Origin of the sequence: uncultured Spongiibacter sp. (assembly GCF_964011655.1) — a bacterium.
GTDB lineage: Bacteria > Pseudomonadota > Gammaproteobacteria > Pseudomonadales > Spongiibacteraceae > Spongiibacter > Spongiibacter marinus.
In genome coordinates, this window is record NZ_CAXGPO010000001.1 from 1 (window position 1) to 114,262 (window position 114,262).

The following is a 114,262-nucleotide window of genomic DNA, read 5'->3' on the forward strand; positions in this document are numbered from 1 at the left end:
CATGGGAATTGCTTTTCCTATTTGGGACGTTTAGTGAAAGCAGAGCTTATTATCTTCTGTCAGCCGTACGGCCAGTCGCAAGACCGTGCTTTCATACAGCGGGACTTATTTTAATCACGGGCTTTCGCAAGAATCAACGAGAAAGCTAAATGTTTCGTAATATAAAAGTTAGGGAAAATGCGTAAGGAATAATTGTTACCGATACGTAGTTTATGGTAACAATTTAGAGCCACCAAGTAACACTCTCGCAATGAAAGTGACTAACACATCCCTTTTGAAAACACCAACAAATCCCTTACCGGGCGCGGCGCTGATAATTGACGAAGGCATAGGCTGGGGCACCCTCTTCCGCAGCGAAGTTTTGCCTGGACACCTCACCCCAGTCCCGCTCATCGAGCTCGGGGTAAAAGGCATCGCCTTCTACCTCTGCGGCCACTTCCGTGACGTAAACGCGGTCGACGCTACTTAAGCTCTGACGGTATAGCGTCTCACCGCCGATAACGAAAATCTCATCAAGACCATCGCGCTCAGCGCTTTCACGAGCAACATCCAGCGCGTCTTCAAGTGATGCACAAACCTTGGCACCCGTTGCAACGTAGCTTTGCTGGCGAGTCACAACAATATTTTCGCGCCCAGGCAATGGCCGGCCGATAGACTCCCAGGTTTTGCGACCCATGATAATGGGCTTGCCCATAGTCAGCGCTTTAAAGTGCTTCAAGTCGGCAGGCAGATGCCACGGCAGGCGGTTTTCTACTCCAATGACGCGCTGGCGATTCAAGGCGACAATGTGTGCAACAGCTATCGGCATTAACACGTCCTTCTATATAGCAATGGGGGCCTTGATGGCTGGGTGGGGGTCATAGCCTTCGAACTCGAAGTCGGCAAAGTCATAATCGAAAATCGACGCCGGACGACGATTTATGTGCAGCGTTGGCCGCGCGCGAGGCTGGCGACGCAATTGCTCTTCGACAATCTCATCGGTGAGATGGTTTTGATAGAGGTGGCAGTCACCGAAGGTGTGCACAAACTCGCCAACATCCAAATCGCACTGCTGCGCAATCATGTGTGTCAGCAGGGCATAGCTGGCGATATTAAAAGGCACCCCGAGGAATAAATCGGCGCTGCGCTGGTAGAGCTGGCAAGACAAGCGGCCATTGGCGACATAAAACTGGAACAAGGTGTGGCATGGCGGCAACGCGGCACGCCCAGCACGCACATTGTCCTGAGGGCTCACCGACTCATCGGGAAGGTCAGCGGGGTTCCAGGCATTCACCAGCAAACGCCGCGAGTCCGGTTTGCGACGGATCATATCCACCACTTCACTAATCTGGTCAATGGTCGACCCATCAGGACAGGCCCAGCTTCGCCACTGTTTGCCATAGATCGGCCCCAGGTCGCCATCCTCCAGCGCCCACTCATCCCAGATCGTCACCCCGCGCTCTCGCAGCCAGTTGTTGTCACAACTGCCATTTAAGAACCAAATCAACTCATAAATAATGCTGCGAAGGTGCACCTTCTTGGTGGTTAACAACGGAAAGCCCGCCTGCAGATCAAAGCGCAGCTGGCGACCAAATACCGAGCGCGTTCCCACTCCGGTGCGGTCACCTTTATCCACACCGTTGTCACGCACATCGCGCAATAAATCTAAATACTGTTGCATAACCCTATCCTTGCACTCTGTCTCGACGGTAGGCGTAGATCAACACCCCCAACCCCACCGCAATCATCGGCAGCGACAATAACTGCCCACGCGTTACCCAGCCAAGCGCATCGAAGCCGATATGGCCATCGGGCTCGCGGAAAAACTCCACGACAAATCTGAAAATGCCGTAGCACAGCACAAAGAGTGCGCCGGGCGCCAACCGGGGGCGCTGCTTGCGGGTATAGAGGAACACGATCAAAAACAGCAACACGCCCTCTAACGCAAACTGGTAAAGCTGCGACGGGTGGCGCGGCAACTGACTGGGGTCGCGCGGAAAGACCATCCCGATCGCACTGTCGGTTGGCCGCCCCCAGAGCTCCTGACCGATGAAGTTGCCAATGCGCCCAAGACCCAAACCTATGGGAACCAAGGGAGCAATAAAGTCCCACAGCGCATAGATCGACACATCAATACGCTTGGCGTAGATCGCGATGGCAAGCACGACACCCAAGAACCCACCATGAAACGCCATGCCCCCTTCCCAAATACGGAAAAGCCAAAGCGGGTCAGCGAGAAATTGCTCGAAATTGTAAAACACCACATAGCCAAACCGGCCACCGAGAATAACCCCCAGTGCCCCATAGAAGATCAGATCTTCCAACTGATCCTCCTTCAGCGGACTCCAAGGCTGCCTGCAGCGCATTTTGCCGATGTACCAAGCCGCGGCAAAACCCGCTAAGTACATCAGGCCGTACCAATGTATCGCCAGTGGCCCCAGCTGAACGGCAACAGGGTCGATGTCTGGATGCCTGAGCATATTAAAGAGCTCCGTATATAAAGTGGCTGCCAACGGCGAGCAGAAATAACGCAAAACCTTGCTTTAGCCGACGAGCAGGTAGTTTCTGAGCCAGATTAGCGCCCAATTTAGCGCAGGGGGTACTGCACAGGATGATTGCCAGCAATGCCGGCCAATACACAAAACCACTAGACCACGCAGGCAGCGCTGAGTGCCCATAACCGGCAACAATATTTGTCAGCGCACCGACAATGGCAATGGGTAAACCGCAGGCTGCGGACGTTGCCACCGCGCGCTGCATTTTCACATTGCACCATGTGAGAAAGGGCACGGTGAGTGAGCCACCACCGATGCCAAACAGCGCCGATAAGAAACCGATAAAACCGCCGGCCAGCAGCGTTTGCGGGCGAGCCGGCAACTGCCGGTCGGCAGGTGGTGATAAGCCAAATGCCATTTGCGCAGCAATCAACAGAGCAAAAATACCAAACACTAACTTGAGGCGCTCACCGGGCAAGGAGGCCGCAAGGGCAACACCGCCCACTACGCCAATCGCAATACCGGGTGCCAGCAGCCGCCAGGTTGGCCAATCAACGTTGCCGTGACGCTGATGCGCCCTTACGGAGCTCACAGAAGTGAATACAATGCTGGCCAGCGATGTCCCCACCGCCAGCTGAACCGCAACCAGCGATGACACCCCCTGCAGCGCAAAGCAGTAGATCAGCGCCGGCACTATCACCAGGCCGCCGCCCACCCCAAACAGACCCGCAGACAGGCCTGCCAGCGCACCAACAGCGAGATAGATAAGAACAACGGTCACGCCAGCTCTCCGCCACAAAGCCTGCTATTATGGACAGCCCTGATTTCAAGTGCCACCCGCCATGTGTTTAATTTTACTGTCTTGGCAACAACAGTCAGCGCGCCCCCTGATCGTCGCCGCAAACCGAGACGAATTTTTTGAGCGCCCCACTCTCCCAGCGCACTTTTGGCCAGAGTCACCCCACATTCTGGCCGGCAGGGATCAGCAATTTGGCGGCAGCTGGCTGGGTTTAAGCACCAACGGGCGCTTCGCCGCCATTACCAACTTACGCAATCGGGACGTCGGCGATCAAAGCCGCGGCGAGCTGGTTCGCCACTTCCTCGATAACAGCGAGCGCTGCTCAACGTTTTTCGATGAATTAGAGACAGAGAAATACCAGTACCGCCCCTTCAACTTTATCGCATTTGACGGCAGCACTCTGGCTCACAGCGACAATATCTCTTCGGGCTGGAACAACTTAGAAGCGGGGATACACTGTATTGGCAACATCCCACACACGGCGCACAGCGCAAAAACGGATCAGGCGCTCGCCGCCTTCAAGCCGTTAGCGGCAGGGCACGACGACCCAACACCCTTGCTGACATTCATGCAAGACGACAGCCCCACTGTCGACAGTGACGACGAGCTACAAAAGATGTTGTCCTGCCGCTTTGTGCGAAGCTCAGTCTACGGCACCCGTTCCACTAGCATCGTTTTTGTTCGCAAAGGCGGCGCGGAGCTGTGGGAGCAAGGTTACGACAGCGAACAGCGCCCGGCCGAACTTCGCCACTTTCAGGTGTAATGCTCAGGTACGCGGGCAAGCCCTCAGGGCCCGGGGGGCAATAACTTTTCCATCCCGGATTCGGCCAGCGCGCTGCGCAATAAGGCGCGGACTTCATCAGCCGTATCGGCAGCCATCGCGGTTGTTAGCAGGTTTTTCAAGTCACTCATCGTCGACGCTCTAACCACCGCTTTTACACGCAGCAAGCTGTTATCGTTCATCGAGAGCATGTCGTAGCCCATCGCGGTCAATAGCAGCACCGCTCCGGGATCGCCAGCCAACTCACCACAAATACCCACCGGTTTACCTTCGGCATGCGCGGCATCCACTACATTCAGCAAGCTGCCCAGCACTGCTGGGTGGTAGGCGTGATAGAGATCAGCCACGCGGGTATTATTGCGATCCACCGCCAGCAAGTATTGCGTCAGGTCATTCGACCCGACCGACAGAAAATCGACACGGCGGGCAAGCTGACGGGCTTGGTACACCGCCGCGGGCACCTCCACCATCACGCCAATAGGGGGCAGACTGATATCCCAACCATCCTCAACCAGCTCGTCATAAGCGCGGCGCACCAGCACCAGGGCCTCATCCACCTCTTGAACGTTGCTGATCATCGGCAACATGATGCGAAGGTTATCCAGCCCCGAGCTCGCCTTGAGCATCGCCCTGACTTGCACCAGAAATATTTCGGGGTGGTCCAACGTAACGCGAATGCCGCGCCATCCTAGAAAAGGATTTTCCTCATCAATGGGGAAGTATGGCAGCGCCTTGTCGCCACCAATATCCAGGGTGCGCATGGTGACCGGTAGCGGTGCAAACGCTAGTAATTGCTCGCGATAAATAATCCGCTGCTCTTCTTCACTGGGGAAGCGCTCTCGCAATAGGAAAGGAATTTCTGTTCGATACAGGCCAACGCCCTCTGCCCCGCGATCAAGCGAGCGCGCGACATCCGCCATCAAACCGGTGTTCACCCACAGCGGCATGCGATGGCCATCACGCGTTTCGCTCGGCAAGTCACGGAGCGCCTCCAGCCCCTGGCTCAGGGCCTGATCTTCCTCAAGCAAGGCCCGAAAATGCTCAGAGACTTCCGGCGTTGGATTGTAGTGCACATAGCCGCTGTAACCATCAACGATCAGGCTGGCATGCTCTATCTGGGTATAGGGCAAATCGCTTGCCCCCATCACCGTGGGGATACCCATCGCTCGTGCCAGAATCGCAACATGGGAGTTGCTGGAGCCTCTCACCGACACCATGCCCACCAGCTTTTCTCTGGGCACTTCCCCAAGCATCGACGCTGTCAGTTCTTCGCCGACCAGGATCGTGTCGGCGGGGTAATCGGTATCGCGCTCATTACTCGCCTGCAAGTAACTCAACACCCGCCGCCCAAGGTCTTTAATATCGGTTGCGCGATCCTTGAAATACGGGTCGTCCATCATTTCAAAGGTGTTGATGTGGCCACTGACAACCTGAGCCAATGCCCCCTGCGCCCATTCGCCCTCGCGAATTTTTGCCTCCACCTCAGACAGCCAGACGCCGTCATCGAGAATTCGCAGATAGACATCGAACAATGCCAGTTCTTCCGGAGACAGTTGCCCGACAAGCTTGCCACTGAGTTCGCGAATATCGACGCGCACCGCATCGAGCGCCGCCTCAAAGGCCCGTAGCTCTGCGTCGGCGTCCTCGCTGCGGCGCTGAGGCACTGAATGCAACTCAGCACTGGGAACAATCACTACCGCGCGACCAATGGCCACGCCCGGCGCGCCCGCTATCCCTTTAAACAAGGCAGAAGCGGTCACAGAATCTTGCGTCTTTGAAATTGAACCGGTTGCTCGCGCATGGGCCAACACACCTGCCAACTGCGCGGACATGGTGACCAAAAACGCCTCTTCTTCCTCGTCGAAGCGGCGGCTATCCTTCTGCTGCACAACCAACACCCCCAGCACTTCGCGCTGGTGGATAATGGGTGCCCCCAGGAAAGAGTGGTATTGCTCTTCACCAATACCCGGTAGCAATAAAAAGTTGGGGTGTTTCTCGGCGTGGTCGAGGTTCAGCGGCTCCTCGCGGCGCGCCACCTGGCCGACCAACCCCTCGTCGGCTGCCAGGCTCGCTTTCCCGATTAAATCTGGGTTGAGGCCTTGGTTCGCCATAAAGATGAGACGACCACTCTCGGGGTTGCGAAGGTAGACCGTGCACACCTCGGTGCCCATCACCTCAGCAATGCGCTCGACAATAATATCCAGCGCTGCCTGCAGATTACCCGCCGCATTAACCGCCTGAACTATTCCTCGCAGCGCCGCCAGCATCAGCTTGAATGACTCCCTTGGGTATCTCGCAGTAGACGAACATGCCTGCCCGCCAGCTCTTTCATGGCGCGGCGGTACACTTCACGCTTAAAGGCCACCACCTGGCCGAGTGGATACCAGTAGCTCACCCACTGCCAATAATCAAACTCTGGCTTGCGGCCACAATTAAAGCGGATATCGGCCTCATTACCGACCATTCGCAACAAAAACCACTTTTGCTTCTGACCGATACACAGCGGCTTATTGTCTTTACGAATCAGCCGTTTGGGCAATCGGTAGCGCAACCAACCGCGCGTGCAAGCGAGAATTTCAACATCGCTTTCTCTCAGGCCAACTTCTTCATACAGCTCGCGGTACAGGGCCTGCTCTGGGGTTTCGCCGTCGTTAATCCCACCCTGGGGAAATTGCCAGGCGCTCTGACCAACACGGCGCGCCCACAACACCTGACCGCAGTCATTGGCGATAACAATGCCAACATTGGGACGAAATCCATCCGAATCAATCACATGCTCACCTGTGTTAACGTTTTTTTCTAATTTGATCTATTGTTCCACAAATTCGTGGAGCTGGGAATTCGCCCCAGCGGCTGCAAATTCGCGCAGTGCTGCCAATGCCAGAGCAGACAAGGCAAAAGCCGATGCAAAAGCCACGCCGAGAAGCTATGCTTGCCGTTTTTGCAGTCACGCCCAGCCAGTGGGCCTAGTTAAGTAAGGGTTTACGATGACCTTGGCGATATTCGACCTCGACAACACCCTGATTGCCGGTGACAGTGATCACGCCTGGGGGGAATTCCTCGTCGAGCGGGGCCTCGTGGATGGTGACGAACACCGTCGGCGCAATGATGAATTCTATCAACAATACCAACAGGGTGGCCTCGACATCGAAGCCTACCTGCGCTTCGCCCTTGCCCCCATCGCCGGGAAATCACCGGCAGAGCTATCCGCCCTGCATCAAGACTTTATGGCGAGTTACATTGCCCCCATGCGCCTGCCGCAAGCACAAGCTCTGATCGACAAGCATCGCCAGCAGGGGCATTGCCTAATGATTATTACCGCCACTAACCGCTTTGTCACCGAGCCCATTGCGCGCGCCATGGGCATTAAGGTGATGTTAGCCAGCGAGCCTGAGCTCCGCGATGGACGCTACACCGGAGACAGCACCGATATACCGTGTTTCCAAGCAGGCAAGGTTGTGCGCCTGCAGCGCTGGCTACGCGAAAATGGCGAGACGCTCACAGGCAGTTATTTTTACAGTGACTCCCACAACGACCTACCCTTGCTGAAGCACGTCGACAACCCCGTGGCTGTCGACCCCGACGATACCTTGCGCGCCGCCGCCGAAGAAGCCGGCTGGCCAATTGTGAGTTTACGCTGAGCAAAAAAACGGCGGCACACGCTATTGCGAGGCCGCCGTCATCGCGTAGAAGGCGAGATTAGCCTTCACATTGTGCGTCGTAATCGTCGTTGCTAAGCAGGTTATCCAGCTCGCTAACGTCGCTGGGCTTCAAGCGGAAGAACCAACCGTCGCTGTAGGGGTATTCGTTTACCGTTTCGGGGCTTTCTTCAAGCGCGTCGTTCACGGCAACGACTTCGCCCGACACCGGCGCGTAAATGTCAGAAGCCGCTTTCACTGACTCGACCACCGCCGCCTCTTCACCGGCACCATATTCCGCGCCCACTTCTGGCAGCTCTACGAAGACTACGTCGCCGAGCGAGTCCTGCGCGTGATGGGTGATGCCCACAGTAACAGTGCCGTCTTCTTCCAAGCGAGCCCACTCATGGCTGCTGGCATACTTCAGTTCGCTGGGGGTGTTGCTCATGGAGCGCTCCTGGCTGACAAGGGATATTTGCAGCGCATTTTACCGCCGCTGCCGGCAAATACAAAGGCCTCAGCGCCCGCGACTGGCACGAATGCTTAACATCACCGGTATTAAACCCGCCAATACCAGCGTCAGCGCTGGCAACGCCGCCAACTGCCACTGTCCTTCAGCCGTCATTTCAAATATCCGCACCGCCAAGGTGTCCCAGCCAAAAGGCCGCAACAACAGCGTGGCAGGCATTTCTTTCATCACATCGACAAACACCAACACCAGAGCCGTCAACACGCCCGGGCGCAACATCGGCAGATAAACCTCCCAAAGCAGGCGCCAATTCCCCGCGCCCAGGGTTCTGGCCACCTCGGGCAAACTCGGTTTCACTCGCTCTAACGCCGAGTCCAGCGGACCACTGGCAACCGCTAAAAAACGAATCCAGTAAGCGGCCAGCAGGGTCAGCACGGTTCCCATTAACAAGGGCTGGGGGTCAAGCCCCAGCCACGCTTGAAGCGGCAGCAGCCACTGTCGATCAAGCCAACTGAATGACAGCATAATTCCCACTGCTAATACTGAGCCGGGCAGCGCGTAGCCCAGCTGCGCGGCGGCAAAAATACTGCCCCAGCGGCCGCGACTGAAACGGCGGCAAAAGGCCAGCAGTAGCGCCAGAGTAACGGTCAGCGCAGCAGCCATGGCAGCCAACCAAAGTGAGTGACCAAGCAGGGCAAAAAAGCGCGATGTCAGCTGGCTTACCCCCTCGCCCACGGCCCAGTCCAGCAATTGCAGCATGGGCAATACAAAGGCAAACGCCAAAACCAACGCGCAATAAGCGCTCACCAGGCCAGCCAACACCGGCGACAGCGGAAAGCGTCTTAGGTGCTGCAGCTTCGCCCCCTGAACATACAGCCCGTGTCCACGCGAACGGCGCTCAGCGAACAGCGTCACGCCAACGAAAAGTAGCAGTAACGATGCCAACTGCGCAGCAGCTTGCAGACTGAAGAAGCCGAACCAAGACTTGTAGATGGCGGTGGTAAAGGTGTCGTAATTAAACACCGCAACCGTGCCAAAATCCGCGAGGGTTTCCATTAATGCCAAGCCCACACCGGCAGCAATTGCCGGTCGCGCCATCGGCAGTGCCACTCGGAAAAAGGCTTGGCGACTGGTGCAACCCAATACTCGTGCCACTTCCAACGTCTCGCTACTTTGAGACAGAAAGGCGCTGCGCGCCAGCATGTAAACGTAGGGGTACAAGACCAGGGAAAATACGACAATTACGCTGGCCCGATTGCGCACATCGATGCCCCAACCGGCGCCTAACAGCTCCCGCAGTTGCGTCTGCAATGGGCCACCAAAGTCGAACACTCCCAGTACAACGAAGGCCATAACATAGGCGGGCACTGCCAGCGGCAACATCAACAACCATTCAAATGCCCCGCGCCCAGGGAACTGGCACATGACCGTGAACCACGCCAGACTGACGCCGATCACTGAGACCAAAACACCGACACCAAGCATCAGGAACAGGGTATTTGCCACTAGGCGGGGCAATTGCGTATCAACCAGATGCTGCCATATCTCAACTTCCGGGCTTAACCAGCTGCTCGCCAATACCACAACGGGCACCAGCACCGCGCATACCAGCGCCACCCCCGCCGCCCTGAGTAGCCACAGTGGCGTCGGCCGCAAGCGCCGCTGATTCGCCACGCGGGCACGCTGGGCAAGTTGCATCTAGCGGTAACCCACGCGGTCCATCATTCGGATAGCTTCCGCCTGCAAGCGACCCGCTTCTACAACGGGGACTTGATCAGCCTTAAAATCGCCCCAGTGCTGAAGCAGCGATGAAGGAGGCGTGTTGCGATTCACCGGAAATTCCTGATTCAACTCTGCAAACGCATGCTGAGCGTCCGCCTCTGACAACCATTCCAACAATGACATCGCCAATGCTTTTTGCTTGCTGGCCGCAGTCACGCCAGCGCCGGAGATATTAACGTGCACACCGCGGTTAAACGGCGCTTCACCGGTTTGGTTCGCCCAAAACAGATCCACCGGCAAGGAGGGATCATCTGCCTTCATGCGCGCCAGGTAGTAGGTATTCACAATACCCACATCGCACTGACCGGCGGCAATGGCCTCAATTACTTTGTTATCACTGGAGAAGGGCGGCACCGCCAAATTATCGACCCAAGCCCCCAATACCCGCTCGGTGTTCTCAGCACCATCGGCGCTAATCATCGTGGCAACCAGCGACTGGTTGTACACCTTCTTTGCCGTGCGCAAGCACAGGCGCCCCGCCCACTGCGGCTCTGCAAGCGCCTCATAACTACTCAACGCCTCGGGCTTTACGCGCTCACTCGAGTACACAATGGTGCGCGCGCGAATGGAGAGCCCCGTCCAGCGACCCTCTGGGTCACGCAGAGATTCAGGCACATTATTGTTTAGCACCGACGACGTCTGAGCGGCCAACAAGCCCTGCTGCGCGGCTTGCCAGAGATTGCCAACATCAACCGTTACCAAAATATCAGCCGGCGTATTCTCTCCCTCGGCACGCAAGCGCGCCAGCAGCGGCCCGGCAGAGTCCGTCACGTAGCGAATATTCACTCCCGTCTCAGCGGTATATTGGTCGAAAATCGGTTTAATCAGCTGCTCTATGCGCGAGCTGTAAACAACTAACTCAGGCCCAGAGGGCTCTTCGCTTCGGCCACAGGCCACCAAAGAAAGTAACAAGCTAAACACTAGCGCCGAGCGAAATATCATAATGGGCAGGTCCTTAACGGTAAGAAGGCAAGAAATCTTCAGCATCAATGATAATAATTATCATTTAATGACTCAAGTTTTACTTCTCAGGGAAATGGGTCAGCGACGCGCCAGCCCCATCGCGCGAGCAACAATCTGGCGCTTGATAGGCACCGCTCGATCTAACCAGCTCATGCCCGCATTTCTCAGCAGGCGCAATGGCAGGGCTTGGCTGGCAAACAGATTTTGAAAGCCTTCCATCGCCGCCATCATCGCCAGGTTTTCGCCCTTGCGTCGCCGTTGATAACGCGACAGCAGCAGCTCATCAGAGAGTGGCAGGCCGCGCGCCAAGGCACGCTGACATTCTTCGGCGAGAACCTCGGCATCGGCGAAGCCCAAATTAATTCCCTGCCCAGCCAGCGGGTGAATGGTGTGCGCGGCATCGCCAATAAGGGCGATACCCTGCTGAAAATAGCGCTGAGCGTGGCGCTGGCGCAGCGGGAAACGGACGCGCCGGCTGGCCGCATTGATACGCCCGAGCCGCCCTTCAAAATGCTGGGCCAGCGCCAGGCAAAAGGCATCGTCATCCATCGCCATTAGCGTATCGGCCAGCTCGGGCTTTGCAGACCAGACGATTGAACTAAAGTTTTGCGCGCCATCGCGGTCGGGGAGAGGTAAAAATGCCAGCGGCCCCTCTGGCAGAAAACGCTGCCACGCCGTAGCGCGATGGGGCTTTTCGGTCTCCACGGTACACACAATCGCGTGGTGCTGATAATCCCACTCGCGGGTTTGAAAACCACCCCAGTCACGCAAACGCGAATTGGCGCCGTCTGCAGCAACAATCAACGGCGCCTGTAATAGCCGCCCGTCATTTAACTGCAACTGCCCTTGATCACCACTTCGCACCCAGGCCGCAACAGGACTGTTAAACAGCAGGCGCACGCGGCTGTCTCGCAAACGGTTGTGCAGCGCGGCGGTTACCAAGCGATTCTCGGCAATATGCCCCAGAGCCAACTCGCCGACCTCATCGGCCGAAAAATGAATTTCACCGGTGCCCTCAGCATCCCAAACAACCATTTCCTGATAGGGGCACACCCGCCTTTCTGCCACAGCAGACCACGCTCCCAGCCGCTGCAGGAAGCGACGCGACGCGTCAGTCAGCGCACTGACTCTGGCGTCATAGTCCATTACGGTTTCATCAAGCGGCGGCCACCCTTCGCGCTCTGGCTGGGCATCGATCACGACAATATCCAGCGGCTGGTCCGCCATCGCCAGCGCGAAGGCAGCACCGGCCAGCCCGGCACCGACCACAATAATGTCAAATTTTTCCAGTCGGTCTGTCACAGCGGCAGCTCCATGTCTCGGCCTTTTATCACACCCGCAGCGCGCGCGGTAAAGCGCGACTTTATCGGCTTGCTGGCATCGAGCATGACCAGCCCCATATTCCTCGCCAGGCTCAGTACAGGCTGACGATTACTAAATAGTTTGGTTAAGCGGTCAGAGAACAAGGTCGTCACCTGCTGGTCGGTATGCTGACTGCGCAAATAGCCCTGCAAGACGGACAGTTCACCCGCACTGAGTCCCTGTGCAACCGCTGCGGCAACACGCTGAGCCAGCGCATCGGCGTCGCGCAGGGCGAGGTTAAAGCCCTGCCCTGCCACGGGGTGAAGTGAATGCGCAGCGTTGCCCATCACCACAATATTTCGCCGTACTTGTTCCTCAGCAAAACTGAGGCGAAGCGGGAAGGCCACGCGCTGCCCCACTTTTAGTAAGCGACCCAAACGGTGGCCAAACTGCTGCTGCAAGCGCGCCAGAAAGACCTCATCAGTCCAATTCATCGCCGCGTCGGCGTCATCCTCGGGAAAGGTCCATACCAGGGCAGAGCGCGACTGACCTTGCTCGTCCGGCAAGAGCGGCAACATCGCGATAGGCCCTTCGGCAGTGAAGCGCTCGTAGGCGGTTCCGCCATGCGGCAGCTCGGTGGCGATATTGGCGATCACGGCCGTTTGCGCATATTCATCCACACGGCGGTGAATCCCCAGGCGCTGGCACAGTCCCGAATCGGCCCCGTCGGCGATGACCAGCAAAGACGCGCTGCAGGATGTTTCCCCGCCCTCGGCTTGTAAATCCAGCTGTACCTTGGCGGCCATTGGCGTTACCGCCTCGACACTGGCCGGGGAGATAAACTGTACATTGGTATGACGCCGCAGATGGTTAAGCAGTACATTGCCCAGCCACGCGTTCTCAATAACATAGCCCAGCGCGGGCCACTCCAGTTCACCGCAATGCATTAGCGCACTGCCAAAATGGCCGCGATCAGAAACCTGGATATTCAGAATATCGGCAACGTGGTTCTCCAGCGTCGACCAAAGCTCCAGGTTTTCAAAAATTTGTCGGCTGCCGTATGACAGCGCGGTGGACCTGGAATCAAAACTGGGCCGATAACTCGGCCCCGTGTCGCTGAGCGGAGGCAGGGGAAAGCTCTCAACCACGGCAATTTTTAACTGGCCCTGGCTGTGTTTATGCAAGCTCAGGGCAAGGCTGGCGCCAACCATGCCGCCACCGGCAATCAGCACATCGTAGTCAACGTCCATCGCCCGCCTCCGCCATCAGGGCTTCGATGTCTTCAACCGACTTAGGCACTGACGCCGTCAGCACCTCACAGCCGGACTTACTCACCACCACATCGTCTTCAATACGAATGCCAATCCCGCGCCAACGCGGCTCGACGGCGTCGTTGTCGGGCGCAACATAAATACCCGGCTCGATGGTTAACACCATACCTTCTTCGAGCACCCGCCATTCGCCGCCGACCTTGTAATCACCCACATCGTGCACATCCATACCGAGCCAATGCCCGGCCCGGTGCATATAAAATGGCTTATAGGCCTCGGTTTCTATCAGCTCAGACAAATCACCCGTTAACAGCCCGAGCCTCAACAGGCCTTCGGTAATCACCTTCACTGTCGCTTCATGTGGCTGATTCCAATGATTACCCGGCTGCGTGGCTTCTATTGCCGCCAATTGCGCTTCCAGTACCACCTCGTAAAGGGCGCGCTGTTCATCATTGAAGCGGCCATTGGCCGGAAAAGTACGCGTGATATCCGCGGCGTAACCCTCGAGCTCACAACCCGCATCAATCAGCACCAACTCGCCATCGCGGATCACGCTGTTGTTTTCCACGTAATGCAAGATGCAGCCGTTTTTCCCCGCACCGACAATACTGCTGTAGGCTGGGAAGCGCGCGCCGGCCATTGCAAATTCATGCTGAATTTCGGCTTCAAGCTGGTATTCATAAACCCCGGGGCGGCAGTAACGCATCGCTCGGCAGTGAGCCTTTGCAGATATCTCGCCAGCGCGACGCATAATCCGCAATTCCGCCGCGCTCTTATACAAACGCATATCGTGGACCAAGTGGTCGAGATCGAGAAACTCGCCTGGTGGCTGGGCGCCGCTGCGCACTTTGGAGCGAATAACATTGACCCAGTTCATAACCTGCTGATCAAATTCTGCGTGCCGCCCCATCGCGTAGTAAACACGCTGCCGACCTTCGATTAGCCCGGGTAAAATATCGTCGATATCCGCAATGGGGAACGCATCATCGGCGCCATATTCCGCGCAGGCGCCCTCGGGGCCAGCGCGATACCCGTCCCACAGCTCCATGGCGGGGTCGCGCTCGCGGCAAAACAGAATGTATTCACCCTGCGGGCGCCCCGGCAACAACACCAACACCGCCTCGGGCTCGTCGAATCCGCTTAGATAAAAGAAGTCGCTGTCCTGCCGAAAGGGGTAGTCGGAGTCTCGACTTCGCGTGCGCAACGACGCCGACGGCACAATGGCAATGCTACCCGGCTCGAGCAGGGCCATTAAATTCTTACGGCGACGCGCAAATTCCTGCTTACTGATGCTCATAGTGTCCCTGATGTGTATGATCCTGAGGAGCTTATCACAGCTATTTTTACGGGAAATTGATCTACTCGGTTGTCAGTGCAATCGCTCGCCCTTGGGCTTCTTCGTCGCCGGGGTGGCGGCGTTACACTCAAGAAAAATGGTCATCGCCACGACTCGCACATACTCGCAGATCTCCACGTAGTCTTGCTCGCCGTCTTCATCGTCGGCCTGATCAGCAGAAATTTGCGCAATGGCCGCCAAGTCGCTCAATGCCTCGCGGCTCTCTTTAGACAGCGCATCCAAGGCATCACCCTCGCTCTGCCGCTGCTTTCCGGCCATCGCAAAGCCAGTGAGAAAACCCTGCACCCACTGACCGAGGCTGACAATGCGCTGTCCCAAATCCAGCTCGTCTCCCGGCAGCATTAACTGCAGTGCCAAGTCCTCACTGCCCAGTGCTTCCAGCGCGCTCTTATAAACGCCGAATAAGGCATCGGCATCGTCAGGGTTGGGCATCTCGATATCCAGCAGCTCCGTACAGTGCTTTAACCACGCCTGGCGCTCGACTCGCCCACCCACAGACAAAAAGCCAACGGCATAGCCGTGGAGCTCCGCCGGGGGCTGCAAAGCACCTAAATTAAGGAATAGATTAGCGAGATCATCGTGGTCAAACTCGTTAGACATTGCGCATTCCAAGGGCATCAAAGACTGGAGGCGCATGGTAGCGCTGATCCGCCGCAAAATCGAATACCCGCCGCGATTCACACCGCCGCGTATAACCGTTGACCGAGCGCTGGCACCCACTCTACTATGACGACATCATTCCCGGCCGTGGAACTAGGCAATAATGGACGATCGACAGCTGCAGGTTTTGGAACGAAAAGTCGATGAGCTCATCCAACTGTGCGAACAATTGGATGCAGAGAACCGCACTCTCAAATCCGAAACGCAAAACTGGAAGATTGAGCGCGAAGCGCTGATCGAAAAAACCGACACGGCCCGGGCAAAAGTCGACGCGATGATCCAGCGCCTGCGCGCATTGGAAAAAGAATGCTGATGACTCGCCCCAGCCACATGGAGACGACAAGGTGAGTAAAGAAACGGTCATCGTTAAAATTCTCGACAAGGAATATCAGGTTGCCTGCCCAAGTGACGAGCAGACAGGCTTGCTGGAAGCGGCCCGCTACCTCGACCAGCAGATGCGCCAAATACGCAACTCCGGAAAAATTATTGGCCTGGAGCGCATCGCCGTGATGGCCGCACTAAACATCGCCTACGAGCTACGCGAAGCCAGCAAAAGCGGCGTCAGCACGGAGCAAGAGGCCACGGTAAGCAAGCGCATTACCGATAAAATTGACGACACCCTCAACCGCTGCCGCCAACTCGATATCGGCTAACCACCCTGTTAAGCGCGTGGGCCTATCGGTATACTGTGAATTCCTGGGATATGCGCTAGGCCGTCAGACCCCTGAGCCGATGCTTTAAAACCCGGAGCGAACCAGCCAGTATTTGTGTGCATGTCCGCGTGACGGAAAGCCTAAAAATGCTGCGGTAAGTTCCACCTTGAACCGCTGGGTTCAAGGGCCACGCGGCCGGCGGTATCCTGGGTCCTACCTTTTCAGGCAGCGCCTTCAACCACGACCCGCCTTCACTATGGATGCATCGAGCAAAAACCAGCTCCGCCAACGTCTTCGGCAACAACGGCGCGACCTACCGGTCGCCACTCAACGGCGCGCTGCCAAGCGCCTGCTTCAACAGCTGAGGAAACTACCCGAATTCCGGCGCGCTCGACATATTGCTCTGTACAGTGCCAGTGACGGCGAAATCTCCACCAACGAGGTGCTTCGCTACTGCCAGCAACGCGGCAAGGTGTGCTATTTACCGGTTATTCACCGAGACACCAAACACGCGCAAATGCGTTTCCATCGCCACGCCCCAGGGCAAACCCTGCGCAGCAACACCTTTAACATCCCCGAACCCAATGCCCTGCGCCGCCGACAGATAGACCCTGCCCGCCTCGATATGATGCTGCTACCACTGGTCGGTTTCGATCGCCGGGGCAATCGCTTGGGCATGGGCGGCGGCTACTACGACCGAGCGCTGGCCTTTAAGCAGCGCCGCAATGCGGCAAACACGCCCCTGCTGATCGGCCTGGCCCACCACCTACAGGAAGTGGAGCGCTTACCGATACAGCACTGGGATATCCCCCTCGACTGGGTCGCCACCGACCGTGAAATTTTTGCCGCGCGTTAACTGAGAAACTGCTGGTACGCGAGGTTGTCGGTCTCTTCATGGAAGGGGTACGCCAGTTTGCCGAGAAAAGCCTCCACCGCTTTCCGCTCAGACGTATCCGCTTGCAGGCCGACTAACACCCGGCCGTATGCGGCACCGTGATTGCGGTAGTGAAAGAGCGAAATATTCCAGCGATTACCCAAACGCGTCAGGAAATTCATCAAGGCGCCAGGGCGCTCAGGGAATTCAAACCGGTACAGCAATTCATTGGCGACCGCGCTGGGGCGATGACCACCGACCATATGGCGGATATGTAGCTTGGCCATCTCGTTGTCGGTCATGTCTTCGACCCGGTAGTCCAACTTGCGCAAGGATTCGACGACCTCCGTCCGCCCTTGCCCGCCGGCCGCAACGGCAACGCCAACAAAAATTTGCGCGTCGCGATCGTCGCCATAGCGGTAGTTGAACTCAGTGATATTGCGCTTACCCAGGGCAGCACAGAATTTTTTGAAGCTCCCGGGCTGCTCGGGAATGGTGACACTCAAGATCGCCTCGCGCTGTTCACCGATTTCTGTGCGCTCCGAGATATAGCGCAGGCGATCGAAATTGGTGTTCGCGCCACTGTCGATCGCCAACAGCGTCTGGCCTTCACAGCCGTGCTGTTCAACATATTTCTTGAGACCGGCGAGCGCCAGTGCCCCTGCGGGCTCGGCAATCGAGCGGGTATCGTCAAAGATATCCTTGATTGCTGCGCAAATTTCATCGGTATTTGCCGTGACAACCTCATCGACGGTTTTACGCAGTATCCGGAAGGTTTCCTTGCCGATTTGTGCCACAGCAACGCCGTCGGCGAAAATCCCGACCTCTTTCAAGCGCACTCGACGCTGCTTTTCCAGAGCGACTTTTAGGCAGGCGGCATCTTCGGGCTCCACCGCAATAACGCGGACATCCGGGCGTACATATTTGATGTAGGCCGCCACCCCAGCAGCGAGACCGCCGCCACCTACCGGCACGAATACCGCGTCGAGCGGCCCGGTAACTTGCCGCAAGATTTCCATGCCAACGGTGCCCTGCCCCGCAATAACATCGGGGTCGTCATAGGGGTGGACATACACCATGCCTTTTTCCTGCACGAGCTTTTGGGCATAGGCCGAAGCCTCATCGTAGGTGTCCCCGTGTAACACCACCTTGCCACCGCGCGAACGCACCGCATCCACTTTGATCTGCGGTGTGGTTTTAGGCATCACAATTGTTGCCTTCACCCCCAGCTTTAGCGCTGACAGCGCCAAGCCCTGAGCGTGGTTTCCCGCCGAAGCGGCCACCACGCCCTGGCGGCGCTCGGCCTCGCTGAGATTGACCATTTTGTTATAGGCGCCGCGCAACTTGAACGAAAATACCGGCTGTAAGTCCTCGCGCTTGAGCAGCACGGTGTTATTCAGTCTTTTCGACAGCAGACGTGCCTCGTCCACAGGTGACTCGATAGCAACATCGTAGACCCGGGCATCGAGAATTTTCTTGATGTAACTCTGTGGCATGTTGTCGGAGACTCCAATTGCGGCCTGCTGGCGGGATGATCGTATACCAAACGGCAAGTCTAACGCGTCGCTGCGCGCTCCACCATGCTGCGAGCAATTCAGAAGCACAAAAAAGCCCGCCGTAGCGGGCTTTAATTCACTCGGCTGCTCTTATCCGCCGAGGCGCCAACCAAACCGCACCTGCGCCGACGACGCCTGCGGCTCGCCGCCGAGAGTCTCCGGGGTAAAGCTACACTTCATAATGGCCTCTAGCGCTGCGTTATCCAGTCGTTCTACGCCACTGCTCTGCTGTACCTCTCCACTGACGACCTGTCCCTGCGCATCGATGGCAAATGTCATCGTCACCGTGCCTTCCTGCTTCAAGCGGATCGACGCACGGGGATAACGCGGCTTGCGGCAACTACTCCAATCCACGCTTGCCGGGATGCGCTCGGCATTTGCCTTGGGTTTAGGTTTTGCAGCCACTTTCGGAGCGACGGGTGCCGCGGGCTTAGCCTGAGCGGCCAAGGCCTTTTTACGGGCCAATTCAGCCTGCCGGGCGCGCTGCTCAGCTGCCTCTGCCGCTTCCTTGGCTGCCTCTGCCGCCGCTTGCGCCTGAGCGAGCGCCATCGCCTGCTCTTCCAGCACCGCACTCTGCTCTTGCTGTCGCAAGGCCTGTTCACGCTGGTTGAAGGTTTGCTCTAAACGCTGCTCCCATGCAAGCAGGACATCCTGCTCATCATCCGCCAACTCGGCATCTGCCAGCGAGGCAAATACCTGCACCGTTTCAACGGTTGCCGACTCATCGGCTGCGCCATCCCCCAAGCTCATTAACCACGCCGCCAGTCCTGCCGCTGCGCACACTGCGAACAGCACCACAGCGATAAACATTTCCGCCGACTGCACCAAACTTTTCTTGGGAGCACTGCTGGCTGACACGTCACTATTCATCATTGTATTCATTATTATCGTTATCTCTGCAGCATCAGGCGGTCAGACCAAACAAGCGACCAATACGCTTGAATACCCCGCGGCGGTCACTGGGTGGCTCTGGCGCTTTTTCAGCAGCCAGGCGCAGTGTCTGCTCTGGATTCTTTTGCAAAATATCGAAGCGCCGCACCGCCAAATTAACACTGCCGCGCAGCATCCCCTCGCTGATAGGTTTGCTCAGGAAGCGGTAGATTTGCCCGCGATTGATCAATTCAATTCCCAAGCCGGCATCAGCTCGCGAGGTTAGCACTATGGCCACCAGCGATGGGTGATGCTGGCGCAGAGCGGTCAGCAGGTGCGTCACGCTCTCGCCGCCGATAGATAGCTCGGTGATGATCACGCCGATATTTTCTGACTCCAGCGCTTCAAGTGCGCCGTCCAGATCAACCGCGGTAAATACCGGGCGATCTTTGTGCAATACGCGCTGCAGAACGTCGCGGGTGGTGCTGTCTTCGTCCAGCACCAGGATGCCCGTTTCATTGCGAAGCGCCTCCGGCCCTGCGGCGATATCAACCACCGTTTTCGCTGTGGGCGCAGACAGCTCCGGCGCCTCGGCGGTTTCGCCCGGCGCAGCGGCCTCAGCACTTGGCTGAGCCTCATCAGTGGTTTCTTCAACCTTGCTGTGATTCAGCTCAGCACTGACATCCTCAGCCACATCGACCTCAGAGGCCTTTACCGCCGCAGCGATGGTGTCGCGCAATTCGTTATTCGACCAAGGCTTGTTGATGAAACGGAAAATTTCGCCGTCATTTATCGCGCCCAATATGGCGCTTAAATCCGAGTAGCCGGTCAGCAATACACGGATCGCTCTCGGCCGGAGCTCGCGCGCTGTGCGCAGAACCTCGACACCCGTCATTTCCGGCATACGCTGATCAGAGACGATAACATCGACATCTTCTTGCTCTAACAATGCCACCGCGTCCGCGCCACAATTGGCGGTAAACACTTGATAGCGACTGCGAAACAAAGCCTTTAGGGCGACGAGGATTCTCGGCTCGTCATCCACGAATAAAATCTTTGCCTTACTTTCAATGCCTTCAGTCATCACGTACTCCTCAAACCGCGCTGTCACTGAGAATAATGCTGTCTTCGGTCACAACGGCTTGTTCTGGAACGGCCTTGCCCGCTATCGGCAGGCTGACAACAAACTCGGTCCCGACACCCGGCTCCGACTCCACTGAGATGCGGCCGCCGTGATCTTCGATAATGCGAAACACAATGGACAAACCAAGGCCCGTACCTTCACCGACAGGCTTGGTAGTAAAGAAGGGCTCAAAGATATGCGCGGCGGTTTCGGCATCCATACCGCAGCCACTATCGCGTACGCGCACCACGGCATTGTCGCCGTCAACAGCGGTGCTGAGTGTCAGGGTTCCCTTGCCATCCATCGCCTGAGCGGCATTATTGATTAAGTTCAGAAATACTTGGTTCAACTGAGACGGTGCGCAACTAATATCGGGTAGTTCGCCAAAGTCGCGCTGAATGTCCAGGTCTTTGATTTGGTTTTGGCAAATCTTCAAGGAGGTTTCGATCCCCTCGTTCAAGTCGAAGAGCTCGGTTTGCGAGCGATCTACCCGGCTGAAGTTTTTCAGGCTCATAACCAATTCAGCAATTTGTTCTAAGCCGTATTGGGCATCGCCCAATAGCATGTCGAACTCGCCGCGGCTTTCTTCGTCGATCACATCCTCCATGGAGGACACCAACTCCCGCACAATTGACACGTTGCTGTTGGCGTAGCCGAGAGGCGTATTAATTTCGTGGGCGACACCCGCCACCATTTGCCCCAAGGAAGCCATTTTTTCAGATTGGATCAGTTGTGCCTGCTGCAGACGCAAGTCTTCCAAGGCGGTGCTCAAATCACGGGTGCGCTCGGCGACGATGCCTTCCAGATTGATATTGGCATCCTGCAGCTCCATGTTCACTTGGTCCAACTCTTGGAATGAGCCGCGCAAACGCCAGGCGATCAATCCAAAAGCCAGCAGCAGCGCTGCCGCGTAGACAGCCAGGGTTTGGCGGTTGCGATCTGCCGCTGCCTGCAACTGGGAAAAGTGGTTCTCATAGCGCGCCTTGAGCGTTGCCAATGCGCCGGCAGCACCGGTTTCTGCGATTTCGTCCAGCTGCTGATTCAACTCATCTCGAGTGAAGCGTAGACCGTCCACCGTATCGAGCAATTGCGAAAGCGCCGCCAGTGCGTCGGTATCCTCCAGAGCACTGGCCTGAACCGCGATACTTGCACTCAACTGGTCTAGCAGCTCAGCGTTTTCTGCTGTTGAAATAATGCTGTACTGCGTCGCCTCGCGAATCAGTCGCTTGATGTCGCGCCCGAGAGCGGCTTCCGATTCTATCGCCGGTGCGCTGAGCACCGAAACACCGCCGCTGCGCATCGCCGCAAACAGCAGGCGCAAGCGACGCAGCGTTTCCTGGTAGGGTTCCAATGCATCCAACTTGGCTTTCGTGCTGCGCAGGAAGTCGTTTAACGCGCGGTCCACAAGCGGCGCCTGCCCCTTGAGGCCAGCCTGACCAAAACCGATCTGGCGCGACTGCTCATCGAAGCGCTCCGCGGCGGCCAGCATAGCCAGCGGCTCACTTTCTAACTGCAGCGGTGCACGCACGATGGCCCGATTGAGCTGTCGATCTGCGGTGTTTACGGCTTCTAACTGCTCCATGCGTACCACATGCAGCCCGGTTTCCAGCGGTGTTCTCAAGGTAACCCACAACAAATAGCCCAGCACGGTAAATGCCAGCAATATAGCCAGCGGCGCAAACACGCGCTGAATACCCAGTTGGCTCACTGCTGATGTTGTCGACCCTCGAACCGCCCCTTCTTTTATTTTTCTTATTCGGCTCATGCCGTCTCCTAAAGCAACCCTTCTCCCGGGAATCCCGGAAATACCGGCTTAGCAGCCAGTACTACTCTAACGACCGATTTTGTTGTTTCTATAGTCTTGCTAGAGTCGCCATTTTTATGATGTGTAATAGGTTGGCGACCGTCGAGGATAAAAGCTCATCACCCAAATGTCTAGGCGCCCGGAAACCGCCTTGCGGCTCGCATTCGCCACAGCGCAGTTTTATACTTGCCGCTCTCAATTCTCAGCGCAGCGAATCCACCATGAATCAGCAGCAATTGAAAGAAGCCGTGGCCGCAGCGGCCATTGAGCGCGTAAAACCCGCCATTCTCGACGGCGAAATCATCGGTATTGGTACCGGCTCAACCGCCAACTGCTTCATCGACCAGCTCGCCGCCCTAAAAGATGACATAAAAGCGACTGTAGCCAGCTCTGAAGCCTCGGCACAACGGCTGCGCAGCCACGGCATTGAAGTGGTTGAGTTAAATAGTTGCGGCCAAATTGCGGTCTACGTGGACGGCGCGGATGAGAGCAACCAGCGCCTTGAATTGATCAAAGGCGGCGGCGCCGCACTCACCCGAGAGAAAATCGTCGCGGCAGCGAGCAAGCAATTCATCTGCATCGCAGACGAAAGTAAATTGGTCGACCAACTGGGCGCCTTTCCCCTGCCGATTGAAGTTATTCCGATGGCGCGCAGCTATGTGGCCCGCGAGCTGCTGAAGATGGGTGGCAACCCGGTCTACCGCGAGGGCGTTGTCACCGACAACGGCAATGTAATCATCGATCTCTACGACTTTATGATCGCCACCCCACAAAAAACGGAAGAAACCATCAACGGTATCACTGGCGTTGTCACCAACGGCCTGTTTGCCCTGCGGCCCGCCGACGTACTGCTGCTTGGCACCGCCGACGGCGTTAAGACGCTACAGCGCGAGGGCTAGGGGCAACGATGTTTAACAATATTCTGGTTATCTGTATCGGTAATATTTGCCGCAGCCCAAGCGCGGAATACATGCTGCGTCAGAAGCTCGCCGAGGTGAAACCCAATATCACCATTCACTCGGCTGGCCTTGGCGCGCTGGTGGATAAAGGCATCGACGACACCGCAGCGGCACTGCTCAGCGAACACGGCATCGACCCCAGCGGCCACCATGCTCGCCAAGTCGACCGGGACATGCTGACCCAGGCCGACCTCATCCTCACCATGGAATCGCGCCATATTCGCGGCATCAATAAAATTGCCCCACAAGTTGGCGGCAAGACGTTTTTATTGGGCAAGTGGTCGGAAAATCAAGAAGTGCCCGACCCTTACCGCAAGAGCCGGGAAGCCTTTGAGCACGTCTATAAACTGCTAGACCAATTCACAGACGACTGGCTGAAGTATTTGTAGCGTGTCGCGCTAGGGGTGTGAGGCCTTAACGCTTTCCAACATGCGCTTAACGGGCTGCACTTGGTTCATTGTATAAAAGTGGATACCCGGTGCGCCGCCCTCCATCAGAATCTGGCACATTTCCGTCACATACTCTTCACCGAAGGCAGCAATGCTCTCCAGGTCCTGGCCATAGCCATCGAGTTTGCGCGCCAGCCAACGGGGAATTTCAGCGCCGCAGTTGCGTGAAAAGCGCGCCAAATTCGCATAGTTGGTGATCGGCATAATGCCCGGGTAGATCGGCTTATCGATACCGGCCTTTTCGCAGGCATCCAAAAAGTAGAAATACGCGTCGGCATTAAAGAAGTACTGGGTAATGGCGCTGTTTGCGCCGGCATCCAGCTTTTCTTTTAAGTACGCCACATCCTGCTCGTAACTCGGCGCGTCGGGATGAACCTCCGGGTAGGCAGCAACTTCTAACTCGAAATGGTCGCCGGTGTGCTTGCGGATGAACTCGACGAGTTCGCGGGCATACACTAAGCGCGTTGCCCCCATTCCGGAGGGAATATCACCGCGCAATGCGACGATGCGACGCACACCCGCCTGACGATACTGTTCAACCAGCGCCAGAACCTCCTCTTCCTCGTCGCCACCAAAAGACAAGTGAGGGGCGACATCAATGCCCGCCGCCTTGGCATCGAGAACGATGCCCCGGGTATTGTCTCGGGTAGACCCGCCCGCACCATAGGTGACGGAAAAGAAGTCTGGCGCCAGACTATTCAACTCATTGCGGGTGGCAACAAGCTTTTCGCGACCGGCTTCGGTCTTGGGTGGAAAAAATTCAAAACTGTAGCGATTGGCCATGCACACATCCGCTTATTATCTGTCACGCGTATTAACGCCCCGCGCCCAATAGGCGGCGCGGGGTAAACGGCAGCGGCAAAACCGCTACCTCGGGCTTAGTATTTGTAGCTGTCCGGCTTAAAGGGGCCGTCAACGCTCACACCGATGTAGTCGGCCTGATCCGCTTTGAGTTTGGTGATCACGCCACCAAAGCCCGCCACCATGTGCGCGGCAACCTCTTCGTCCAACTTCTTAGGCAGCACTTCAACGGTGATAGCAGCTTCGCGCAGCTCTTTTTCCAGATCGGCAAAGCGGCGCTCGTACAGGTAAATTTGCGCCAGTACTTGGTTGGCAAACGAACCGTCCATAATGCGGCTGGGGTGACCGGTGGCGTTACCCAAGTTAACCAGGCGACCCTCTGAAAGCAGGATCAAGTGATCGTTGCTAGCGCGGTCGCGATACACAACGTGCACCTGCGGCTTGATCTCATCCCACTGCCAATTTTCACGCATGTAGGCCGTGTCGATTTCATTGTCGAAGTGACCAATGTTGCACACTACGCAGCCGTTCTTCAGCGCCGCCAGCATATTCGCATCGCAAACGTTCACGTTACCGGTTGTCGTTACCAGCAGGTCGGTAGTGCCCAGCAGTTCGCTATTGATGCTGCTTGCCTCACCCGTGTTCACACCATTGATGTAAGGCGACACCACTTCAAAACCATCCATACAAGCCTGCATGGCGCAGATGGGATCGATTTCCGTCACTTTTACGATCATGCCTTCCTGACGCAGTGATTGCGCAGAACCTTTACCAACATCACCGTAGCCAATAACCAGCGCTTTTTTGCCCGACAGCAGATGATCTGTAGCGCGCTTGATCGCATCATTTAAGCTGTGGCGACAACCGTATTTGTTGTCATTCTTCGACTTGGTCACCGAGTCATTGACGTTGATCGCGGGCACTTTCAGCTCGCCCTTTTTCAACATATCTTGCAGGCGGTGAACCCCTGTGGTGGTTTCTTCAGTGATACCGTGGATCTTGTCGAGCATCGCCGGGTACTTCTCGTGGAGAATACCGGTCAGGTCGCCGCCATCGTCGAGTACCATGTTGGCATCCCAGGGCTGACCGTCTTTCAAAATGGTCTGCTCAATGCACCACTCATACTCTTCCTCGGTTTCACCCTTCCAAGCGAAAACAGGAATGCCGGCCGCGGCGATCGCCGCTGCAGCGTGATCCTGAGTGGAGAAAATATTGCACGACGACCAACGCACTTCTGCGCCGAGAGCGGTCAACGTTTCGATCAACACCCCGGTTTGAATGGTCATATGAATACAACCGAGAATTTTGGCACCCGCCAAGGGCTTGCTATCGCCATATTTTTCGCGCAAAGACATCAGCGCAGGCATTTCACCTTCTGCGATGCTCAGTTCTTTGCGCCCCCATTCGGCCAGGCTGATATCGGCAACTTTATAGTCGCTGAAATTTTCTACTGCAGTTACTGTGGCAGTCATATTGCTATCCTCAAATTAATTTCGCGAGTGGCTTTGCTTCTTACACCGCCGCTTTCAGCGCCTCGGCGCGATCGGTTTTTTCCCAGCTGAAGGCCGTGCTGGTTTCGCTGCGGGCTTCACCGTTTTCTGTCCATTGGTACGTATGCTCGTATGGCTCCCGACCAAAATGGCCGTAGGCCGCTGTGGGCTGATACATGGGGTGAGCCAAGTCCAGCATATTGGTAATGCCGTAGGGGCGCAGGTCGAATACCTGGCGCACTGCCGCCACCAATTTTTCATCACTGACTTTGCCGGTGCCGAAGGTGTTCACCGAAATCGAGGTCGGCTCCGCGACACCAATCGCATAGCTCACTTGAATCTCGCAGCGGTCAGCCAGACCCGCGGCGACAATATTCTTCGCCACGTACCGGCCAGCATAGGCCGCACTGCGGTCCACTTTGGAGGGGTCCTTGCCCGAGAAGGCACCACCGCCGTGACGCGCCATACCGCCGTAGGTATCAACAATGATTTTACGCCCCGTCAGCCCGCAGTCACCCACTGGGCCACCGATCACGAAATTGCCGGTGGGGTTGATGTGGAATTGCGTACCGGCGTGCAACAAATTGGCAGGCAGCACATGCTTGATAATCTCTTCGCGCACGGCTTCCTGAAGATCAGCCTGGCTGATATCAGGGTTGTGCTGGGTCGACAACACAACGGCATCAACGGCGACCGGCACGCCGTTCTCGTAACGCAAGGTCACCTGACTTTTTGCATCGGGGCGCAACCACGGCAGCACACCGTTTTTGCGCAGGTAAGCCTGGCGCTCAACCAAACGGTGGGAATAAAACAGCGGTGCAGGCATCAGGTGCTCGGTTTCGTTAGTGGCGTAGCCGAACATCAACCCTTGGTCGCCCGCGCCCTGATCTTCAGGCTTGGCGCGATCCACCCCCTGATTAATATCGACTGACTGCTTGCCAATGGCATTTAATACGGCACAACTGGCGCCATCAAAACCCACATCGGAGCTGTTGTAGCCAATGCCGGTAATAACGTCGCGAATAATATCTTCCAGATCCACGTAGCACGAGGTGGTGACTTCTCCGGCAACCACTGCCATACCCGTTTTAACCAGGGTCTCTACGGCAACCCGGGCATGCTTGTCACGCGCGATGATCGCGTCGAGCACCGCATCGGAGATTTGATCGGCAAGTTTGTCTGGGTGTCCTTCCGATACCGACTCGGAGGTGAACAGGCTGTATTCAGACATTGATAGTCTTCCTCATTGTAATGGCCCTGTGGCCAGCTCGTTATTTCTTGCCCGGCTTTATAAACTGCCGAACTTGCACGCGAAAACCGTTTAACTGGGCCAGGTACACTGACGGCCCCTCTTCCAAGCCGCAGGCCAACGCCCACTCGCTTAATTCTTCCTGAGCAATGCCCAGCCACAAATCACCGCAGGCCTCTCTGGCCCAGTTTTGATCGTGAGGGCAGAGCTCTGCCAGGCAAAATACCCCGCCCGGACTCAACATGCGCTGTACGTCGTTAAAAATATCTGACGGCGACGGCACGTGGTGGAGCACCATATTGGCAATCACACAATCGGCTCCACCCTCGGGCAAACGCCGGCTGCGGCTGTCGCCCAGCACAAACTCTATGCCGTCGAGCCCTTTGCCAGCAGCGGCGGTGCGCGCTTTGTCCAGCATTGGCTCACTGTTATCAAGCGCGATCACCCGCGCGTAACGGCCAGCCAGTTCAGCCAGAAAATCGCCCTCTCCTGGGCCGATCTCGACCGCCAAACGCCCACCCTCGGGCTGACTGGCCCGCAACAGCTCAGCGCAACTTGGGCCGTATACACTGTAGGCCACCATTTGCTCTTGCTGCTCACCGAACTCACCGGCGTGCTCAGCGAAAAACGCTCGCGAGCGCTCCGCCCGCTCGGCGACCACTTTTTCTAGCTGCCGCTGCTGCCCCGCATCCAATACCAGCTGCTCGGCAGCATTAAGCACCGCGGTGTGCAGCTCGGCCACACTGGCATGTTCAGCTTGCCAATTGCGGCGGTAAAACAAGCTATTACCTTCGCGACGACGAACAACCAACCCCGCAGCGGCGAGTATTTTTAAATGGTGGCTCATGCCCGACTGGCGAACATCTAAAATCTGGCACAGCTCCTGAACGCTGTAGGCATCGCGACTTAACACACGCAGCACTTGCAGACGCAAGTTATCGGCTCCCGCCTTGCAGAGCTGGAGAACCATGGCGCCGATAGCCGGCGCGCTTGGTGTTACAGGGAGAGACTCAGAGGAATCTGCCGCCGCCACATTGCAAGAGTGTGCATCCATGGCGAGGCAGTGTAGCAGCCTTAAGGGCTATATCAAAATATTTTGATATAGATTTCCATTTAGTAATTATTGCACCAGCGGCCTCGGCATTGGCGCCGCTGAGGGGAAGGAGTGCCGCAGGATTCGCCACACCACTTGACCAAACTGCCGCGGCAACGAGCCGGTATTGTAATGCTGACCAAATTTCTGACATATCGCCCGCAGCTCTACCGACATTTCCTCGTAACGGTGGGCCGGCACAGTGGGAAACATATGGTGCTCGATCTGGTGACTAAGATTGCCTGACAATATATGGAACAGCTTGCCACCACTGAGGTTCGACGAGCCTCGCAACTGACGCAAATACCATTCCGCTCGGCTCTCGTTATCCAACACCGAGCGCTCAAATACCTCGGCATCGGCGGTAAAGTGGCCGCAGAAAATGATCATAAATGTCCAAAGGTTGCGGATCAGGTTGGCAACCAAATTACCGCTGAACACCGTTAGGAAAAACGGCCCGGCAAGCAGCGGGAAAAACACATAATCTTTAAGCAGTTGACGCCGGGTCTTCTTCCAGAGCGGTCTCAGCTCCTCCTTTAACTGCGACCAGGACTTCCGCCCCTTGGCGACCTTGCCCAGCTGCAGCTCCTGAATTGCCACGCCCCACTGAAACAACAGCGCCAGCAATACCGCGAATACCGACTGAAACAGGTAGGAAAAATGCCAACGCTGCTCGGGGAAGAGCCGCAGCAGGCCGTAGCCCACGTCATCATCAAGCCCCTTGATGTTGGTGTAACTGTGATGCTTGTAGTTGTGGCTCTCGCGCCAGTTGTCTGACGTGCCGACGATATCCCACTCATACGTCGCGCCGCGCAGCGCAGGTTCGTTCATGAAGTCGTATTGGCCGTGCATCACATTGTGGCCAATTTCCATGTTCTCCAGAATTTTTGCCACACCCAGCAATACGGTGCCCAGTATCCATGCAGGCGGGAAAACGCCGATAAACAGCAGCCCTCGCCCCACGACCTCCATGTATCGCTGCACGCGAATCAAGCGGCGAATGTAGCGAGCATCGCGCTCGCCCACGTCGGCGATCGCGCGCTTTTGCAATGCGTCGACGGCCTCGCCAAACGCGGTTAATTCCTCTGGGCTCAGCGCCCGACTTTTCCCTTGACTCACAAAGCTCACCTATATGTCCAATTCGATGTTGCTGTTTGCGCGGCTGACGCACAGGCGCACAGAACCGGCCCCGCGAAGCTGCTCACCATTTAACTGATTTTGACTTTCCCCACTGCGCTGACCACAACTGCAACTGTTGCAAATACCCATGCGACAACCGTGAGGAGGCTGGTGCCCCGCCTCCTCTAGCGCGTCGAGTAACGACTGTTGAGAAGAAACCGCGATCGTTTGCCCACTGCGAGTTAACGAGACCTCAAAGAAACGCTCCTCTGCCACCGCCTCACCGAGCCGTTGCGGTGGACTAAATGCCTCGGCATAAAAACCACCCGCCACGTCAGAAAATAGCTCGCGAGCCGCTCCCACAAACGCACTGCCACCACAGGCAAATACACTGGCATTTAGATACCGTTCACACAGCGGCGCCGCCACCTCCGGGCTCAGACGCCCAGTCGAATAAAGCGATGAGGAATCACCGGCGTTGCAAAACCGCCTCACGGAAAACTGGGGGTGCGTCTGGCAGAGCGCGTCCAGTTCCTCGGTAAAGCAGAAACGCTCGACCTGCTTCTCCCAATACCACAGCTCACCCCGAAGCGCCTCACCGCGCCTTGCCTGCTCGGCAATCAGGTTATAGATCGCCGTAATACCACTGCCCGCCGCGAGAAACAGCTGCGTCGGCGCCCCTGCCAAGCCTTCCACAAGCTCACCATAGGGCTGGCTGAGCTCAAGCACATCGCCCACGCGCAAGTGATCGTGTATGTAATTGCTGACAAGCCCGCCCGGCTCACGACGCACCGAGATGCTGACACATCCCCCCTCAGCGGGGCGCGACAGACTGTAACTACGGTTGCAGAGGCGACCGTCAATCTCGACAGACACATTCACATGCTGACCAGGCTCTGCCGATTGAAAATTACGGTTTGGCCGCAGCTCGATACTCAGCGTCTCTGCGCCTTCCATGCGCAGGCTCTGCACGCGGGCAAATACCCGCCGCCACGCCGTAATGCTGCCGAACTCGCGAGCCCAAAAATCAAATTGCGACTCGCTTATCAGCGCTCCTAGCATTCCTGCCACACGCGGCATGCGCTCAGGGAAACTATTCAAAGAAGAAACCACACTCGCCATTGCTTTCATCCGGTGGTGAATTTTCGACCAATATACACCTGTATTTATAAGTGTCAATACACTTGTATATTCATGTGTATATTTACTTGTATATACGAACGTCAAACAACGCACTAGAATGAGCACTTCAGGCCAGCAGGGCCAACCGCGAACACGGCAGAGACATGGGCATCAGAACACGACGCAAGAACAAGCAGGAAGCCGAGACCAGCAGTCGCCGGACACAGGTTACCGCGCAAGATTTAATGGATGCCGCCGTGCGGCTGCTGGGCACTCACCGCAGCGTTTCCACACTGAGCCTTCGGGAAATTGCGAGAGAGGCCGGGATCGCCCCCAACAGTTTTTACCGTCACTTTCGCGATGTTGATGAGTTGACGGTTGCGCTTATTGATCAGGCAGGGCGCGCCTTGCGCGGTATTATCCGCGAAGCGCGACAGCGGCTTTCCATGGAGCGCAGTGCAATTCGCACGTCGGTCGAGGCGTTTATGGACCAGCTCGACGCCGATGAAAAATACTTGCAGGTGCTGCTGCGCGAGATGTCCACGGGCTCGGACGCCTTCCGCCAAGCCGTCGAACGGGAACTCACCTATTTTGAGGACGAATTGCGCGACGAGCTTGAGCGCATGGAGAAACTCACTGGCCACGCCACCTTTGAACCTGCGCTCACCGCAAAGGCCATCACCCGCCTGGTTGTGGCCATGGGCGCCAGTGCCGCCAGCCAGTCGCTTGACCAGCGCGCCGAACTCATCGACCAAACGGTCATCATGATTCGCATGATCATGGTCGGCTCCCAAGCGATGGCAAAGAAAGCTTAGGCCCCCTCGACAGCCCCCAAGCCAATACAAAAAAGGAGCCTTTCGGCTCCTTTTTCATTCTTGCTACTTGCTGATTGGGGTCAGCACAATCGGCAAATCATCAACCGGCTTCGGCAGTGGCACGGTTTGCATCTTGTCGCTGAAGTTGTCCGCCAGGCGGAACTCGTAACGGCGCAAGAACTGGTGGAGGAAATTCTTCACCTGCATTAGCGCAAAGTGCATACCGATACACTTGTGGCCGCCGCCACCAAAGCCAACAAAGCTAAAGCTGTGACGCTTGTGCTCATTGCGCGGCTCCAGCCAGCGGTCGATATCGAACTTAAGCGGAGCGTCCCAATACTCACCCATGCGGTGGGTATGCTGCGGCGCCATAAACAAAATGGTGTTGGCAGGAATTTTAAATCCGCCCAGCTCACACTCATTGATGGTGCGACGCTGCATCATCATCACCGAGGGGTGCAAGCGCAATGCCTCTTTGGTCGCCGCTTCAGCAAGTGGCATTTTCTCCAGGTCTTCATACTCCATGAAGTCCTTATCGATCGCCTGGGCTTCCTCGCGCAGGCGCTGCTGCAACTCAGGGTTTTGCCCCAGGTGGAACAGCAAGTGGCTGAGTGCACTGGTCGTTGTATCGTGGGCGGCAAAGAGCAGGAAGCTCATGTGCGCAACGATATCCTCATCAGAGAAGTACTCCCCTTCTTCGGTCTTTTCCTTGGTGAAGAAGGTAAAGGTATCGATGCCATTACCCGCACGACGCTCGCCAATCAGCTTGCCGAAAAACTCCTTGAGGAAGCGCTCCGCTTTTTTACCTTTCGCGTATTTGGTGCCGGGGATTTCTTTGGTGACGATACCCATTAAGCCATCGGCAATATCCAAGAATGCGGTATTCAGCTCATCGGCACGCGAGTCGTCTTTGTCCAGGCCAACGAAAATTTCCGAGGCAACGTCCAGCAGCGTTTGCTTAATGGCTGGGAAGAACAGCATTTCCTTGTTCTTGCCCCACGCTTCAACCGCCTCGCCAATCATCGGCCCCATCGTGCCGATATAGCCTTTCATCGCGTCATTTTTGAAGGCCGTTTGCATCATACGACGCTGAAAACGGTGCTCCTCGTGGTCGCGCAGCAACAGCGCACCCTTATAGAAGCGCCCGAGAGAGCCCATGTACCCCATCTCGGCAGAGAAATTTTTATCGCGATCCAGGTAAACCTCTTTATAGAGGTCAGGGCCAACCAGCAGTACGCCTTTAAAGCCCGCCAGACCGAAGCGAGAAACTGGTCCGAACTCCTTGTATTGTTTATCGATCGTGCCGTAGAGGTCTTTCACCAATGGAAAGGTGTGACCAATAATCGGCCACCCAAACGAGCCGGGAATGTGATCCAACTTGTCGTTATTGGGAGCGAGTTTGTAATCCGTATTGACTGCTGTGGCCATGCTTCTGCCCTCCGAAGGGGGTCCGTGTAGTGAATTATTTTGGAAGTCATCATAGAAGCCAGCCCGATACATATCAAGCGTTCGATATGAAATATTCGTCATCTTCAGGTATAGTTCCGCTCAGCGACAATTGAGCACACCCAGAGGTACGCCCCACAGTGAGGAAAGTAGACCACGACAGCCGCCGCGAGGAAGTCGCCGAAGCGGCCGCGAGACTCATTGCCAGCAAGGGGCTCGAGGCACTCACCACCCGCGCACTGGCAAAGTCACTGGGGTGCTCCATCGGCGTGCTCTCGCACTACTTCAGCAGTAAAGAAGAAATTGTGATTGCGGCGTTTCGCTGGGCAGACCAGCGCATTGACCTGCGCATGCAAGAGGCCAGCATCCAGCAGGACAACCTGAGCCTGGATCAGTTCTTCCCCATCATCAAAGCAGGCCTCCCCCTCGATGAGGAGTCCGACCTCGAGTGGCGAGTGCGCTTAAATTTGCACACCTTCGCCCTCACCCACAACGATAGCCTGCAGGCCGAGTTGGAAAAGAACACACAGAACCGCGAATTAATGCAAGGGATGATCACCTCGCTGCAGGCGCAGGGTGAATTGCGCGACGATGTCAGCGCAGAAGACATCACCAATATCGCCTTTGACCTGGTGATCGGCATGGCCAAGAACCTGGTGATGAGGCCCTTCAACGAGCGGGAAGAGCGGTCGGCCTATCTGTTTAGAATGATTGAACAGCTGCGCCCGGAGAAACGCCGTCCGGACGCAGCCAGCGCTTAAGCGCGGCTTTTCTCGATAACCTCGGCCGCGTACCACTGCAGCATTGCCACTTTCTCGTCGACCGTTTTGTCATCGGGCTCAGAGGCATAGACATCGCGGAAGGCAACCAACACCTCATCAACGCCGATATCTTCTAAGCGTTTAATGCCATCGGCGCTGTAGGCCTCAGCAGTCATGGCTTGAAATTCAAAGGGCAGATGATCGCGCCCATACTCAACGCGGAATTCATTGATTTGATCGATCATTGCCTTGATCGAGTCTAAATCACCACCGGCCGCAATCCAGCCATCACCCAGGCGAGCCGCGCGGCGCAGTGCAGGCTTAGAGTGACCACCGACAAGAATCGGGGGGCGCTCGCTCGGCACGGGGCACAGCTTAATTTCCGGCAGATCGAAGATTTCCCCCTGATAACCAAAATACTCGCCGCTCATCAGGCCGTTGATGATCTCAATCATTTCGTCCATGCGCTTACCGCGGCGCTCCCAGGGGACATTGGTGACTTCGAAGTCTTCGGCCCAGGGGCTAATACCGACACCGTAGCCAAAGCGGTTACCGCTGAGAATAGCCAGCGTCGACAACGACTTAGCGATAAGCGCTGGCTCGTGAACAGCCAGTTTGTGCACTGAGGTTGTGAAGCGAATATTTTCGGTTTTCGCTGCCAGGTGAGCCGCTAGCAGAAAGGGCTCCATAAAGGGAACACCATCGAGGAACTCTCGGCTACCGTCGTTGTTATAGGGGTACTTAGAGCTCGCTTCTTTGGGATAGCAAATGCTGTCAGGCATGGTGATGGTGTCGAAACCCAGCTTCTCCGCTTCAATACTCAGCGGCACATACTGTTCAACCGGACACATACTGTGGTGGTAGGCAAACTTCATGGTGGCATCCTTCTTTGCTTATTGTTCCCCGCCGATGCGGTATCGATCTTCACTATAGTGTGGCGAGTTCGCCGCCTATAACCTCCGAACGGACGAGTTTACGTATTGGTATGGCGACTGGAGGCAGGCAGGCTGAGGATAGTTGCTGGCGGTATAAGCTCGCAAACCGCCAGCGCCAAGCCATCGCCCACGAAACAGGCGCTGTTTTTTGCTAAGCTAAGGCGCTATACCACCGCCGCATGCAAGGAATATGACACTGACCGCTGTTAAAGACACCCGAAGCCACCGCACACGTGACAGCCTTATTCGCGCGGCCGAAAGGCTCTTTGCCGAACAGGGTGTCGATGGCGTCTCGATCAATACCATTACCCGCGCCGCCGGCCAAGCCAACCGCAATGCGGTGCAGTACCATTTCGGCAATAAAAATGGCCTGCTACAGGCGATTTTCGACAAGCACGGCCCCGCCCTTGCCGAACGCCGCGCCGAATTGGCAGACCAAATGCTGGCTGACGGTGTTGCCACGCCACAACTGGTTGCCACCGCCATTGTTCAACCGCTGATCGAGAAGCTGGACGACAGCGACGGCGGCGAAGCCTATATCCACATCAGTGCCGAACTGATTGCCACCAATACCCTGGGCTACGACTTGGCGGATAAGCACTCCCTGCAGTTGGCGCGGGAAACCAAAATCGCAAAGCTGGCAGCGCAGGAACTTACCGAGCTCCCCCCCGAAATTGCCCAGCAGCGCATTCTATTGATGAACGTACTCGGCTTTCACGGCGTGTCCGACCATGCGCGGGTGCGCAAAAACACGGGGTTTAACCCACTGATCCGCGACACGGACTTCATGGCCAGCAACCTTATTGACAGTATGGCGGCCATATTGGAAGCGCCACCGTCGCAGCACAGCCTGGATATTTTGGCCAAGCGGCGACAAACCACCCAACACGGCGACCCGTCATGCGCCTAACCTTTCTCGGCACCAGCGCCGGCACCCCCACTCGGCACCGCAATGTCACCGGCCTGGCGCTGGCCATCGACGACGCCCGCGATTGGTACCTGTTCGACTGCGGTGAGGGCACTCAGCACCAAATACAGCACACGCGATACAGCAGCGCCAAATTGCGCGCCATCTTCGTCACCCACGTGCACGGCGACCACTGTTACGGGCTGCCAGGCCTGATTGCCAGCGCTAACATGAGCGGCCGCAAAGCCCCCCTAACTATTTGCGCGCCCGACGGTATCGAACAATTTATCCGCGCCACCTTCCTGCACACCGACATACGGGAACTGCGCTTTCCTCTGGAATTTGTGCGTAGCGATGCGCCGGACTTCCATTTTGACGATGGCCACCTGCGGGTCAGCGCTCACGCGCTGTCTCACCGCGTCCCCTGCTTTGCCTACCGCGCCGAGGAAGTCCCACCCCGCCACCTGATTGAAGAAACGTTAGACGCCAAGGGAATTCCCAGAGGGCCGCTGTGGAACCGACTGCAAAAAGGGGAAAACATCGTCTTGGATGACGGCCGCGCCGTGCTCGCCGACGATGTTAGCCAGGCGGCCTGGTCACCGCGCAGCGTTATTGTCGGCGGTGATAACGACCAACCCGCCCTGCTACACGACGCCATGTGCAACAGCGACGCCATGATCCACGAGGCAACGTTTACCGAGGACGTTCTGGCCCGGGTGGGACCGCAATACATGCACAGCACGGCGGCCATGGTGGCCAAAGCTGCCGAGCGCAGCGAACTGCCGCACCTACTGCTAACGCATTTCAGCCAGCGCTATCGCCTCAAAGGTGGGGAAAGTGTTGAACACAGCATCGACGACCTGCGCAAAGAAGCGCGCCAGCACTACAGCGGCACATTGATCATGGCCGAAGACCTGGAGTGCTATCAGCTGGAAAAAAACCGCGACATAACGCCGCTTTCAACCGACCCTAAAAGGCCCTAGGGCATCGCCTCTAGCGCAGCACGCTGGCGCTCCTGCTCTTCGCGAACCCACTGTTTGTTGTGCTCACCGGGCACAAGCAAGATCGGTGGCGGCGTTTGCGAGAAGGCAGCCAAACTTGCCGCGACAACATCCTCCGCGCTCGACCAATACGCCTCGGGAATCGAACGCTTATCAAAGCCCGCCAGCGCCTCACGCCCGTGAAAGTCGCTGTGGGTGTAACCGGGGCACAGGCACTGCACGGCAATACCGTGACGGTGATTTTCCTTGGCAAGAGACTGACTAAACGCCACCAAAAACGCTTTTGAAGCGCCGTATACCGCAGCGCCTTTCATCGGGATCAAGCCCGCCATGGAAGCAACATTAATCACCCGCCCGCGACCGAGTTCCTGCATGTAGGGCAGCGCGCCACGGCACAGCGACACACTCGCCTGACAATGCAGGGACAGCATCTCCAGCTCAGTGTCGAGGTCACTGTCCACCAGCGCATTGTCGGTGGTGAATCCGGCATTGTTAATCAGAATGGTCACCGGGCCTTTTTGCCGGATGGCCTCCATCACTTCGGCCACGCCCAGCGGCTTGCAAAGATCGACGGCAATACAGTGAATCTCACAGTCGACGCTGGCCAGGCTCTCGGCAACACGCGACAGTTTTTCTGCGTCGCGCGCCACAAGAATCATTGATGAGCACTGCGGAGCAAGCGCCTGCGCGAAGGCTCGGCCAATTCCGGCAGAGGCGCCGGTAATTAATGCAATATCGGAATTATTCGCGCTGGCCATAGTCCATCTCTTAACATTGTTCAGGGCGTGAATTCTGCACTGAAGGCGCGCCGAGGGGAAGTCGAATCCCGGGAACGCGAGTTACCAAGTGTTCATGTCAGCGCGACGGCAACACACCCCAACAGGAGGCAATATGCGCAACTATCTCACCTGCTACGCCGCCGGCAGCCTCGGCGGCTTGGCCAACAGCCTGGCGCTTTGGCTTTGCGGTCTGTACGGACTAACCGCCGCCGCGGGGGTCAATATTTCGCCACCACTAACGCCGGAATGGCTCTATCCGCGCCTGGTCTGGGGAGGCCTGTGGGGCCTGCTATTCGCCCTGCCGCTCTTCAGCGGAGCGTGGTTGCGTCGCGCCTTGCTGATCAGCCTCGCCCCCAGCGCCGTCCAGCTTTTCATTATTTTTCCGTATCACTCTCCGTACGGCCAAGCGGGGCTTGCCCTCGGCACGCTAACGCCCGTTTTTGTGCTGGCATTCAACGCGGTATGGGCAATTACCTGCGCGCTTAGCTTGCGCCTGACTCGTTAAAATGAAGAGCCGGGCTGCTGCAAGAATTCCAGCTCTTCGGCGCTGGACGCTCGCCCAAGCACGGCATTGCGGTGAGGGTAGCGGCCGAAGCGCTCGATAATATCGGCGTGCTGGCGAGCAAAACGAAGATTATTCTCCACGCCCAGCGCCTCGTAGAGGGCAAGAGACTGCCGCTGAATCAGTTTCGATTCACTGTGCATATACGGCATGTATAAGAACGCCCGCTGTTGCTCATCGAGAGTGCGATCTGCACCGCCGGCAATGGCCTCTTGCGCCAATACCAGCGCTAGCGGGTCACATTGAAACGACTGCGGGCGGTCGCGATAAATATTGCGGGAAAACTGATCCAGTACAATGACCTCGGCCAAACGCCCCAGCGGCTGGTCACGCCACTTATATAGCTCGGCGGCCGCCGCAGCACGGTGACATTCACCAAATCGTTTGGCGATTAGCGAATCCAAATCTGCCGACTTGGCGAACCACTGACCGGGTGTCAGTTCATCAAACCAAAATTCTATTACCGCTTGCCACGTTGTCACCGAACACCCTCCGTTACATAACATGCCGCCATCCCCTGCTGCCAAGCCGCAGATAACCAGTATAAAGTGCATAGGCACAGCGTTGCGCCTGCTGCGACTCATTAACTTACTGCAGAGGCAGCCCAATTACTGTTAACGAGCCACCAACAGCGGACAGTTAGCCACAAGGGCTGCTAAAATGCCGTCGAAAATTCCCTCAGCTGGAGAGCACCCGATGGCCAAGGCAAAGGCGGTTAATTTTGAATCTGCCCTCAAAGAACTCGAAACACTCGTGCAAACGATGGAATCTGGCGAGCTGAGCCTGGAAGAGTCGCTAAAAGCCTTCGAGCTGGGCATGAGCTTGAGTAAAGACTGTCAGCAGGCGCTTGCCGATGCTGAGCTTAAGGTGCAACAACTCACTGCTGACCTCGACGCTACGGACCCCGCCTAATGCCCTTTGACACCTATCTTCAGCAATGTCAGTCGCGGCTACAGCGCGCGCTGCCGGAGCACCTGGCCCAGGCATTTAGTGAGTTCAGCGATCACGATGCCAGCGAGCAGCTGGCCCGCCTGACCGAGGCCAGCCAATACAGCATTATGAATGGTGGCAAACGCGTGCGCGCCACACTGGTCTATGCCACCGCGCAAACCTTACAGGCCGACATCGACGACGCCACATTGGACAGCATTGCCTGCGCCATTGAGATGATCCATGCCTACTCCCTGGTTCACGACGACTTGCCCGCCATGGACGACGACGACCTGCGCCGCGGCAAGCCCACTTGCCATATCGCCTACGACGAGGCCACGGCCATTCTTGTTGGCGACGGCTTGCAAAGTCGCGCCTTTGAACTGATCGCCGAGCTTCCTCTCCCTGCCACACATTGCGTGGCGATGGTCAAGCTTCTGGCGGCCGCCAGTGGCCCGCGCGGCATGGTCGGTGGACAAGCTATCGACCTCGCAAATGTTAATCGCAGCCTCGATCTGCACACACTGCAAACCATGCACCAGCTCAAGACCGGCGCGCTCATCCGTGCGGCTATCGGCCTGGCCGCCCTGGCCTGCGGAGCCAGCGCGTCACAGCAGCAACAACTGGACGATTATGGCAAAGCCGTCGGCCTGGCCTTCCAAGTGCAGGACGACATCCTCGACATAGAGAGCGACACAGCGACATTGGGCAAAACCCAGGGCGCCGATATCTCGCTAAACAAGCCGACCTTCCCCAGCCTGCTCGGCCTCGATGGCGCCAAGGACCTCGCTCGGCAGCTCCACCAGCAAGCCGTGGCAGCACTGAGCAGCTTTGGCGATCACAGCGACGCCCTGCACCAACTTTCCAACTATATTATTGAGCGGCAACACTAAGCGGGCCATCAACATTGGCCGCTAACAACGTATAGTACCGCGCGAACACCGTGTCGCAGGCCGACAATTGGTTTACAATTGCCCCCTTTTTCGCCGCTTTGGGTCAGAAATTGATGTTCCAGAAAATTCCCTCGCAGCCACCGTCAACGCCCTTACTCGATGGCATCGCCGACCCGGACGACCTGCGCGGCTTGGAAGAACAGCAACTCCGTCAGCTCGCCTACGAACTCCGCGAGTACCTGTTGTATTCGGTTGGTCAAACCGGCGGACATTTTGGCGCTGGCCTGGGCGTTGTCGAACTCACCATCGCGCTGCACTACATTTACAACACCCCCGAAGACCGCCTGGTCTGGGATGTCGGTCACCAGTGCTATCCGCATAAAATATTAACTGGCCGACGCGAGCGCATGAATACCATGCGCAAAGCAGGTGGTTTAGCCGGCTTCCCCAAACGCGAGGAAAGCCCCTTTGACACCTTCGGCGTCGGGCATTCCAGCACCAGTATTAGCGCCGCTCTGGGCATGGCCATTGCCGCCCGACAACAGGGCATCGACCGGCGCACCGTTGCGGTCATTGGCGACGGCGCCATGACCGCGGGCATGGCCTTTGAGGCCATCACCCACGCCAGCCACACCGGTGCCAACATGCTGGTGGTGCTGAACGACAACCAGATGTCGATTTCGAAAAACACAGGCGGGCTGAACACGTATTTTTCTAAGATCTGGGCATCGAAAACCTACAACCAGATCCGCAGTGGCGGCAAATCCGTGTTGGAGAAATTCCCCGGCCCGGCAAAAGATATTGCTGCCCGCCTGGAAGAGTACATGAAGGGGATGGTCTCTCCTGCCACGCTATTTGAAGAGCTGGGCTTCAACTACATTGGCCCCATCGACGGTCACGACCTGGATGTACTCGTTCCCACTTTGCGCAACCTTCGCGAGCTCGACGGCCCGCAAATGCTGCATATCATGACTAAAAAGGGCAAGGGCTTTGCCCCGGCCGAGAAAGACCCGGTAGGCTTTCACGCTATTTCGAAAATTGAGGCCGACACCCCCGCCGCAAGCAAAAAACCGGCGACCCCTGTTAGCAAACCCAAATACCAGGATATTTTTGGTCAATGGCTGTGCGACCAAGCCGAGGCCTGCGACAAACTGGTGGGCATCACGCCGGCAATGTGCGAAGGCTCTGGAATGGTTGCCTTCTCAGAGCGCTATGCAAAGCGCTTTTACGATGTTGCGATCGCTGAGCAACACGCCGTTACCCTCGCTGCCGGTATGGCCTGTGACGGCTTGAAGCCGGTTGTCGCAATTTATTCAACGTTTCTCCAGCGCGCCTACGACCAACTGATCCACGATGTTGCCCTGCAAAACCTCGATGTGACCTTCGGCATCGACCGAGCGGGCCTGGTCGGAGAGGATGGCCCCACCCACGCAGGCGCCTTTGACCTCAGCTTCTTACGCTGCATTCCCAACATGGTCGTAATGGCGCCCGCCGACGAAAACGAAACCCGGCAAATGCTTCATACCGCCTATCACTACCCAGGGCCAGCGGCTGTGCGCTACCCCCGCGGCACTGGCCCAGGAGTTATACCAGCCACAGAGATGGCGGCCCTGGAGATCGGCAAAGGTCGAAAAATACGCGAAGGTGGCGAGGTCGCGATTCTGAGTTTTGGCACACTTTTAACAGCTGCCCAGGAAGCGGGAGAAAAGCTCAATGCTAGCGTTGCAGATATGCGCTTCGTTAAACCACTGGATACCGAGCTAATTGACCAGCTCGCTGCGACGCACTCGCTGATCGTCACCGTTGAAGAGAATGTGATCGCTGGTGGCGCAGGCAGTGCGGTAACGGAATACCTGCATCAGCGCGGCGTGAACGTCGCGGTATTGCAGCTCGGCCTGCCCGACACCTTCGTCGACCACGGCAACCACCATACTCTGCTCAGGCAGCTCGGTCTGGACGCCGAGGGCATCGCCCAAAGCATTCAACAGCAACTGCAAAGCTGAACTAGCGCGCGGCGACTTCCGGCATAGCCGGCCTCGCCGGTAAGGCCTCCCCCTCAACGGGCTCAGTATTCGCCAGGCGCGCCTGCAAGCGCTGGTAAAGGCTATCGAGGTGCTGCTCATAGGAGCGCAACGGCATAAATGCGCTTGGCTGGTACAACTCGAGATCAGCGATCGCCCAGCGCTCAACCAAGCCCTGGCTCTGCAAATACAGCAACGATCGCAAGTGGCTTCCGCGAATCACCGAATTCGCCGGGCGCAAGCCGATTACCGGTTTGTGCATTGCCACCGCCTCGCTCACCATGCTCAAGCTATCTTCCGTGCAAAAAATGCGCTCTGCTGCCCCTAAGTAGGCATCGGCATTCGGGCTACTTGCACCCTGATACACAATGGATGACAAGCAATTCTGCTCGTCGAGGTAGCTGCCGAGGATCTCTCCCGCTTGCTGGCCGCTGCGGCGCGACGTGGTAAGCAGCCACTGAATGCCGTGGCGCGTGGCGACCGCCGCCATCGCCTGACCCAGCTGATGCCAATCACTCTCCTGATAGCGCAGGCCGCTGCCATCGCCCCCGACCAGCATCGCCCACAGCGGACGCTCAGCCTGCTCTGACAACAGGCTACCTGCACGGGTATTTTGCTCGGCATCGGTTTTGCAAAGTGCTACCCGGCTGGAAACATTGCACTGCTGCCAGGCGCTGCTAGCTGAAGCGGTGGGAAACGCGGTGACATTTGCCGAAACGGCATTGGCGGGCAGGCTATAGCAATTTCCGATCACGACATTGCGACAGCGCCAATGCTGACTCAGCGCAACATTCAGCGCCAACACATTGCCACCGAAGGACACAACAATATCCGGTGCGATATCCGGCAATTCATCACAGCGGTATGCGATAGACACCAGCCGCTGCGCCCAGGGTTGATTCATCGCGGCCAGTAGTCGCAATAGTCGGTTTAGCAACTTTAGCTTGGGTCGCGCCCGTATGGCGCGAATCTGGGTGTCACCCCGGTGGCCCCGAGCAAGCAGCCGCGCTACGCCCTGGGCCTGCGAAAAATGTCCGGGCTTACCATCGTGAAGGACTAAAATGTGTTGCGACATCCGCGCCGACTCTCTCTGTTTACGATGAGAGAGAGGCTATCGGCTGCCAATGACTGAGCGGCGACAATACACTTACGGTTTAGTGACAGCGCCGCAACTCAATGAGTGTGAACAGGACCTAGAACAAGTGCCCCAGTTTGCCGGACTTTGTTGCCAGATACTTGGCATTGTGAGGGTTTTGCCCCGTTTGCAAGGGCAGGCGTTCAACCACGTCGACGCCCTGATCCGTCAGCGCATTGACCTTGCGAGGGTTGTTGGTCATCAAGCGCACTTTGCTGATACCGAGCTCTTCGCACATGACTTTCAGCAAGCTGTAATCACGCATGTCTGCACCAAAGCCCAGGCGTTCGTTTGCCTCGACCGTATCGGCGCCTTCATCCTGAAGTTTGTAGGCGCGGATCTTATTCATCAGGCCAATGCCGCGGCCCTCTTGCCGCAAATAAAATATGGCACCGCGACCTTCCTCGGCAATTTTCTCCATCGCCGCCTGAAGCTGGGAGCCACAGTCACAGCGCATGCTGAACAGGGCATCACCCGTCAGACACTCTGAATGGATACGGGCGAGCACAGGCTGGCCGTCGTCGATATCACCGAGGCTTAATACAACGTGTTCTTTGCCGAGTTCGGCGTCCTCGAAACCATGAATATCAAACACTCCCCAAGGGGTGGGAAGCTTGGAGGACTCAATAAAGCGGACCGCCACAGGCATCTCCAAGAAAAAATCCGGTCGCGCATTTTAGCAGCGACGCGCGCAGCAGGCGAGCCAGAATACGCAATTGGGGCAGCCAGGGCCTGTTAACACTAATTGAGTTACGCCTGTTGCGGCTAAAAATTCTCCAACCTAGGAATGAGAAGAGAGGTTTGCTTATTCCAAATGAACGACGAATGGTGGATTTTTAGCCGCAACCCAGAGCGCTGGCGCCATTTTTGCCCCCAGCGTTGTTGTCGGTCGCTTGTTTGGGCCCACCAAACTTCGCTTCCTCCGCCTAGCTGGAGGCAAAAATGACCTCCAGCAGGTGCATCTCAATTAGTGTTAACAGGCCCTAGGGGGCACTTAAGGTCATAATACTGCCGCGTTCTTGAAGATCGACATGCTCTAGAAAGCTCATTCCCAGCAGTATTACATGGGGGTATTCACCATCCACCACCACAGCGGGAATATGGTGGCGCTCTATGCCGCCTACCGCCAGTTTGTCCAGTTTCACCGCAAAGCCGCGGCTGACGCCAGACGCAGTGGCAATACTAACCACTGGCGCGTCGTCGTAGCGAATACCTAATTGGCGGGCATGGCGAGCGCTCATTGCTACTTTGGTGGCGCCGGTATCCACCACCGCCTCGGCGCTTCGACCATTGATCTGCAGGCGCGTTCGGTATTCACGATTGCTGTTGCGCTGCAACACCACTTCCTGGCGTTCGCTCTCGGCATACAGTGTGCCAATACGTTTATTGAGTGTGAGGCGGTGGGTTTTGCCTTGATAGCGCACCTGAGCAAATCGCGAATTCGCCGACAGCACTTTGGCCCCACCCGGGTGGCTGCTGCCGGTGCGCACTAATTGTTGCTGGCCATTGATCTCCAGCAGCACCGCGTTTTTAAATAGTCCGCGCACAATCAACTCGCTGGCGCTGGCTGTCGTAGCCGCCACCATTAAAACTGCAATTATCGCCAGCTGTTTCATACGCGCGATCTCAAAAATGGCTCTGTCTGATTATTGTGTTTGGCTACGCGCATAGTAGCACCCACACAGCGCAGGTCGATACGTTATCTCCACAGCTTAGCCAGCACCCGGCAATCGCTGACGCCGAAGTAACTCAATAAACCAACGGTGCCCTGCATCGCCGTTCAGGCTTAGTGGCCACATCAGCCAGACGGGTATCGGCGGCACCGGCAATGGAAAGGGCAGAACCTGAATATCGTAGGCCGCAGCGTATCGCCTGGCGAGTTCGCGGGGCATAGACGCCAGGGCATCGGTTTGCTCAACCACCGACGGCATCGCCGCGAAGTGCTGAACATGAAGGTCGACCCGGCGCTCAAGCTTCTGCCCGCCCAGTGCCAATTCAAGCTGGCTGCGGTAACGGCTGCGCTGGCGCAGCAAAATGTGGCCCTCTGCAAAATACTGTTGCGCAGACAGGCTGCCAGCGATACGCGGGTGGGCACCGGCGGCAATCACTACCAGCTCTTGCTCACCCAATAGCGCCGAGCAGACTTTATCCGATTCAATCCGCACAAAGTCGATCACTGCATCGTACTCCAGGCGAGACAAGGCTTTGGCCACATCTTGTTGATCCAGCACCTCGTTGCGCAAACGCAGACCCGCTCCTGAACCCTGCAATGCGCGCAGCAGCGGCCCCAGCGCCGCCATTTCCATGTAGCCGTCAGCCAACAGGCTGAATTCCCGCTCGGCGGTGGCAGGTGAGAACACTTGCTCCACGCTGAGCGCTTCAGAAATCAGTGCGAGGGCCTCGGCGACGGCCGCCTGAGCGGCAATCGCCCGTGGCGTTGGCCGCATCCCGCTGCGGGTGCGCACAAACAGCTCGTCTTTCATGGTCAGCCGCAAGCGCTGCAAGGCCGCACTGACAGCGGGCTGGCTCATGCCGAGTTGCTCGGCCACCCGAGACAAATTTTGTTCGCGCAGCAGGGCCTCAAACACCGTGAGCAAATTAAGGTCGACCGAGCGTAAATTCAGCTTCATAAATATTAGGTATATAAATTATCAAATTTACAAATACCTCAAATCCCGTAACCTGTCTACATCAGCCGCATATAACAGTAACAAGGAGCTGCCATGACACTGCAACCTGCGCATTTCGTGACACTATTTATAATTGTTTTTGCCCTATGGGAATGGCTCAGTGGCCGCGCCCGCGCCGAGCGCAAAAACAAGGAAGATTGGCAAATGGCGGGGCTGAGTGCCGCCGGCATGGTGCTTATCCAACGGCCAGCACTGCTGTTTGGCATCGCTTGGATCGCTGGCCTCATCATCCCTCAGTATCAGGGCGGCCTAAGCTGGTTGGTAAGTGATTACTTCTGGCTAACACTCATCGGCTACATCGCCTTAGAGGAACTGTTCCACGGCCTTGGACACTGGTTTGCCCACGCCCGCCGGCCCAAATCGCGCTGGCTGCAACGCCTGCAAGGCCTCTATAAGATCGGCCATCGCCCACACCATTTGTCGGGCGGTAACGACGGCAAGGGGCAATTAACGGTGACGCAGACCTTTGTGGAGCACTGGCTGTGGTGGTTCATCATGCCCAATTACTGGTTCCAGTTTTTGGCTCTATACCTGGGACTCACAGAAGTGTTTATTATCGGCACGCTGTTCAAAGGCCTCTGGGCGGCTCACAACCACGTGAACTGGAACTATGACTTGTACTTCCTCAACCACCGCTGGGCCTGGGTGAGAAATAGCATGTATGCCCTGTGCCACATTTTCACCTTTCCGACGCAGCACCACCATCACCATGCCCGTGGCAAAAATTCAGGGAGCAACCTATGCAACCTGTTGGCGATCTACGATTGGTTGTTGTTCGGTACATTGGTGATCGAGCGCGAGAAGCCCAAGGTCTATGGCTGGCGCCAAACCCCCGAAGAGGAGCACAGCGCCTTATACCGCTACTTTTACACCGACCTTGCTAAGCTTCGCTAGTGGAGCGCCAGTAATTCGGCGACCACCGCCTCAGGGTCATCCGCCTCGGTAATCGCGGTGATCATCGCACAACTCCCAACGCCCGTCGCCAGCACGTCGGGGGCCCGGCGGCGGTCGATCCCGCCTATCGCAGTAAGGGTATAACTCGGCGAGAGGATATCGACCCAACGCTTAAGCTGAGTCAGGCCCTGAGCCCCAAAGCGCATCACCTTACTGGTCGTCGGATAGACCGGGCCAATCGCGATATAACTGGGTGACAGCGCATGAGCACGAGCGATTTCATAGTAGCTGTGCGTGCTCACGCCCAAGCGCAAGCCAGCAGCTGCGATAGCGCCGATGTCGGCAATATCCAGGTCTTCCTGGCCCAAGTGTACGCCATAGGCCCCGGCGTCAATCGCCTGGCGCCAGTAATCATTAATAAACACCCGCGCGCTGTATTGTTGGCCCAGTGCAACAGCGCGCCGAATTTCCTCATCGAGATTGCTCTGCTCGGGGTTTTTAATGCGCAACTGGATCGTTTTAACACCGGCACGCAGCAAGCGCTCCAGCCACTCAGTACTGTCCACCACCGGGTACAAACCCAGTTCGCCGCCACAATCGGGAAACGCCTGAATCGGCGCGGCGGGCAACTGCCGACTCAAACGTGGAAAGTCCTCCAGCCGCTGCGGCCAGCCCAGGTGTACAACCGGGCCGGGGCCACCACCGAGCTGCACAGCCAAACGCAGTCCCTGACTAACATAGGCCTTAGCAATGACTAAGGCATCAGCCAATTCGTAGCCACGAGCGATCAGCGCCGCTATCGCCGACGATAGCGTACAGCCAGTGCCGTGGGTATTGAGGGTGTCGATGTTTTCGCCACTCAGCCAGAAGCCACTCTCGCCATCGGTCCAATAGTCGTGACGACAGCCATCATCGGTGCTCAGGTGCCCGCCAGTTAGCAGCACCGAACGGGCGCCTAACACCACGATATCCTGGGCGGCACGCTCTACGTCAGCCGGGGAGTTAATCTCACGATTGAGCAGGGTTTCGGCTTCGCTGATGTTTGGGGTCAGCAGGTCGGCGCGCGGCAAGATTTTTTCGATCAACGCCTCGCTGACACCGTCCTCCATTAACTGACCGCCACTGGTAGACACCATAACGGGGTCGCAAACCACAAAGCCGCGATAGTCAGCCAGGTACTTTGCCACCATCTCAACAACATCTTCGCCGCCGAGCATCCCCAGCTTTATCGCCGCCGCCTGCAGGTCACTGTCGAGCGCATTAATTTGCGCGGCAAGCGCCCGACGCGGCGTAATGGCCACATGCCCAACAGTAAAACTATTTTGTGCAGTTAATGCCGTAACCACTGAACAGCCGTGCACGCCAAAATCGTGAAAGCTGGCCAAGTCCGCCTGAATACCGGCTCCGCCACCGGAATCTGAGCCGGCAATCGTCCATGCAATGGGCTTTGAATGACTCGCCATAAGGCCTTTTTACCTCTGATTAACCGTGGGGTTTCCCTACTCTGGACGAAATATGGCTTCGGCCTTGAGCCACATTGGTCGGTCGCGCAGGCGCAATAGATACGCCTGAATATTGGCGTAGGAGCCAAGCACATCGCCGCCCGCCGGCCCTGGAATCAACGGCGAATCGAGCATCATCAACGGAAAGGCGACCATAATATCGGCAGCGCTAAATTCACCGGCAATGTACTCCCTGTTCGCCAGCACCCCCTCCATATACCCGAGTACCGTCTCAAATTCGCCGTGCACAAAGCTATTGTAGGCGGGGTTATCCACGCCACTCATGCCGGCGATCATATTCATCAGCACCGGCGTCATCAGCGTTGACTCAGCCGCATGAAGCCAGTGCAGATACTCAATATATTCCGGTGTCCCGGCGGCCGGCCGCAGGCGACCCTCGCCATACTTGTCGAGCAAATATTCCACAATGGCGCCGGATTCCGGGATCACCAAGCCATCATCTTCAATGACCGGCGCTTTCCCCATCGGGCTGACCTCCCAAAGCGAGGGTGGCGAGCGGAATGTCTCTGGGTCGCGATCGTGCTTAACCAAGCGGTATTCAAGACCGAGCTCCTCCGCCAACCAGATAATCCGATCGGAGCGAGAGAGACCAAGATGATGGATCGTTAACATGAAGCCTTCCTGTGCTGAGATGGGTTGGGGCGCGACACCCGCCTACCACTGATAATAGCAGTGCTTTGCTATCGGTACCGGCCTCGCGCCACGGCGATGATTATTGGTGCCAAAACGGCATACCGAGCGTCGGTGTCGACGGTGAGGCGGTTTGCCGAGCTGGCATCGCACCCGCGCGATACGCTTTGCGGCCCGCAGAGAGTGCATCGCGAAACGCCTCGGCCATGGTGACCGGCTGACTGGCCTGGGCAACCGCGGTATTAAGCAGTATGCCGTCGTATCCGAGCTCCAATGCCTGTACGGCATGAGACGGTTTACCGATGCCTGCATCCACGATCAACGGCAGCGACGGCAAGCGCTCACGAATGGTTTGTAAGTTGTAGGGGTTCATTAACCCCCTACCCGTACCAATTGGAGAGCCCCAGGGCATCAGCACCTCACAGCCGGCATCGCGCAGACGCTGACAAACAACCAGGTCGTCAGTGCAATACGGGAAGACCTTAAAGCCCATCTTGCTCAACTGCTGGGCCGCCTCGATGGTGGCGATTGGATCCGGCTGCAAATTGTAGTCGTCACCAACAACTTCCAACTTCAACCAGTCCGTCTCAAAAAGCTCGCGGCTCATTTGCGCGAGCGTCACCGCCTCTTTCACGGTGTGACAGCCGGCGGTGTTCGGCAACAGGGTTTTCCCAAGGCTTTTAATTTGCTGCCAAAATGCCTCGCCACCGCCTTGTTCAGGCGACTGGCGGCGCAGACCGACGGTAATAATTTCTGCGCCCGAGGCCAAAATAGCCTCGCACATCACCTGCGGTGACGGGTACAGCGCACTCCCTATCAACAGGCGACTGGTAAACGACTTACCGTAGAGGCTCCACGAGTCCTGCCGATCTACAGACATGCTTTATTCCTCAATTTTCGAGCACACGAGCGCTAGCCACCTTGCACGGGGGCCAGCACGTCTAGCTGATCGCCATCGCGCAAGCGGTGCTCGCCATAGCGTGAACGCGGCACAAAATCACCGTTTACGGCAACCGCAACCTTGCCACTTTCAAAGCCCCATTCTTGAAGCAGCGCCGCCAGGGACTTCTGCTTGTCGCACTGTTTCTGCTGATTGTTCACACTGACGGCGATCATGACGCTCGGACCCGTTCACACATACCCTGATCAAATTTTTCCAATGCCTGCTCCACGACATGAGGACTGAGCAGGTAGCCGTGACGATAGAGGCCGTTCACTATCAAACGGCCCGGCTCAGCCATGACCACCGGCAAGTTGTTTGGCATCGCCGGCCGGCAATGCGACCAGGCATGCTCTACCTCCGCTTCCGCAAAACCACTGTGCAAGCTGTACAACGCCGACAGTAGCTCCAGATGACTACGCACGGTCACCGGCGCCATCGACTCGCTCTCGATCTCCGTGGCACCAATCACATAGCGATTATCTGGCCGTGGCGCGATGTAGAGCTTGTAGCGCGGGTGCATCAAGCGCACTGGGCGCTGTAAGTTCACCTCTGGCGCATGCAGCCACAATACCTCACCGCGCACGCCCCGCAGCCCCGCCAATTGTCCCTTGGCACCAATCCCGCGACAGTCGACGACGCAATCAAAATCTTGCCAGCGGCCCTGCGCATACAGACGCCCCGGCTCAATGTCAGTAACGTCGACATGCTCGTGCCACTGGCCTGAAAGATCGGCGATGGCGTGATCGAGAGCACGAAGTAGCGCGCTGTTATCGAGGTAGCCCTCGTGAGGCAGGAACAAACCGTTGCGATAACGACCCGCTAACTCCGGCTCCAGTTCCGCGAGGCGCGCCGCAGAAAGTTGCTCAACATCGGCTAAATGATCTGGCACGACCGCCTGCAACTGCTGGAGAAAATGCGCCAGTGTGGACTGGTCCAGTTCGTGCGCAACGACAACACTGCCATCAACGCGGCATGTGATATCCACGCCGGTTGCTTCGCCCAACTCAGCAATGTGCTGTGGCCACCACGCGAGAGCGCGCAAGCCCCAATCGAAAACCTGACGCTCGGCGCTCGCCACTTCAGTGTACGGCGCCAGCATCGACGCGGCGATACGCGCCGCGCTCTGCTCGGCAGCGCGACTACCGCGTTCAAAGATACAGAGCCGGTGCCCACGCTGCAGCAACTTCCAGGCGAGCAAGCGTCCCAGCAAACCGCCACCAACAACGGCAATAGATATTGCGCTCATGCGCGCCTACACCTTGTGGTAGATTTCACTACCTTGCTCTTTAAACTCGGCAGACTTTTTCGCCATCTCCTGCTCGATATCGCCTGATTCCAGTTTTGCAGCGTAATCACGCACATCTTGGGTGATTTTCATCGAACAGAACTTTGGCCCACACATTGAACAGAAGTGGGCGACTTTCGCGGACTCCTTGGGCAGGGTTTCGTCGTGAAACTCTCTCGCGGTGTCCGGATCGAGCCCCAGGTTGAATTGGTCCTCCCAGCGGAATTCAAAGCGCGCCTTACTCAAGGCGTTATCACGCAATTGCGCGCCGGGATGCCCCTTGGCTAAGTCGGCCGCATGCGCCGCAATTTTGTAGGTAATGATGCCGGTTTTTACATCATCCTTATTGGGCAAGCCCAAGTGCTCTTTCGGAGTGACGTAACACAGCATGGCGCAGCCATACCAGCCGATCTGCGCCGCGCCAATGCCCGAGGTAATGTGGTCGTAGCCCGGCGCGATATCAGTAGTGAGCGGCCCCAGTGTATAAAACGGCGCCTCGTCACAGTGCTTTAGCTGCTCGTCCATATTCTCTTTGATCATCTGCATCGGCACGTGACCGGGGCCTTCAATCATCACCTGAACATCGTGCTTCCACGCCTTCTTGGTCAACTCACCCAAGGTACGCAGCTCGCCGAACTGCGCTTCGTCATTGGCGTCGGCAACCGAGCCAGGGCGAAGCCCATCACCCAGCGAAAACGACACATCGTAGGCCTTCATGATTTCGCAGATGTCGTCAAAGTGGGTGTAAAGGAAGTTTTCTTTGTGATGGGCCAAACACCACTTCGCCATGATCGAGCCACCGCGCGACACAATGCCGGTTACGCGCTTCGCCGTTAGCGGCACGTAACGCAGTAGCACGCCTGCGTGGATCGTAAAGTAATCCACGCCCTGCTCGGCCTGCTCTATCAGCGTATCGCGGAAGATCTCCCAGGTGAGGTCCTCGGCGATGCCGTCGACTTTTTCCAGCGCCTGGTAAATTGGCACAGTACCCACCGGCACAGGCGAATTGCGCACAATCCACTCGCGGGTCTCATGAATATTTTTGCCCGTCGACAAATCCATCATGGTGTCGGCACCCCAGCGAATGCCCCAGGTGAGTTTGGCAACCTCTTCCTCAATGGACGAACCCAGTGCGGAATTCCCAATATTGCCATTCACCTTTACCAGGAAGTTACGGCCGATAATCATCGGCTCCAGTTCAGGGTGGTTAATATTGGCCGGAATAATGGCGCGACCGCGAGCGACCTCGTCGCGAACAAACTCGGGGGTAATTTCTTTGGGAATGCTCGCCCCAAAGGATTGTCCCGGATGCTGCACCGCCAACTCCCCCGACTCACGCGCCTGCGCCAGTGCCATGTTTTCTCGTATGGCGATGTATTCCATCTCTGGTGTGATGATGCCGCGCTTAGCGTAATGCATTTGGCTAACGTTCTGCCCCGCCTTCGCGCGGCGCGGCCGGCGCTTAAGGTCAAACCGCAGCTGCTCAAGGCTCAAATCAGCGGCGCGTTGACGGGTATATTCAGAACTGTCACTGCTCAGTAGCTCGGTGTCATCGCGATCCAATATCCACTGCTCGCGAATTGGCGCTAAGCCCTTGCGAATATCAATGCTCGCCGCGGGATCAGTGTACGGACCAGACGTATCGTAAACCCGCACCGGCGCATTGGGCTCCAAGCGAGTGGAACCGTCAGGGTCTTGCACAGGCGTCGCCGTCAACTTGATTTCCCGCATCGGGACCTGGAGGTCAGAACGACTCCCTTCAACATAAATCTTTGACGAACCCGGCAGGGGCTCAACGGCAGCGGCATCGACTTGCGCAGTTTCACGCAGCAACGGATATTCAGATGAACTCATTATTCCCCCCGCGCACGTAGGCGCTCAGTGTTGTAAACACAGGGAGCAGATCGTCAGTAGAGACGGAATATGACTGAGGCGACCTTGTTCCCTACGCTGGCATTATCCAGATCAGGTGCAACGGGACTCGCTATGCGATCTCAGCCCTGGCCGATTTGGCCGTGACGGGCGCCCCGACAAGAGTTTGTCAGTGTAGGGTGGGGGCAAGGCAATGGCAAGAGGCAAGCGACTTGGCACCCCACGAACAACGAGCCATAAAAAAAGCCGCTACTGCGGCTTTTTTACTCGGCTTACACAAGCGATTATTGATTCACTTTCGGCAGGGCTTCTGACAATGCGCGAGCATAGGCATTGCGGGCTGTTTGCAGTACTGCCAAATCCTGTTGAGTTGTCGCGATCTTTTGATCGGCCACTCGCACATTCATAAGCTGATTTTTGGCTTCACTACTCAGTGACTCCAAGTCGTATTCTTTTCCATCAATGGTAATGGTTTGAGCTTGCGTCATGATTAAAATTCCTTTTTTACTGTTTACAATCCGTTGTTACCTTCCAAGCACCTCATTAGTAGTATTTAAAAAAACCATTGAGACACTGTCCAGCACGTTTAAACGCGCTTCCAAGTAAACTGCTGCTTATTAATTTATAGCAAAGCACTAATACTTTGACGCAACAAATTTACCAGCTTTAAGGCATTGCCTCAAACAGAATTCATATAACTTTTCCGAGTACATCACTTAGTCACTTGAGGAGGAGAATAACTGATCGCGGTAGTTCGCGACCCTGGCTGCCGTTCGCTGCCTGTCCTCAGAATCTTGCTCCTGCATACTCCTGCGCAACTGGTCGGCAAGCAAAAGGTTTTCTGGGTGTTCGGCTATACGCGCCTCAACGGCCTGACTCCGCTGTTCATGCCTTATCCATAACGCACACATTTCCTCACGCTGCTTTTGAGCAAGTAAGTCGCTAGCCGTCGGGGTATTCTTCTCAAGATTTGCGCTATCATTTTTCTCATAACTAACATCCATTTGCGAACGACTGTGCGCGAGATTCAATATTTTTTCTCGCACAAAAATTTCCTTTTCGGCTGCAAGCTTTCTCTCAACCGCTTCTATATAGTTCAAATTTTCTTCTGAATTTATGCGGCTTAACTTTCCCGCCAATTCGCTTTCGAGTGACGTTTTTTCAGCTTGATACAAACTACCAATCGACTGGGCATCGTCACCGCTCCGTAAGCGCTCTACATACGCCCCAAATAATTGATGGAAATAGCTTTCATCCCCGCCATTAACCGTCTTATTCGAGGCTATAACGCCCGATACGGGCTCCGTCATAATTGCCTTCATATTGAACCCTCCAGACAACTTATCCAGGCTTTAACTCAGCAAAAAACACGCCAATAAAAATATGCCCATATATCAATAGTTTATTTTATAGCGGAACACCAAAACGAAGAATAGCGGCAAAAAAAACCCGGCTTGCGCCGGGTTACAAACTCAGAGTAATTCCGCTTTCGCGGAAAACTTAAGTACGGTTAAGCGATTTCGATCCAGCCTGCACCAGAGTCAGCACCGCTTTCCAAGCCAACCAGGGCCGCCGTACCAGGCATTCCTACCAGCTCTACAACAGTGTCGTTTCCGCCATCCTGGAAAACAAAGACACTGTCTTTCTCATCCAGAACGTTGTTTCCGTCAGCATCATAGGTGAAGGCGACAGTGCTACCACTATTATTGAGGTTAGCGGCGAGATAACCCAGTGCATCTTGCAAGCTAATCTGACCTGCACCTGTACCAACTTGATTCGGACTTAAGCCGTTATCATTGTTGTCAAATGTGGCCACACCATTTGCAATGTTAACACTGCGAGCCGAACCAACATTAGCATCTTGCGCTGGAAGATTAGCGTTTGTAGCAATAATAGTACTGGCCAAATCGAGAACATCCTCACCTACAGCACCCAATGCATTAAAGCCAAACACCTGGTCCATGGCAGCAGCCGTTGATTCACCATCTGCAATTACTACAGTGTCTGAAGCACCGTCTACCACTTTAGAGTTTTGCATCGCAAACTTGTCAGCGCCAGCACCACCATTGAAGGTATCCGCGCCAAATCCACCAATGGCAGCATCATTACCCGCACCACCCCGGAAGTCGAGAGTACCTAATGCGCCAACCATGATGGCAACATCGTTGCCGTCACCACCGTCCACAGTCTGATTATTGCCATCGTTCCGGATGTACAAATCAGAGTTCGCAGTTGGCGCGGCAGCATTGCCATCTTTATCAAGGTCATTCACAAATGCACGGCGACCATCGAGAACGGCGGAGTCGGTATTTAGACTATCGCCAGTCCAGCTAAGCGTTAGCGTAGAGCCAGCGCCTACAGCCAACATTTGGTCGACATCCCCCAGACCGAATCCCTGACCATCAACGTCGATCTGAACTGATGTGATACCACCACCATCGAGCGATACGGTATTGGTTGCCGTGGTCGCGGCGTTACCTGAGTTAAAGTTATCCTGAACAGTATCAATACCTGTGCCTACGCTGTAGGTATCGTTACCAAACAGGCCTTGCACCAGGTCATTACCTGCACCGGAGAAGATAACGTTATCTCCGCGCCCACCCTGGATAGTGTCCCAGCCAGAACCAGTCGTAATGGTGTCATTTTGCGCCGAACCAGTGATAACGTTGTTACCGTTGCCGCCGTCGATTTTAATACCCTTACCAGCGGAAGTTGCTGCACTGAACACATCATTACCGCGGCCCAACGTAACATTGGCTCCATCGCCCAGCGCAATCGCATCTGCAGTAAAGTTACCTTGCACTGAAGTAGCGTCCAGGCTCTTAAGAGTGTTGTTCAAAGCACCACCTGAGATGGTCTTAAGATCAACATTTCCTTGAGCTGAAACCGTCAGAGCAGACAGGTTTTTACCATAGATGTTGTTGATGATCGTTTGTGCATTAGGCGCGCCTGCGGTGCGGTCTTCATCAGCTACGGTAACATTCATGGTTTTAACGCCATGTGCCGTCAGCTGACCTAGCTCGTACATGGTCGCACCAAAAATAACATCATCAAGCTGTGAATTAATGTTAACGGCTAGTGTGTCTCCCGTGTTGTTCGCAAGGGTTACGCCGTTGAACACTGCCTGGGTTGACTCATCGTTAATCCACGCCTTGTATGCAGCATCACCGGCAACGGTGCTGCCAATGCCTGTCCAGGTTGGACTAGCAAGGCGAGCTGCCGCTTCAGCCTGCGAGCGATTAGCCGCAGTGTTGTCATTATCAACGTCCAAATCGGCCGAGAAGTTTAGCTCGCTCAAGGTCGTATCCGTTAGGGTGATAACGTCTTTAGTTTCTGGTGTTACCACAAACGGTTCTGCTGCATTGTCGGCTTTTTGGGCTGTAATATTGTTATTACCAGTCCTATCCGTGGCGTTTGAGCCCATGATAACGAGGTTATCTACGTCAGCATTGGCCATTCCCAAGCTGATTTTTTCAGAGGCGACAATATGTAGGTTCTCGATGTCAACAAGGTCCAAATTCGCATCTTTGCTGAATGCAGCCCGAACAGTATCCACACCACCTTGGTCACTAATTTTGTCTGCAGAGTTAAAACCATCAACCGTTGCGAACGTCAGGATATCGTCACCGCTACCCAAGCGAATATCTTGGTTAGCGTTACCAACGGTCAAACGCAGATCACTTGCCTGAGCAGAGCCGTCTACCACTTTGCTAATCAGCGTTTGCGAGACGGTAAATTCATCACCAGCCTCACCACCACTCAACGTTAGCGTTCCAGTATGCTCAGCAGAGTTAATTAAATCGACGGTGTTAGATTCGATGTCATTATCGATAATAGTGATATTTTCAACGCGACCATCATCTTTGATGGTGTTGCCATCACCATTATCACCATCTACATCCAAGCGGAAGTTGAAGAAGTTATTACCACGGGCGTCTGGGTTCGGGTTATTGCGATCATCTTCAATAGTGATTGCGAACGTGTCACTACCTGTTGATGCATCCTTCAGCTGAACATCAACCAGAGGGTTGCTGGCACCGGTAATACCGTGATTCAGCTGAACACCATTTTGAGCCAGCGTAGACCCCAGATCACGCAGGTTAAACATGGCCGAACCACCCTGCTCACCTCTCATCAATACACTAGTGAGGGACGAATCGAAGGCATCGAAATCTACCGTCTGTGCGCCGTTTTGCTGACGCAGCTCTAAGCTTTGGATATTGCTAATTGCTGCATCATTTTCTACACCTGCCGTGGTGACCAAGCTGTTAGCGCCAGCACCACCATCTAAAACATCACGGTTGGTCGGCGACGTATCAGTCACAGTTTCCGAGGTCCAAAAGACGTCGTTTCCAGCACCACCTTGAATATTCGTGTGAACCATCGCACCTGAATTTGATGGGTCAGGGTGCCCACCCAGTGCAGAGCTAATATCAATTTCCATATCACCCGTAAAGGCTGATGCGTCAAGGCTCAAAAGCCCCACAGCCGATGGATTAGCAATGCCCCCGGATCTTAACTGATTCCACTCAAATACAGTATTTATTCCAGGCGGGTTATTATTTTCCCAAAGATTGACGATTTTAAGATCATCACTACCGGTAATAACCAGTGACTCCATTTCGTTAACTGAGAAGCGATCTAAGTCGACGCCGTTTACCGCGTTAAGGTTGACCGTTTCAAAGCCTTCTGTGGCAGCACCCGTTCCGCGGCCAGATTGCCCAACCATTTGAGCGAGCACGTCATCCAATTCGATATCAAGTGTATCGTTACCAGTCAACACGCCTTGCTTATAAACAAAAGCAACAGTGGCGTCATCTGACGCTGTATTTGAGACGCGCAGATCAGCCACAGGAGTACTGATATTATCTACCGTAACCGCACCAGCATCTTGTGTAACGCGCTCAACATTAACCTTTTCGGTCGAGTCCGCATTACGCAGATCTAGAGTTGTGGTGCTGCCAGTCCAATCGATATTAATATTTTGGATATTGATCAGCTTAGGGGTAACAACCGGCGAGGTTTGTTCATCGCCATTCTGGTGCCCCATTGTAACGTTCAAGGTATTGTCGGTTTTACCGGCAGTACCTGTGAGCACATCTTCATCTTGCAGAGACAGAATACGGTCAGAGCCATCTGGAGTGAATACCATCGGGGCATCGAAAACGTCAGCCGTAGCAACATCAGTTCCGCTGGTCAGCTGATAAGCGCCTGGCGTGCCGCCATTGCCCGCTGGGTCAACGGTGATATTTACCGTTTGAGTAATGCTGGTTTTACCGTCTGAAATCACTACATCGAAGCTGTCGGTGCCACTGAAGCCAGCATCGGGGGTGTAGGTGAATTGGTTGCTGCCGTTTACAGCTAATTGACCGTTTGCGGGCTGAGTAGGCGAGTAAGTGAGTGAATCGCCGTCCGCATCGGTTGCATTGATGGAGATAACGGTTGAGTCACCTTCGTCAACACTTACAGCCTGGCTGGCCGCTGCTTCTGGAGCACGGTTAGCGGGTGTGCTGGATTTGCTACCACCGTTGTCGTCGTCATCGTCGTCTGAGGCGGCAACAATGGCCGCCGCACCGAGAACACCGGCACCGATCCACACGCCAGTAGGTACTGAGCCGCCGGACGAACCACCGGTTGATGCGCCGCCAGATGACTGTGCGTTGGTGTCAGCCAGAACCATTGCCGCAACGCCATTGTCGGCAGCAGCAACTTCTACGGCTTCAGTTTGAATTGCGCCTTCGCTAAGCGCCACTTCCTCTTCCAGCTTCTTCTCATCGTCGAAGAGGCCTTCTACAGGTGCGGTTTCTAGTTCGGCTTGGGGGGCTACAGCAGCCGCCAATTCGGCAGACAATGTGTCGACAGCAGTCGTATCCACATCCACTGTAATTTGCTCACGCGTTCCTTGCTTTTTCATTTGTATCTCCCTGGGTACGAGTACTATCCGACATCCGCCGGAATCTCTACAGCAACTGATTTTGCAATCAGTATTCTGGTCAATAGCAAGCATCCTGCCTGCCGTGTCACGCGCTGTACTCAATCCTTGAAACAGACTTGCGTAACGCCGGTATGTACGAGTACCGACTTGACATAAACTTTTTCGAGTTTGAAAGGTACGTCAGCGCTGTCAACACGTCAATACCCTATAAAGCTGCTCGAAAGATTTTATCTTTAATTAAATCTTTTCGCTTTCCAGTTTGTTACAGCGCACTTTAATGATGCACTATTAACAATCTTATTTAATATTTAAAGCGACACCACACTTTATTTTTCGAGTTTTTATAGCATAGTACAATGCCATAAAAACGCTACAAGTTAATAAAACTTTTTTAGCGTTCGGTTAGTGCCTCGGCACTGCCGCGGCGCAAGGGTTTAAGAATATACTGCGCAACGGTTCTATGGCCGGTAATAATCTCCGCCGTTGCTGTCATACCTGGTATCACTTCTATTGGTTCTATTCCCTTTCTTTCAGGTAACTGGGTGATCTTTACTTGCGCCCGGTAGTAAGGGTCTTCATTTTGACGCAGATCTTCATCAATGGTGTCAGGGCTCACATACACTACTTCACCTTCCAGCGAGCCATAAATGCTTGAATCGTAAGCATCTAACTTCACATTCGCTCTAAGCCCCGGCCTGACGAACGCCACGTCTTTTGAATAAATTCGCACTTCTACTAGCAAGGGCTCATCTGAGGGCACAATCTGCAACAGCTCATCGCCCGCTTTAAGCACCGCCCCTAAGGTTGTAATGCGAATATTTTTAATACTGCCCGACATCGGCGCACGAATAATGGTAGCCGCCAATGCCTCTTGGCGTTGCTTGTAGATCTGTAATGTTTGCTCTAACTCTGCCTGGGTGCTCGCCAGTTCTTTTTGCGCGTCGCGGCGATATTCATTTTGCCTGTTAGTAAGCTCAGCAGTGAGCTCAACCACTTGGCGTCGCGCCGATAACACTTCTGACTGAGAGGCATCACCAGTGCGCGCCAACTGTTGTAAAGCGCTTAGCTCTTCCTGTGCGAGTCGCAGTGATTTTTTGACGCTGTTTCGCTCTTCGCGCTGCTGACGGAGGCGCCGCGTATGCAGGTTCTTTTGTCGGTCGGCGAGGTCGCTTTCCCTTGCTACGGCATCACTAAATTTCAGTGGTGTACCGTTGAGCTCCGCACGTAAGCGTTCCACGTTTGCCGTTAGATCCAGCACTTTGGAGCGGGTCTCAGCGGCATTGGCGGCAAAACGGGTGCGGTCCAGCTCCGCCAGAACGTCACCCGCATTGACCAGTTCACCCTCTTTCACATTCAAACTTTGCAGAACACCACCGTCTACCACCTGGACGATTTGCGAACGACTAGAAACGATCACCTCGCCACTGGCCCTTACCTGCTCATCCAGTACTGCCCAGTTCGCCCAAGCGACACTGGCCACAACGGTCAGCCCCATCACCCATAGCATTCGCCCGGCCGCGCCAATATTGATGGGACGAGAGCGTGAGAATAAGTCCTCTGCGGATATCATTGTCCACCCCCTACATTTACAACACCCGGGCCGTTTTGGCTGCCAGCTTTTTGAGCTTGGTTTTGCACAGCGGGTGCCGATGCATCCGCAAGCAGTTCTTTGACGATTTCGCCGTTATGAATAATGAATCCGCGATCCGCTAAACTCACCCAGGATTGCTTGTGAGTTGTAAAGATAACCGTAGTGTCACGGGGCAACCCCTGGATAATATCGATAACTTTTTGCTCTAGTACCGAGTCCAAGCTGGCCGCGGGCTCATCAAGCAACCAAACTTTGGGATTTTGAAGTACCAGCCGCGTGAGCCCAACAGCCTGTCGCTGTCCGCCCGACATTCCAGCCCCGCCTTCAGTAATTGGTAGCTGCAAGCCCAACGGGTGGCGCTGCACAGCATCGAGCAGGCCTGTTTTTTTTAGTGCGGCGACGATCTCGTCTTCGCTGGGCATACTCATCCCCAAGGTGAGGTTGTCGAGCAAGGTCCCGGAAATCAATTTCGGCTCTTGGGGAAGGTATCCAATGACTTCACGCAACCAACTCTGCCGACAATGCTCGTAGTCGAGACCGGCGATACGGATCTCACCTTGATTTGGCGTGGCAATACCCGCAAGCAATTTCAACAACGTCGATTTTCCGCAGCCATTGCGACCCAACACGGCCACTTTACTGCCTGCATCAATGCGCAGCGCTTCAGCACTGAACTGCGGTAGCTGCGACCCCGTGTAGGCATACTTCACATCAACCAGCTCCAGGTCCAACGGCAGGGCATGGGTATTCGCTTCGCGCTTGGCATCCAGGTCACTCGGGCAGGACAGCACTTGATCAAGCACTTGCAGGGAATACCTGGCATGGTGCCAACGCACAAGCAGGGCGGATATACCAGAGATACTTGCCAGCGCCCGCCCACCCAAAATTGAGCAGGCAATTAAACCGCCCATAGTGAGTTCGCCAGTCTCAATGACATAGACACCGGTAATAATAATGGCCACGTAAGAGAGCTGCTGAAAGAACGCCGTGACAATCTGCACCACGGACGACACGTAATTCAGCTCTTCACCGCGGTCGCACGTTTCCCGTGTCGCGTTAATCCAGGCGTCACTAAATTTTGCCTCTCCACCCTGGGATTTTATTACTTCACCGCTGGACACCGCCTCATAGAGCATTCCCTGACGGCGCACAACGGCGTCGTTATTTTCTTGTTGAATGCGCGCCAGTGGCTTGTAAGCCACCAGACCAATTAGCGTGCTTAACAGCACAAATACCAGCGGCACCAGAGCAACCGGGCCAGCTATCATATAAATCGCCGCGACAAACAAACCAACGAAAGGCAGGTCAACCAATGAGAACACCGTGGACGAGGTAAAGAACTGCTTCACCGATTCATAGTCCCTGACCTGTGCGACAAGTGAGCCCTGACGACTCGGACGTCGATCTAACTTTAGGCCCAGCAAGCGCTCAAATATGTAGAGCGACAGTGCCTCGTCCAGGCGCTTGCCGGTCGCGTCCATAATTTTTAGGCGCACCAGCTTAAAAATAACGTCAAATACATAGGCCACGCCCATACCAATTGCCAAAAACCACAGCGTGGCATAGGCAAAATTAGGAACAACTCGGTCGTATACCTGCATTGCAAACAGCGATGACATGACGGCAATGAGATTGATAAACACCGATACCAACGCGACCTTACCAAGCAGCGGCGCATGCGCCTTTATCGCAACATGAATCGCTTCAGTCGCCTTACCGCGAGGCTCGCTTTCGATAAAGCTTTCGTCCTCCTCAGCAGCAAGGGGCGCTACGGGAACCAATACCTCTGGGTTAGCCGGCAAGCTGACGGGCTCTGCCCCCAACCATTTAACTACCATCGGCGACTCACTACTCGCCAGCTTGAGCACAACACCTATGCTATTCGCTGTAACCAGCCACGCCGGTAACTGGCCGGGCGACAATAATCCAGCCGTGCTGCTGGCGACGGCATGCCCCTTGAATAGCGACTTCCATGCGGCAATCAGGCGGTCGCGGCTGGTATTTGCCGTGACCTGCCCCCAGGCCTGCTCGGCTTCGTGCTTGGAGGCGTGCAAACCCCTGCGCCTTGCCATGTCCATTAGCGCTTTAGCGGCTAAGGGCATTGAAATATCCTGCTCATCGCTTGCCAACTCAGCGGGTGTAGGTCTTGCTTGCACTTCAACTTCAGCGGTGGATTCGGCGAGATTACTAGACATACTTTGACCTACTGCTCCTGGAGCGCTAATTCAATAGCCGGTGCTCCGGCATCTAATCGAGACCACATCATTCCGTGAAGGGCCAAACGCGTATTCGCCGACCAATAGCTCTTTTTAATTGCGGAAATTTGCAGCAAGGCTTCGTGCGCCTCGCGGTGAGCGTTCAATACTTCTAACCACGCCTTTCTGCCCACTTTAAACTGCCTTAAAAAGCTATCGACTAAGTTCACTGCCGCGCGCGCCGCTTCCACTTGCGCGTAAAACTGCTCTTGCGAGGCATTGCGTTCGGAATACGCGCTGCTGACGATGTCGGTGACATCACGTTTGGAATAGACCAAGTCTTGCTCTGCGCCGTGCAAACGCTGAAGAATTGCCCGGTAACTGTTATACCCCTTAAGGCCGCTGTCGCTAGAAAACTGCAGCACCAATTGCGTTGACGAGTCCGGCGTGAAATCCCCAGCAGATTGATCGAGCTGCGTGCTGTACTGCAAGCTCAACTGCGGATAAACCGCCGACTTAGCCACCTTTACCCGCGCTTTTTGCAGCGCAATTTCGGCGCCTGCGAGTTGTGGCGCGGGGTGGTACTTGATTGCTCGAGCATCAAGTATTTTGAACATCTCTTCATGGGACAAACGGTAACGCTCAGCGGGCCAGCGCACCTCTCGCACAGAACGATGCAACAAAGACTCCAAGTGAAGGCGACTGCGCAGCAATACCGATTTACTGGCCTGTAAACCAGCCCGCGCCTGACTCAGCCGAGTCTGGGCGGTTTGAATATCAGCCTCCGGAGACACCCCTAACGATGCACGACGACTAATCGTATCGAGCAAGGCCTGAAGATTATTGATATAACGCGCCCACAGCTGCCCCTGCTCTTTCGCCAGCACAACATTCAGATAGGCCTCGCTGGTGTCTAACGCCAAGTCCAGGCGCGTTTGATTCAGTTCGGCCAAAGCGCGATATTGCCCCGCTTCGGCCTCTTTTAGCTCTGCAGAGGTGCGCCCGCCCATCCACAACGGCTGAATAATATTGACCGTTGTGGCAGAGGCATCGTTACTCGCCTGGCGAGCCGTGACCGACATATAGGGGTAAAAGCCGCTGCGCGCCCCCGAAATTTCAAAGCCCGTAGCCTCAACCTCAGCCAGCGCCCGCACAACATTTGGGTGCTCACTCCACACGCTGGCTAACACCTGACCCAGGCTGAGCGCATCGGGCTTATCAGCGTCTTCGGAATACAGTTGAACACCAACGCTCATCTCGCCGTTGGGTGCCATGGGCGCTAAGGCATAGGAATTGAGAACCGCCTCCTGGTCACGCGACGGCGGGGCCATTGAGCGCAGCATGACTTCTGAATAGAGCACGCCTCTCTGACTTTTCGCCGGCATCTTCGCCGATGAATCGGAGGTCGTCGAGCAACCAGCCATCACCACGGCTGCCACGCTGCTGAGGAGTATCATCCCCTTACGGATAGCGGCGACAGGCCGGGGAAATAATAATCGATTTGTTGTTATCTGGGGCATACCACCAACTTAACCATTCCATGGGTTGGTGACACAGGGAGGTATAGACAGCGAAAATCACGAGTGGATTCTCACGTATTGCACACTATCCCTGTGCACCTTCGCACCCACCGACATCCTCGTCAGCGCCCCAGCCTGGGGGATCGGCACGAATCTTCCGTTTTATACAAGGTGGTTGTTTTATAACCACCCCAAAAAACGATCCGCGATACTAGCAGACCGCTTTACACCGCGCAATCAACTGCACATCCGTGCAAATTAGCGCATTGCCATAATATATACACAGCCAATTTCTGCTGGCAAGCCTAGATGGCGAGTATTACAAATTTATTTTCACTGCCTCACTCGCAGCAATGGCTTTCGCCTTGGCGTCGTTTACATCCACGCCGCGTGCCAGGGCAACCCCCATTCTTCGCTGGCCATTCACCTCTGGTTTGCCGAAGAGCCTCAGCTGGGTATCACTTTCTGCCAAGGCTTTATGGAGGTTGTCAAACCGCGTCGCGTTGGAAACGCCATCGACCAAAATCACCGCAGAGGCCGACGGCCCATGGTTAGCAATGTTGGGGATAGGCAAGCCGAGAATCGCGCGAGCGTGCAGAGCAAACTCTGACAAATCCTGCGAAATCAGTGTGACAAGGCCCGTGTCATGGGGGCGCGGGGACACCTCACTGAACCACACCTGATCGCCTTTTATAAACAGCTCTACACCAAACAGTCCCCAACCGCCGAGCGCGGCGGTGACGGATTCTGCAATAGACTTCGACGCCGCCAACGCCGCCTCAGACATCGCCTGAGGCTGCCAGGACTCTCGATAATCACCAGCTTCCTGGCGATGACCAATAGGCGCACAGAAGCTGCAGCCATCGCGGTGCCTGACAGTGAGCAGGGTAATTTCGTAATCGAAGTCGACAAAGCCTTCAACGATCACCCGCCCCGCCCCTGCGCGGCCACCCTGCTGGGCATAGTCCCAGGCCTTTGAAAGCTCTGATGCACTGCGCAGCAGGCTCTGCCCTTTGCCGGATGAGCTCATAATGGGCTTAATCACGCAGGGAAAACCAATCGCCTCAACCGCGACACAAAAGTCATCATAGTTATCAGCAAAGCGATACGGGGAGGTTGCAATATCCAGGGTTTCCGCCGCTAGGCGACGTATTCCTTCGCGATTCATGGTGAGTTGCGCCGCTCGTGCGCTGGGCACCACATTAACGCCCTCGCGTTCAAGCTCTACCAGCACATCGGTCGCTATCGCTTCGATTTCTGGCACAACGTAGTCGGGCTTCTCCAGTTCGATAACCCTGCGAAGCTCGTCGCCATCAAGCATTGAAAAACAGTAACTTCGATCAGCCACTTGCATGGCCGGCGCATTTTCGTAGCGGTCACAGGCGATAACCTCAACCCCCAGGCGCTGCAGCTCAATGGCGACCTCTTTGCCCAACTCGCCTGAGCCACACAACAGAACCTTGCAAGCACTGCTACTAAACGGCGTACCGATGGAAACCATACCTAGCTACCCTCACTACCAACACGTGTACTGATCACAATAAAAGAAACGCCAACTGCAACACGACAAAGGCATAAAAGCCTGCCAATACATCGTCGACCATAATACCCAAACCACCGTGTACTTTTGCGTCAAGCACACGAATCGGCCACGGTTTCCAGATATCAAACAGGCGAAATAATGCGAAGCCGGCCACAACCCAATACCAACCCTGAGGCAGCAAAAACAGTGCGATCCAGAGGCCGACAAACTCATCCCAGACGATGCCGCCGTGGTCGTGCACGCCCAGGGCCCGCGCCGTTTCACCGCAAAGGTAAATGCCTAACACAAAGGCCGCGACCACCACTAAAATGTAGCTACTGGGCGGCAGGTACTGCAGCAAATACCAAAGCGGCAACGCAGCTAGCGAGCCAAACGTGCCCGGGGCCTTGGGCGACAAGCCGCTGCCGAACCCTAACGACAGTAAGTGTGTTGGATGGCGCAAATAGCTAATCGGTATCTTTTTCATAACGCCTCAAAAATGTTGGTATCCCGCAGCGGTCTCATAGACAACGCCCTCGGCATCCAGGCACTTGAGCCCGGCGCCATCGATAACTTCCCCGATGCAGTGCAATGGCAATGCTAAGGTTTTTTCCAGTGCGCGGAGGTGGGCCTGATATTCCCCAGGAACAGTAAAACAAAGTTCGTAATCATCACCGCCGGACAGGGCATAGTCGACGCCTTGCGCAACATCGCGCAACCCCATCGCCACGGGCAGCCTCTCGGTATAAATGGTGGCGCCCACGCCGCTTGCTCGCAGAATGTGACCAAGATCGGCCACTAAGCCATCGGAGATATCGACTGCCGCATTGGCTACGCCGCGCAGTGCCTGGCCTAAGGCCAAACGCGGCAATGGGGAATGGTAGCGCTGAAGGTAGCCTCGCTGAGCCTCTGTTGGCGAGAGAGTTTCAAGATAATCCAAGGCGGCTCTCGCGCCGCCCAGCTCACCGGAAACATAAACAAGGTCTCCGGGCTGCGCGCCATTGCGCAACAGTGCCTGCCCCCTGGGCACGCTGCCCATGACTTGCAGGCTAAGGCAGAGCGGGCCGCGAGTGGTATCACCACCCACCAAGGAAACGCCATAGCGCTCGGCCTCGGCGGCCAAAACGCGGCTAAACTCTTGCAGCCAACTCTCGTTAAGCTCCGGTGCAGTCAGTGCAAGCGTAAAAGCCTCAGGGCGGGCACCTGCCGCCGCCAAATCACTGATGCACACCGCCAGGGAGCGCACCGCCAGCTTCGCCGGCGCGTAGTGGCGAGGAAAATGCACCCCCTCGACCAAGGTGTCCACCGACAACACCAGTTCTTCATCTGCCGCCGGTGAGAGCACCGCACAGTCATCGCCGATGCCATGACGAACAAACGGTGTCGTCCGTGACAGGGGCTTAAAAAAGCGCTCAATCAGCGCGAATTCACCGGGGCGATTCGGCGTTGTCATCTCACTCAGCCGTCGCGCCGTTTTTTCTCAGCGCCAACTTCCAGCTCACGTGCACTCGCCGCGACTTGATCTAACACACCATTAATGTAGCGATACCCATCCGTCGCACCGAAGCGCTTAGCGAGGTTTACCGTTTCGTTGATCGCCACCTTGTAGGGCACGTCGATACGGCACAGCAACTCGTAGCAACCCATGTACAACAGGCAGAGTTCGATGGGGTCCAGGTCATCAAGCTGGCGATCGAGGTGGGGCTCAAAGGCCGCCTGCAGTTCACTCAGTTTAGCCGGAATGTTGTGCAGCAGCTCATGGAAGAAGGCCTTGTCGACATTCTTCATGTCGTAGTCAGTCTGGAACTGCGCCTCAATAACGTTTAGAGGCTGAGAGGCCATTTGCCACTGATAAAGTGCCTGCAAAGCGTAGTGTCGCGCTTTGCGACGGGAGGCCGCCAGCTGATTTTTGGCGTGTTGCTCGGGGCGATTGGCCACAATGTTACTCCAACTATAAAGAACCGGTGCGAACGAGCTGCCGCACCGTATTACCGCTCGTTAACCGCGTTTAAATCTGCTTGAGCAGGTTGACCATTTCGATGGCCGACATCGCAGCCTCTTCACCTTTATTGCCGGCTTTAGTGCCCGCGCGCTCAATGGCTTGCTCGATGGTATCGACGGTCAAAACACCAAAGGATACGGGCACATTGTACTGCATTGACACCTGCGCCAAGCCCTTAGTGCACTCACCTGCCACGTATTCAAAATGCGGGGTGCCGCCGCGAATGACTGCACCGAGTGCGATGATGGCATCGTACTTTTCAGTGGCGGCCACTTTTTGGCAAACCAGGGGAATTTCAAACGCACCCGGCGCACGAATGATCGTGATATCGTCTTCGCTAACACCGTGACGACGCAGTGCATCGCAAGCGCCTTCCAGCAGGCTTTCCACAACAAAGCTGTTCCAGCGACCCACTACAATGGCGAAAGAGCCCGCCACACCTGTAAATGTACCTTCGATTGTTTTCATAATCGTTCCTTAAATGTATTCAATAAGCCTAGCGCCGACGCCTCAACAGCGCTCAGGCAAAATCCTCGGGGCTGACAAATTCAACGACTTCCAGGTCGAAGCCTGAAATAGCGTTGTACTTCACTGGCGCGCCCATCAGGCGCAACTTGCCGACACCAACATCGCGCAATATCTGCGAGCCCAAGCCGATATTAAAGTAGGTATTTTGGTACTGCGCACTATCTCCCTGCTGGGGCGACTTCACACCGCGCGCAATATCCAGTTCGGCAAGAATATCCTGGCCCTGCTCGCGATTCGCCAACAATACCAATACGCCGCCCTGCTCCGCCAATACCGACAAACTGCGGTGCATATTCCAGCCGGTCGTCGAGCCGGGAGGCTGCGCCTGCAATAAATCGCGAACCGTAGAGCCCAAATGAACACGGGCCAAGGTAGGCTGCTCGGCGTCGATGTCGCCTTTTTGCAGGGCAAAATGCACCTCACCAGCCACTGAATCGCGGTAGGCGTGCAGAATAAACTCACCGAAGTCGGTATTGATGGTGCCGCTGCTCAGCTTTTCGACGGTCTGCTCATTAAGCACCTGATAATGGATGAGGTCAGCAATCGTGCCCATCTTAAGGTCGTGCTCGGCGGCGAAGGTCTCGAGGTCTTCGCGGCGCGCCATCGTGCCGTCCTCGTTCATAATTTCGCAGATCACACCGGTGGGCTCAAAACCGGCAAGCTTAGACAAATCACAGGCCGCCTCAGTGTGCCCTGCGCGGCTCAACACGCCGCCGGGTTCAGCCATTAGCGGGAAAATATGGCCTGGCTGAACAATGTCTTCCGCCACGGCATTGCGGGCCGCGGCGGTACGCACCGTGTGCGCGCGATCAGCGGCGGAAATGCCCGTCGTCACGCCCTCGCGCGCTTCAATAGACAGCGTAAATTTAGTACCAAAGCCAGAGGCATTGCGGTCTACCATCAGCGGCAGCGCAAGCTGCTCGCAGCGCTCGCGCGTCATTGGCATGCAAATCAAGCCGCGCCCGTGGGTCGCCATAAAGTTGATATCCTGCGGCCGCACACACTCAGCAGCCATCACCAGATCGCCTTCATTCTCGCGATCCTCGTCATCCATCAAGATCACCATCTTGCCGAGACGGATGTCCTGAATCAGCTCTTCTACTGTGCTAAATGCCATATCATTTCGCCTTCATAAAACCATTTTCGGCCAGCGTGGCCATTGTAATTCCGCCGCTATTGCCGTGATCAGCCGCCGTGTTGAGCAGGCGCTCCAAATACCGTGCAATAACGTCTACTTCCAGATTAACCCTGCCCCCAACGGCATACTGCGCAATAATCGTTTCGGCCGCGGTATGGGGCACAATATTCAAATCAAAGGTCGCCCCGTCGACACGGTTTACCGTTAAGCTTACGCCATCGACACAAATCGACCCTTTGTGGGCGATATATCGGGCTAGTTCGTCCGGCGCTTGAATGCGCACACTGATTGAGCGCGCATCCTTTTTCATTTCCACTATTTGCCCTACGCCGTCGACGTGACCACTAACGATATGCCCATCAAAGCGGCTGCTCGCGAGCATCGCGCGCTCAAGATTGACCGCAGCGCCAACACTGGCCTGGGCAAAATTGCTATGGGCCAGCGTTTCCCGGGACACATCTGCCCAAAAACCATCGCCGGGGAGTTCTACCACGGTTAAACAAACACCGCTTGTGGCAATGCTGTCTCCAAGCTTAACCTCGGCCAGGGGCAGCGAGCCGGTACGAATATACACTCGCAGGTCGCCATTGCGAGGTTGCATTGCGGCAATTTCGCCAACCGCTTCAATAATCCCGGTAAACATCAGTTTTACTCAACCTCTGCATCAACCACCTTTGGTCGACAGTGCCAACGCCAGTCACCCCCGATAGCGCGGCCGTCAATAATTTCTATGCGCTGTTTGTCGGCCATATTCTGAAGCGGCAAGGCCGCCAAACCCCGAGCCTCGCTACCCAGCATGCAAGGCGCCACGTACACAAACCAATCATCAATCAAACCTGCCTGCAAAAATGCGCCGGTCAGCGTTGCGCCGGCTTCCAGCATCACCTCGTTGCAGGCCCTCTCAGCAAGGTGTTGCAGCAGCGACTCCAGGCATACCCGGCCGCCGCCGTCCGCGGACAGGCGCTGTATCTCTGCACCAGCAGCTTGCAGCGCCGCGGCCTTCGCGCCGTGATCGCTTACCGTTGCAATAAGGACAGCGCCCCCACCTGAAAACAGCTTGGCACCCGGCGGGGTGCGCAGCTGCGAGTCCACGATGACTCGCAGCGGCTGCCGCCATACTCCACCTTGATAACCGGCCAACGGCGAGCGAAAACTGTCCGGCCGCACGGTGAGCGCGGCGTCATCGTCGATAACCGTGTCCACGCCACTGACAATGGCGCAGCTTTGCGCGCGCAGTCGCTGAACATCAGCACGCGCCTCTGGACCGGTAATCCACTGGCTTTGCCCATTGGCCATCGCCGTTCGACCATCGAGGCTCATGGCCGACTTGGCCGTCACCCAGGGTCGCCCTCCCGCAATGCGGCGAATGAAACCCCGGTTTAATGCACGGGCTTCCTCTTCCAGCAGCCCACATTCTACGTCGATATTTGCCTCGCGCAGCATCGCAACACCCCGCCCAGCCACCAACGGATTGGGGTCACCGGTTGCGATCACCACCCGCGTGACACCGGCGTTTATCAGCGCCTGAGCGCAGGGCGGTGTACGGCCAAAATGGCTGCATGGCTCGAGCGTGACATACGCCGTGCAACCTGTCGCGTCGTCGAGCTGGGCCAGCGCATTCACCTCCGCGTGCCCTTCTCCGGCGCGCTGGTGCCAACCCTCGGCCACCAGCTGCCCCGAACGGGTCACCACGCACCCCACTCGCGGGTTCGGGCTCGTTGAATAACGACCGCGATCCGCCAACTGCAGGGCACGCGCCATCGCTTGTCGGTCGCTGAGGGAGGTCATCGGGACTTACTTCAACTTATTGAGGTCGACGCCGCCAGGCTCGGCGGACAAACGGTCGATTTCGGCTCGAAATTCATCAAGATCCTGAAAGCTGCGGTACACGCTGGCAAAGCGCACATAGGCAACGTGATCCAGCGCTTTCAGCGCCTCCATCACCTGCTCACCAACGTCGCGACTGTGCACCTCACGCTCACCGGTGGCTTGCAGCCGCCGCTTGAGATCGCTGATCTCCGCTTCAATGCTCTCAACACTGACCGGACGCTTCTCCAGCGCTTTGAGAATACCAGAGCGCAGTTTCTCCTCGTCGAAAGGTTCGCGGGAGCCGTCCGTCTTGATCACTTTTGGCATTAACAGCTCAGCGCTCTCGTAGGTCGTAAAGCGCTCGCTGCATGAAAGGCACTCGCGCCGCCGACGCACCTGACCACCCTCAGCCACCAGGCGAGAATCAATCACTTTGGTATCGTCGAAACTGCAAAATGGGCAGCGCACAAAAATGGCCCTCCAAAAACGCAGAATTCTAGCAGCTCCGCTACTTCAGTGACAGTACAAGCACAAAAACCAACCGCGTTATGCTGGCGATTAGGGCTTGCGATACCGGGCGGCAACGCTAAAATCGGATATTTGTAGCATAAATATAAATAACGCAGGGATCCCGCGTGTCAAAAACAAACCGTAATCACCTCCTCGGCCTGTGCCTGCTGAGCCTGGCCGCCACGACCTCCTTTGCCCAAAACAGTGCCTTTGACGACACTGAATTCGGCGACTTCGCCGGATCCTTGAGCGCAGAGTTTGCCGAGTTCGAGGCCGCTCAGACACAGGAATGGGATAGCTTCGTCAGCGAAATTCGCGCTGAGCACGACGCGTTTATCGCTGATTTAGAGCGCTACTGGGGCAATGAAACCGAGAGCAGCGACCGCAGCAAATGGGTGGAGTACGCAAAGAATCGCCGTATTAAACGCACCGTCGACTTTGAAAAGAATCAAATTCGCATCTCCGTGCTGGGCACACCGGCCCCTGAGGAGATGCAGCGCATCGTCAACCAGCAGTTACAAGCCGCGCTGGAGACGCGCAGCGACCAGGCGAACCAGGAATACCCCATTGTGGCACGCATGCAGGAAGCGGCTTCAGCACCGAAACTGCCACCTGTGCCCGTGGTAGCGGAGCTCAAAGAGCTCAGCGGACAAAAAACCGCCCCCAAAGCCGCCGTAGCATTGGCGAAAAAAGCCAAGATCGATGTTGTTGAGATTAAGCCGGCACCCGCCAAAAAGAAGGCAACCGCACCAAGCAAACCTAAGCGCAATAGTACAGCGCCCGCACCCGTACCCGCACCCAAGGAAACCAAAGCCACCGTCGCGGTGATCGACCTTTCCGAGAGCTGGCCGGTGCGCCGCGCCCGGAAATACAGCGATGCAGTCACCCGCTTTGCGGCAGAAATGGACATTCCCCGCTCACTGGCCTTTGCCATCATGTATACCGAAAGCAGCTTTAACCCGGTCGCGGTGTCGCCGATCCCGGCCTACGGATTAATGCAAGTGGTACCGGGCAGTGCTGGCCGTGACGTGACGAAACTGCACTTCGGCAAAGAGCGCTTACTTTCCCCCGACTATCTGTTTACCGCCGACAAAAACATCGAGGTCGGCATCGGTTATCTCAATATTTTGGATAAGCGCTACCTACGTAAAATTACCGACCCGCTGAGCCGAAAATACTGCACGATTGCCGCCTACAATACTGGGGCAGGCAACGTCGCCAAGGCATTTACCGGCAAACTCAACATTTCCAGAGCGTCGAAAATCATCAATGAGATGTCGCCCGACGAGGTCTATAACACCTTGCGCACCAAGCTGCCCTACGAAGAAACGCGCAAGTACATCAAAAAAGTGACCGCCGCCGAAAAACAGTTTATGAGCTTGTAACGTGGATAAAGTCGAACTTCACAATCAAAAAATTAGCGCTATCACTAACCGGCTACCCACGTGGTTAGTGTCGTTGGTCTTGCTGTTTGTCGGTCTCGGCAACTTTACCGACTCGATAGAGCTGATGAAAAACGTGTATGAGTCAATTTCCAGCAAGTTCAGCAACCAAGTGGAATACGACCGCACCCGGCACGTGCGCGCAGGGTTAAACCTGGCCTATGTGCAAGATTATATTGGCGAGCCGCAGCTCCTGAAGGAACTTGAGGGCGGCCTGCAAGTGCGCTACTACATTGATGAGAAATACCTTATTTCTCTGTACACGCAGGGCGAGCGCGTGAGCGCGTATTTAATTTTTGCCCGCGAAGACCATTTCCAGCCGGACATGCAGGGCATGAACGAACAGTCGCTGGGCGACAGCTCATTATTCCAACTTCGCCAGAATACCGACCGCGTTGCCTTTGAGCACTCGCGCAACATCGCCTACTTTCTGGAAAGCAAAGAAGTTAACTTCGGCGGCGGCTATCTCACGAACAGCTATTTAGGCTGGGTAAATTATGCAGCGCAGTTTGGCCCCAGCCCATCGCCGCAGCTCGGCGCGCTCTACGATGCAGAAATGCTCGGCGAAAACAGCGCAGGCAAATTAACAGCCGCCCGCGAGCATATACGCCCCAATGCCTTTGGCTATGGCGAGCTGAGCATTGAGCAACTTCAGCGCGGGTTACTTACCAGTGCCGAGCTGAGGTTCTTCGACTAATGACTAACGGAATAAACTGGAAACGAAGCCTCGCAGGCGTACTGCCACTCACCCTGGCGGCCTGCTTGAGTGGCAACACCCAGCCGCAGAATACTGCGATCGCCTCCGGGCTTTCTTCACCGACACTGCCGTCAAGTAAGGACATCGCCTACGATGACCAAGACCTCGTGTCGCTATTCACCCACGCCAGCCTGCGGCGACATGAAGGCGATTACCGGGGAAGTAACCAAGCCCTTGAGCGCGCCTATCAACGCAGCGAAGAACTTTACACTCAACGGCTAAGCGAGTTTGGCAGCGCGAGCTTGCGCAAACCCGGCGCCCTGCCCTATCGACCCAATTCACTTGAAGTTGGCTTTATCAGCTACCTGAAGGCGCTCAACCATTTCGCCACCGACGCAGACCGACTGCCCTTGCAGCAAAGGGAAGCCGCAGCGGTAGAAATGCGTCGCCTCGATGTACTGCAAGGCGAAGCGCGCTTTCTCCAGGACATGGGCTTAGACAGCGACAAAAACCGCGACCTGGCACAAATGGTGGTATCACTGTTCGCCGAACGCACGAACACCGAGTTAAGCCAGGGTATTGTCGATGTACAAAGCCCCTGGCTGTATGTCGTTTCTGGCATCGTCTTTGAAATCAATCAAGACCTGGACAGCGCCAGAATCAGCTACCAACGCGCCCTGGATGCGCTGCCAGAGGGCGACCTTTCGCCGCCGCACAGCAATGTAAAAGTACTCGCTGAAGAGGGCGGTCTGCGCTGTATGCAACAACTCGGCGCAAGCGATCAAGCCATACAAGAGTCTGCCTTTGCCGCACTGGCGCAAGACGGCGCGCCAACAACCAATAGCTGGCTGATTGAACATCTCGGCACACTTCCGACGAAAGCCCCTCTGGAAATGCTACTCACCGCCGACAGCATTCAACAGCGGCTGATCCTACGGCCAATGATTCGCGGCACAGATGCAGAAAAACGCCAGCAAAAGCAGCAATTTGCTGGACTGTCACTGCTGTACAGCAGCCCCTACAAAGATGCCATTGTCGTCGAGCTCGGCGACAACTGGAGCGCACTGGAAAGTCTCGGCCTTACCGACACAATCGGCGGCGGGATCCGTCTGTTTCTCGACTATTTCTCGGAGCCACAGCCTCACCGCGCCGCTAAAGTCATTGGTGAAAACGGCGCGTTACTGCAAAGCGTTGAACTGGCCGATATCGCTGGCGATCTCCAACGCTACCAGACCCTCACACTGAAACGCCGCTTCGAGGAAGCACTGCTGCGCGAAGTCAGTAAATCCGCGGGCTATAAATCGATGACCGGCGGCATTAAGTTACCGTTTTCGCTCGGCGGTGCGCTGGCCACGTTCACCGCGGGCGCCGATTTACGCCAGTGGCAGCTTCTGCCAGCCAAGATACGCATCACGCCACTTCCAGCAGATTTAGCGGGCCGCCAACTTACTATCACGCGCGGCGACCGCGCTAACTCGCTGACGGTTCCCGCTGACAAGCGCCTAATCAGCATTGATCACTACTGAGTCAAATCATGATGACCTTTCGCTCTCTTACTACCTTTATTCTTTCAGCGCTGCTGTGCGCCTGTGGAAGTAGCAACGTTAAACGCATGGAAAACGGCAGCCAACCCGCATTAACCGATCGCTGGAATGCCACCGACTCGCAACTTGTTGCCGAGGCGCTGATTAGCGACATGCTGAGTTTTCCCTGGGCGAAATCAAGGGCGGACGGTTCACTACCTGTGATTGCGATTCAGCACATCAGCAATCGATCCCACGAGCAAATTGCAGTGGAAACCTTCATCAACTCGATCAAGCGTGAGTTGTTGCGCAGCGGTAAAGCCGAGTTTGTGGTGACCGGCGCAGAGCGCGAGCGTGTGCGCGACGAGAAGCTCGACCAGGAAATGTTTGCCAGCATGGAAAGCGCCGTTGAACTCGGCGAAGAGACGGCCGCCGGCTATGCACTGAGCGGTGTTATCACCTCATTAGTAGACCAGCTTGAGGGACAGCGCACGACCACCTACCAAGTCGACCTAAAACTGATTGATCTTAAGAGCAACCGCGAAGTTTGGAACGGTCAGAAACAGATCCACAAATACAGCAAACGCGCGAGATTCGGCCTGTGAAGCATCCACTTGTAGCCGCCAGCAAGCTCGCCGTCGCCAGTTTACTTATTGCCTGCAATACCGCGCTCGCCGCCGCGCCAGACTGGGTTAACCAACCACCCCAGCGCAAGGGTTTTGTATTCGGTGTTGGCGCGGCCGACCTCTCACTTGGTCACGCAGCTGCCAGCGAGGCGGCCAAGCTCGCAGCTCGCAATGAAATCGCCAGCAGCCTTAAGCTGCAAATTGGATCAGAGCTAACTCTAAACAATATCTCCGACGAATCCGGCAGTCGCAGCGAGTTTAACAACAACATTCGCATCCGCGTTCCCGACGTCGCCCTCTCCGACATTCGCATCATCAAAACTGGGGAGGTGGCAGAGCACCAAAGCTTATACAGTTTGGCCGAGCTGGACTTGGCAAAGGCTGCGGAGCGCGTCGCCAGTGAAATTCGTTCACTGCTCGCGCAAACCTCCCCAGCCATCGACAGCACTTCGCTAGCCACTGCTCTGCGCGGCCACTACCGCGCGCTAGAACGCCAGCTCAATTTTCAGTCATTGCTGTCCCAGTATCGACTACTCGACGGCAAACAGCCGTTTAACGATAGCGCACTCAACAATGACGCCGAGCGGGCACTGAAATTTTTCGACAACTTGCTGATTCACATAGCGCCAAAGGATGAAGACAGCAAAAAAGTGGCGCGGAACATCGCCTCAGAACTGGCCGCGAAAGGCCTACAGGGCAGCGAAAGCGCTACGCAAGCGAAGCTTCAGCTGTCCATGAACAGCCAGAGAAGGACGATGGAGCGCAATGGCGCGCATTTTTGCCGGATAAAAACTGATGCGACACTCAGCGCGAATACACAGCATTTGAGCGCCGCCAGTCGCTCGGCAAAAGCGGTTTCCGGTGACCCTGAAATTGCCTGCCAGAAGGCCGCGGAGAAGCTCAGTAAAGTTGTCGCCGCCGATATCATGAACACATTTTGGAACACATTAAAATCACCGTCACCAAAGTAAAACTAAGACGGATAACACCACATAGAGGGTAAGTGAGATGACGAGAAAGGCCTCGGCAATTGCACTGGCAGCCGCAATACTATCAAGCGGCGCACTGGCGCAAGAGCAAGATCAACGAGCGAGCTTTGGCGACGATGCTAGCTATAACTACTTTGGCGGCGTATCTGTCGGTTACAAATATCAGGAGCTAGAGGCGGACACGATCCGCGATGCCTATGTGAAAACCGTCGGCCTCAATATTCTGCAGTTCGAATGGTTCCCCGAGCAGGCGACCTGGATGCAAAACGTTAGCTGGCTGGCAGCAGTGCGCCCCAAGCTGAGCTACGAAATGACACCCGGCGACAGCGCGGAACAAGATGAAATCGCCCAGGCCTCGGATTCAGAAAAAGAAGGATGGACACGCTTCGTTGCCGACCTCAGCATCGACCCCTTCCAGCTCTTCGGCGGCGAGAAGACCAATCACCGCATCGATATTAATTACGACGTACAAACATTTTTGATTACGGTGCAAGCAACACGTGATTATTTTTACGTAGAGGATAACGACGCCAAGCTGCTCACCGCCGGTGATAAAATTGACGTCAACACCACTTTTAAAGAAGCGGTGATCGGCTATAGCAACGAACCCTCACCGGGCCAAAGTTTTATGATGGGGCTGTTCTCGGTGGACTATGAGAAGCCCGTTTCCAGCGATGTATCAACACCCATAGAAGCCATTTATAAGGGCGAGTTTGAGGCTACCGGCCTGTATCTGGGCGGATCACTGCGCTTCTTCGGAAACCTGGATGTCAGCCTGCGCTACGACTTCACCTTCGACGCGGAAGCAAATGTAGACGGCGGCAAATCGCTGACTCGCGACGAGTTCGGTATCGAAGACAGTATTGAGTACGAGTCATATACCCTCAATGCCGTTTATGACCTAAGCAAAACACGAGTAAAGCTGCCAATGGAGCTGCGCTTCAACTACACCCAACGCCAGTTCGACGCCTTTGTTGAGGGCTCTACATTAAACGACGACCGTATTTTCGGTGTGTCACTGGTCGGCAGCTTCACGCTATAAGAGGGGACACAGCCATGAAAAAATTTAATATTCTAGCGTCAGCGGCTGTAGCCCTTGGGCTCAGCCTCCAGGGCTGCGTATTTGACGAATCAGGTACCGAGTACAAAGAACCCAACGCCAATACCGAGCCCGTCATTAACCTGAATTACGACCCGCAACTATCACTGAACACCTACCTTACGTTTGAGGACGACAGCGCGGATATCGCTGTGACGTTTGGCTCACAGGAATTTCGCTTTCCCGATCGCTCGGAAATGCGCCTGAGAGGATTCGGCGACTTTGAAACGGATCGCGTCTGGAAGACCTCCGTCATCGAAGATTCGCGTGGTATCAAGACCCTGCGCCTGGGCTACTATGTCGTGACACCGAATAGCAACGACATCAGCGCGCCAATTTTCCATAACTTTGCCAAGGACAGTCGCGGCAACATCTACTTGACTGAAACCGCCGAACAACTCAAGTCAGACCTGGGTGTAGCGCCCTTCAGACAGCCTCAACCCGCCCTGCTCTTCCCCGCCAAGGTTGAAGTTGGCGACAGCTGGGTAGCCGGCCCCACCATCGTACCGCTGTTTTACAACTTCAGCTCAGGCACCGGCTGGACGGCAACCCTCATTGACGATGATGCGACAGCGCCGATCAGCGGTGAGAAGAACTGCATCGTTATCAAATACTACGGGGAGCGCTTTTCCTACTATCTGTATTTGAAAAATGGCCTCGGTGTTGTTGAGTGGACCAACTCCTGGGAAGAGGGCCAGGACGGCACGGTGGTACCTATCAACGGCTGGGCGCGCAGCAAAAATGGTGACGGTACCACAGCTATTGACTACACCGACTTCGGTTGGTCTTTCGATGACAGCAACCCCGTTGGCGCAGTGCTTTACTCCATCGGCTTGAAAGTCGTCGATGGCGAGGAAGCCAACGCAGATGCTGGCACGACCTCGCCGGTCAACGATTCTGGCTACAACTTCACCCGCGTGATTGAAACCAGCGCTCCGACGTCAAACACCTACCCCGCCCTGCTCGACCTGCGTCTCCCAGACGAGCGCGGTGAGGAGCGCATCGACTTTACCGAAAGCAAATGGGATAGCCTGGCAGGCAAATACTACCGCCCACTGGTTCGCATCAGCTTTAACGGCAAGACTTATTCTGCCGACCAAAGCAATGGCAGCTTTGAGGTGGAAAAACTGTACAACCAACCCTTTGGCCCTGCGCGCCTGGCCTTTCTCGGTCGCGGCACGCTGGTCAATGAAGCAGACGCAGCGGACAGCATGGAATTTGTCGGCTTGCTGGAAGGCAACTACCTCAATGCAGGCCCCGATGGCCTGACTTCGGACTTTGCCATCTTCGGCTTGGGCCCGGACCGTCGCCTGCCTGCCGCCAAACCCGGCAGCACCTATCGCATTTACATTGGCTACGCGAACCTCAACGAGCCCTTGCGCGAGCTTTTGGAAATGGACCAGGCAAGCATTGATGAATTCAATTTGGATGAGTCCCAGCTGGGTTACACAAGCATCTGCTACGGCAATCGCACCAGCACGGACGGCCCCTGCAATAGCGGTAATGTCAGCTTTGAGATTCAAGTTCCCGATGTCGAGGGCGAGCTTGGCTTCCGCATTGGCGGCAGAAATAGCGCAGGCGAAATTAAGTCGGCCAGCCAGCTGTTCTACCTCCCCGTCAGCAAGGATGCCGGCAGCAAAGGTGCGCTTACCGCACGTTTGTATGACCAATACAGCGATGTCATTCGCGGCTCACTCGATAATAACGGCGAATTCAACACCGGTATTCTCAATGCGCTGTCGTCAATATCGCCGAGCGGCAATATCGTTAAATACAGCTATGACTTAGGTGATGGCACAGTCGTCGATGACGGTATTCCATTGGGTAATCACACCTATACACAAGACGGTGAGTTCCAAATTAAACTGACGGTTACCGACGACCAGGGCAACACCGCCACGGCGTCACGCAAAGTGGTTATCAGCAATACCGGCAAGTTGATTATTCGCAATATCGCCAACGACTTTAGCAGCGGCGCCTTCACTATCGGCATCGATAACATCGATGAACCCGATGGTTATTACGACTACTACAAATTCGTTATTCTCGACAAAGGCGAAGATGAAGTCTTTGAAGTACCGGGCGGCGTGAACTACGAAGTCGACATTATCGACAACGGTGAAGTTGTGTTCACTGACGAGCGATTTGTGGACAACGCCGAGGAAGTCGTCGTTGAGGTTGATCTGGACCAAGACTAGTTAGCAGTATTATTGCAACCACAAAAAAGCCCGCCAATGGCGGGCTTTTTTGTGCGCTTACGGTCGCGGCGTCAGCGACCCATAGCATTTACGCAACGTATTAGCGCGCCATTTCTTCGTTCAGCTCCTGCTGAGCTTGTGCGCCCTTAAATTGCTGCAAAAGCACCTCTCGGGTATCTGGCTGCACCTGGCGCTCACTCGCGGCCAACAGGTTATCAAACAGTGCCAGGGTTTTATCGCGCCCCATTGTCACCAATACACACAGGTTTTTCTTCCCGTCGATCTCAACAAACTCCACACGCTCAGCTCGTGTGCCAATCAGCGTCTGCTGGGTAAGTTGCTTCGCCACCGATGAGAAGGTTGAGCCGCTGGATACGCCGCTGGACACATCCGTGCGCTCGCGAAATACCTTGTCCAAAACTGCAACTTTCGTTTCTAGCTGTTGGGCTAAATCCGTCCGCGCATTGGCAACGGCAAGCTGGCGGTCGATCGACATATTACTGGAATACGGCACGCACTGAGCACTGGCAAAACCATCGTCGATGTAAGGATTCATCACCCACTGAGGGAGTCCACCCGCACCTTGTTGTGACTGCTGCGTATCTGCTGCCTGCTCGGTGCTTGCACACGCCGTCATTAGCACTGCGCAAGTCACACCTATTATTTTCTTCTTCATTAAGCACTCCAATATCCACGAGTAATACACATCGACACAGTCCAAATTAGGTGCCGACGTATTTCGAGTTCCTGCTCGACTGTTGCATCTCCGGCGCTCGGCAAGCAGACCAATTCATAGCAACACTCCATCTCCATTTTAGAGGGGAATGCAGCAAATGCACAGGCAAAAAAAAGCCGGGCAATGCCCGGCTTTGCAACCCAATTTACATTAAGCGTAAACGGGGTGGCGCTTACAAACCTCAAGCACCTTCGCTTTCACTTCTTCAATTTTTGCGCTGGCATCACCAGACTCGAGCGCTTCCAATACATCGCACATCCAGTTGGCCAGATCGATACACTCTGCTTCTTTGAAGCCGCGAGTTGTCACTGCCGGCGTACCTACGCGCAGACCACTGGTGATGAACGGTGAACGCGGATCGTTAGGAACCGCGTTTTTGTTCACGGTGATGTTCGCTGCCCCTAGCGCTGCATCAGCGTCTTTGCCGGTGTAAGGCTTGCCGATCAGATCCACCAACATCAGGTGGTTCTCGGTACCGCCTGAAACAATATTGATACCGCGATCGATAAAGGTCTTGGCCATCGCTTTTGCATTGGCAACCACCTGCTTTTGGTAGTCGACGTACTCAGGGCTCATTGCCTCTTTAAAGCTCACCGCTTTAGCGGCAATCACATGCATCAGCGGACCACCCTGACCACCTGGGAAAACGGCAGAGTTCAGCTTCTTCTCAATTTCTTCGTTGGCTTTTGCCAGGATCAAACCGCCACGCGGACCACGGAGGGTTTTGTGAGTCGTGGTGGTTACCACGTCGGCAAAGGGCATTGGGTTGGGGTAGATGCCCGCCGCGACCAGACCCGCCACGTGAGCCATATCAACCATCAGGTAGGCGCCCACTTTGTCGGCGATTTCACGGAATTTCGCCCAATCGACAATGCCCGAGTACGCGGAGAAGCCCGCCACAATCATTTTGGGCTTATGCTCTAGAGCCAAGGCCTCTACTTGTGCGTAATCGATTTCGCCCGTGTCGTTGTTCAGGCCATACTGCACAGCATGATAGGTTTTGCCAGAAAAGTTTGGCTTGGCGCCGTGAGTCAAGTGACCACCCGCATCCAGGCTCATACCCAGCACTGTCTCACCTGGCAGCACCAACGCTTGATATACCGCTGCATTTGCCTGTGAGCCCGAGTGAGGCTGAACATTTGCGTAGTCAGCACCAAACAGTGCCTTGGCGCGCTCAATGGCCAGAGACTCTGCTTTATCCACATACTCACAACCGCCGTAGTAGCGCTTGCCAGGATAGCCCTCGGCGTATTTATTGGTCAGCGCCGTACCCTGAGCTTGCATTACGCGGGGGCTGGTGTAGTTCTCGGAAGCAATCAGCTCGATGTGCTCTTCCTGACGAACCTCTTCTTCCTGGATTGCAGACCAAATATCGTCGTCGAAACCAGCTATCGTCATCTCTTTGTTAAACATAGAACCCCCGCAAGGCAGATACAGGCTAAGAAAAGCCGCGCATTGTACAATAAACGCGCGCCGCCGGCACCGTTTTAGGCCGCCAACTTTGTTACGCAGAGCGGTAGCGACTTAGATTCTTCGAATTTGCACTCTACAGCGCACCAACGCTCAGCTATGATGTCGCCAGAGAAACTGGAAATACTCATATGAATCAAACAGATATGCCGCCCCAGCAAATTAAGCTACACAAGAAATCACGCCTGCTGGAGCTCCGCTACGCCGACGGCAGTCACTACCAGCTCAGCTGCGAATTTTTGCGTGTCTTCTCACCCTCGGCGGAGGTACGCGGCCACGGGCGCGGCCAGGAGGTATTGCAAACTGGCAAATTGAATGTGGAGATCCGCGATATTATTGCCGTCGGGAACTATGCGATTCAGCTGGTGTTCGATGACGGGCACGACAGCGGGATATACTCTTGGCGCTACTTGCGAGAACTCGGCGAAAATCATCAGACCTTATGGGAAGGCTATCTCGCAGAGTTGCGGGCGGCAAATGCCAGCCGCGACCCAGATGAGCAAGTCGTCACACTCGTCGACCCAAACAAGGGCTAGGGCCGGTTCGCACTAATTACGTAGTGTGAACAGCCCCTAGTCGAAATCAGTCTCTCAGGGAGATGGCCGGACGGAGATTAACGCCGCCATCTTCCTCCAGGATACCAATGTTCATTCCCGTCGTATTTTCAACAACGACAACGGGCGGCTGAAAACGGGGACGACGAATAAACTTGATCTGCCAGCCAAAATTTTCAATACGACGCAGTGACGTTCGCTGCAGCTCAGTAAGCAGCTCAGAAAGGTTGTGAGGCACAGGTTCCGCACCAACACGCTTTTCTTCAATCATGGCCGCACTCCCTCCAATTTAACGCCGAGTTTCATACCCCAACATTAATAAAGGTGCAGTGCAGCGACTACCGCGGATTCACCCTATTGACAGACGGCGAGGCAAGCCCTACAAATTTTCTTCAGCAAACGCCGCTAACCTAGATCGTTCTATGCCATTTACATGCATCACCCCGGCGTGGGCGAAATGCTTACTTTTCTCGACTAAGTAAGTTAGCCCGGAAGTAAGCGGCGAAATATATTTGTTGTCGATTTGTGCCAGGTTTCCCAGCACCACGATCTTCGAGTTAACCCCCACCCGAGTGATAATCGACTTAAGCTGAAACTGGGTTAAGCCCTGCGCCTCATCGATGACAATATAGGCATTGTTGAACGAACGACCGCGCATAAAGTTTAGTGACTTAAACTGTATATTGGCCTTGTCTTTAACATACTCGATGCTGCTGTAGGGCGACTCATCCCCCCCGTGTAACACCTCGAGGTTGTCATCAAAGGCGGCCAACCACGGCGCCATTTTTTCTTCCTCGGTGCCAGGCAAGAAGCCGATATCTTCGGCAATTGGCGGCGTCGACCGCGCCACAATCAACTTGTCATAACGCTTTTCTTCAAGTATCGCGTGCAAGCCATAGGCCAGTGCGATTAGGGTTTTACCCGAGCCAGCCGGACCGGTGAGCACAGTCATATCAATATCCGCCTGGGCGATGAGAAAAAATGCCATCGCCTGCTCCATGTTACGCGGCGTGAGGCCCCACAGGCTTTGGTGCATTAACTGCTCAGGGCACAGATCCAATAACTCAACCCGGTCATCATCTACCGCTCTCACCAAACCGGCAAAGCCGCTGTCATCGTAGATGAACTGATTGATATGCACATGGGGAAGCACCGACCTGCTTAAAACATGCAGGGTTTGCGGCCCCTCCCGCAGGGTTTCCACACTGTCGACCTGGTCCCAGAATCGCCCGGCCAGGTGTTCATAGCCCTTCGCCATATACTGGATATCATCCAGCACCCGATCCCGCCGGTAGTCCTCAACATTTTCCAGCCCTGACCCCTTGGCCTTCAAACGCATGTTGATGTCTTTGGTTACCAAACAAACGTAGGCCTTTGGGTTTTTCACCTGTAAGTGCAAGGCAACGTTAATAATACGGTTGTCGTTCGCCTGCTGCTGGCTGCCATCCAGATAGGGAGCCTCGGTATCGTGACTGATTAATTGATCGGGAAAGATCGCCAGAGAGCCCGCAGCCTCGCCTTCACGCGTCGCCGGGATCGGCACCCCCTCCTGAATCTGCTTGGGGCTGGCCTTGAATAGAATTTTATCAATCGCATTGATCGCAATGCGCGCCTCACGGCTTACGTCCTTGTCACGCCGGTCCTTAATGTGATCAAGCTCTTCGAGCACCGTCATCGGCACGACCACACGGTGCTCATGGAAAGCACTCAGGGCCATCGGGTCATGCAATAGAACATTGGTATCCAGAACAAAGATTTTTTCCATCAGGGGCTCTCTACTGGCTGCAAGAAACAAATCGGGCCGTTGCTCAGTCGCGCGACGAGCAACGTGGTGAGGATGTTTTGAGGAAGAGAAGACGGCGGCATGACTGCCCCCGCATAGCGGCTACCAAGCCTACAACTGATGGCCCATCGGGCCTTGTCGGAATGGGGCAAACGGCTGCTCCAATAAGGACATGCTGTCTTGAATATTAAAAGCTGCCGCGGTGATGTCAACTAAATCTGGTGCCCAATGCGCCCATAACCTCGGCGAGCAAGACGCGGCGGAGGTTTTCCGCTACCCTATCGCCCCTTTCTCAGACCGAAAGCCAAGGTATCTCAACACCATGCTCGACCAAAACGCCCTGCAACAGCTAAAGCAGCTGAAAACCGACATCATTGAAAGTAAGGATCAGGGCGAAGGTGAGGTACGCGGCAGCCAGCGCCGCTTCGGCTTTGTGCGCCTAGATGATGGTCGAGATGTGTTTCTCCCCCCCGACGAGATGCTGCGCGTATTTCCCGGCGACCGGGTAAAGGTCAATGTGTTGACCGATGACAAGGGCAAGTTTAAGGGCGAGCTGGAGAAACTGGTCAATAGCCCTCTGACAAGTTTTACAGGCCGATACATCGTTCGTGGGCAGGGGCACTTTGTGGAGCCCGACCTGCCCCGCTTTAATAAACTGCTCTTCATCCCGCCTTCTGAGCGCAAAAAAGCGCAACCCGGGGATTACCTGCACTGCAAAGTCCATCGCCACCCCTGGAAAGATGGCAAGTCTCAAGTAAAAGTACTGAGTAAAATCGGCAGCCCCGAAGACGCTGGCGTAGAGGGCAAGTATACCCTGTGTAAATTTGAGCTGCCTTTTGGGTGGCCCGCCGAGGAAGAGCTCATCGACAGCCGCGCAAACCAACGTGAGGACCTGCGCAACACGCCCTTTGTAACGATTGATTCTGCCAGCACGCGAGATATCGACGATGCGATCTACGCAGAGGCCAACGACGCCGGCTGGACGTTGCAAGTCGCGGTAGCCGACCCCGGCGCTTACATTGACGCAGGCAGCGAATTGGATCGCGCCGCCCAGCAGCGCGCGAGTACGGTCTATCTACCAGGGTGCACTCAGCCCATGCTGCCCGAGCGCATCAGCCAAGACCTCTGCTCACTGGCAGAAGATGTTGAGCGCGCCGCCCTGGTTTGTAGCATGCAAATTAGCCAAAGCGGCGAAATCAAAGATATTGCTTTCTCAGAAGCCCTGATTCGCTCCCGTGCAAAACTTAGCTATGACGACGTCGCCGCCCACTTGGCAGGAGGCCCTCAACTGCCTCACGCCAGTATTGAGGCGCTACATCAAGCCTGCGGGGCGTTGCGCAAGTGGCGTGAAGAAAATGCCCTGATCATGCCTGAGCAAGCAGATTTTCACTATGACTTGGACGAGCAGGGCCGCATCACCGCCATCGTCCGCCAGGATCGCAATGACGCCCACCGCTTGGTAGAAGAATGCATGCTCGCCGCCAACCGCAGCGCCGCATTATGGCTGCGCGAAAAGCGCGGCACCGACCGTGCTTTATACAATGGTCACGCCGGATTCAGAGAGGAACGCCTCGAGAGTATCGGCAAGCTGGTCGACCACGCCCTGCCAGAATATAGCGACGTGTCGGTTCAGGAACTCGACGGCTACCGGCGCGTATTGAGCGCCGCGTCTAAGGCAGATAGCCCACTGCCGCTGCGCAGCATTATGGCTCGCATGCTTCAGCCGGGGGAGCTTAGCGCCGAACCACGCCCACATTTTGGGCTGGGCTTCGATTGCTACAGCACCTTCACCTCGCCGCTGCGTAAATACAACGACTTGGTTGTGCAGCGCTGCATTCGCGCCTGTCTGGACAACAGCAGCGGCGGCGACTTGAGCGACGATGCCATTGCTCAACTGCAAGAAAAACTGCGCAATGTGCGCCAAGCCAGCCGGCAAATGGAACAATGGCTACAGTACCAGTATCTGGCCAAACAGCCCTCGGAGCAGACCTACGCGGGCCACATTGCCCACCTCAATGGCGGCGGCTTTACCGTCGAGCTCCACGATAGCGGTATCAGCGGCTTCGTTGAGGCTCGATCGATTCCGGAAAAGCTCAGTTTCGACGCCGACACCCTGCGCCTTTATAACGATCAGCAAAACTATCAACTGGAACAGGCAGTTACGGTGAAAGTGGCCGAGATCGACCCCTTCCAGCGCAAGTTACTGTTCACAATAGCCTGAGCACCAGCGCGAGTGACGCCCCTTAAAACTCCGCGTGCCTCGGTACGCGGGGGAAGGGAATCGCATCGCGGATATTGTCCATGCCGGTGATGTAATTCAACAGCCGCTCAAAACCCAGGCCGAAGCCAGCGTGAGGCACGGTACCGTAGCGGCGCAGGTCACGATACCACTCCAGCCCTTCCAACTGTTGATCCTTCATGCGTTGATCGAGAACGTCCAGGCGCTCTTCACGCTGGCTGCCGCCGATAATTTCACCAATGCCCGGTGCCAGCACATCCATGGCAGCTACCGTTCTGCCATCGTCATTCAGGCGCATGTAAAACGCTTTTATATCTTTCGGGTAGTTACTGACGATTAGCGGCCCACCCACATGTTGCTCACAAAGATAGCGCTCGTGCTCGGATTGCAGGTCTCGCCCCCATTCCACCGGGTAGTCAAAAGAGGCCTTCGCTGATGTGAGTATTTTCACCGCCTCGGTGTAATCCATACGCGCGAATTCACGCTCAGACACCGCCTGCAAGCGCGACAGCACCGTGTCGTCGATATACTGATTAAAGAAGGCCAAGTCGTCTTCGCAGTGCTCCAGCACCTGCTTAATCAGGTAGCGCAAAAAATCTTCTGCCAAGGCGGCATCGTCGTCAAGGTTGGCAAAAGCCACCTCGGGCTCAACCATCCAAAACTCAGCCAGGTGCCGGCTGGTATTTGAGTTTTCCGCGCGAAAGGTCGGCCCAAAGGTATATACCTTGCTCATCGCCAGGCAGTACGCCTCGGCATTGAGCTGCCCCGATACGGTAAGAAATGCCTCCCGGCCAAAGAAGTCCTGACTGAAGTCGACGGCGCCGTGGGCATCGCGAGGCAGGTTTTGCAAATCAAGCGTGCTGACACGAAACATTTCTCCGGCGCCCTCACAGTCACTGGCCGTTATCAGCGGCGTATTAATCCACTGAAAGTCGCGCTCAAAGAAGTAGCGGTGCACCGCATTGGCCAGCACCGTGCGCACACGCGTGATCGCGCCAAAGGTATTGGTACGCGGGCGCAGGTGCGCCACCCCACGCAGGTATTCAAAACTGTGACGCTTTTTGGCGATAGGGTAAGTATCGGGGTCGTCGACCCAGCCGTAGACCTCGATCTCCTCCGCCTGAATTTCCACGCTCTGTCCTTTACCCTGAGAGGCGACTAGCGTACCGACAACGCGCAGCGAACAGCCGGCCGTTAAGCGCTGCACATCCGACTGGTAATTAGCCAACTCGCCCGGCGCCACCACCTGCAAGGCGTGCTGGGTCGTGCCGTCGTTCACCGCCAAGAAAGAGAAGCCACCCTTGGAGTCACGACGACTGCGCAACCACCCCTTTATCTCGACCGTTGCACCCAGCTCTACGCTACCACTAAGTAGCTTTTTAACCGACGTTCCCAGCATATCCCTCCCCTGAACGCGTCATAACCGCGCAATTTCTCAAGCAATAAAGCAAATAGTTGGCTATTGTGCATCAACCATCTTTTTCCTGTAAGACGTAACAGCTAAAGTTGCCCCCTTGGCAGGAAAGACCCTATGCAGATCGAAAATTTTGTCGCCCACCGTGGCTGGCGACGGCACTTCCCAGAAAACACCTTGCTGGCACTGCGCGAAGCGGCTCGCGTGGGCGCGGTTAAGCTCGAGCTAGATGTGCAGCTCAGTGCTGACGGGACACCGTTTATCTTCCACGACCCAGCGTTAACACGTTTGTGCCAACAACCCGGCATGATCTGGGACTATACGGCGGCCGAACTTGCAACGATGTCAGCCTACGAGCCCGAGCGCTTTGGAGACCAGTTCAGAGGCACGCCGCTCAGCCCCCTACAGGCGGTGACCGATTTACTCGACGACTACCCGTCGGTAGATATTTATGTCGAGCTGAAAGGGGAAAGTCTCGCCCAGTTTGGCGCAAACGCCATGGTCAGCGCGGTCACGCAAGCCCTGCAGGGCTACCAACACCGCTGCGTGCTCATCAGCTTTGAGCTCGACGCCCTGCTGGTTGCCAAGAACAACGGTTGGCAGCGGTGCGGCGCGGTTTTCGACTACTGGCCGGACTGGCAGCTGGCGTCGCTGGCTGAATTGACGCCTGAAATTGTGTTTATGGACCGCAACTGCGTCCCCGTAGAGACCGATCTGCGCACCCTGCCGCTACCGCTGCTGATCTATGAGGTAGGCAGCGCCCTGGAGGCCCGCGACTGGTTCGAACGCGGAGCCGCCGGAATAGAAAGTTTTAATATTGGCGAAGTATTACAGGAGCTCCACCTTGTCTAACGATATCCACACCGAAGTTGCCATCATTGGCGGCGGCGTTCAGGGCGCAGGCATTGCCCAAGCCGCAGCGGCAGCGGGCTACGACAGCTGTATTTTCGAGCGCGCAACCTGGGCGGCAGGCACCTCTCAGCGCTCAAGCAAATTAATTCATGGCGGTCTGCGCTATCTGGAAACAGCGCAATTCTCCCTAGTGTTCCACAGCCTGCGCGAACGCGCCCAGCTGCTGCGCAATGCGCCAGAGCTTGTTCGCCCGGTACCCTTTTATATTCCCATTTATAAAAATACCTCGCGCCGCCCCTGGCAAATTCGCGCCGGCTTAACGCTCTACTACTTGTTGAGTGGCGGCGGCCCACTGGGGCATTTCCGTAAACTGAAGAAAGAAGAGTGGCACAACCTTGATGGTCTGGATACCAATGGCCTGCAGGCGGTATTCCAATACTGGGACGGTCAAACCGACGACCGGCTGCTAACCGAGGCTGTTGTCGACTCCGCCGCGCAACTGGGCGCGCAAACTTTCACGGGCTGGGAGCTGTTAAAAGCCAAAAAGAACGAAGATGGCTATTCGCTGACCTTCAACACGGCTGACGGTGAGCGCCGCTGCCATTGCAAAAGCCTGGTTAATGCCACCGGCCCTTGGGTAAATCAAACGTCGCAGCGCATCGAAAACGCAGCGATGACCGAGGAGATCGAACTTGTGCGCGGCAGCCATATTGTGGTCGATAAACGCCTCGGGCGCGGCGTCTACTACATGGAGGCTCCCAGCGACCGGCGCGCCGTTTTTGCCATGCCCTGGGGCGAGCATACACTGGTTGGCACCACCGAGATCATTCACCGCGATGGCCCAGATAATATCGCGCCAAGCAACGATGAAATCACCTACCTTCAAGATACGCTCAGCCACTTTTTCCCGGGTGAGAAACCCGCGCTTATCGACGCATGGGCAGGGCTGCGCGTTCTACCGCGCTCGGACGACAGTGCCAACAAACGCCTGCGCGACACATTCCTAATGTGTGACGACGAAAATAGCCCGAAAATTCTGTCGGTATACGGCGGCAAGCTCACCGCCTATCGTCACACGGCAGAGCGAGTGCTCGGGCTGCTGAGCAAACGCTTAGGCCCCCGGACACCGCGAGCAGACACCCGGCGCACGCCCCTCGCTCCCCGGCAGTAAATTGCTTACATGGGAAGCGGCGACCCCGCCGTTTCCCATCTATTACAGCAATTTAACCCCCGCGACATGATGGCAGGGGCTTAAACAAATGATGAACTTTTGCTTAGAATTCATTTAACACACTGATTTTATTATAATTATCTAGCATTCATAAGCTTAATTTTCGCCACCTTAGGCCACACACACGACGCCGACTCCCCTCCTCCCTGTAACCCCTGTTAAGCCGCTTTCTCCCTATACTGACCCTGTCATCAAGACATTCACAGGAGAAACAACATGGCTCATACATTGACTATCAACGAGATCAACAAAGCAGAAGTGGTAACGGATATCGCAGCCCGTCTTGCACTGGCCAGCATCATTGCCGCCGGCTTTATTGCCAGCATCGTTGCACTGTAAAAACCACAGCAGCAAAACCGAGAGGATCACACTATGAAAGCGATCACTGCAACTGAAATGAACAATGCAGAAATTTATGCTGACATCACTGCTCGCGTGAGCTTTATCAGCATTGTCGCAGCGGGGCTTATTGCCTGTTTAATCGCGCTGTAAACGCTAGCTACTGCAGGCATACCATCTCCAACGCCGGCAGCTGAGTACAAACCGTCGCCAGTCCATCATCATCGCGACGAAATGCCGCCCGCCACATCGGCGGGCAGTCAATTCCCCGCCACACATTAACGCCCCTACCAGAACGTAGCACCCACGCATTCTCAGGTGCCGCAGTTCGAATTGCCAACTAGACCGCCCCGCTCTTGTGGCGGCACAACAAGTGAACATAACGCCCCAAGGCCCAAAACGGCTCCTGAGCACCGTACTGCCAGTCGATTTCAAGCATGTCGTCAACGCTGCGCTCGCGGCGTAATTGTCTGGACATTAGGTCATGGCTAATGCGAACCCCTCGGCGCGATACCACCTCAAGGCCCACCGCGGAAAGCGCCGCCTCAACATCCTGCGGCCGGCGGGGCGATGGCGGCGTTAAACCTCCGGGGTGTCCGGCAAAATCCTCGTCACGCAGTTTGTATAAATTGCCCTTAATCATATTGCCCAATACCAATGCATTGAGGTTATAGAACATCAGCGACAGGTGGCCGTCCTCTTTTATACCTGCAGCGAGGTGGCGCAGCACTTGCTCCATATCGGCCACCCACTCCAGCACGGCATGACAGATCACCAACTGAAACTGTCCCTGAGCGGCCATACCTTGGATAGGCGCATGGGACAACGACAACTGCCCTGAGCGGCAGTATGAAGATAGACGCTCCCCTGCCAGATCGAGCATCTCCTGTGAAATATCATTGAGCTCAAGCCGGTGCCCCTGCTCGAGAAAGACCTCGGCCATTTGCCCAAATCCACCGCCGGCGTCCCAAATGCTTACCGGCTCACCACCAAAAAGCGCTGGTAGCTTTTCCTCGAGCTCTCGGCGGCAAATTGCCAGGCGAAGTTGGCCTTTCGGATTGCCATAGATATTGCGCTGAAAGCGTTGGGCAATTCCGTCAAAGTTTCGGTCGGACATTGGGCTAGCGTCAATGCAAAAAATGAGGCGGGCAGTGTAGAAGGTGATCGCCGCGACGGCAATTAAGGAGTAAACGCCAGAAACCAAAAAGCCGGCGCAAGCGCCGGCTTTCTGAAAATTCGACTTCCACTGTCGCATCCAATCCGTTGAATGCCTTAGTCTTCCTGACGACTGCTATTAGAGCAGGCTCGACGTTGGGCCAACAGGCGTTATCACCAGCCCGTGTTGTGAGATATATCTCACAAACACTAGGCGTCAATGTCGGGAATCATCTCGCTGTGCAGGCGTTCGATCGTGTCTTTAATGCGTAGTTTTTCTTTTTTTAGGCGCTGCAATAGCAACTGATTTTGCCAGGGGTTCGACGCCAACAACGAAATTTCTTCGTCTAAGGCGCGATGCCGGCGCTTGAGCAGCAATAGACGCGCACCTGCAGAAAGGCAATTATCCATAGTACGGTCATTTTCCAGGGTTGGATCGAAGCCCTTATTGTTACCCCCCCGGCCATGCGAAAACAAGCGTCATCAGGGCAAGCCACTGATCTTTTTCGTCACTGGGCAATGATAACTTACGCCATTGTTGCCCCCCACGGCCTTAGCAATACTGTAGCGCGTATTCATTGAACGGCACGCCAGCGGGTGTTGCCCTGATTCAGAGGCTTAGGTAATGCAAACCGAACTATGTAAAAAACTGGGTATCGAGTACCCAATCTTCGCATTCACTCACTGCCGTGACGTCGTGGTGGCCGTAAGTAAAGCTGGCGGTATCGGCGTACTCGGCGCGGTTGGCTTTTCGCCCGAAGAACTAAAAGAAGAACTTGATTGGATCGACGCCCACATTGGTGACCTGCCCTACGGCGTGGACATCGTTATTCCGCAAAAATATGAAGGCATGGGCGATATGAGCCCCGAAGAGCTGGAAAAGCAGCTCTGGGATATGGTGCCCGAGGAACACGTGGAGTTCGCACAGAAACTGTTGGCCGACCACGGCGTTCCCGAATGGCCAGACGGTAGCAAGGGTATGGGCCTGCTTGGCTGGACAGAAGCCACAGCCACTCCGCTGCTCAAAGAAGCCCTCACACGCCCCAAGTGTAAACTGATCGCGAACGCCCTCGGCACACCACCGGCTGACAAGGTCAAAATGATTCAAGACAGCGGCCGCCTGGTTGGCGCACTGTGCGGCAAAGTTAAGCAGGTAAAAGCTCACCGCGAAGCGGGTCTGGACTTTATCGTTGCCCAGGGCGGCGAAGGTGGCGGCCACACTGGTGATGTTGGCTCTATCGTATTCTGGCCACAGGCCGTAAAAGCGGCGGGCGACATTCCCGTACTGGCTGCTGGCGGCATTGGTAGCGGCGAACAAATGCTGGCGGCGATGGCAATGGGCTGCGCTGGTGCATGGAGCGGCTCACTGTGGCTGACCGTTGAAGAGGCGCATGCCGAACCTGCACAAAAAGAGTCGTTGCTAAAAGCAACCAGTGAAGACACTGTGCGCTCACGCTCCTGGACCGGAAAGCCCTGCCGAATGCTCAAGAATGATTGGACCGATGCGTGGTCGACCCCCGGCAACCCTGAGCCGCTGGGCATGCCGCTGCAAGGCTTGGTTACCGGCGACGGCATTCGTCGCACCGCCAAATATGCCGCAGTCGGCGAATGTCAAAAAGTTGCCTTCAACCCGGTAGGACAGGTCGTCGGACAAATCAACGAGGTCGAGTCCACCCGCAATGTGGTGTTCCGCCTGATCAACGAGTACGTCGACGCGCTGGATCGCATCAATAGCTTGATGCCAGACGCGTAAAAGCCCAGAAAAACGGCGCCTTGAAGGCGCCGTTTTTACTCCCGGTTTACGCCCTGCTCTGCCAACACCCTTTCCACCGTGTCGACAATAACCTGGGTCTGACGGTCCACCTCGATATTCACTTCGCTGCCCACCACCAGTGCACTTAAATTAGTACTGCGAAGCGTTTCCGGAATCAAACAGACGGAAAAAATACCGCGCTCTTTATCCATGCTCGCCACGGTCAGGCTGCAACCGTGCAAGCCAATAAAGCCCTTGTGGAACACATATTTACACAAGGCCTCGGGCAACTGGAAAAACAAACTCACATTGTTTTCAGAACGCTGCACCTCACAGACTTTGGCCCGTCCATCAATATGGCCGGAAATCAGATGACCGCCGATTTCCGCCCCCTGCTTAGCGGAACGCTCAACATTGACGCTGTCACCCATTTTTAGCTGCCCCAGCGTGGTGAGCGACAGCGTTTCCTGCATCGCGTCAAAGTGCACTGTCGGCCCATCGATGCGAGTGACCGTCATACATACGCCATCTAGCGCAACACTGGCACCAATGCTCAGATCATCTTGCAGAGACTCGGGCAGATCCACGGCCAGGCGTCGCAAACCCGGCTCATCGATCAAACCACACAGGGGGAAGGCGCCCTGAACAATGCCTGTATACATCCATCAACTCCTGGCTAGTGATTGCAGCAATACTACGAATATCGCATTATGCGTGGCCAACAATTATCCGCAAAGTAATAACAACAAGAGGTGCCTATGGGACTCCGTATAATGAACATTGCCACACTGGTATTTTGGCTGGCTTTCGTGATCAACTTTTTCCAACCCTTGGCTGGCGACAGCAGCCACTGGATCAATTGGGTCGGCTACGGCCTTTTAGCCGCTCACTTCTGTGAATGCCTCATCTTCCGCAAAGAGTTGCACCGCGATTACGCCAACAACCTGGCGCTGGGTTACATCACCGTGCTGCTACTTGGCCTAGGCCGAACGTCGGCGTGGCTGAATGAGCGTAAATCTACCGCAGTCTAAGTCATCAGCCATAGCCCACAACCCGCGGAACTGCTAGCATTATCCACTTCGAACAATGTGCAATAGGGCGAGTCAATGAAGCGGGTTATCTTTAACCAAAAAGGTGGCGTGGGCAAAACAAGTATCAGCTGCAACCTGGCAGCTATCAGCGCCTGGAAAGGCTTTAAAACCCTGCTGATCGACTTGGACATCCAAGGCAACAGCAGCGAGTACCTCGTCGGTGAACAGTTTCGCGACCTCGACGACAATGCCGCCAGCTTTTTTAAGCAAAAGCTGGCTCTTTTTGGCAAGAGCAAAGACGCGGGTGACTGCGTATACGAAACCGAATTCGACAATCTCTACTTGATGCCGTCAAGCCCCGAGTTAGCAGTGATCGAGCGCGAACTCGAGAGCCGACACAAAATCTACAAACTCCGCGATGCCCTGCGCGAGCTGGAAAAAGAATATGAGCATATCTATATCGATACGCCACCCGCATTGAATTTTTACAGCCGCTCAGCCCTGATTGCCGCCGACAGCCTGGTCATCCCCTTTGACTGCGATAGCTTTTCGCAGGGCGCACTGATGGGCTTACTGGAAACCGTGGAAGAGATTCGCGAAGACCACAACCCCGGGTTGCATTTAGAAGGTATTGTGGTCAATCAGTTTCAGGCCCAGGCGAGCTTGCCCGCTCAGTTGGTAGACAGTCTGCGCGCTAACGAGCTGCCTGTTTTCGAACAATACCTGAGCAGCTCTGTAAAAATGAAGGAATCGCGCAACCGACAATTGCCGCTTGTGCACCTTGCCCCCTCCCACAAACTCACGCAGCAGTTGATTGCACTGCACGACAGCTTGAGCGACAGCGGCAGCAAGGCCGCACGCCGGGCATAGCACTGCAACTAAGGCGTTGCTCGGCCATTGATGCCGACAACGCCCTTCTTGACGACCGTCATATCCCCCAGGCCGAAGTTGCCCACATCTGCACTCAACTTGAGCTCGTAATCCAGGTCGGCACCAACGTTACTCAGCAAATTGCGCAGTAGGCCAATGCCACTGAGCAGGTTTATACCCACTGGCACCTCAATATTGCTCTGGCCATTCGCCGGCACCCGCACTTCTTCATTAAAGCTGCCCGATGCCAGCTTGCTGCCAGCCAGGTGCATTTCATAACGCAGCCGTCCCAAATTCAGCTCAAAGCCATTTGGGTTATCCAGCTGCAAGCCCACCAGCAATTGCTGCTGAAGGCCGTTGGACGCACCAACATTAATGCGGGTTATCGCCACTTCTGGCTTGGTAATAGGGCTAAAACTTGCACAGGCACTCAACAGCAGCGCAATGGCAGCAACAAAGAATTTATTCACGGAATTTGCCTTGAAAAGAGAAGGGACGCCGAGCGGCGCCCCAAGCAGAAGAGTAGTGACTTATTGCTGCATGGGCAGCAGTTCAATCTCTACACGGCGGTTTTGAGCACGCCCGGAGGCTGTGCTGTTGTCCGCAATTGGGTCGCGAGGACCATAACCTGTTGCGCGAATACGGCTCGACGCAACACCTTGGTTCATAAAGTAACGCGCGACGCTGCCTGCACGCTGCTCTGACAGTGTCTGGTTAGTCTGAAAACTACCGGTCGAATCTGTGTAACCGTTCACTTGCATCAGCGTTTTATCAAACTCTTTAGCGACTAGCGCGACGCTGTCCAATACGCTGGTGAAGCCACTCATGATGACGGAACTACCGGTATCAAAGGTGATATTGCCCGGCATAATCAATTTGATGGTATCGCCCACACGCTGCACGCCAACGCCAGTGCCTTCCAGGCGGGCACGAAGTTTGGCTTCCTGGCGGTCCATGTAATAACCGTAGCCACCACCCGCAGCAGCGCCGGCTGCAGCGCCGATCAATGCACCTTTTTTACGGTCTTTCTTACTGGATACTGCCGCCCCCAGTACCGCACCCCCTAGTGCACCCCAGCCGGCACCCTTAGCGGTATTACTGGCCTTTTCTTCCCCTGTGTACGGGTCGATGCTACACGCAGTGACAAATAGCGCGACGGTGATACATGCAACGAGGCGCATGGACTTCTGAATACGGATCATATTTCCCCCTAACACTTTGGTATGTCTGTTTTTGCTACAGACTCTGACTCGATAATGGCACAAGCTTTCCAATAAAAAAGGGCCACTATTCACATCCAGTATTATTACTGTGGCTTATGACAATTAAATAGTAGTCCTAGTTCAGCGGTGCGCGCCACTTTCCATCTCGATTGGCATCAAAGTAAATGGGGTTACTCAGTGCCAGCGGATGCAAACCGGGGTAAAGCTGGCGGTAACGGTCGCCCGCAGGCCCGCTTACCTCAACCACTACCCAGGCATCCTCCTCGACCACCAGCTCGATTACTTTGTGGTCGTTAGCCCGGCATGGCAGCTGACGATATATGCGACCGTTTACCCAGATTGTCATCTGCTCCAGCTCGACCCAGGGCGCCGAGCGCAGCTGCACATGCAGCTCTGCCCTACGCCCCGCGAAGGTATCGCCAATACCCGCTTGTTGGTCACCCTCTCGCAGAGTGAGCGCCATGAACGGGCCGGTCGTCATAAAGCTGCGCCCCTCTGACAGCGCCTCCACCAGCGCTGCCTCGCTGATGGGCAAGCCGCCGGACTCCGGCAGATAAATATAATTTCTTGGGATCGCAGCGTGCTGACGACGACCATGGGAGTCGCTATTTCCCGTCGCACCGCGTCGGGCGCCCTGGTTCAGCAGCGAGAACCAGTCGTCACGCACTGCCTCATACACCGCAAACTCACTGCCGTTGAGCACTTCCAACAAGTCAAAATCAATATCGCGGGCACCGCTGGCCGGGTCCACCTTCAGCAGGCTGTTATTGTTCTCACTATTCAAGGGCAGCGCAGGGTCATACTCTTTCCCGACAGAAAGGTGCTCGAAAAACGCCAAGTCAGTGTCTAGCGGAGCGACAGCCCGTGGATGGTTTAGCTGAAACAACGCGCCCGGATCGCGACGCTTAACATCGGCAATCAATTCGCGCAGCGCCCTACCTTCAATTTTAGGAATACCGCCAGCGTATTGCTCCGGCCGCGCCTGCAGGGGAAATGCATTACTGTGGCCGATTGTGAACGGCGCCTCGGCGGTGTGCGCCATACCCGTGAACTCACTGCCTACTACAAGCTGCAGCACCCCGTTCAAGCCCATCGCCGCCACCGCATTGCGACCATCGACAATGCGATTGTGCTCTGAAGCGACCAGAAGTTCGGCGCCCTGCGCGGCAAAGCTGCGCAGACGCTCTTGCAGGGGCAGTACGGAATCAAAGCTGGCGCCACTGTGAACGTGTAAATCAGCGCTTCGCCAGTCTTCGCTATACCACGCCCGCTGGGGCGGCCGAATAGGCAATTCACTGCGCTGCCCGGCGACAACGGTCAGCAGGTATTCTTCGATGTCATATTCAATTCCGCGCCCCACCAGCACGCGGTAGTGCCCCTCGGGTAGAGAAATACGCTCGGGGTCAGAGGGAACGCCGGCAAGGTCAATGCGATTCCCCTGGTCTTCATTGCGCAGGGCAATCCCCCCTTCAGAAAACGCCAGTAAGTCGTCACCAAACTCGGGATCGGCCGTGCCATCCACACCAAAAAAATACAAACTCATGGCAACATTGCGAGGCAAACTGAGTTCACCATTTTGGGTAAACACCCAACGTCCCGAGTCATTGCGGCTATCCACCACCGAGAGCTCTCTCGCTTTGCGCTGCCCCCAGGGGGTCACTGCGCTAACCCTGACGCGCTGGGCACGATCGGGCAGGCGCACGCGAAAACTACCATCGGCATTTGGGCGCACCTGCGTTACGGCTCTTTCATGCCGGTCCCACACCGAAAAGGACACCGCTTGGTGGCTGCTATAGCCGCGCAGCTCGGGACCCCGATAGATCTGGTCGGTGACCGATGCCACGTCGCTGCGCTTGCCTACCACCACATTAAAATTGGCGAGCAAGCGCTCCTTTTTGTCGATATCCATAAATCGATTCTGCAACATCGACAACCAGTTCAGGCGCTCACTTTGCATCCACAACGGGCGCGTCATCCAGCCGTGCATGCTGTAATCGGGAAACACCGCCAGGAACGTAGGCAGCGAGCGTCGCGTGCCACTGGCAGTAATCAGCTCAGCAGACTCAAGCTGGACGCCATAGCTGACCCCGGCCTCATAGGCGTCACTGCCAACCAGAATATTCCAGTCTGCGGGCATGAGACCATTGATCAACGAAGCGGTGTCGTGGCGATCTATCTGCTTTTGTGCAAAGCCCAGTGTCGCCTCTGGCGCATAGCTCGAATAGCTAAAGGGCGACAGTGCCCGCTGCGAGTAGAGGGTAAACAAACCGCTCAAACGCAGTGCCGGCCCCTCGGCGTAGCGGCTTATCTCTACCTGCACGTTCAGCGTTTGACTGTCTTCCTCAAGACGGTAGCGAACAATCTGACGCAAGCCATCGCGCTGGCCTAGGGTAACGATTTCGGCACCGCCATCACGAATTTCGGCGTGAATGCGCTGCACGGGAATCGCGGTGTCTTTGCTCAAACCCGTCAGGAAATTGGCGTAGCTCCACTGGTCATCGTCCCGGTCACAGTAACCGAGATCGACCAAGCTGCCACCACCGCTGACGATGCCCGCATCGTGTTCTACATCACTTATCGCCGCGCAAAGTACACCGTTACTCAGCCACCAATCACCCACGCCGGCAATCGCATCGGGCCCACCGCGGGGATAGCTATCCATCTTAGCCAGCTGCATTTGCTCGGCCCGCAACAGTGACGATACCGCCTCCGGCTCGGCATCCACATCAGGTAAAAATTCCAGCGGCGGACGAACTAACGATTGCGCCAACACCGCAGAGGTTAGTCCGCAGAAACATACGGCGAGCAAGGCTCGCGCGCGGCAAAAAAAGCGAGGGGGACGAGTCATTAAATATCCTTTTTCATGAAAGGCCCCAATATGAGTTATGGCAGCTGTACGCTGACATCTGTTTGCTCGGCCGGCAGTTGCTCACCAAGAAAACGCTTAGCAGCCACACGCTGCTGCTGGCCTAAAGCGAAATGTGATTCTAAGAATGCATAAATCGCCAGGGTATTTAGCCAGTGCTGACGAATCGGGTTCATCGCCGTCGGCAGCGGCATCTGCGTACACAGCTTGGGCTGCTCAGCAAAAATTAAGCCCTCTTCCAGGCTGCCTAATTCGTGACTCCAATCATCGTCTTCGGTTTTTTCTAAGCCTTGATTGACTTGTCGGCAGCCCAAGCTGTCCGGGTTGTCCATCCATCGCAGGGCACGAGCCAAACTGGCAAAGCCAGTGTGCGAAGCGCCATCAATGGTAACCAGTGTCGCACCGGGCACCCTCTGGGGAATATCGGCGGCATTATCCTGATAGCTGATCATCGGGTCTATGGGCGAGGCTACCATCATAAAAGGCAGTGGTCGGCTCTGGAAAAAAGCAGGGCCAAACATGTAGCTGGGGCCGGCAATCGATACCGCCGCACTGACACGGGGGTCGTGCAAACGCGGATGAAAGGCGACCATTGTCGATGTCATGCCGCCCAGCGACAATCCAATAGCGGCAATACGCGAGTCATCAATATGCTGGTAGAACTGGTTGCCCTGCTCGGCATTCCAGCTTAGGAATTGGTCAATCAGGAAGCTGATATCTCCGGGCTGATTCACCACGTCTTTTACCAATGGGCCGCCAGGGGCATTAAAATTGGTAAGCGGGTAGTCCATTGCCGCTACAATATAACCGTGGCTGGCCAAATGCTCGGCCAAATAACGGCCGCCGGTTCGGTCCGACATAAAGCCGTGGCTATATATCACCAGCGGTGCGCGACCATGCAGCACCTCGGGCAGCCATATACGCGTTTTCAGCTCGCGCTCATCGCTACCGGAAAAATCGCCGTTCGCCTGCATAGGCCGCGTGTCGTCTACAAGCGTGACATCAAAAAATGTCACTTCTTGGGGGCCGGCTTGCAACCACTGCGCCGACGCCGAATCAGCCGCCAGAGGTTCAGGCTTTTTAGTAAAGACAAATACGGCGGCAGCCGCCCCGACGAGCACCAAGAGTGCCAAAAGAATTTTCTTTAACATATGCGGCTATCTTACGAGAAACAGAAAGCCGTAACTTAACAAGAGCCGCGCCGCGACTCCACATTCGCCATCAATATCGGGATAAAAAAGCAGCCAGAGGCAACTTTTTTATCCCGCGACCACGCCTCTCCCAGCCTCAGTGCTCAACAAATGCCCGCTCAATCACGTAGTGCCCGTAGTCGCCCGCGCGCGTTTCGCGAAATCCCAGGCTGTCGAGCAACTGCGTACTCTCCTTTAGCATGGCCGGGCTGCCGCACAACATGAAGCGATCATGTTCGGGATTCAGGGCCGGCAAACCCACATCGGACATGAGTTTTCCGCAGCGTATTAAGTCTGTTAAGCGGCCATTGTTGCGATACGCCTCTCGGGTTACCGTTGGGTAATACAACAGCTTTTCGCGCACCAGGTCGCCAAAGTACTCGTTGCCGGGCAGCTCTTCACAAATCAGCTTTTGGTAAGCCAGCTCGCTCTGGTAACGAACGCCGTGGGTTAAAATCACCTTATCGTACTGCTCGTAGAGCTCCGGGTCTTTAATCAGACTCATGAAGGGCGCTAAACCGGTTCCCGTAGAGAGCAGGTATAAGTTGCGCCCGGGCAACAGATTGTCTGCTATCAATGTTCCGGTCGGTTTACGGCTCACCAGCACCTCGTCGCCCACGCGTATTTTTTGCAATTGCGACGTCAGCGGCCCATCGGGAACCTTAATACTGAAAAACTCCAGCTCTTCTTCGTAGTTAGCACTCACCAGGCTGTAGGCACGCATCAGCGGGCGTCCGGCCTGCGGTAAACCGATCATTGTGAAGTGACCGTTTTTATATCTGAATGAGGGGTCACGGCTGGTTTTAAAGCTGAACAGCGTATCATTCCAATGGTGCACGCTCGTTACTCGCTCAGAACTTATCGTCTTCATTGCTCACCTCGTTGATACTGTGCTACTTGGCTGCTGCCACTGAATTTGCAGTTACTTTACGTCGCGGCTAATATATCGGTAAAACAACTTATTTGAATTTAAATAATCGGATCAATTGATATGCATTACACACTTCGCCAGCTAGAAGTCTTTCTCGCGGCCGCCCATACCGAGAACATCACTCGCGCCGCCCAACAGCTATCAATGTCCCAGTCCGCCGCGTCCAGCGCACTAAAAGATCTGGAGAAACAGTTTTCTATTCAATTGTTTGACCGCGTCGGTAAACGACTGCAAATCAATGAGTTAGGCCGCGCCCTCAGGCCGCAAGCAGAATCTTTACTCGACCAGGCACAGGCCTTAGAACACGCCTTTAAACAGCATGACTGCATTGGTGAAATTAAAATTGGCGCTACGCTGACCATTGGTAATTACCTTGCCGTGGACATCATGGCGGAGTTCATTCAACGCCACCCCAGCGCGAGCGTGCAGCTGCATGTCGCCAACACCGAGGCCATCGGCCAACAGGTACTCAGTTTTAATTTGGATATGGGGCTGATTGAAGGAGAGTTCCAACACCCCGACTTGGAGGTAACGCCCTGGCGAGAGGACGAGCTGCAAGTGTTCTGCAGCCCGCTGCACCCACTTGCCAAGAAAAGCTCACTGACGGACGACGACCTTGTAAAGGCTCAGTGGATACTGCGCGAGCCGGGTTCGGGTACACGCCAAGCGTTTGATCGCGCCATGCACGATCTGCTGCCAAACATGACAATTGGCCTGGAGCTGCAACATACAGAAGCGATCAAACGCGCGGTCGAGAACGGCCTGGGCATCGGCTGCCTGTCACGCGTCTCACTGGAAGCGGCCATAGATAGCGGCCGCATCATCGCTCTCCCCACGCCGAGCCGGGACCTGCGACGCAACTTCTACTTCATTTTGCACCGCCAAAAATACCGCAGCGAGGGGATCATTCGCTGGCTCGAGCTATGCCAAAACAGTTAGGGCCTGTTAACAGGCCCTAGTGAGCCTCTGCATAACTATCCGCTTCCACCTGGCGAGCGTAGAGAGAGGGGCGCGGCAAGACTATTAGCGCCAGCACAGAGCAAAGCGCCATGGTTATCGTCATCGGCCACAGCTGGTCACTGACAAAACGCGTGGACAGAGCGCTGACAAGCGCGCCAATTAAATACTGGCCACTGCCCAGCAACGCCGAAGCAATACCGCTGTGCTTGGGGAAAAAGTGCAAACAGCAGGCCTGGGTATTGCCCATAACCCCACCCAGAGCACCCACACTCACCACAATTAGCCCGACCACTAACCACAAGGGCGGGTTAAACGGTGTGACAAGCAGCAAACCGAGGCACGCCAGCCCCTGCAGCATCACCGCACCATAGAGTATTTTGGCCGCAGGCAAGGTATTGAGCAGATAGTTATTCACCCGGTTGGCGATCGCCAGGGTAACAATATTGGCTGCAAACAGTATCGAAAACACCGCCTCGCTCTGTCCGTAGTGCTCCATATACACCACCGCGGAATTGACCAGGAAGGTCATCATCACCGCGAAAGTCAGGCCTTGTACCAACACGTAGCGCATGGCCACGCGGTGGCGCAACACATGACGATAGCGCTGCAACAAACTCTGCGCCGGCCCCGGCAATGCTGAGGCGTCGGTAACGTGGAGGAAGCGCCACGTTGCCAGCAGCACCACAGAGGCGTAGGCCGCCAGGGCAACAAAAACGGCTCGCCAGCCGCTCAAGGTATAGAGCAGGGTGCCCAGTGCTGGCGCGATGGCAGGCGCGAAGATCGTAATCAACGCGATCAGTGCGAACAGTTTGGCAGTCGCCTGCCCCTCCGTGTTATCGCGAATAATCGCCGGCACCACAACCGAAGCAAAGCCACCGCCGACAGCCTGCAATACCCGGGCAAACCAAAAGACCTCCAGGCTCTCAGCGAAGGCCAGAATTAAGCTGGCGACAAAAAAGATCGCCAAACCACCAAATAACACCGGCCGGCGGCCCCAGTAGTCACTGAGGGGCCCACCGCAAAACTGTCCAAAGCTCAGGCCCAAAATATACAGACTTACGGTGATCGCCAGCTGCTGCACCGGCACAGAAAAGTCCCGGGCGATAGCCGGAATTGTCGGCAAATACAGGTCGATAGCCAGAGGTGACAAGGCAAAAATCGACGCTAGCAGAAAGGTGATGGGCAGCGACACCGCTCGCGAGTTCATAACGGCTCCAGTTAGGCAAGCGAGCAGAGTAACTGGCAACTATCTTTCTAGCAAGATAAAATTCTGTTCCCACACGACGGAAACAACGCGATGGACGACCGACGCATAGGCATTGCCGAGCTGCGTGAACAGCAACGCGAGAACTGGCCCCAAGCCTACAGAGATTGCCAACCTTCGATATTGAGACTGCTGCGAAGCGCCGATGACTATTTGCGTGCCGGCAGCGAGCAGCTAGCCAGCCACAACCTATTGCCAGCAGAGTTTGATGTGCTCGCGGCACTGCGCCGCCAACCGCCGCCGCACTGCGTTAGCCCGACGGCACTGTGCAAGGCCTTGTTGATGAGCAGCGGCGGTTTAACCAAGCTGCTGAAACGGCTGGAAACGGCGGGCTTGATTGAGCGCCCTGCCAATCCCGATGATGGCCGCAGCCAATTAGTGAAACTCAGTCCTTCGGGAATACGCCGTGCTGAACAGGCGATGACAACACTGTGTGAGCTGCAAAAACAGTGGCTCGCACCACTGACTGATGATCAGCGCCAACAGCTTAGCCAATTACTGGATCAGCTGTTGGCGCGCTAAGAGTGCGCTTAGCCGCCTACCACTGCCAGCGCAAGCTCCAATAGAAATCGACTTCCTTGCTATCCAGGCGCGCCTCGTCGTCGACGTCATCGGCCAGGGGCACTGCCGCCACCCAGTGACTACTCAAACCATAGGGCATCTCCAAGCTCACCCCAAGGCCTGCATCGGCCAGGTTTTGCCATTCGCCGAGTTCATCGTCGGTGTCAGTAAACCTGGCGGCACCATACTCAACAAACAGCGCAGGCGTTAACGTAAGATCGCGCCATGCGTACTCTCGCTGAATCGCCATACTGGCGTGCACACCGTCATCGCCAACGAGCGTGCCCGGCAACCAGGCTGACAAGCTGCTGCCGCCACCCAGCACCCACTGGCGCTGCTGAGGCAGTTGCGTATTGTCGGACCATTGTCCCTGCGCCGACAGCCGCAACTCCGTGCTGCCATTCAGTGCAAGCGTCATCGCCACCGCGGGCTTGGCTATTAGATACTCGGCGCTGCGTCGGCCAATCGCAACCTTCGCTGTTGGCTCTTGGCCAAGACTGCCATCGTCATCGCTCAGCCCCAGCTCCGTGGCAAACTCCATTCGCGCGAATACCGGGCGACCCAACCACTGCTCGCGCAGGGTATAGCGCGCACCGAGCTCCAGCGACACGAAGCGTTCCTCCAAAAGCGCATCACCACCGGCTTGGGGCTCAATGCGTGAGTCCACATAGGAGAGGCGCTCAAAGACATTGAAACGGCGCAGGGGGTTACTAAACAGCAGTTGCTCACCACGCAGACTTGCCTGCTGAATCTCGGCATCCAACGGCAGTGTCAGCACCTGCTGTTGAATAGGACAGCTGATCAATGGCGGCAGGCAAAACCCACCCCCGCTGCTCGTTACGACAACCTCGGGGGCGCGCTCATAACGAATATAGGATAGATCAATGCCGTAGAGCCCGTAGCGTAACGGCTGGTCGACGCTAACCTCGACTTGCTGGTAATCATCGCCATCACCGGTCTCACCCCAGTCGCGAATAACCGTTTGCGCATTGGCCTTCAGTTCGGTGCCAGTGGCGAAACGGTGGGCAAGGCCTACACGGGCAAAATATCGCCCCAAAAACCTGCTACCGCGGTTATTGAGCTCCACATCAACATCCGTGGCATCGCTATCGGCAGCCTCACGCTCTACGAAGTCCAGAATCACCTCGTTGTCGGCATGGGCCTCGTAGCTAATGCTGTACTCCAGCCCCGCTCGCTCCGCGTATATCGACGCGGGCACCCGAGCGCGGTCAAACTCGTGCAGTTGCAGGTTGTCATCACCGACCAGGCCGGAGAAAAAGTGGGTGAGCAAGGGCGCACCTCGAAGGCCCTTCACACGATTTTGGGAGACCATTACCGTCACGGTGTCGCCAAGCCGGAAATAACTCAGCCCCACTAACAGGTGCCCCATATTGTAGTAGCGGCGACTCAATGCGGTGATCGCGGCAGAGGGGCTATCTGCGCCGTCCAGGATCGCCTGCAGCTGTGTCTCTGAAAGGTAAGGCGCTTCCTGAACACGCAGCAACACACCGTTAATCTCCCTCTGCACGTAGCTACCCTGGTATTGTTTCGCAAACTCGACTTGTTGTTGCGTCGCCAACTGCGGCGGCATCACGGGTGGCAAATCAATTGCCATGTTCTTTCTCCTTAGACTGGAATTATAGGCGTCACTAACTATTCAGCTTGCAGGCGAAGCTCAACACGGCGGTTGCGCGCCGGCTCGGCTGAACTTACCGGCTGCGCTTCGCCATACCCTCTTGCTCGCAAACGCTCGCCGCTAACCCCTTTCCTTATTAAGTAGTCGCGAACGGCTCCCGCACGGCGCTCAGACAGGCGAAGATTATAGGCCTCGCTGCCCGAGCTATCGGTATGACCGGCAATTTCAATGCGCCCCGAAGGCGCTTCACGCAGGACATCCACCACCAAGTTCAACACGGCTTTCGCGGACGGACTCAACTGCCAGCGGCCACTGGCAAAATGCACCCCATCCAGACGCAACGGGCTTGCCGATTCCAAATGACAGCCATTAGCCATTACCCGGCGTGACGGCGGTGTGCTTCGGCATTGGTCGTCGCGGTCACAAACGCCATCACCATCGCCGTCGCGGCAATCGAGAGGGCCGGTCTGGGCATAGGCAACTTCATAGCGTGGGTCACGGTACTCCACCTCACCCAGCGCTGGCTGATCACCACCCTCGGCAAGGGGCCCTGCCACCAGCGCCTGGCTCGCCGGCGCATCCATCGCCGCCAGCTGTGAGCGCTCCCGCTCAGACATTCCCAACCCAACAGGGGCTAGCGGTGCCATAGAAACTGAGTCTCCCGACAAGGAGGCGTCGAGCGCCAACACGGTTTCGTCCAGAGCCAGCCCTGTTGTATCGCTCACCGCCGTTAGCACCGGCAGTAAACCTAATGCTCGGCTCAAGTCGGCCAGTAAACCAGCGTGAACAGGTACGCTGCTGCCCAACAAAACCAGGCCGAGAGCCAGCAAACGTTGGCGACAAAAAGGGCTGAACATGAGGCACTCTCTGTTGTTTTCAATAACGCGAATAGGAACGACGGTGCGTGACCCCAACCCAATCGGGCTGAGGACAGCGACATTATGCGGCAACAATGAGCAAAAGGCAGCTTCGGTCTGGGGTTTGGAGGCATTTCCGCCGGGCTTTGCGGCTCCCAACCCTGTGCGCAGGGCTTAGCTTCGCAATAGTTTTTGCTTGGCCTGCGCGAACTCATCATCGGTAAGGCTGCCGGAGCGATGCATGCCCTCTAACTCTTTGAGCGAGTCTGCCAGCGCCTCCCCCTCGTCCGGCGCAATTTCCTGCTCGGCGGCCTCGCTCAAGCCCAGCCACTGGCCCAGTTTGCGGAATATGCGCGCGATGCCACGCCACAATTTCGGCAGCAGCCAAATCAGCAATAACAGGAACAGCACAAATAGAATCAGGAACACCAGCGGGTGATTCAAGGCCATCCACAAGCCGCCGAGCACGGCGACATCCTCGCCAATCGAGGCCGCCCAATTGCTTACCGGCTCTGGTGAGGTATTGATCAGCATACGGCTGCTGGCTTTCGCAGCGTGGGTTACCGACGTCACCGAGCCGCCGACAATGCCCGCAGCGAGTTGCAGCGCCGGGCTCACATCACCCAATGAATTAGCCGCCAGTAGCGCCCCGGCGGGAATACGGATAAACGTATGCAGCGCGTCCCAGCCGGTATCAACACCGGGAATTTTATCGGCGAAGAATTCCACCCCGTACATCAGGCCCGCAGCCATAATCACTGCCGGGTCTTGCACGACCTGTAAATTCTCAGGCAATACGATGCCGCCACTGGCACCGCCCAAGCCCAACACCAAAATTGCCGCATAGAGATTCAAGCCACTGGCCCATGCCACCCCCATGGTCAGCGATATCAGGCTAATTAGCTGTTGATACTCATCCACTTGTCGTTCCTCGGCCAGGCCAACAGGTTTGCTGCAATCCCCCCCTAACTGGCATCGGCGCGGGGAGAATCAGCCTTTATTCTGCGCAGTCACCAACATACTGAGAATAGGCGCGAAAAGCCACGCCGTCAGCGAGTGACCTCATGCGTCACCCAAATCGACCGGAACGGTCAATCACTGCACGCGCAGAGCGGGTAGTATCAAGGGTTGAGCTTGGAGAAATACCATGTCGACCTACAACAGTTATCCAGAGAATCCCAACTACGGAAGCGGCTGCTTTCGCCGCCGAATACAGCTGCGCGCCTCTGAGTTTCAGGTGATTGCCGAATTGGAAGACCACAACCACGGTTTTCGCTTAACCCTGGACCACGACGGCAGCACGGTAACCGCCATCAATGCGGAGACACTGCGCATTCCTTTTTCGACCTGTCCAGGCGCCGTCACGCCACTGCAGGGCCTGGTGGGTTTGCCCGTCACGCAAGACAGCCAGGTACTGCTTGCCCACAGTAATCCAACCGCCAATTGCACCCACCTCTACGACCTCTGCCTGCTCGCCATTGCTCAGGCAGCACGCGGTGAAGGTGAGCGGGTTTACGATATGCGCATCGATGATGAAACCGGTGAGCAAGGTGGTATTGCCGAAGTCCGCGTCAACGACGAGCTGGTGCACCGCTGGCGCTGCCGTGATTGGACAATTCTCGAGCCCGCTGAATTCGCGGGGAATGTCTTGTTCAAAGGCTTTACAGCCTGGGCCGGTCGCGCATTTCAGGGAGAAGAGCAACGCGCCGCCTTCGCCTTACAGAAGGCCTACTTTGTTTCCAGTGCGCGGCGATACGACCTGGAAGCAATGGCCGGCGAGGCGGCTAATGATTCGCGAGAGGTTATGTATGGCGCCTGCTATACCTATACCTCACCACAAATAGAACAGGCCTATCGTGTGGCCGGCACTGTGCGGGATTTCAGTCATGCCGAGCAGCACTTGTTAACGTTCAAGGACGTAACACCTTGAGTGAACCATACCCGCCTGCGGCCAGCCATTACAGCGATAGGCACAATTACGAATATTGTGACATGGGGGCAATGGCTATAGTGGAATCATGCTTAACAGCGACCGCTTCAACGCAAGCAGCCGCGAGCGAACGTCTCCATAGTAGCACCCCCGCTTGGCACCCATATGATGGGTGCTTTTTTTATGCCCGCCGCGCGCTAGTCGAGCAAAAACACCAGCGACAAACGCGACGACACGGTTTCTTTACCCAGCAGCATCGGCGCATCGGCACTGGCTTTCGCCTCCATCATCATCACGCCGGGGTTGCCACGCGGCACCGCCGGCGCACTGCTCGCGTCAATGCGGTACACCTTGCCCAGCTTGCGACCCAGATTACTGGCCAGCACCGTCGCCCGCTGGCGAGCGTCAGCCACCGCAGCAAGCAGGGCACGCTCGGCCAACACGTCGCGATCGGCGACAACAAATTGCACCTGGCCCAATTCAGTGATGCCCGCCGCCATCAAACCATCCACAAGATCCCCGTAGCGGCTCAGGTCAGCCAGCGAAATATCGACATGGCGTTCGACCCGCTGCCCCCGCAACCTGCGCTTACCGTCCTCCCAGACATAGTCGGGGTGAACTCGGATCTGCGATGCACGAATAGCCGTATCAGCAATGTCTTGTGCACGCGCGGCCGCCAGTACCGCCGCCACGCGTCGGTCGACGTTGGCTTTTGCGGCAGAGGCCGTGCTCTGCGTGTCAGACACCTGAAGACGCAATTCGGCGCTATCGGGCAACGCTTCAACTTCACCGTAGCCTTGCACAACAATATGGGGATCATCGGGGAGCGCCGACGCCAACAGTGGCAAAGGCAGACACACCGACAGGCTCAGCAGTACATTTCGCAACAATTTCATGGGACTGGGCTTCCTTCTCTGAATCATTCCATAATCACACCGGCGGCAATGCCCCGGACAATAATATGACGCCGCTATAAACGTGCGTCACCACCACTCATCAAGCGGGAGAACAACAATGAACAGTCAGGTTGACAACAGCGCAGCAGAAAATATCCAGCGCATCCTAAACAAGCAACGCAATGCCTACATTGCCGGCGGCGCCGTCAGCGCCGAAACTCGCATCGACAGACTGACGCGCGCGATCGATTTGATCTTCGACAACCGCGACGAAATTGTCGCGACCTTAAGTGAAGACTTTGGCCACCGCAGCAGCCATCAGTCACTGATGTCTGACATCTATGCCACTATCGAATGCTTAAAGCACAGCAAAAAGCACCTCAAAAAGTGGATGAAGCACGAAAAACGCAAAGCCCCCTTCCCAATGAATCTGTTAGGTGGCAAGGCGCGTGTCGAATACCAGCCCGTGGGCGTTGTCGGCATTATCGGCACTTGGAATTTCCCCATTAATACGATCTTTTCACCGCTGGCGGGCGTGCTGGCCGCAGGCAACCGCGCGATGATTAAATGCTCGGAAGTCACACCCAAAACCGGCGAGCTGGTGGAAAAACTGGTTGCCAAATATTTTAAAGAAGATGAGCTGGTTGCCATCAACGGTGGCCCCGATGTGGGCGCCAGCTTCTCAGCGGCCCCCTTCGACCACATCATCTTCACAGGCGCGACCTCCATCGCTCGCCATATCATGCGCGCCGCCGCCGACAACCTTACGCCGGTCACGCTGGAGCTGGGCGGTAAGTCGCCGGTGATTATCAGCGACAGCTACGCGCTACAAGAAGCCGCCGAGCGTATTGTGAACGGCAAAATTCTGAACGTTGGCCAGGTCTGCCTATCGCCAGATTATGTGTTTGTGCCAGAAGCCAAGCTTGAAGACTTTATCAGCGCGGTAATGGACCACCTGGGCAGTCTGTTTCCCTCACTGCTGGACAACGCGGATTACACGTCCGTGGTCAATGGCCGCCACTTCCAGCGCTTACAGAGCTATCTGGCTGACGCGCGCGAACAAGGTGCTGACGTTCGCGAGTTCAACCCTGCGAATGAAAACTTCGACCAGCAGGAGGGCACTCACAAACTGCCGCTAACCGTCATTGTTAATCCCAGTGACGAGCTCAAGGTCATGCAAGAGGAGCTGTTCGGTCCCATTCTTTGCGTGAAGAGTTACCGCAAGCTCGACGACTGTCTGGACTACATTAATGCCCGCCCCCGGCCTCTGGCGTTGTACTACTTTGGCAAAGACGATGCCGAGCAGCGCCGGATTCTCGACCACAGCATTAGCGGCGCAGTGACCATTAACGACGTTATCTTCCATGTTAGTTGTGAAGACCTGCCCTTTGGCGGCATTGGCCCTAGCGGCATGGGCAACTACCATGGCGTCGATGGTTTCCGCACATTTAGCCACGCTAAAGCGGTCTACAAACAGAGTAATCTCAACTTTCAAAAGCTGGGCGGAATGCTGCCACCCTACGGTGACAAGGCAGACAAAACACTGAACGCCATGATCCGTAAGTAGCACCCTATGCGGCCGCCCGAAACGGCGGCCGCATTTACTGAAAATAGTCCTTCTCCTTCCCCCCCGAGTTCGCGCATAATCCGCGCATTATGCTAGGGTCAACGCTATAACCCTTTATACCGTCAATACAGCGTGAGGCTTATCGCTTGGCAGCACCTCTAACAACACAAAGCGTTCTTGGTTGGCGAGAATGGGTTGGCCTGCCCGACCTGGGCATCAGCCACCTGAAGGCAAAGGTCGACACCGGCGCCCGCAGTTCGTCCCTCCACGCCTTCGACATTCAAACCTTCGACCGCGACGGCAAGTCCTGGGTGAAATTTAAAGTACACCCTCAGCAACACGACGACACTGAAACGGTCTGCTGCGAAGCCGAAATTAAAGACTACCGCCAGGTGACCGACTCCGGCGGTCACCGCAGCATGCGTTACGTGATTGAAACAACCCTTGCGCTCGGCGATCAGCAGTTGTCTATCGAGATGACCCTCGCCGACCGCTCTGACATGCTGTTTCGAATGCTCATTGGGCGCACGGCAATGAAAAACTATATTGTCGACCCCAGTCGCTCTTACTGTGCGAGCGAGCCCCAGCCTTAACCCACTGCGCACCGAAGGTGCACGGAGAGTACCGACTATGAAAATCGCCATACTGTCACGCAATAGCCGCCTTTACTCCACCCGGCGACTGGTCGAAGCCTGCAAGGAAAGGGGCCACGAAGTGCGTGTGCTCGATACACTCAAATGCTATATGGAGCTGAGCTCTAACGAGCCTGCGGTGTGGTACAAAGGCGAAAAGCTGGAAGATTTCGACGCCATTATTCCGCGCATCGGCGCCTCTATCACGACCTATGGTTTGGCGGTTATCCGCCAGTTCGAAATGATGGGCACCTACAGCCTGACCGAGTCGGTGGCGCTGGGCCGCTCCCGAGATAAATTGCGCGCCCTGCAATTAATGTCGCGCAAAAATATCGGTATGCCCGTAACCAGCTTCGCCCACGACGTGCACAACACCAAGGAACTCATTAAATTGGTGGGCGGTGCACCGGTCGTCGTCAAACTGCTCGCGGGTACCCAAGGGCGGGGCGTGGTGTTAGCAGAAACCGCCAAGGCCGCCGAAAGTGTTATCGATGCGTTTCGCGAGCTTAAAGCTGATTTTCTCGTCCAGGAGTTCATCAAAGAAGCGGGCGGCTCTGATGTACGCTGCCTGGTCATCGGCCGCAAAGTGGTGGCGGCCATGCAGCGCACCGCGGCGAGCGGCGAGTTTCGCTCCAACCTTCATCGCGGGGGTAGCGCCGAACTCACCAAGCTGACGCCGGCGGAGCGCGCCACAGCGGTCAAGGCCGCACAAATTATGGGCCTGAATGTCGCCGGGGTAGATATATTGCGCTCCTCGCGTGGCCCTCTGGTTATGGAGGTCAACTCCTCCCCCGGACTGGAAGGGATTGAAACGGCCAGCCGCAAGAACGTCGCCGGTGAAATCGTCAAGTTTATCGAAGAAAATGCTGGCCCTAATAAAACTAAAACACGTGGCCGAGGCTAAACTCCGCCCTTTTGTTTCGGAGCCTTACTGAGTGTCTGAAAAACCCACAGCGAGCAGACGGCGTAGCCGCCCACAAGCAAAACGCATTGTTATCGCCGGCACAGAGATTATTCCCGGCAGCCGCCAACAGCTGGCGCTGCCGGTCGCCAAGCTCTACACCCATACCGAGCTTTCCATTACCATCAAAACCGTGCGCAGCAAACGCGAGGGGCCAACCCTCTTTGTCAGCGCCGCCATTCACGGCGATGAAATTAATGGCGTAGAGATTGTCCGGCGCCTGCTCCAGCATCGTTCCCTGCGCTCATTGCGCGGCACCTTGGTCACCATACCCGTGGTCAATGTACACGGTTTTCTGAACAACAGCCGCTACCTGCCCGACGGCCGAGACCTCAACCGGAGCTTCCCCGGCTCGCCCAAAAGCTCATTGGCGGGCCGCATTGCCCACAGTTTTTTTAATGAAGTGGTTGCCCATTGCGACTACGGGATTGACCTTCACACCGGCGCTCGCCACCGCGGAAACCTGCCGCAAATTCGCGCAGATCTTCAAGATGAGCGCACCCGCGCGATGGCCGAAGCCTTCGGCGCCCCGGTAATGCTGCACGCGAAAACCCGCGACGGCTCACTGCGCGAGGTGGCGAATGACCAAAAGATACCCATTCTGCTGTATGAGGCTGGGGAAGCACTGCGCTTCGACGAGGTGGCCATTCGGGCCGGTGTGTCGGGGATTATCAACGTGATGCGACAGATTGGCATGTTGCCCGCGTCCCGCAGCAAGCGCCCAAAGCGCACGCCGATGGTTACCGATCAGTCTTACTGGGTACGCGCCAGGGTTAGCGGCGTACTGAGAGCACTCGTTCCCCTGGGCGCATTCGTCAAGAAAGATGAGGTTATTGCCGTTATCTCTGACCCTATCGGCGATAGTAGCGGGGACGTCGAGATCGTCGCGAATGATGCCGGCATCGTTATCGGCCGCACCTATCTGCCGCTGATCTACGAGGGCGACGCGCTCTTTCACATCGCCAAATATAAAGCGGATATCGACGAGGCGCTGCTGCACTACAACGAAATCATGGAAGCTTTTGAACCCGAGGCCTCCCCGCCCGCACCTGGCGAAGACCCGCCGATCGCCAGCTAGGCCTGCGCGCGTTGTTGTAGCGTCTGTCCCTGGCAGTGGCTGTCCATAAAGCTCAGCATTAGCTTCAGGTATTCTTGGCGCCCCAGGTGGATAACATGATTGCCGGGGAACCAGTGCAAATGGCTATCGGGCCAATGGCCGTGCAGTAGCCGCACAAAACGCGGCGGTGTAAAGCGGTCACCCGCACCACCAATAATCATCACTTTTTCGGGGTCTAACAGAGGCTGATAACTCAAGGGGCTGTGTATCGCCATTCCTCGACGCAAGTCCATGGCCGAA

Annotated in this window: 109 protein-coding genes, 1 other RNA gene and 1 riboswitch (1 of these 111 cut by a window edge); of the genes, 39 read left to right on the forward strand and 71 right to left on the reverse strand. The window is 55.9% G+C overall.

Going from position 1 to position 114,262, the window contains the following annotated elements:
- Window positions 1–295 precede the first annotated feature (295 nt).
- The 4 genes from ABNS66_RS00005 to ABNS66_RS00020 are packed head-to-tail and all read right to left on the reverse strand — an operon-like array spanning window position 296 to window position 3,255.
- Entirely contained in the window at window positions 296–808 is a 513-nt protein-coding gene (locus tag ABNS66_RS00005; protein WP_286838662.1) for a dihydrofolate reductase, read from the reverse strand.
- Window positions 809–820: 12 nt separating this feature from the next.
- Window positions 821–1,660 carry a thymidylate synthase gene (locus tag ABNS66_RS00010; RefSeq protein WP_286838664.1) on the reverse strand — a complete coding sequence of 280 codons (840 nt, stop codon included), beginning with the start codon at window positions 1,658–1,660 and terminating at the stop codon, window positions 821–823.
- Window positions 1,661–1,664: 4 nt separating this feature from the next.
- Window positions 1,665–2,459 (reverse strand): prolipoprotein diacylglyceryl transferase, encoded by a 795-nt coding sequence (lgt, locus tag ABNS66_RS00015; RefSeq protein ID WP_204994656.1) that lies wholly within the window; start codon window positions 2,457–2,459, stop codon window positions 1,665–1,667.
- Window position 2,460: 1 nt separating this feature from the next.
- Entirely contained in the window at window positions 2,461–3,255 is a 795-nt protein-coding gene (locus tag ABNS66_RS00020) for a sulfite exporter TauE/SafE family protein (protein ID WP_286838666.1), read from the reverse strand.
- Window positions 3,256–3,316: 61 nt separating this feature from the next.
- On the opposite strand from ABNS66_RS00020, the gene ABNS66_RS00025 reads away from it, so the two are divergent.
- Window positions 3,317–4,036: an NRDE family protein gene (locus tag ABNS66_RS00025; protein WP_286838668.1), complete on the forward strand. Its 720-nt coding sequence runs from the start codon at window positions 3,317–3,319 to the stop codon at window positions 4,034–4,036.
- Window positions 4,037–4,059: 23 nt separating this feature from the next.
- On the opposite strand, the gene ptsP is transcribed toward ABNS66_RS00025, so the two are convergent.
- Window positions 4,060–6,321, reverse strand: a complete 2,262-nt coding sequence (gene ptsP, locus ABNS66_RS00030; RefSeq protein WP_286838670.1) for a phosphoenolpyruvate--protein phosphotransferase — start codon at window positions 6,319–6,321, stop codon at window positions 4,060–4,062.
- Entirely contained in the window at window positions 6,321–6,827 is a 507-nt protein-coding gene (rppH, locus tag ABNS66_RS00035; RefSeq protein WP_204994660.1) for an RNA pyrophosphohydrolase, read from the reverse strand. Before rppH ends, ptsP begins: the two co-directional genes overlap by 1 nt.
- 214 nt (window positions 6,828–7,041) lie before the next feature.
- On the opposite strand from rppH, the gene ABNS66_RS00040 reads away from it, so the two are divergent.
- Entirely contained in the window at window positions 7,042–7,695 is a 654-nt protein-coding gene (locus ABNS66_RS00040; RefSeq protein WP_286838673.1) for an HAD family hydrolase, read from the forward strand.
- 58 nt (window positions 7,696–7,753) lie between these two features.
- Here the strand turns inward: ABNS66_RS00040 and gcvH are convergent, their stop codons facing one another.
- The 7 genes from gcvH to ABNS66_RS00075 form a co-directional block, all read right to left on the reverse strand.
- On the reverse strand, window positions 7,754–8,140 hold the full coding sequence (gene gcvH / locus ABNS66_RS00045; protein ID WP_204994662.1) for a glycine cleavage system protein GcvH: 387 nt from the start codon (window positions 8,138–8,140) through the stop codon (window positions 7,754–7,756).
- Window positions 8,141–8,209: 69 nt separating this feature from the next.
- Window positions 8,210–9,859 (reverse strand): iron ABC transporter permease, encoded by a 1,650-nt coding sequence (locus ABNS66_RS00050; RefSeq protein WP_286838674.1) that lies wholly within the window; start codon window positions 9,857–9,859, stop codon window positions 8,210–8,212.
- Entirely contained in the window at window positions 9,860–10,885 is a 1,026-nt protein-coding gene (locus tag ABNS66_RS00055; RefSeq protein ID WP_348655187.1) for an extracellular solute-binding protein, read from the reverse strand. It lies immediately after the preceding gene.
- A 99-nt stretch (window positions 10,886–10,984) separates the two neighbouring features.
- Window positions 10,985–12,208 carry an FAD-dependent monooxygenase gene (locus ABNS66_RS00060; protein WP_286838678.1) on the reverse strand — a complete coding sequence of 408 codons (1,224 nt, stop codon included), beginning with the start codon at window positions 12,206–12,208 and terminating at the stop codon, window positions 10,985–10,987.
- A complete protein-coding gene (ubiH, locus tag ABNS66_RS00065) occupies window positions 12,205–13,458 on the reverse strand; it encodes a 2-octaprenyl-6-methoxyphenyl hydroxylase (RefSeq protein WP_286838680.1) in 1,254 nt (417 codons plus the stop codon). Before ubiH ends, ABNS66_RS00060 begins: the two co-directional genes overlap by 4 nt.
- Entirely contained in the window at window positions 13,448–14,776 is a 1,329-nt protein-coding gene (pepP, locus tag ABNS66_RS00070) for a Xaa-Pro aminopeptidase (RefSeq protein ID WP_286838681.1), read from the reverse strand. Before pepP ends, ubiH begins: the two co-directional genes overlap by 11 nt.
- Window positions 14,777–14,848: 72 nt before the next feature.
- Entirely contained in the window at window positions 14,849–15,436 is a 588-nt protein-coding gene (locus ABNS66_RS00075) for a UPF0149 family protein (RefSeq protein ID WP_204994668.1), read from the reverse strand.
- 163 nt (window positions 15,437–15,599) lie between these two features.
- Between ABNS66_RS00075 and ABNS66_RS00080 the strand changes: the two genes are divergently transcribed.
- The 4 genes from ABNS66_RS00080 to ABNS66_RS00095 all read left to right on the forward strand — a co-directional run bounded on the left by ABNS66_RS00080 (window position 15,600) and on the right by ABNS66_RS00095 (window position 17,005).
- A complete protein-coding gene (locus ABNS66_RS00080) occupies window positions 15,600–15,809 on the forward strand; it encodes a TIGR02449 family protein (RefSeq protein WP_027873145.1) in 210 nt (69 codons plus the stop codon).
- Between the two features lie 31 nt (window positions 15,810–15,840).
- Window positions 15,841–16,149, forward strand: a complete 309-nt coding sequence (locus ABNS66_RS00085) for a cell division protein ZapA (RefSeq protein WP_204994669.1) — start codon at window positions 15,841–15,843, stop codon at window positions 16,147–16,149.
- A 37-nt stretch (window positions 16,150–16,186) separates the two neighbouring features.
- A non-coding RNA gene (gene ssrS, locus ABNS66_RS00090) (6S RNA) lies at window positions 16,187–16,366 on the forward strand.
- A 39-nt stretch (window positions 16,367–16,405) separates the two neighbouring features.
- Entirely contained in the window at window positions 16,406–17,005 is a 600-nt protein-coding gene (locus ABNS66_RS00095; RefSeq protein ID WP_286838683.1) for a 5-formyltetrahydrofolate cyclo-ligase, read from the forward strand.
- Here the strand turns inward: ABNS66_RS00095 and ilvA are convergent.
- The 4 genes from ilvA to ABNS66_RS00115 all read right to left on the reverse strand — a co-directional run bounded on the left by ilvA (window position 17,002) and on the right by ABNS66_RS00115 (window position 22,337).
- On the reverse strand, window positions 17,002–18,537 hold the full coding sequence (ilvA, locus tag ABNS66_RS00100; protein ID WP_286838718.1) for a threonine ammonia-lyase, biosynthetic: 1,536 nt from the start codon (window positions 18,535–18,537) through the stop codon (window positions 17,002–17,004). The genes ABNS66_RS00095 and ilvA overlap by 4 nt on opposite strands.
- A gap of 132 nt (window positions 18,538–18,669) precedes the next feature.
- Window positions 18,670–19,449, reverse strand: a complete 780-nt coding sequence (locus ABNS66_RS00105; RefSeq protein WP_286838684.1) for an energy transducer TonB — start codon at window positions 19,447–19,449, stop codon at window positions 18,670–18,672.
- 34 nt (window positions 19,450–19,483) lie between these two features.
- Complete coding sequence (locus ABNS66_RS00110; protein ID WP_286838686.1) at window positions 19,484–20,533, reverse strand: response regulator; 1,050 nt, start codon at window positions 20,531–20,533, stop codon at window positions 19,484–19,486.
- Between the two features lie 10 nt (window positions 20,534–20,543).
- On the reverse strand, window positions 20,544–22,337 hold the full coding sequence (locus ABNS66_RS00115; RefSeq protein ID WP_286838689.1) for an ATP-binding protein: 1,794 nt from the start codon (window positions 22,335–22,337) through the stop codon (window positions 20,544–20,546).
- Between the two features lie 260 nt (window positions 22,338–22,597).
- Between ABNS66_RS00115 and rpiA the strand changes: the two genes are divergently transcribed.
- Window positions 22,598–23,275, forward strand: coding sequence for a ribose-5-phosphate isomerase RpiA (gene rpiA, locus ABNS66_RS00120; RefSeq protein ID WP_286838692.1), 678 nt, complete (start codon window positions 22,598–22,600; stop codon window positions 23,273–23,275).
- An 8-nt stretch (window positions 23,276–23,283) separates the two neighbouring features.
- Complete coding sequence (locus tag ABNS66_RS00125) at window positions 23,284–23,724, forward strand: low molecular weight protein-tyrosine-phosphatase (protein WP_286838693.1); 441 nt, start codon at window positions 23,284–23,286, stop codon at window positions 23,722–23,724.
- 9 nt (window positions 23,725–23,733) lie between these two features.
- Here the strand turns inward: ABNS66_RS00125 and metF are convergent, their stop codons facing one another.
- The 6 genes from metF to ABNS66_RS00155 form a co-directional block, all read right to left on the reverse strand.
- Window positions 23,734–24,567: a methylenetetrahydrofolate reductase [NAD(P)H] gene (gene metF / locus ABNS66_RS00130; protein WP_204994677.1), complete on the reverse strand. Its 834-nt coding sequence runs from the start codon at window positions 24,565–24,567 to the stop codon at window positions 23,734–23,736.
- 95 nt (window positions 24,568–24,662) lie between these two features.
- Window positions 24,663–26,057, reverse strand: a complete 1,395-nt coding sequence (gene ahcY / locus ABNS66_RS00135) for an adenosylhomocysteinase (RefSeq protein ID WP_286838696.1) — start codon at window positions 26,055–26,057, stop codon at window positions 24,663–24,665.
- Between the two features lie 40 nt (window positions 26,058–26,097).
- Window positions 26,098–27,306: a methionine adenosyltransferase gene (metK, locus tag ABNS66_RS00140; RefSeq protein ID WP_204994679.1), complete on the reverse strand. Its 1,209-nt coding sequence runs from the start codon at window positions 27,304–27,306 to the stop codon at window positions 26,098–26,100.
- A gap of 40 nt (window positions 27,307–27,346) precedes the next feature.
- Window positions 27,347–28,294 (reverse strand): metalloregulator ArsR/SmtB family transcription factor, encoded by a 948-nt coding sequence (locus tag ABNS66_RS00145; RefSeq protein ID WP_286838698.1) that lies wholly within the window; start codon window positions 28,292–28,294, stop codon window positions 27,347–27,349.
- Window positions 28,295–28,444: 150 nt separating this feature from the next.
- The gene (locus ABNS66_RS00150; RefSeq protein ID WP_286838700.1) at window positions 28,445–29,536 is read right to left on the reverse strand and encodes an acyl-CoA desaturase; all 1,092 of its coding nucleotides are present in this window, start codon (window positions 29,534–29,536) and stop codon (window positions 28,445–28,447) included.
- A gap of 9 nt (window positions 29,537–29,545) precedes the next feature.
- A complete protein-coding gene (locus ABNS66_RS00155) occupies window positions 29,546–30,658 on the reverse strand; it encodes an iron-sulfur cluster-binding domain-containing protein (RefSeq protein WP_286838701.1) in 1,113 nt (370 codons plus the stop codon).
- A gap of 164 nt (window positions 30,659–30,822) precedes the next feature.
- On the opposite strand from ABNS66_RS00155, the gene fabR reads away from it, so the two are divergent.
- Window positions 30,823–31,473 carry an HTH-type transcriptional repressor FabR gene (gene fabR, locus ABNS66_RS00160; protein ID WP_204994682.1) on the forward strand — a complete coding sequence of 217 codons (651 nt, stop codon included), beginning with the start codon at window positions 30,823–30,825 and terminating at the stop codon, window positions 31,471–31,473.
- Window positions 31,474–31,536: 63 nt separating this feature from the next.
- Here the strand turns inward: fabR and ABNS66_RS00165 are convergent, their stop codons facing one another.
- Entirely contained in the window at window positions 31,537–32,901 is a 1,365-nt protein-coding gene (locus ABNS66_RS00165; protein ID WP_204994683.1) for a cytochrome P450, read from the reverse strand.
- Window positions 32,902–33,059: 158 nt separating this feature from the next.
- Between ABNS66_RS00165 and ABNS66_RS00170 the strand changes: the two genes are divergently transcribed.
- Entirely contained in the window at window positions 33,060–33,680 is a 621-nt protein-coding gene (locus ABNS66_RS00170) for a TetR/AcrR family transcriptional regulator (RefSeq protein WP_204994684.1), read from the forward strand.
- On the opposite strand, the gene ABNS66_RS00175 is transcribed toward ABNS66_RS00170, so the two are convergent.
- Complete coding sequence (locus ABNS66_RS00175; protein WP_204994685.1) at window positions 33,677–34,555, reverse strand: TIGR03619 family F420-dependent LLM class oxidoreductase; 879 nt, start codon at window positions 34,553–34,555, stop codon at window positions 33,677–33,679. The genes ABNS66_RS00170 and ABNS66_RS00175 overlap by 4 nt on opposite strands.
- 250 nt (window positions 34,556–34,805) lie before the next feature.
- Here ABNS66_RS00175 and ABNS66_RS00180 point away from each other — a divergent pair, with 250 nt between their 5' ends.
- Both ABNS66_RS00180 and ABNS66_RS00185 read left to right on the forward strand, forming a co-directional pair.
- On the forward strand, window positions 34,806–35,525 hold the full coding sequence (locus tag ABNS66_RS00180) for a helix-turn-helix domain-containing protein (RefSeq protein WP_286838704.1): 720 nt from the start codon (window positions 34,806–34,808) through the stop codon (window positions 35,523–35,525).
- Entirely contained in the window at window positions 35,516–36,505 is a 990-nt protein-coding gene (locus tag ABNS66_RS00185; protein WP_286838706.1) for a ribonuclease Z, read from the forward strand. The genes ABNS66_RS00180 and ABNS66_RS00185 overlap by 10 nt, the downstream gene beginning before the upstream one ends.
- Here the strand turns inward: ABNS66_RS00185 and ABNS66_RS00190 are convergent.
- Window positions 36,502–37,281 (reverse strand): SDR family NAD(P)-dependent oxidoreductase, encoded by a 780-nt coding sequence (locus tag ABNS66_RS00190; protein WP_286838708.1) that lies wholly within the window; start codon window positions 37,279–37,281, stop codon window positions 36,502–36,504. The two genes, ABNS66_RS00185 and ABNS66_RS00190, sit on opposite strands and share 4 nt — an antisense overlap.
- A 133-nt stretch (window positions 37,282–37,414) precedes the next feature.
- Here ABNS66_RS00190 and ABNS66_RS00195 point away from each other — a divergent pair, with 133 nt between their 5' ends.
- Window positions 37,415–37,807, forward strand: coding sequence for a hypothetical protein (locus ABNS66_RS00195; RefSeq protein WP_286696342.1), 393 nt, complete (start codon window positions 37,415–37,417; stop codon window positions 37,805–37,807).
- Here ABNS66_RS00195 and ABNS66_RS00200 read toward each other — a convergent pair.
- The gene (locus ABNS66_RS00200; protein WP_286696343.1) at window positions 37,804–38,346 is read right to left on the reverse strand and encodes a DUF924 family protein; all 543 of its coding nucleotides are present in this window, start codon (window positions 38,344–38,346) and stop codon (window positions 37,804–37,806) included. The genes ABNS66_RS00195 and ABNS66_RS00200 overlap by 4 nt on opposite strands.
- A gap of 214 nt (window positions 38,347–38,560) precedes the next feature.
- Between ABNS66_RS00200 and ABNS66_RS00205 the strand changes: the two genes are divergently transcribed.
- The 3 genes from ABNS66_RS00205 to dxs all read left to right on the forward strand — a co-directional run bounded on the left by ABNS66_RS00205 (window position 38,561) and on the right by dxs (window position 41,690).
- Window positions 38,561–38,776 carry an exodeoxyribonuclease VII small subunit gene (locus tag ABNS66_RS00205; RefSeq protein ID WP_027873163.1) on the forward strand — a complete coding sequence of 72 codons (216 nt, stop codon included), beginning with the start codon at window positions 38,561–38,563 and terminating at the stop codon, window positions 38,774–38,776.
- Window positions 38,776–39,687, forward strand: a complete 912-nt coding sequence (locus ABNS66_RS00210) for a polyprenyl synthetase family protein (protein WP_204994691.1) — start codon at window positions 38,776–38,778, stop codon at window positions 39,685–39,687. Before ABNS66_RS00205 ends, ABNS66_RS00210 begins: the two co-directional genes overlap by 1 nt.
- Window positions 39,688–39,800: 113 nt before the next feature.
- Window positions 39,801–41,690, forward strand: coding sequence for a 1-deoxy-D-xylulose-5-phosphate synthase (dxs, locus tag ABNS66_RS00215; RefSeq protein WP_286838712.1), 1,890 nt, complete (start codon window positions 39,801–39,803; stop codon window positions 41,688–41,690).
- A 1-nt stretch (window position 41,691) separates the two neighbouring features.
- Here dxs and ABNS66_RS00220 read toward each other — a convergent pair whose 3' ends face one another.
- The 4 genes from ABNS66_RS00220 to ABNS66_RS00235 form a co-directional block, all read right to left on the reverse strand.
- A complete protein-coding gene (locus ABNS66_RS00220) occupies window positions 41,692–42,783 on the reverse strand; it encodes an ELM1/GtrOC1 family putative glycosyltransferase (RefSeq protein ID WP_286838714.1) in 1,092 nt (363 codons plus the stop codon).
- Between the two features lie 118 nt (window positions 42,784–42,901).
- Window positions 42,902–43,486 (reverse strand): GTP cyclohydrolase II, encoded by a 585-nt coding sequence (gene ribA / locus ABNS66_RS00225; protein ID WP_348655188.1) that lies wholly within the window; start codon window positions 43,484–43,486, stop codon window positions 42,902–42,904.
- A gap of 340 nt (window positions 43,487–43,826) precedes the next feature.
- Entirely contained in the window at window positions 43,827–44,459 is a 633-nt protein-coding gene (locus ABNS66_RS00230) for a TIGR02281 family clan AA aspartic protease (RefSeq protein ID WP_286839829.1), read from the reverse strand.
- 96 nt (window positions 44,460–44,555) lie between these two features.
- Window positions 44,556–45,473, reverse strand: coding sequence for a LysR substrate-binding domain-containing protein (locus ABNS66_RS00235; RefSeq protein WP_204994696.1), 918 nt, complete (start codon window positions 45,471–45,473; stop codon window positions 44,556–44,558).
- 93 nt (window positions 45,474–45,566) lie between these two features.
- Between ABNS66_RS00235 and ABNS66_RS00240 the strand changes: the two genes are divergently transcribed.
- Window positions 45,567–46,427: a sterol desaturase gene (locus ABNS66_RS00240; RefSeq protein ID WP_286839827.1), complete on the forward strand. Its 861-nt coding sequence runs from the start codon at window positions 45,567–45,569 to the stop codon at window positions 46,425–46,427.
- Here the strand turns inward: ABNS66_RS00240 and thiD are convergent.
- The 21 genes from thiD to nrdR form a co-directional block, all read right to left on the reverse strand.
- Window positions 46,424–47,890, reverse strand: a complete 1,467-nt coding sequence (gene thiD, locus ABNS66_RS00245; protein ID WP_286839825.1) for a bifunctional hydroxymethylpyrimidine kinase/phosphomethylpyrimidine kinase — start codon at window positions 47,888–47,890, stop codon at window positions 46,424–46,426. The two genes, ABNS66_RS00240 and thiD, sit on opposite strands and share 4 nt — an antisense overlap.
- Before the next feature lie 36 nt (window positions 47,891–47,926).
- Window positions 47,927–48,562: a glutathione S-transferase family protein gene (locus ABNS66_RS00250; protein ID WP_204994698.1), complete on the reverse strand. Its 636-nt coding sequence runs from the start codon at window positions 48,560–48,562 to the stop codon at window positions 47,927–47,929.
- 100 nt (window positions 48,563–48,662) lie between these two features.
- Window positions 48,663–49,460 (reverse strand): thiazole synthase, encoded by a 798-nt coding sequence (locus ABNS66_RS00255; protein ID WP_286839822.1) that lies wholly within the window; start codon window positions 49,458–49,460, stop codon window positions 48,663–48,665.
- Window positions 49,461–49,492: 32 nt separating this feature from the next.
- A complete protein-coding gene (thiS, locus tag ABNS66_RS00260) occupies window positions 49,493–49,696 on the reverse strand; it encodes a sulfur carrier protein ThiS (RefSeq protein ID WP_286695120.1) in 204 nt (67 codons plus the stop codon).
- Window positions 49,693–50,769, reverse strand: coding sequence for a glycine oxidase ThiO (gene thiO / locus ABNS66_RS00265; protein ID WP_286839820.1), 1,077 nt, complete (start codon window positions 50,767–50,769; stop codon window positions 49,693–49,695). Before thiO ends, thiS begins: the two co-directional genes overlap by 4 nt.
- Window positions 50,770–50,775: 6 nt before the next feature.
- Entirely contained in the window at window positions 50,776–52,662 is a 1,887-nt protein-coding gene (thiC, locus tag ABNS66_RS00270) for a phosphomethylpyrimidine synthase ThiC (protein ID WP_286695122.1), read from the reverse strand.
- Window positions 52,663–52,733: 71 nt separating this feature from the next.
- A riboswitch (TPP riboswitch) is annotated at window positions 52,734–52,848 on the reverse strand.
- Window positions 52,849–52,964: 116 nt separating this feature from the next.
- A complete protein-coding gene (locus ABNS66_RS00275; protein WP_027873177.1) occupies window positions 52,965–53,168 on the reverse strand; it encodes a DUF6447 family protein in 204 nt (67 codons plus the stop codon).
- A gap of 228 nt (window positions 53,169–53,396) precedes the next feature.
- Window positions 53,397–54,002 (reverse strand): hypothetical protein, encoded by a 606-nt coding sequence (locus ABNS66_RS00280; RefSeq protein WP_286839817.1) that lies wholly within the window; start codon window positions 54,000–54,002, stop codon window positions 53,397–53,399.
- Window positions 54,003–54,190: 188 nt separating this feature from the next.
- On the reverse strand, window positions 54,191–58,594 hold the full coding sequence (locus ABNS66_RS00285; protein WP_286839814.1) for an Ig-like domain-containing protein: 4,404 nt from the start codon (window positions 58,592–58,594) through the stop codon (window positions 54,191–54,193).
- Between the two features lie 412 nt (window positions 58,595–59,006).
- Entirely contained in the window at window positions 59,007–60,185 is a 1,179-nt protein-coding gene (locus tag ABNS66_RS00290) for an HlyD family efflux transporter periplasmic adaptor subunit (RefSeq protein ID WP_286839812.1), read from the reverse strand.
- Window positions 60,182–62,401 (reverse strand): ATP-binding cassette domain-containing protein, encoded by a 2,220-nt coding sequence (locus ABNS66_RS00295; protein WP_286839809.1) that lies wholly within the window; start codon window positions 62,399–62,401, stop codon window positions 60,182–60,184. Before ABNS66_RS00295 ends, ABNS66_RS00290 begins: the two co-directional genes overlap by 4 nt.
- Window positions 62,402–62,409: 8 nt before the next feature.
- Window positions 62,410–63,858 carry a TolC family protein gene (locus ABNS66_RS00300; protein WP_286839807.1) on the reverse strand — a complete coding sequence of 483 codons (1,449 nt, stop codon included), beginning with the start codon at window positions 63,856–63,858 and terminating at the stop codon, window positions 62,410–62,412.
- A 382-nt stretch (window positions 63,859–64,240) separates the two neighbouring features.
- Entirely contained in the window at window positions 64,241–65,422 is a 1,182-nt protein-coding gene (purT, locus tag ABNS66_RS00305; protein WP_204994708.1) for a formate-dependent phosphoribosylglycinamide formyltransferase, read from the reverse strand.
- A 34-nt stretch (window positions 65,423–65,456) separates the two neighbouring features.
- Window positions 65,457–65,930, reverse strand: coding sequence for a phosphatidylglycerophosphatase A (locus ABNS66_RS00310; protein ID WP_286695130.1), 474 nt, complete (start codon window positions 65,928–65,930; stop codon window positions 65,457–65,459).
- A 6-nt stretch (window positions 65,931–65,936) separates the two neighbouring features.
- Window positions 65,937–66,896: a thiamine-phosphate kinase gene (gene thiL / locus ABNS66_RS00315; protein WP_286839803.1), complete on the reverse strand. Its 960-nt coding sequence runs from the start codon at window positions 66,894–66,896 to the stop codon at window positions 65,937–65,939.
- Window positions 66,897–66,901: 5 nt separating this feature from the next.
- On the reverse strand, window positions 66,902–67,381 hold the full coding sequence (nusB, locus tag ABNS66_RS00320) for a transcription antitermination factor NusB (RefSeq protein ID WP_286695132.1): 480 nt from the start codon (window positions 67,379–67,381) through the stop codon (window positions 66,902–66,904).
- A 70-nt stretch (window positions 67,382–67,451) separates the two neighbouring features.
- Entirely contained in the window at window positions 67,452–67,913 is a 462-nt protein-coding gene (ribE, locus tag ABNS66_RS00325; RefSeq protein WP_027873186.1) for a 6,7-dimethyl-8-ribityllumazine synthase, read from the reverse strand.
- Window positions 67,914–67,965: 52 nt separating this feature from the next.
- Window positions 67,966–69,090, reverse strand: coding sequence for a bifunctional 3,4-dihydroxy-2-butanone-4-phosphate synthase/GTP cyclohydrolase II (gene ribBA / locus ABNS66_RS00330; RefSeq protein WP_204994712.1), 1,125 nt, complete (start codon window positions 69,088–69,090; stop codon window positions 67,966–67,968).
- A 1-nt stretch (window position 69,091) separates the two neighbouring features.
- Window positions 69,092–69,754 carry a riboflavin synthase gene (locus ABNS66_RS00335; RefSeq protein WP_286839800.1) on the reverse strand — a complete coding sequence of 221 codons (663 nt, stop codon included), beginning with the start codon at window positions 69,752–69,754 and terminating at the stop codon, window positions 69,092–69,094.
- A 5-nt stretch (window positions 69,755–69,759) separates the two neighbouring features.
- A complete protein-coding gene (gene ribD / locus ABNS66_RS00340) occupies window positions 69,760–70,899 on the reverse strand; it encodes a bifunctional diaminohydroxyphosphoribosylaminopyrimidine deaminase/5-amino-6-(5-phosphoribosylamino)uracil reductase RibD (RefSeq protein WP_286839797.1) in 1,140 nt (379 codons plus the stop codon).
- Window positions 70,900–70,905: 6 nt separating this feature from the next.
- Window positions 70,906–71,388: a transcriptional regulator NrdR gene (nrdR, locus tag ABNS66_RS00345; protein ID WP_027873190.1), complete on the reverse strand. Its 483-nt coding sequence runs from the start codon at window positions 71,386–71,388 to the stop codon at window positions 70,906–70,908.
- A 167-nt stretch (window positions 71,389–71,555) separates the two neighbouring features.
- On the opposite strand from nrdR, the gene ABNS66_RS00350 reads away from it, so the two are divergent.
- From ABNS66_RS00350 to ABNS66_RS00380, 7 genes are read left to right on the forward strand one after another with little or no spacing between them, the layout of a single operon-like run.
- A complete protein-coding gene (locus ABNS66_RS00350; protein ID WP_286839795.1) occupies window positions 71,556–72,815 on the forward strand; it encodes a transglycosylase SLT domain-containing protein in 1,260 nt (419 codons plus the stop codon).
- Between the two features lies 1 nt (window position 72,816).
- Window positions 72,817–73,569 carry an ETEC_3214 domain-containing protein gene (locus ABNS66_RS00355; RefSeq protein WP_204994715.1) on the forward strand — a complete coding sequence of 251 codons (753 nt, stop codon included), beginning with the start codon at window positions 72,817–72,819 and terminating at the stop codon, window positions 73,567–73,569.
- Entirely contained in the window at window positions 73,569–75,095 is a 1,527-nt protein-coding gene (locus ABNS66_RS00360; protein ID WP_286839792.1) for a hypothetical protein, read from the forward strand. The genes ABNS66_RS00355 and ABNS66_RS00360 overlap by 1 nt, the downstream gene beginning before the upstream one ends.
- Window positions 75,096–75,103: 8 nt before the next feature.
- A complete protein-coding gene (locus tag ABNS66_RS00365) occupies window positions 75,104–75,697 on the forward strand; it encodes a penicillin-binding protein activator LpoB (protein WP_286839789.1) in 594 nt (197 codons plus the stop codon).
- Window positions 75,694–76,689 carry an LPP20 family lipoprotein gene (locus tag ABNS66_RS00370; RefSeq protein ID WP_286839786.1) on the forward strand — a complete coding sequence of 332 codons (996 nt, stop codon included), beginning with the start codon at window positions 75,694–75,696 and terminating at the stop codon, window positions 76,687–76,689. The genes ABNS66_RS00365 and ABNS66_RS00370 overlap by 4 nt, the downstream gene beginning before the upstream one ends.
- 37 nt (window positions 76,690–76,726) lie before the next feature.
- Window positions 76,727–77,749 (forward strand): hypothetical protein, encoded by a 1,023-nt coding sequence (locus tag ABNS66_RS00375; RefSeq protein ID WP_286839784.1) that lies wholly within the window; start codon window positions 76,727–76,729, stop codon window positions 77,747–77,749.
- A gap of 14 nt (window positions 77,750–77,763) precedes the next feature.
- Window positions 77,764–80,004 carry a PKD domain-containing protein gene (locus ABNS66_RS00380; RefSeq protein ID WP_286839782.1) on the forward strand — a complete coding sequence of 747 codons (2,241 nt, stop codon included), beginning with the start codon at window positions 77,764–77,766 and terminating at the stop codon, window positions 80,002–80,004.
- A gap of 100 nt (window positions 80,005–80,104) precedes the next feature.
- On the opposite strand, the gene ABNS66_RS00385 is transcribed toward ABNS66_RS00380, so the two are convergent.
- Window positions 80,105–80,680 (reverse strand): hypothetical protein, encoded by a 576-nt coding sequence (locus tag ABNS66_RS00385; RefSeq protein ID WP_286839780.1) that lies wholly within the window; start codon window positions 80,678–80,680, stop codon window positions 80,105–80,107.
- A gap of 210 nt (window positions 80,681–80,890) precedes the next feature.
- A complete protein-coding gene (gene glyA, locus ABNS66_RS00390; protein ID WP_204994727.1) occupies window positions 80,891–82,153 on the reverse strand; it encodes a serine hydroxymethyltransferase in 1,263 nt (420 codons plus the stop codon).
- A 188-nt stretch (window positions 82,154–82,341) separates the two neighbouring features.
- Between glyA and ABNS66_RS00395 the strand changes: the two genes are divergently transcribed.
- On the forward strand, window positions 82,342–82,746 hold the full coding sequence (locus ABNS66_RS00395; protein ID WP_286839778.1) for a DUF971 domain-containing protein: 405 nt from the start codon (window positions 82,342–82,344) through the stop codon (window positions 82,744–82,746).
- A gap of 46 nt (window positions 82,747–82,792) precedes the next feature.
- Here ABNS66_RS00395 and ABNS66_RS00400 read toward each other — a convergent pair whose 3' ends face one another.
- Together ABNS66_RS00400 and ABNS66_RS00405 are read right to left on the reverse strand one after the other, a co-directional pair.
- Window positions 82,793–83,035: a hypothetical protein gene (locus ABNS66_RS00400; RefSeq protein WP_286695143.1), complete on the reverse strand. Its 243-nt coding sequence runs from the start codon at window positions 83,033–83,035 to the stop codon at window positions 82,793–82,795.
- A gap of 108 nt (window positions 83,036–83,143) precedes the next feature.
- Window positions 83,144–84,529, reverse strand: a complete 1,386-nt coding sequence (locus ABNS66_RS00405) for a PhoH family protein (RefSeq protein ID WP_286839777.1) — start codon at window positions 84,527–84,529, stop codon at window positions 83,144–83,146.
- Between the two features lie 223 nt (window positions 84,530–84,752).
- Here ABNS66_RS00405 and ABNS66_RS00410 point away from each other — a divergent pair, with 223 nt between their 5' ends.
- Window positions 84,753–86,768, forward strand: a complete 2,016-nt coding sequence (locus ABNS66_RS00410) for a VacB/RNase II family 3'-5' exoribonuclease (RefSeq protein WP_286839775.1) — start codon at window positions 84,753–84,755, stop codon at window positions 86,766–86,768.
- A 22-nt stretch (window positions 86,769–86,790) separates the two neighbouring features.
- Here ABNS66_RS00410 and asnS read toward each other — a convergent pair whose 3' ends face one another.
- Window positions 86,791–88,185, reverse strand: coding sequence for an asparagine--tRNA ligase (asnS, locus tag ABNS66_RS00415; RefSeq protein WP_286839773.1), 1,395 nt, complete (start codon window positions 88,183–88,185; stop codon window positions 86,791–86,793).
- A 132-nt stretch (window positions 88,186–88,317) separates the two neighbouring features.
- Between asnS and ABNS66_RS00420 the strand changes: the two genes are divergently transcribed.
- The 3 genes from ABNS66_RS00420 (at window position 88,318) to ABNS66_RS00430 (ending at window position 90,622) form a co-directional block, all read left to right on the forward strand.
- Window positions 88,318–89,052, forward strand: a complete 735-nt coding sequence (locus tag ABNS66_RS00420) for a glycerophosphodiester phosphodiesterase family protein (protein WP_286839772.1) — start codon at window positions 88,318–88,320, stop codon at window positions 89,050–89,052.
- Window positions 89,045–90,223, forward strand: coding sequence for an FAD-dependent oxidoreductase (locus tag ABNS66_RS00425; protein ID WP_286839771.1), 1,179 nt, complete (start codon window positions 89,045–89,047; stop codon window positions 90,221–90,223). Before ABNS66_RS00420 ends, ABNS66_RS00425 begins: the two co-directional genes overlap by 8 nt.
- Before the next feature lie 276 nt (window positions 90,224–90,499).
- Entirely contained in the window at window positions 90,500–90,622 is a 123-nt protein-coding gene (locus ABNS66_RS00430; RefSeq protein WP_267878898.1) for a hypothetical protein, read from the forward strand.
- Window positions 90,623–90,962: 340 nt separating this feature from the next.
- On the opposite strand, the gene ABNS66_RS00435 is transcribed toward ABNS66_RS00430, so the two are convergent.
- A complete protein-coding gene (locus ABNS66_RS00435; protein ID WP_286839769.1) occupies window positions 90,963–91,739 on the reverse strand; it encodes a methyltransferase domain-containing protein in 777 nt (258 codons plus the stop codon).
- Window positions 91,740–91,987: 248 nt separating this feature from the next.
- Window positions 91,988–92,188, reverse strand: coding sequence for a YdcH family protein (locus ABNS66_RS00440; protein ID WP_027873205.1), 201 nt, complete (start codon window positions 92,186–92,188; stop codon window positions 91,988–91,990).
- Window positions 92,189–92,402: 214 nt separating this feature from the next.
- Here ABNS66_RS00440 and ABNS66_RS00445 point away from each other — a divergent pair, with 214 nt between their 5' ends.
- On the forward strand, window positions 92,403–93,530 hold the full coding sequence (locus ABNS66_RS00445; protein ID WP_204994735.1) for a nitronate monooxygenase family protein: 1,128 nt from the start codon (window positions 92,403–92,405) through the stop codon (window positions 93,528–93,530).
- Between the two features lie 35 nt (window positions 93,531–93,565).
- Here ABNS66_RS00445 and ABNS66_RS00450 read toward each other — a convergent pair whose 3' ends face one another.
- A complete protein-coding gene (locus ABNS66_RS00450) occupies window positions 93,566–94,192 on the reverse strand; it encodes a riboflavin synthase subunit alpha (RefSeq protein WP_286839767.1) in 627 nt (208 codons plus the stop codon).
- Between the two features lie 96 nt (window positions 94,193–94,288).
- On the opposite strand from ABNS66_RS00450, the gene ABNS66_RS00455 reads away from it, so the two are divergent.
- Together ABNS66_RS00455 and ABNS66_RS00460 are read left to right on the forward strand one after the other, a co-directional pair.
- The gene (locus tag ABNS66_RS00455; protein WP_286839765.1) at window positions 94,289–94,561 is read left to right on the forward strand and encodes a DUF1145 domain-containing protein; all 273 of its coding nucleotides are present in this window, start codon (window positions 94,289–94,291) and stop codon (window positions 94,559–94,561) included.
- Window positions 94,562–94,636: 75 nt separating this feature from the next.
- The gene (locus tag ABNS66_RS00460) at window positions 94,637–95,431 is read left to right on the forward strand and encodes a ParA family protein (RefSeq protein WP_027873209.1); all 795 of its coding nucleotides are present in this window, start codon (window positions 94,637–94,639) and stop codon (window positions 95,429–95,431) included.
- Window positions 95,432–95,439: 8 nt separating this feature from the next.
- On the opposite strand, the gene ABNS66_RS00465 is transcribed toward ABNS66_RS00460, so the two are convergent.
- From ABNS66_RS00465 to ABNS66_RS00485, 5 genes are all read right to left on the reverse strand, one after another.
- The gene (locus ABNS66_RS00465; protein ID WP_027873210.1) at window positions 95,440–95,901 is read right to left on the reverse strand and encodes an LEA type 2 family protein; all 462 of its coding nucleotides are present in this window, start codon (window positions 95,899–95,901) and stop codon (window positions 95,440–95,442) included.
- A 60-nt stretch (window positions 95,902–95,961) separates the two neighbouring features.
- Window positions 95,962–96,633: an OmpA family protein gene (locus tag ABNS66_RS00470; protein WP_239547411.1), complete on the reverse strand. Its 672-nt coding sequence runs from the start codon at window positions 96,631–96,633 to the stop codon at window positions 95,962–95,964.
- Between the two features lie 136 nt (window positions 96,634–96,769).
- The gene (locus ABNS66_RS00475; protein ID WP_286839762.1) at window positions 96,770–99,502 is read right to left on the reverse strand and encodes a CehA/McbA family metallohydrolase; all 2,733 of its coding nucleotides are present in this window, start codon (window positions 99,500–99,502) and stop codon (window positions 96,770–96,772) included.
- A gap of 35 nt (window positions 99,503–99,537) precedes the next feature.
- Window positions 99,538–100,671, reverse strand: a complete 1,134-nt coding sequence (locus ABNS66_RS00480; RefSeq protein ID WP_204994739.1) for an alpha/beta fold hydrolase — start codon at window positions 100,669–100,671, stop codon at window positions 99,538–99,540.
- A gap of 136 nt (window positions 100,672–100,807) precedes the next feature.
- Entirely contained in the window at window positions 100,808–101,581 is a 774-nt protein-coding gene (locus tag ABNS66_RS00485; protein ID WP_286839758.1) for a ferredoxin--NADP reductase, read from the reverse strand.
- A 120-nt stretch (window positions 101,582–101,701) separates the two neighbouring features.
- Between ABNS66_RS00485 and ABNS66_RS00490 the strand changes: the two genes are divergently transcribed.
- Window positions 101,702–102,580 (forward strand): LysR family transcriptional regulator, encoded by an 879-nt coding sequence (locus tag ABNS66_RS00490; protein ID WP_204994741.1) that lies wholly within the window; start codon window positions 101,702–101,704, stop codon window positions 102,578–102,580.
- Between the two features lie 16 nt (window positions 102,581–102,596).
- Here the strand turns inward: ABNS66_RS00490 and ABNS66_RS00495 are convergent, their stop codons facing one another.
- Entirely contained in the window at window positions 102,597–103,808 is a 1,212-nt protein-coding gene (locus tag ABNS66_RS00495) for a multidrug effflux MFS transporter (RefSeq protein ID WP_286839756.1), read from the reverse strand.
- Between the two features lie 90 nt (window positions 103,809–103,898).
- Here ABNS66_RS00495 and ABNS66_RS00500 point away from each other — a divergent pair, with 90 nt between their 5' ends.
- Window positions 103,899–104,387 (forward strand): MarR family transcriptional regulator, encoded by a 489-nt coding sequence (locus ABNS66_RS00500; protein ID WP_204994743.1) that lies wholly within the window; start codon window positions 103,899–103,901, stop codon window positions 104,385–104,387.
- A gap of 16 nt (window positions 104,388–104,403) precedes the next feature.
- On the opposite strand, the gene ABNS66_RS00505 is transcribed toward ABNS66_RS00500, so the two are convergent.
- The 3 genes from ABNS66_RS00505 to ABNS66_RS00515 all read right to left on the reverse strand — a co-directional run bounded on the left by ABNS66_RS00505 (window position 104,404) and on the right by ABNS66_RS00515 (window position 107,840).
- The gene (locus ABNS66_RS00505; protein WP_286839755.1) at window positions 104,404–106,041 is read right to left on the reverse strand and encodes a hypothetical protein; all 1,638 of its coding nucleotides are present in this window, start codon (window positions 106,039–106,041) and stop codon (window positions 104,404–104,406) included.
- 38 nt (window positions 106,042–106,079) lie between these two features.
- Complete coding sequence (locus ABNS66_RS00510) at window positions 106,080–106,919, reverse strand: OmpA family protein (protein WP_286839753.1); 840 nt, start codon at window positions 106,917–106,919, stop codon at window positions 106,080–106,082.
- Between the two features lie 174 nt (window positions 106,920–107,093).
- The gene (locus tag ABNS66_RS00515; RefSeq protein WP_204994746.1) at window positions 107,094–107,840 is read right to left on the reverse strand and encodes a DUF4126 family protein; all 747 of its coding nucleotides are present in this window, start codon (window positions 107,838–107,840) and stop codon (window positions 107,094–107,096) included.
- A gap of 226 nt (window positions 107,841–108,066) precedes the next feature.
- Between ABNS66_RS00515 and ABNS66_RS00520 the strand changes: the two genes are divergently transcribed.
- Complete coding sequence (locus ABNS66_RS00520) at window positions 108,067–108,849, forward strand: DUF2889 domain-containing protein (protein WP_286695157.1); 783 nt, start codon at window positions 108,067–108,069, stop codon at window positions 108,847–108,849.
- Between the two features lie 197 nt (window positions 108,850–109,046).
- On the opposite strand, the gene ABNS66_RS00525 is transcribed toward ABNS66_RS00520, so the two are convergent.
- Complete coding sequence (locus ABNS66_RS00525; RefSeq protein ID WP_286695158.1) at window positions 109,047–109,745, reverse strand: SIMPL domain-containing protein; 699 nt, start codon at window positions 109,743–109,745, stop codon at window positions 109,047–109,049.
- A gap of 118 nt (window positions 109,746–109,863) precedes the next feature.
- Here ABNS66_RS00525 and ABNS66_RS00530 point away from each other — a divergent pair, with 118 nt between their 5' ends.
- The 4 genes from ABNS66_RS00530 to ABNS66_RS00545 all read left to right on the forward strand — a co-directional run bounded on the left by ABNS66_RS00530 (window position 109,864) and on the right by ABNS66_RS00545 (window position 113,983).
- Window positions 109,864–111,312 carry a coniferyl aldehyde dehydrogenase gene (locus ABNS66_RS00530; RefSeq protein ID WP_286839752.1) on the forward strand — a complete coding sequence of 483 codons (1,449 nt, stop codon included), beginning with the start codon at window positions 109,864–109,866 and terminating at the stop codon, window positions 111,310–111,312.
- Window positions 111,313–111,458: 146 nt separating this feature from the next.
- A complete protein-coding gene (locus tag ABNS66_RS00535; RefSeq protein WP_286839751.1) occupies window positions 111,459–111,905 on the forward strand; it encodes an ATP-dependent zinc protease in 447 nt (148 codons plus the stop codon).
- 37 nt (window positions 111,906–111,942) lie between these two features.
- Entirely contained in the window at window positions 111,943–112,848 is a 906-nt protein-coding gene (gene rimK / locus ABNS66_RS00540) for a 30S ribosomal protein S6--L-glutamate ligase (protein ID WP_204994751.1), read from the forward strand.
- Between the two features lie 31 nt (window positions 112,849–112,879).
- Complete coding sequence (locus ABNS66_RS00545) at window positions 112,880–113,983, forward strand: succinylglutamate desuccinylase/aspartoacylase family protein (protein ID WP_204994752.1); 1,104 nt, start codon at window positions 112,880–112,882, stop codon at window positions 113,981–113,983.
- Here the strand turns inward: ABNS66_RS00545 and ABNS66_RS00550 are convergent.
- Window positions 113,980–114,262 carry the end of an alpha/beta hydrolase family protein gene (locus ABNS66_RS00550; RefSeq protein WP_286695161.1) on the reverse strand. It continues 926 nt past the right edge of the window, so only the last 283 of its 1,209 coding nucleotides appear in the window; the start codon falls outside the window, past its right edge; the stop codon is at window positions 113,980–113,982. The genes ABNS66_RS00545 and ABNS66_RS00550 overlap by 4 nt on opposite strands.

What these genes read in the sequence shown, in the direction of transcription:
- ABNS66_RS00235 (WP_204994696.1), bottom strand. Translation starts at nt 45,473, where the DNA reads ATGAAGCTGAATTTACGCTCGGTCGACCTTAATTTGCTCACGGTGTTT.
- ABNS66_RS00405 (WP_286839777.1), bottom strand. Translation starts at nt 84,529, where the DNA reads ATGGAAAAAATCTTTGTTCTGGATACCAATGTTCTATTGCATGACCCG.
- ribE (WP_027873186.1), bottom strand. Translation starts at nt 67,913, where the DNA reads ATGAAAACAATCGAAGGTACATTTACAGGTGTGGCGGGCTCTTTCGCC.
- ABNS66_RS00055 (WP_348655187.1), bottom strand. Translation starts at nt 10,885, where the DNA reads ATGATATTTCGCTCGGCGCTAGTGTTTAGCTTGTTACTTTCTTTGGTG.
- ABNS66_RS00195 (WP_286696342.1), top strand. Translation starts at nt 37,415, where the DNA reads ATGCGCAACTATCTCACCTGCTACGCCGCCGGCAGCCTCGGCGGCTTG.
- ABNS66_RS00210 (WP_204994691.1), top strand. Translation starts at nt 38,776, where the DNA reads ATGCCCTTTGACACCTATCTTCAGCAATGTCAGTCGCGGCTACAGCGC.
- ABNS66_RS00360 (WP_286839792.1), top strand. Translation starts at nt 73,569, where the DNA reads ATGACTAACGGAATAAACTGGAAACGAAGCCTCGCAGGCGTACTGCCA.
- ABNS66_RS00080 (WP_027873145.1), top strand. Translation starts at nt 15,600, where the DNA reads ATGGACGATCGACAGCTGCAGGTTTTGGAACGAAAAGTCGATGAGCTC.
- ABNS66_RS00165 (WP_204994683.1), bottom strand. Translation starts at nt 32,901, where the DNA reads ATGGCCACAGCAGTCAATACGGATTACAAACTCGCTCCCAATAACGAC.
- ABNS66_RS00010 (WP_286838664.1), bottom strand. Translation starts at nt 1,660, where the DNA reads ATGCAACAGTATTTAGATTTATTGCGCGATGTGCGTGACAACGGTGTG.
- ABNS66_RS00155 (WP_286838701.1), bottom strand. Translation starts at nt 30,658, where the DNA reads ATGGCGAGTGTGGTTTCTTCTTTGAATAGTTTCCCTGAGCGCATGCCG.
- ABNS66_RS00250 (WP_204994698.1), bottom strand. Translation starts at nt 48,562, where the DNA reads ATGTTAACGATCCATCATCTTGGTCTCTCTCGCTCCGATCGGATTATC.
- ABNS66_RS00240 (WP_286839827.1), top strand. Translation starts at nt 45,567, where the DNA reads ATGACACTGCAACCTGCGCATTTCGTGACACTATTTATAATTGTTTTT.
- rimK (WP_204994751.1), top strand. Translation starts at nt 111,943, where the DNA reads ATGAAAATCGCCATACTGTCACGCAATAGCCGCCTTTACTCCACCCGG.
- ABNS66_RS00365 (WP_286839789.1), top strand. Translation starts at nt 75,104, where the DNA reads ATGATGACCTTTCGCTCTCTTACTACCTTTATTCTTTCAGCGCTGCTG.
- ABNS66_RS00505 (WP_286839755.1), bottom strand. Translation starts at nt 106,041, where the DNA reads ATGGCAATTGATTTGCCACCCGTGATGCCGCCGCAGTTGGCGACGCAA.
- ABNS66_RS00510 (WP_286839753.1), bottom strand. Translation starts at nt 106,919, where the DNA reads ATGTTCAGCCCTTTTTGTCGCCAACGTTTGCTGGCTCTCGGCCTGGTT.
- ABNS66_RS00445 (WP_204994735.1), top strand. Translation starts at nt 92,403, where the DNA reads ATGCAAACCGAACTATGTAAAAAACTGGGTATCGAGTACCCAATCTTC.
- gcvH (WP_204994662.1), bottom strand. Translation starts at nt 8,140, where the DNA reads ATGAGCAACACCCCCAGCGAACTGAAGTATGCCAGCAGCCATGAGTGG.
- ABNS66_RS00220 (WP_286838714.1), bottom strand. Translation starts at nt 42,783, where the DNA reads ATGTCGCAACACATTTTAGTCCTTCACGATGGTAAGCCCGGACATTTT.
- ubiH (WP_286838680.1), bottom strand. Translation starts at nt 13,458, where the DNA reads ATGGACGTTGACTACGATGTGCTGATTGCCGGTGGCGGCATGGTTGGC.
- ABNS66_RS00375 (WP_286839784.1), top strand. Translation starts at nt 76,727, where the DNA reads ATGACGAGAAAGGCCTCGGCAATTGCACTGGCAGCCGCAATACTATCA.
- ABNS66_RS00310 (WP_286695130.1), bottom strand. Translation starts at nt 65,930, where the DNA reads ATGAAAAAGATACCGATTAGCTATTTGCGCCATCCAACACACTTACTG.
- ABNS66_RS00400 (WP_286695143.1), bottom strand. Translation starts at nt 83,035, where the DNA reads ATGATTGAAGAAAAGCGTGTTGGTGCGGAACCTGTGCCTCACAACCTT.
- ABNS66_RS00290 (WP_286839812.1), bottom strand. Translation starts at nt 60,185, where the DNA reads ATGATATCCGCAGAGGACTTATTCTCACGCTCTCGTCCCATCAATATT.
- ABNS66_RS00285 (WP_286839814.1), bottom strand. Translation starts at nt 58,594, where the DNA reads ATGAAAAAGCAAGGAACGCGTGAGCAAATTACAGTGGATGTGGATACG.
- ABNS66_RS00105 (WP_286838684.1), bottom strand. Translation starts at nt 19,449, where the DNA reads ATGAATAGTGACGTGTCAGCCAGCAGTGCTCCCAAGAAAAGTTTGGTG.
- ABNS66_RS00410 (WP_286839775.1), top strand. Translation starts at nt 84,753, where the DNA reads ATGTCAACTAAATCTGGTGCCCAATGCGCCCATAACCTCGGCGAGCAA.
- ABNS66_RS00490 (WP_204994741.1), top strand. Translation starts at nt 101,702, where the DNA reads ATGCATTACACACTTCGCCAGCTAGAAGTCTTTCTCGCGGCCGCCCAT.
- ABNS66_RS00175 (WP_204994685.1), bottom strand. Translation starts at nt 34,555, where the DNA reads ATGAAGTTTGCCTACCACCACAGTATGTGTCCGGTTGAACAGTATGTG.
- ABNS66_RS00495 (WP_286839756.1), bottom strand. Translation starts at nt 103,808, where the DNA reads ATGAACTCGCGAGCGGTGTCGCTGCCCATCACCTTTCTGCTAGCGTCG.
- ABNS66_RS00430 (WP_267878898.1), top strand. Translation starts at nt 90,500, where the DNA reads ATGGCTCATACATTGACTATCAACGAGATCAACAAAGCAGAAGTGGTA.
- ABNS66_RS00455 (WP_286839765.1), top strand. Translation starts at nt 94,289, where the DNA reads ATGGGACTCCGTATAATGAACATTGCCACACTGGTATTTTGGCTGGCT.
- ABNS66_RS00255 (WP_286839822.1), bottom strand. Translation starts at nt 49,460, where the DNA reads ATGTCTGTAGATCGGCAGGACTCGTGGAGCCTCTACGGTAAGTCGTTT.
- asnS (WP_286839773.1), bottom strand. Translation starts at nt 88,185, where the DNA reads ATGCTGGGAACGTCGGTTAAAAAGCTACTTAGTGGTAGCGTAGAGCTG.
- ABNS66_RS00380 (WP_286839782.1), top strand. Translation starts at nt 77,764, where the DNA reads ATGAAAAAATTTAATATTCTAGCGTCAGCGGCTGTAGCCCTTGGGCTC.
- ABNS66_RS00385 (WP_286839780.1), bottom strand. Translation starts at nt 80,680, where the DNA reads ATGAAGAAGAAAATAATAGGTGTGACTTGCGCAGTGCTAATGACGGCG.
- pepP (WP_286838681.1), bottom strand. Translation starts at nt 14,776, where the DNA reads ATGAGCATCAGTAAGCAGGAATTTGCGCGTCGCCGTAAGAATTTAATG.
- thiS (WP_286695120.1), bottom strand. Translation starts at nt 49,696, where the DNA reads ATGATCGCCGTCAGTGTGAACAATCAGCAGAAACAGTGCGACAAGCAG.
- ABNS66_RS00420 (WP_286839772.1), top strand. Translation starts at nt 88,318, where the DNA reads ATGCAGATCGAAAATTTTGTCGCCCACCGTGGCTGGCGACGGCACTTC.
- dxs (WP_286838712.1), top strand. Translation starts at nt 39,801, where the DNA reads ATGTTCCAGAAAATTCCCTCGCAGCCACCGTCAACGCCCTTACTCGAT.
- glyA (WP_204994727.1), bottom strand. Translation starts at nt 82,153, where the DNA reads ATGTTTAACAAAGAGATGACGATAGCTGGTTTCGACGACGATATTTGG.
- ABNS66_RS00530 (WP_286839752.1), top strand. Translation starts at nt 109,864, where the DNA reads ATGAACAGTCAGGTTGACAACAGCGCAGCAGAAAATATCCAGCGCATC.
- ABNS66_RS00450 (WP_286839767.1), bottom strand. Translation starts at nt 94,192, where the DNA reads ATGTATACAGGCATTGTTCAGGGCGCCTTCCCCCTGTGTGGTTTGATC.
- ABNS66_RS00520 (WP_286695157.1), top strand. Translation starts at nt 108,067, where the DNA reads ATGTCGACCTACAACAGTTATCCAGAGAATCCCAACTACGGAAGCGGC.
- ABNS66_RS00185 (WP_286838706.1), top strand. Translation starts at nt 35,516, where the DNA reads ATGCGCCTAACCTTTCTCGGCACCAGCGCCGGCACCCCCACTCGGCAC.
- ABNS66_RS00275 (WP_027873177.1), bottom strand. Translation starts at nt 53,168, where the DNA reads ATGACGCAAGCTCAAACCATTACCATTGATGGAAAAGAATACGACTTG.
- metF (WP_204994677.1), bottom strand. Translation starts at nt 24,567, where the DNA reads ATGGCCAATCGCTACAGTTTTGAATTTTTTCCACCCAAGACCGAAGCC.
- ribD (WP_286839797.1), bottom strand. Translation starts at nt 70,899, where the DNA reads ATGACCTCCCTCAGCGACCGACAAGCGATGGCGCGTGCCCTGCAGTTG.
- lgt (WP_204994656.1), bottom strand. Translation starts at nt 2,459, where the DNA reads ATGCTCAGGCATCCAGACATCGACCCTGTTGCCGTTCAGCTGGGGCCA.
- ABNS66_RS00005 (WP_286838662.1), bottom strand. Translation starts at nt 808, where the DNA reads ATGCCGATAGCTGTTGCACACATTGTCGCCTTGAATCGCCAGCGCGTC.
- ABNS66_RS00460 (WP_027873209.1), top strand. Translation starts at nt 94,637, where the DNA reads ATGAAGCGGGTTATCTTTAACCAAAAAGGTGGCGTGGGCAAAACAAGT.
- ABNS66_RS00230 (WP_286839829.1), bottom strand. Translation starts at nt 44,459, where the DNA reads ATGAAACAGCTGGCGATAATTGCAGTTTTAATGGTGGCGGCTACGACA.
- rpiA (WP_286838692.1), top strand. Translation starts at nt 22,598, where the DNA reads ATGAATCAGCAGCAATTGAAAGAAGCCGTGGCCGCAGCGGCCATTGAG.
- ABNS66_RS00125 (WP_286838693.1), top strand. Translation starts at nt 23,284, where the DNA reads ATGTTTAACAATATTCTGGTTATCTGTATCGGTAATATTTGCCGCAGC.
- ABNS66_RS00500 (WP_204994743.1), top strand. Translation starts at nt 103,899, where the DNA reads ATGGACGACCGACGCATAGGCATTGCCGAGCTGCGTGAACAGCAACGC.
- ABNS66_RS00110 (WP_286838686.1), bottom strand. Translation starts at nt 20,533, where the DNA reads ATGACTGAAGGCATTGAAAGTAAGGCAAAGATTTTATTCGTGGATGAC.
- ribBA (WP_204994712.1), bottom strand. Translation starts at nt 69,090, where the DNA reads ATGGCATTTAGCACAGTAGAAGAGCTGATTCAGGACATCCGTCTCGGC.
- ABNS66_RS00205 (WP_027873163.1), top strand. Translation starts at nt 38,561, where the DNA reads ATGGCCAAGGCAAAGGCGGTTAATTTTGAATCTGCCCTCAAAGAACTC.
- ABNS66_RS00040 (WP_286838673.1), top strand. Translation starts at nt 7,042, where the DNA reads ATGACCTTGGCGATATTCGACCTCGACAACACCCTGATTGCCGGTGAC.
- ABNS66_RS00050 (WP_286838674.1), bottom strand. Translation starts at nt 9,859, where the DNA reads ATGCAACTTGCCCAGCGTGCCCGCGTGGCGAATCAGCGGCGCTTGCGG.
- ABNS66_RS00480 (WP_204994739.1), bottom strand. Translation starts at nt 100,671, where the DNA reads ATGTTAAAGAAAATTCTTTTGGCACTCTTGGTGCTCGTCGGGGCGGCT.
- thiC (WP_286695122.1), bottom strand. Translation starts at nt 52,662, where the DNA reads ATGAGTTCATCTGAATATCCGTTGCTGCGTGAAACTGCGCAAGTCGAT.
- metK (WP_204994679.1), bottom strand. Translation starts at nt 27,306, where the DNA reads ATGTCTGAATACAGCCTGTTCACCTCCGAGTCGGTATCGGAAGGACAC.
- ahcY (WP_286838696.1), bottom strand. Translation starts at nt 26,057, where the DNA reads ATGACTGCCACAGTAACTGCAGTAGAAAATTTCAGCGACTATAAAGTT.
- ABNS66_RS00335 (WP_286839800.1), bottom strand. Translation starts at nt 69,754, where the DNA reads ATGTTTACCGGGATTATTGAAGCGGTTGGCGAAATTGCCGCAATGCAA.
- ABNS66_RS00485 (WP_286839758.1), bottom strand. Translation starts at nt 101,581, where the DNA reads ATGAAGACGATAAGTTCTGAGCGAGTAACGAGCGTGCACCATTGGAAT.
- ABNS66_RS00470 (WP_239547411.1), bottom strand. Translation starts at nt 96,633, where the DNA reads ATGATCCGTATTCAGAAGTCCATGCGCCTCGTTGCATGTATCACCGTC.
- ABNS66_RS00300 (WP_286839807.1), bottom strand. Translation starts at nt 63,858, where the DNA reads ATGATACTCCTCAGCAGCGTGGCAGCCGTGGTGATGGCTGGTTGCTCG.
- ABNS66_RS00115 (WP_286838689.1), bottom strand. Translation starts at nt 22,337, where the DNA reads ATGAGCCGAATAAGAAAAATAAAAGAAGGGGCGGTTCGAGGGTCGACA.
- ABNS66_RS00435 (WP_286839769.1), bottom strand. Translation starts at nt 91,739, where the DNA reads ATGTCCGACCGAAACTTTGACGGAATTGCCCAACGCTTTCAGCGCAAT.
- ABNS66_RS00095 (WP_286838683.1), top strand. Translation starts at nt 16,406, where the DNA reads ATGGATGCATCGAGCAAAAACCAGCTCCGCCAACGTCTTCGGCAACAA.
- ABNS66_RS00395 (WP_286839778.1), top strand. Translation starts at nt 82,342, where the DNA reads ATGAATCAAACAGATATGCCGCCCCAGCAAATTAAGCTACACAAGAAA.
- ABNS66_RS00075 (WP_204994668.1), bottom strand. Translation starts at nt 15,436, where the DNA reads ATGTCTAACGAGTTTGACCACGATGATCTCGCTAATCTATTCCTTAAT.
- ABNS66_RS00295 (WP_286839809.1), bottom strand. Translation starts at nt 62,401, where the DNA reads ATGTCTAGTAATCTCGCCGAATCCACCGCTGAAGTTGAAGTGCAAGCA.
- thiO (WP_286839820.1), bottom strand. Translation starts at nt 50,769, where the DNA reads ATGAGCGCAATATCTATTGCCGTTGTTGGTGGCGGTTTGCTGGGACGC.
- thiD (WP_286839825.1), bottom strand. Translation starts at nt 47,890, where the DNA reads ATGGCGAGTCATTCAAAGCCCATTGCATGGACGATTGCCGGCTCAGAT.
- purT (WP_204994708.1), bottom strand. Translation starts at nt 65,422, where the DNA reads ATGGTTTCCATCGGTACGCCGTTTAGTAGCAGTGCTTGCAAGGTTCTG.
- ABNS66_RS00190 (WP_286838708.1), bottom strand. Translation starts at nt 37,281, where the DNA reads ATGGCCAGCGCGAATAATTCCGATATTGCATTAATTACCGGCGCCTCT.
- ABNS66_RS00180 (WP_286838704.1), top strand. Translation starts at nt 34,806, where the DNA reads ATGACACTGACCGCTGTTAAAGACACCCGAAGCCACCGCACACGTGAC.
- ABNS66_RS00440 (WP_027873205.1), bottom strand. Translation starts at nt 92,188, where the DNA reads ATGGATAATTGCCTTTCTGCAGGTGCGCGTCTATTGCTGCTCAAGCGC.
- ABNS66_RS00525 (WP_286695158.1), bottom strand. Translation starts at nt 109,745, where the DNA reads ATGAAATTGTTGCGAAATGTACTGCTGAGCCTGTCGGTGTGTCTGCCT.
- ABNS66_RS00475 (WP_286839762.1), bottom strand. Translation starts at nt 99,502, where the DNA reads ATGACTCGTCCCCCTCGCTTTTTTTGCCGCGCGCGAGCCTTGCTCGCC.
- thiL (WP_286839803.1), bottom strand. Translation starts at nt 66,896, where the DNA reads ATGACAACGCCGAATCGCCCCGGTGAATTCGCGCTGATTGAGCGCTTT.
- ABNS66_RS00280 (WP_286839817.1), bottom strand. Translation starts at nt 54,002, where the DNA reads ATGAAGGCAATTATGACGGAGCCCGTATCGGGCGTTATAGCCTCGAAT.
- ptsP (WP_286838670.1), bottom strand. Translation starts at nt 6,321, where the DNA reads ATGCTGGCGGCGCTGCGAGGAATAGTTCAGGCGGTTAATGCGGCGGGT.
- fabR (WP_204994682.1), top strand. Translation starts at nt 30,823, where the DNA reads ATGGGCATCAGAACACGACGCAAGAACAAGCAGGAAGCCGAGACCAGC.
- ABNS66_RS00025 (WP_286838668.1), top strand. Translation starts at nt 3,317, where the DNA reads ATGTGTTTAATTTTACTGTCTTGGCAACAACAGTCAGCGCGCCCCCTG.
- ABNS66_RS00145 (WP_286838698.1), bottom strand. Translation starts at nt 28,294, where the DNA reads ATGGTTCTCCAGCTCTGCAAGGCGGGAGCCGATAACTTGCGTCTGCAA.